Origin of the sequence: Iodidimonas muriae, from assembly GCF_014647255.1 — a bacterium.
In the GTDB taxonomy this organism is placed as follows: Bacteria; Pseudomonadota; Alphaproteobacteria; order Sphingomonadales; family Rhodothalassiaceae; genus Iodidimonas; species Iodidimonas muriae.
In genome coordinates this window covers 114089-228232 of the sequence record NZ_BMOV01000004.1, presented here as the reverse complement: position 1 = coordinate 228232, position 114144 = coordinate 114089, and the positions used below count along the sequence as shown (strand labels likewise).

Sequence of the window (114144 nt, the reverse complement as noted above, 5' to 3'; positions counted from 1 at the left end):
GCTTCGTCATCTTCGACCATCACGAACTTCCCGCCCAAGCTTTCCACCTGTTCCTTGGCGGCAAGGCGCACATCGGTGGCGGAAACAATGCCGCCCAACCGCCGCGCCGTGGCAATGGCTTGCAAACCGGCAACCCCGGCCCCCATCACCAGCACCCGTGCCGGTGCGATGGTGCCTGCGGCGGTCATCATCATGGGAAAGGCCCGCGTAAAGACATGCGCCGCTTCCAATACGGCCTTATAGCCCGCCAGATTGGCCTGCGAGGACAACACATCCATCGCTTGCGCCCGCGTGATGCGTGGCACCATCTCCAAAGAAACGGCCGATAGCCCGGCCTTGGCATAGGCTTCGATCCGCGCTTTATCACCATAAGGATTCAAAAGCCCCAGCATCAAAGCCCCCGCCTTCACACCGGACAGGGAATCCGCTTCCAGTCCGCGCACACTCAAAATCACATCCGCCCCGTCCAGCACTGCGCCGCGTGTTTCAGCGATCTTTGCGCCGGCATCAGTAAAGGCTTCATCCACAAATGAAGCTGCGGCCCCTGCGCCTGTTTCCACATGCACATCAAAGCCCAAAGCGATCAGCTTTTTTACGGTTTCAGGGGTTGCGGCCACACGGCCTTCATCGATGGTGGTTTCCTTAACGACAGCGATCTTCCTTGTCACAGCACGCAAACTCCTTGTTGTGTTAAAGCACGTCACCCACCGCCCGGCCCGGCCATATGGGGCCGGAAGATGATTCAGCCAAGCCCCCCGGTCATGTGGCCCATCAACAGATCACAAAAGAAACAACGCCATCAGCGCGAGAATGCAAAGATGGCCCACAGCAAGCCAAAACAGAAAATTGCCGAACCGGCTAAATTGCACTTCTTTATCATGTTGATAATCCTCGGGAATTACAGCCATCACTCCCTCCATCAGATGATCCTTGGTAAAGACGACAACAAGACCATAGCAAAAGCTATTCACATGCACAAAATGCAATTTTTATTGCGCAGCAAAAGACATAATATTTCTCATAAGGACTATGTCATTAGGGGGCGTGATGCTTAGGCCCGCTCCACCAGCCCTGCATAAGCAAGGGCATCGCTTTGCCTTTTCTCCAAAGCGGACACAGAAAAATCGTCGATAATACCCTGAAACAGACGGTACCAGTTCACTTCCGCCTGCAGATGCAAAAACACACCGCCAAGGCCAATGGCCGCCCGATCCATAAAGACAAATTCCCTCGGCGGCGTGATCGGCCCCAGTTCCTTTAAACGCCGGTGCACCTTTGCCGCCGTTTGCGCCCCATATTGCCCCGGTTCCGTGGCGGAATTGATCAGGCGTGGACGATCTTCCATCAAGGGGGCATAAAGAAAAGAAGCCCAGATATTGAGCACATCGATCAGTTCATTGGACAAATCCTTGAACCCCCATGTCTCATAGGCATGGGCGGCCAGATCGCGATCTCCATCACGCAAGGCCCGATACAAATCGATCACGCCCCCCACAAATGTCGGGGGGAATACCCGTACACAGCCAAAATCCAGCAAATTGATAGAAAGATCAGGCGCGGCGGTATAATTGCCCAGATGCGGGTCCCCGTGGATCACTCCGAAGCGGTGGAACGGCACATACCATGCCCGGAATAAATTGATGGCAAGCCGGTTGCGGGTGTCCTGATCCGCATCTTTGAACTGCAACAAGCCGCGCCCTTCCAGCCAGCCCATGGTCAAAAGCCGTCCGGTGCCAAGGTCGGGATAAGGAGGCGGCACATGCACCGACATTTCACCATGCAGCATATGCTGATAAAGCCGCATATGCTTGGCTTCACGGCGATAATCCAACTCTTCACGCAGGCGTTCGGCCAGTTCCATGCGGATCTGGCGGGTATCGATGGAGCTGTCATAGCGGCGGTATAGCGACAATAACACATCAAGCTGATTCAGATCCGCTTCCACCGTGCTGGACATATCGGGATATTGCAGCTTGATGGCCAGTGCCGTTCCATCATGGGCCCGCGCGCGATGCACCTGCCCCAAAGACGCCGCGGCAGAGGCTTCTAAAGAAAATTCCGCGAAATTCTCCTGCCAATCCGGCCCCAGTTCCGAACGCATGCGGCGTTTCACAAATTGCCGTCCCATGGAAGGGGCCGCCGCTTGTAATTGCGAAAGTTCCGCAGCAAAAGTCGCGGGCAAGGCATCGGGAATGGTGGACAAGATCTGCGCGATCTTCATCACTGGCCCCTTCAAGGTGCCAAGGGCTGTGCGCAAATCTTCGGCCAGAACTTGTTGATCGGTGGAGCGCCCCACCAGCCGATCCCCGGCCAAACGCACCGCCAATCCACCTACAGAGCCACCGACACGGGCATAGCGGCGCAAACGCCCGCCCAGCCTGTTCGATTCGCTGTTGTCAGGCCTATCTTTGGGCATAATCCGCTCATATTCCTCTTGCAAATCGGGAACCGGCATAAGGGGCGCAGGACACCGCCCTTGCAACAGATGTGGGTGCCGAGCGTCCAGCGCAAGGCAGCGGCCTGATCGCACAGAGGAAAACCCGTTCATTTCCCCCTATTTTTCGCGGTTTCTTAACGCTTGTCCCGTAATGATACAAAAAAGAGAACAGTGCCTGTCGGTTCAACCGGCTGGCCAATCAGGTATCAGGCCCACTATGATCCACGCACCGCATCTTATTCTCGTTGTTGATGACGAGCCAACACAACGCCATTTGCTGTCGGGGATGATCACCCGCGCCGGTCATAGGGTGGAAACGGCCCCCGATGGGCAAGACGCCTTGACGCGCTTGCTCGATCAGGATCTCCCGGCGGTGTCGTGTCTTTTGCTTGATTTGCAAATGCCGGGCCTGTCTGGACTTGAATTGCTGGAAAAATTAAAACCGCATAAACCGAACCTGCCGGTGATCGTGCTGACCGCTCATTCCGGTGTAACCCGCATTGTTCAGGCGATGAAAGCCGGTGCCAGCGATTTTCTGGTGAAGCCCGCCAGCGCCGAGCGCATTCGCACGGCCATCGACAGCGCCCTGTCCCATGTGGCCATGACCGGCGAATTGGCCCCCATGCGGGCCACCGAACAGGCCCATCCCGGCTTTGACGACCTGATCGGTGAAAGCGACGCCCTTAAAAGCGTGGTGCGGCTGGCAAAAAAAGCGGCCAAAACCTCTATTCCCGTGCTCATTGAAGGGGCGTCAGGCGTTGGCAAGGAGATGTTCGCCCGGGCCATTCATGAAAGCTCGGACCGGGCGGGCAAGCCCTTTGTGGCGGTGAATTGCGGGGCCATTCCGGAAAATCTGGTGGAAAGCATCCTGTTCGGCCATGAAAAAGGAGCCTTCACCGGAGCCGTAGAACGCCATATCGGCAAATTTCAAGATGCCTCTGGTGGCACCCTGTTTCTGGATGAAGTCGGTGAATTGCCACACGATATTCAGGTAAAGCTGCTACGCGTTTTGCAAGAAAATGAAGTGGACCCCATCGGAGGCGGCCAAACTGTGCCAGTGGATATCCGGCTGATTTCTGCCACCAACCGCAATATGGCCGATCTGGTTTCCAAGGGGATCGTCCGCGAAGATCTGTTTTATCGCCTGAATGTCTTTCCCCTGACCATTCCAAGCCTTAAAGACCGCGCCGACGATATCCCCCAACTGGCGCAGCATTTCGCTCAAATCATTGCCTTAACCGAAGGCATTGAGCCCAAAACCTTGTCGAAAAGCGCCACCATCATGCTGCGCCGCTATCCATGGCCGGGTAATATCCGGCAATTGCAGAATGCCGTGTTCCGCGCGGTGGTGATGAGTGATGGCCCAAAACTGGAAGTGGAAGACTTTCCACAAATCGCACCAAAGCATACGGCCCCGCCTTCCGGTCTTGTGGAAACATCCGGCTCCCATGAGGATCCCACCCCCTGTTTGCCATTGATAACCGAAGATGGCGATTTTCGCACCCTTGCCGATATCGAAGCCGAAGCCATCCAAGCGGCGATCCAGCGCTATGACGGGCGGTTATCCGAAGTGGCCCGGCGTTTGGGCATCGGGCGATCAACCCTATATCGCCGACTGGATGAACTGGGCCTGAGCCCCAAAGCCAAACAAGCCCGCGCCTGAAAAATTTTCATGGCCGTTCTTGCTCGATAAAGCCCACTCTTATTTGCGCCGCTTTTATTCATAAGCTACCACAGATGAAACGCTGATTTTAACGATATCCGGTTATGAAGCATAATGTGGGACCAGCAATGAGTAAGATGGCGTGATCGGTATTTTCGATTCCGGCTCCGGTGGCCTGACGGTTCTCAAAGCCCTGCGCCAAGCCTTTCCCCATAGAGATTTCTTGTATTTTGGCGATCACGCCCGCGCCCCTTATGGCAGCCGCGATGCCAAAGAAGTAGCGGCCTTCACCCAACAGGCGATTGAATTTTTACTGGATCAGGGGTGCCGCCTGATCGTGATTGCCTGCAACACGGCGGCCGCCGTTGCCTTGCGCCCCTTGCAACAGGGCTGGCTTTTACGCCATGCGCCGCAGGCGCGTGTTTTGGGTGTGCATGTTCCCTTGGTGGAAACCATCACCGGACAGGACTGGGCCATAAAAACACCGGCCAGCACCCCGCCCCATCGCAAAGGCCGCAGCATTGCCATTTTCGCCACACCGCGCACTGTGGCCTCCCGGGCCTTTGTTCTGGAAATCTCTCAACGGGCGCCTGAAATCACCGTATTCCAGCAAGCCTGTCCGGGTCTTGCCGATGCCATCGAAGCCCATCTTCCCGATGCAGACATCCAGAATCTGGTGGATGGCTATGTGGCCGAGCTCGTCGCGCAAAAAGGGGCCGCTGCCATCGACAGCGTTGCCCTTGCCTGCACCCATTATCCCTTTGCGATCGACCAGTTCCGCAAGGCCCTGCCCCGAACGGTGGAGATATTCACCCAGCCCCATATGGTGGCCACAGCTTTGGAGGGATATTTGGCCCGCCACCCGGAAATGGATATATCGGGCAGCGGCCATTTACGGCTTTTAACCAGTGGCGATCCGAAAAAGCTCAATGGACTGGCGTCACGCCTGCCGCCGGATTTGCGGCAGTTCATCCATCAAAGCCTTCCCGAAATCAGCGCCTGAAACTATATTGGTGCACGTTTTGGAAACAATTAGTCCTCGGCAGCTTCCGCCGGGCCACCGCTATGTCCTTCAAGGGCATGCATATAAACATCGAGCAAGGCTTCCTGCTCTTCCCGCTCATGGCTTTCCATTTTGCGAATACGGACCACTTGGCGCATGATTTTGGGTTCGAAGCCAGATGATTTGGCTTCTGCATAAACATCCTTGATATCATCCGCGATCCCTTTTTTTTCTTCTTCGAGCCGCTCAATGCGCTCGATGAAAGACCGAAGGATATCGCCGGCAACACCACCTGCGTTGGTCACCATAAGGACCCCCTGTGCTATACTGGTTACAAAATTCCATTAAATGGTCGCGGACTGTAGCCGCGAGACATCTTCGATGCAACGCCGGCTAAGGCCGGACCCGTAAAATGCGGGACCGTCAGGCTGAAAACAAGGTGGGGATTTCGTGATACTCCACCTAAACTGTCTGACGACAATGTGAAAATCATCTGACTTCACCTTTGCCCCCATCCCGCTTACCTTTAAGGGGTGTCGGCGCGGAGAGCTATCAGGCCAACCGTCAAATGCCGGCCTCGGATTATCTAAATGCCAGATAATCTGTGCCCTACTTAACTGGAGAAAATTGCTATGAAAACGCTGACATCCAAAGCCACCACGATCGCCCTTGCCGGCGCCCTTGCCGCGGCTGTTTCTGTTTCTTCCGCTCAAGCTCAGGATTGGGCAAAGAAAGCTGAAAAATGCTACGGTGTTGCCAAAGCTGGCCAAAACGATTGTAAAGCAGGTCCCGGCACCTCTTGCCAGGGCACGTCCAAAGTGGATTTCCAAGGCAATGCCTGGATGTTCGTTCCTAAAGGCGTGTGCGAAAAGCTTGCCGGTGGCAGCCTCGAAGAGAAAAAAGCCTGAGGCATTTGATGCCCGGATTTCAGCCTGACCGCCCGATGCCGGATAAAACCGGCATCGGTTTGAAGGTCGAGCATTATCGGGATGTCCTTGAAGGACGTCCCGACCTCGGATTTTTCGAGGTCCACCCCGAGAATTATATGCTCGGTGGCGGTCCCGGACTGACAACGCTTGAAGCGGTGCGGTCCAATTACCCCTTGTCATTGCACGGCGTTGGCGCATCCCTTGGATCATATGACCCGGTAGATCCGGACCATCTGACCCGTCTGAAAGCGCTGGTCGACCGGTTTGAACCTTTTGTGGTGTCCGAGCATTTGTCATGGAGCCGCTATCAGGATCATTTTCTTGCGGATCTTTTGCCCCTGCCGCTAACCACCGCAGCTCTTGCGGCCATGACAGCCAATGTCAATCATATGCAAGAGGCATTGGGGCGCACCATTTTGGTGGAAAACCCCTCCACCTATCTCGAATTTTCCCATGCCGATATGACAGAGCCCGAGTTCTTGCGTGCCCTTGTCAAAGCCACAGGCTGCGGCCTGCTGCTTGATGTGAACAATATCCATGTCTGCGCCATGAACCACGGATTCGATCCCATCGGCTATCTGGATGCCATCCCCGGCGACGCTGTGGGCGAAATCCATCTGGCCGGCCATAGCATCGACCGATATGGCGAACGGGACATTCGCATCGACACCCATGGCGCACCGATCAATGATGATGTGTGGGCTTTATATGAACAGGCCATCATTCGGATCGGCCCAAAGCCCACCTTGATCGAGCGCGATGACAATCTGCCGCCCTTTGCGGATCTTTTGGCTGAAGCAAAGCAAGCCGAGCATGTGATGGCATCTTTGGCGCAAGGGGCAAACAATGCCAGCGTCGCCGGATAAAATAACACTTGCAGGCATACAATCCGCTTTTGCCGATGCCCTTTCCGGCCGCGGCGATACGGCACTCGCGCCCCATATCAAGCCCATGCCCGGCGTGCCCACGAATGTGCAACTGGATATTTACCGCAATAATGTGCATGCGGCCCTCGCCCGCTCCACCGAAGGGCTTTATCCGGCGGTGGCGAAATTGGTGGGCGAAGAGTTTTTCCACCATATGATGCGCGATTATATCCAGCGCTTTCCGCCTCAACATGGCCGCATGGTAGATTATGGCCATGAACTGCCGGATTTTCTGGAAAGCTATCCACCGGTGGCCAATCTTCGCTATCTGGCGGATGTGGCGCGGCTGGAACTGGCCTCTTATCTGGCCTATCGCGCCCCGGATCACACGCCGTTAAACCCTGCACAATTGGCGGGCCTTAGCCCCCAAGAGGTGGCGGCCTTGCGTTTTGAATTCGTCCCGTCTCTCACTTTGCTGGCCAGCCCTTGGCCGGTCCTTGATATCTATCGGCTGGCAATGGCCCCCGAAGGGGAAGAGCCACCGGCCCCGGAAATGGACAACAATCCCGCGCGGCTTTTGATCCTTCGCAGCCAAGACGAGGTGGACATGATCCCCTTGCCTTATGGCGATTTTTCCTTCCTCATGAGCTTGCAGACGGGGGCAAATCTGGAAGATGCAGCGGCGGGGGCTACGGCATCGCAAAGCGATTTCGATCTGTCATCCACTCTGGCACAGGCATTTTCTGCCGGTGTTTTCTCGACTGCACGTTAACCAAATCACAAAGCAATAAAACCAAGGAGACCCACATGACCGACACTGCCTCAACCGGGGGGACCGGCCTTCTAGATAAAGCCAAAGCCGCTTATTCCCTGTTCGATAAAATTCCCGAAGCGCTGGTTTTATTCATTGCCCGTATCACCATGATCCATATTTTCTGGACATCGGCAGGCAACAAACTGGCCGGGCTGTTCGAACTGAAGCCCTTTCAGGCCATGCTGTTTGAAAGTGAATTCGGTATGCCCTTCCCCGAAGTGACGGCAGTGGTCACCGCGTGGGCGGAATATGCCCTGCCCTTCCTGTTGCTGATTGGCTTTGCCAGCCGTTTGGCCGCTACCGGTATTCTGATCATGACTCTGGTCATCCAGTTCTATGTCTTCGGCGGCGCCGACGATTTCTGGGCCATGATGATGCAAACCCATATTCTGTGGGCCGCTCCCATGCTGGTCATCATGAAATACGGCCCGGGCAGCCTGTCTGTGGACGCCATTTTGAAGAAAACCGTTTTCGCCAAATAATCCGGTTCTTTTCAATCAATCCATTCGGCAAGGCCGGGGCTTAAAACCCCCGGCCTTCATTTTTGCGCAGACTGTCTTTCATCGCCGCCAATTGCGCCTCGCTGGCAGGGCTTTGGAATTGCGCTTTCCACTCACCATAGGGCAGGCCGTAAATGGCTTCACGGGCCGCCTCCTTATCCAGTTCGACGCCCACCTCTTTGGCCGCAGATTGATACCATTCCGCCAGACAATTGCGGCAAAATCCCCCCACAGCCATCAGATCGACATTTTGCACATCGGTGCGGTGCGCCAAATGTTTGAGCAGCGTGCGAAATGCCGCCGCTTCCACTGCCATGCGCTCACCATCGGTCATCGTTGTCATTATAAGTTCCTTTTTATTTCAGAAAGCGGCCCCCAGGCCATATATCGCCGGACCATAAAGCCAGACCAGCCAAAAACCAAAAGCCAGAAACGGCCCGAAGGGAAGCGCATCCTGTGCGCTCAATCCCCGCCCCATACGCTGCAAGATAAACGCATAGAAAAGCCCGCAAAGGCTTGCAATGACCAGCACATAAGGCAGGCTGAACCATCCCAGCCACGCGCCGGCCGCCGCCAAAAGCTTGGCATCCCCAAGCCCCAAACCTTCCCGCCCCCGCATCATGCGATAAAAAAAGGCGATGCTATAAAGCAGGCCATAGCCTATGATCGCCCCGATGGCTGCGGAAAGCAAATCCGTTCCCAAACCCAAGGCGGCCACCGCCAAGCCCGCCAGCACCAACGGTAAAGTCAGCTTATCCGGCAAATAGAAATGTGCGCCATCAATCACCGACAAGGTGAGAAGCACAAGCCCCAGCATCAAGGATAATGGCACCGGCCAGCCGCCACCAAAGGCCAGAAACGCCTGTCCTGCCAAAACAAGCGCCCCAAGCTCGAACAGCAATGTTTGTTTTGGAATAGGTGCACCGCAATGGCGACACCGCCCCCGCAAACACAAAAACGACAGGATCGGCACCAAATCCAGAACGGTCAAAGGCGTGGCGCACGACCGGCACGCAGACCGGGTCAGCCCCACGGGCTCCTCGCGGGGGATGCGATCCGCAAGCAGGGCGAAAAAGCTGCCCAGAAAAGGCGCGAAAATCAGGCTCAACACCCCCAGAAGAAAATCAGTTTGGATCACAGGCCATGTCCCATGGGGCTATCATCATGATGTGCAAAGCTGCTCGACCATCGCCACCAGATCCCGCAAATGAAAGGGCTTGGACAGCACTGCCGAATGGGGCGGAGGATCGCTGTCCTTGCGATTCATGGCAATGGCGGCAAAGCCGGTGATAAAAACCACTTTCATCATCGGGTCAAGGTCTGCCGCGCGTTTGGCCAGCGCCACTCCGTCCAGTTCCGGCATCGCCACATCGCTCAATAACAGATCAAAACCGCCCGGAGTGATATGCGGCAAGGCTTTCAGGCCATTTTCCACGGCCACCACCTCATGCCCGGCGCGGATAAGGGAGCGCGTTAGAAAATTTCGCATGGCCGCATCATCTTCGGCAATCAGCAGTCGCGCCATTCCAGCCTTTCCAAAATCGCGGGGTTCCGGAACTCTTTCTCCAGTGTGCCTGTTGCATCAAGACACCGCAATGGGTGACACTGCATAAAGACTGTCCCTTTACGCATCTTGGAAACCATGACCCAGACCGAGCGTGACATGTCCGCACCGCCCTATGACCTTCTGCCTGCCTCAGGGGGGATGGGGCCGTTCCTTTGTTCTTCTCCCCATAGCGGCCGCTATTACCCCGTGGCTTTCAAGCGGGCTTCGCAACTGGACGGGACCATGCTGCGCCGGTCTGAAGATTGCTATGTGGACGAGCTGTTCGCCCATGCCCCAAGCTATGGCGTCCCCTTGCTAAAGGCGGTTTATCCACGCGCTTATGTGGACCTCAACCGTTTGGAAACCGAGCTGGACCCGTTGCTGATCCGCGATCCTTTGCCCCCTTATGCCACCAGCGAAAGCGAGCGGGTGATGGCAGGCCTTGGCACCATTGCGCGGGTGGTTGCGGTGGGTGTTCCCATCTATTCCTGCCCCCTTTCGCTGGACGAAGTGATGGCTCGCATCGCTCATATTTACCGGCCCTATCATCAAGCCTTGAACCATCTGCTTACAAAAGCACAAGCGCATTTTGGCTGGTGTGCCTTGATTGATTGCCATTCCATGCCCTCGCATATTGTGCGGACCACGGTGGATATGCCCGACAAAAGCTGGGATGCGGATATTGTGTTGGGCGACCGCTTTGGCACAAGCTGCGACCAGCGCCTGACCGATCGGGCCGAAGAGCTTTTGACTAGGCTTGGCTATAAGGTGGTGCGCAACACCCCTTATGCCGGAGGGCATTGCACACGCCATTATGGCGCACCCGAAAACGGCCGGCATGCCCTTCAGGTCGAGATCAACCGGGCCCTTTATATGAATGAACAGAGCTTGGAAAAAACGGCCGGATTTTCCACTTTGCGCAGGGATATGGGCCGTTTGATCAAAGGTCTGTCGCAGCTCGATCTTTCAACGGACCAGCAACTTGCAGCGGAATAAGGAAGGGCGCGGCAGTAACAAAAGATGCTTAATCTTTTCTGAAAAAGACCGTGATCCCTCACTATGAGCGCGTTACAGTCCTTTTAGGCTAGTGACAAAAATCACGATGTTACAGGATGGCTTTGGGTAGGAGAGCAACAATGAACGATCAGCAACAGGCCGCGCCGGAACAGATGGTTTTTCCCGTTCCCGAAGACTTTGCCAAAGCCGCAAAGTGCGACAAAGCGCGTTATGAGGAAATGTATCGGCGCTCCGTATCCGACCCGGACGGATTTTGGGGCGAGCATGGCAAGCGTCTTGATTGGTTCAGCCCTTATAAAACCGTCAAGAACACCAGCTTTGAAAATGATGTCTCCATCAAATGGTTCGAAGATGGCACGCTCAATGCCAGCTATAACTGCATCGATCGGCATCTGCCGGAAAAAGCCAATGATGTTGCGCTGATCTGGGAAGGCGATAATCCCGCCTATCATTATTCCATCACCTATCAGCAGCTTTATATCCATGTGTGCCGCTTCGCCAATGTGCTCAAGAAAATGGGCGTCAAGAAAGGCGATCGGGTTACGCTCTATATGCCGATGATTGTTGAAACGGCTTATGCCATGTTGGCCTGCGCCCGCATCGGGGCGGTTCATTCTATCGTCTTTGGCGGCTTTTCCGCCGAAGCGCTGGCGGGCCGCATCAATGATTGCAAAAGCGAATGGGCCATCACCTGCGATGAAGGTGTGCGGGCCGGTAAATCCGTGCCTTTGAAAGCCAATCTGGATAAAGCCGCCGAACATTGCCCTGGCCTTAAAGGGGTTTTGGTGGTGCGCCATACCGGCGGGGCTGTGGACTGGGTGGAAGGCCGCGACATCTGGTATCACGATGCCGCACTGGATGTGAGCAGCGCCTGCGAACCAGAGGTGATGAACGCGGAAGATCCTTTGTTCATTCTTTATACATCCGGCTCCACCGGCCAACCCAAAGGCGTGTTGCACACCACCGGCGGCTATCTGGTCTGGGCCTCCATGACCCATGAATATGTGTTCGATTACCGCCCCGGCGAGGTTTATTGGTGTGCCGCCGATGTGGGCTGGGTCACCGGCCACAGTTATATCATCTATGGCCCGCTGGCCAATGGGGCCACCAGCCTGATGTTCGAAGGCGTGCCAACCTATCCCGATGTGGACCGTTTCTGGCGGGTCATCGCCAAGCACAAGGTGAATATCTTTTACACTGCGCCCACTGCGCTCCGCGCTTTGATGCGTGAAGGCGACGAGCCGGTGGAGCGCCATGATCTTTCCAGTTTGCGGATTTTGGGATCTGTGGGTGAACCGATCAATCCCGAAGCCTGGCTATGGTACCACCGGGTTGTGGGCAAGGAACGCTGCCCCATTGTGGATACCTGGTGGCAAACCGAAACCGGCGGCATGATGATCACACCGCTGCCCGGAGCCATGGATTTGAAGCCCGGTTCCGCCACAAAGCCTTTTTTCGGCGTGCAAACGGCCCTTGTTTCCAGTGAAGGCGACCTCATCGAAGGCGCGGGCGAAGGCAATCTGGTCATCACCGATAGCTGGCCCGGTCAGGCGCGCACGGTATATGGCGACCATGACCGCTTTATCCAGACCTATTTCAGCACCTATAAAGGCCTTTATTTCACCGGTGATGGCTGCCGGCGGGATGAAGACGGCTATTACTGGATCACTGGCCGGGTGGATGATGTGATCAATGTATCTGGCCATCGCATGGGAACAGCCGAAGTGGAAAGCGCCCTTGTGGCCCATCAGCTTGTGGCGGAAGCGGCCGTTGTGGGCTTCCCTCATGATGTGAAGGGACAAGGCATTTATTGCTATGTGACCTTGAATGCCGGATTGGAGCCAACGGACAATCTGGCCAAAGAACTGCGCCAGTGGGTCCGCACTGAAATCGGCCCCATCGCCACCCCCGACCATATTCATTTCACCCCGGCATTGCCCAAAACCCGGTCGGGCAAGATCATGCGCCGCATCCTGCGCAAAATCGCCGAAAATGAATTTGGCAATCTGGGCGACACGTCCACCCTTGCCGACCCAAGCGTTGTGGACAGCCTGATCGAAGGGCGAAAAGTCCGTTAAATCCGGAAAACAACGGAAGCTGCAGGCAATAACAATAGCTTGCAGCTTCCCCCCCACCAACTGCCAAGGCCTGTTTTTAAAAACAGCCGCCCATGCCGTCTATGCCCAGCATGCCTGCCCAGTCGCAAGCGCGTCGCATTTTCTTCTTGGGCCAAGCCCTTATGATCCGCTATGTGCAAGGCTGGATTAAAAGGGTCATTGCACGCTGTCTGGATAAGGTATCGGAATAAAGTGTCTGGCATGTCTCGTATTTTCAGCCTTGATGGCCTGCTGTTTTTCGGCGTGCTTTTGCTCATCGGGCTGCCGGTGACAACGGTTGTCGCACATCTGTTCATGGCGGGTGGCGATAGCTGGGCCCATTTGATGGCCACCGTTCTGCCGCGCTATATCGCCAATTCCTTATGGTTGGTGATGGGGGTGGGCCTTGGCACCTTTTTGGTTGGCACCGGCGCGGCATGGCTTGTCACCCTTTTTGACTTCCCCGGCAGGCGGCAATTTGAATGGGCGATGATCCTGCCACTTTCCGTGCCGGCCTATGTACTGGCTTATGCCTATACGGATTTTTTACAGGTCGCAGGACCGGTGCAAAGCCTGTTACGCGATCTGACCGGCTGGGGCCCACGGGACTATTGGTTCCCTGAAATCCGCTCCCTTGGCGGGGCGATCTGGTTGTTTGTTCTAGCGCTTTATCCTTATGTCTATCTGGCGGGCCGGTCGGCCTTCTTGCAGCAATCGGAATGTGTGGTCGAGGCCAGCCGCACCCTTGGCTGCACCTCGTGGACGGCATTCATCCGCGTTGCCCTGCCTCTCGCCCGTCCGGCGCTGGCAGCAGGCGTGGCGCTGGCATGCATGGAAACCCTCGCCGATTTCGGGGCGGTATCCTATTTCGGCGTGCAAACCTTCACCACCGGCATTTACCGCACATGGTTTTCCTTTGGTGATCGGGTGGCGGCGGCGCAATTGGCCAGCTTATTGCTGGGCTTTGTGGCATTGCTGCTTTTGGCCGAACGCATCAGCCGCAAAGGCGCACGCTATCACGAAACATCGCGCCGGATACGGCCCTTGGGGATACAGAAGCTTTTTGGCTGGCGCGCCGCATTGGCCGCCTTTGTCTGTTTTTTGCCGCTCTTGTTCGGATTTGTGCTGCCCGGCGCCATTCTTGTAACGCTGGCGCTTGATGTGGGGGATGCCCAGCTTGGCGGGCGCTATCTGGGCCTGATCCGCAACAGCGTCAGTCTGGCAGCCCTTACAGCCGCCTTGGCGGTGGTTTTGGCTCTGGCCATTTCTTATATGATGCGCACAAACCGTTCGGCCGTGGCCCGCTCCACCGCATGGATTGCCGGATTGGGTTATGCCATTCCCGGATCAATCATCGCCGTGGGCGTGTTGATCCCCCTTGCCTGGTTCGACAATCGGCTGGATGCCTTCATGCGCAGCCAATTCGACCTTTCCACCGGCTTGTTGCTCACCGGCTCTATCACAGCATTGGTCTTTGCCTATCTGGTGCGCTTTTTGGCGCTGGCCCAGCAAACCACCCGCGCCGGACTGGAAAAAATCACGCCTTCCATGGATGCCGCTGCGGCCACTTTGGGCGCAGGGCGCTTTCAGGCTTTAAGAAAAGTGCATGCGCCCTTACTGAAGGGGCCATTGCTCACCGCCTTTTTGCTGGTCTTTGTGGAGGTGATGAAAGAATTGCCCGCCACCATGATCATGCGGCCCTTCAATTTCGACACTCTGGCGGTGCAAGCCCATAATCTGGCCGCCGATGAACGCTTGGCGGAAGCCGCTACACCGGCCTTGACCATCGTGATTGTCGGCCTGATCCCCGTGGTGATCCTGACCCGCCTGATTGGCCAGTCCCGACCCGGCCAGCCCACGGGGTCGACCATACGCACTGCTTTTTCCTCATTTTGGCCGCGCGTAAAAGCCGCAGGGTCAGGAAAGTAAGGGGCTTGAATTTCTCTGAAGTCTTGCGATATAAAAGCAATTGATAATCGTTCTCAATTCACACCCTTGCTTTCCCACGCCTTTCCGGAGTTGGTTATGTCGCCTTTCAGTCCCATTAAAATTGGCAGTGCAGCCCTTTTGGCCCTTGGCACGCTTTTGCCCCTGTCTTTTGCGCAATCCGTAGAGGCGCAAGAAGTAAACATCTATTCCTCGCGGCATTATCAAACCGATGAGCGGCTCTATTCCGATTTTGAAAAAGCCACCGGCATCCATGTCAACCGGCTGGAAGGCGGCGGCGATGCCCTGATCGAGCGCATCTCCCAGGAAGGGCGAAACAGCCCTGCGGATATTTTGCTCACCGTGGATGCAGGCATGTTGTGGCGGGCCGAAGATGCGGGCCTGTTCCAATCTACCCGATCCGATGTGCTTGAAGACCGTATCCCTGCACATTTCCGCCACCCCGATGGCGACTGGTTCGGTTTCTCCTCACGGGCGCGGTTGATCTTCGTCAATAAAGATCTGGCCGATCCTGCCAGCATCAGCCGCTATGAAGATCTCGCCGATCCCGAATGGCGGGGACAAATCTGCATCCGCTCTTCCTCCAATGTCTATAATCTGTCGCTGATGGCATCGCTGATTGCCCATCTGGGCGAAGAAAAAGCGCAAGATTGGGCGACCGGCGTGGTGAAAAACTTCGCCCGCAAACCGCAAGGGGGCGATACGGACCAATTGCGCGCTGCAGCCACCGGGGAATGTGCCATTGCCGTTGCCAACAGCTATTATTTTGTCCGCCTGATGCAATCCGACGATCCGGCGGATCAAGAGGTCGTCTCGAAACTTGCGGTGATCTTCCCCAATCAGGACGATCGCGGAACCCATGTGAATATCTCCGGAGCCGGGATCGTCGAAAATGCCCCGAACAAGGCGGAAGCCCGTGCATTTCTGGAATATCTGTCCTCCGATAGCGCCCAGCGTTATTTCGCTGCCGGCAACAACGAATATCCGGCGGTCGATATCGAAATAGACAATGCGTCCCTCCAATCCTTGGGAACGTTCAAGGCCGATGACATCAATGTCTCTGTTTTGGGAAAAAATCAGCCCAAGGCACAGCAGTTGTTCGATCGGGCCGGTTGGCGATAAGCCACTCTAATTTGGCGACAAGCCTAATAAAAAGGGGAGCCAGTGCTCCCCTTTTTTGATCCCTTCAGGCCATGGCCGCATCTTTGCGACTGGACGATAATAACGACCCTGCCGCGATATCAGGATAAAGCGCATCCATCGGTTTGGAGCGCCCATTCTCTCCCATGATCCGCGCATGCATCCGCCGCAGACGCCTCGGCTCTGCCACGCCGCAGCTATGGGCGATGGTTTCCACCTCTTTTTGCATATGATGAATATAATTGGCGACGCGCTGGGCTTTGTCTTCCACATTCAGCCCCCGTTGCAACCGCGGATCATGGGTGGCAATGCCGGTGGGGCATGTGTTTTTATTGCACTGCATGGCCTGAATGCAGCCCAGCGAAAACATGAAGCCCCGTGCGGAATTCACGAAATCTGCGCCCATGCACAAGGCCCAGGCCACATCGGCCGGATTGATCAGCTTGCCTGAGGCAGCCACACGAATGCGCTGTTTCAGGCCATAGCCATTGATCATATCCACCACCATCGGCAGGCTTTCAGCGATGGGAAGCCCCACATTATCCATCAAGCTCATAGGGGCAGCGCCGGTGCCCCCTTCGCTTGAATCGATGGTGATAAAATCCGGAGCGCTTTCAATACCGCGACGGTGGATGGCTTCGAACAGTGTTTCAAACCAGCCATAGGCTCCCACCACGCATTTGAAGCCGACAGGTTTGCCGCTCAGATCCCGCAAGCGGTTGACCATATCCAGCAATTGTTCGGGATTGTCGATCTCCGGATGGCGATTGGGACTGATGGAATCCTGTCCTTTGGCAATACCGCGAATCCGGGCGATTTCCTCTGTCACCTTGGCGCCGGGCAAAATGCCGCCCTTGCCGGGCTTTGCCCCTTGGGACAATTTCAACTCGATCATCTTGACCTGAGAATGTTTTGCAATGCTGCGCAGCTTGTCTTCGCACAGATCGCCCGCTTCATTGCGGACGCCATATTTTGCCGTCCCGATCTGGAAAACGATATCGGCGCCCCCTTCTTCATGATGAGGGGATAACGCGCCTTCGCCTGTATTGATCCACGCCCCTTCCATGGCACAGCCGCGCGACAAGGCCCGTACCGCAGGCTTGGAAATAGCCCCATAGCTCATCGCCGATACATTGAACAGGCTTCGGGTCGTGTAAGGCTGCTCGCACATATCCTTGCCGATGGTCACACTGGACGTTTCCAGCGCATCGCTTTCCAATGTGGGAAAGGCGCAATTGACAAACAGCACCGATCCGGCGGCATGCAGATCGCGGGTTGACCCAAAGGCGCTGGTGGTATCCACATTTTTGGATGCCTGATAAACATAGGTGCGTTGTGCGCGGTTGAAGGGCATTTCCTCGCGATCCATGGCGAAGAAATACTGACGCAAAAATGTCCCCATATGTTCAAGCAGATAGCGCATACGCCCGATGACGGGATAATTGCGCCGGATAGCATGATGGGTTTGGGTGCGGTCAGCAATATATAAAACGATGATCGCCAGAACGCCGACACCGATGGCGAAGATGAACAGGACTGCCAGAAAAAAGAGGACATCGAACACGAAGCCGGATGGCATAAACGTCTCCTCGCATAAAAATAACCAAAATTCTGGCCATAGCTTATGCGAAGTTCAGCGCCACGCCCACGCACAATCGCTCACCAGCCCTGCCCCACAGGTCAAAGGCTGGTGATCGCGCATTATGAGATTGTTTAAAACGCCGCCTCAATGCGGCCAGATATCACGCACCACTTTCAGAAAATAGCGCAGAAAATACCATGCGCCCGCCGCGTTCATGGCAATGGCCCCCACCAAAAGAACACGGATAAGCACCCCGTCATGGGCCAGCCAACCACTGCTGGCCACAAGCAGCATCAAAACGCCGGCACACAGAAACAAAGCCGCACGCATCATCAGCCGCATCACGGCCGGTTCAAGCGCTTTCACCTTAAATCCGCTCGGCGCCGATGCTTGAAACATCGGTCATAGGAGCGGATTTAGGGCTCATTTCCAGCATTTTTTGCAAAGGCCGCAAAGCACGTTTGCGCACATCTTCATCCAGATGAATCTGTGGCTCCAGATCGCGCAGGGCCACATACAGCTTTTCCATGGAGTTCATCCCCATGAACGGACACATATTGCAATTGCAATTGCCATCCGCCCCCGGTGCTCCAATAAACGTCTTGTCCGGCTGGGCTTTCTGCATCTGGTGGATGATATGCGGCTCCGTGGCCACAATGATGGTTTGCGCCGGGCTGTCACTGGCAAATTTCAGGATCGAACTGGTAGACCCCACATGATCGGCCAATTCCAGAATATGCTCCGGGCATTCGGGATGGGCGGCAACCGGAGCATCGGGATGGGCAGCCTGCAGCTTGATCAATTCCCGTTCGCTAAAGCGTTCATGGACAATACAGCTTCCCGGCCAAAGCAGCATATCACGCCCGGATTTGCGGGCCAGATAGGCACCCAAATGCCGATCTGGAGCAAACAGGATTTTCTGATCCAATGGAATTTGGTTGATGATCGCTTCCGCATTGGACGAGGTGACGATGATATCGGTTTCCGCCTTCACCGCTGCCGAGCAATTGATATAGGTAAGCGCCAGATGGTCGGGATGGGCGCGGCGAAAAGCGGCAAATTCCTGTGGCGGACAACTGTCTTCAAGGCTGCATCCCGCACGCATATCGGGCAGAACCACGGTTTTTTCCGGCGACAGGATTTTGGCCACTTCCGCCATGAACCGGACGCCGCAAAACGCGATCACATCGGCATCGGTGGCCGCAGCTTTGCGCGAAAGATCAAGGCTGTCACCGACAAAATCGGCAATATCCTGAATATGTGGATCCTGATAATAATGCGCCAAAATCACCGCATTACGCTCATGGCGCAAGCGATGGATTTCCACCTCGATATCAATCGACGGATCGATCTTGGGAGCCGGGGATGGCTCAAACGGATCGAGGGCAATATCGTCCATAACCAATGCTTCCATTCTGTTCCAAGCAGTCCAGCCACTGCCATGCAAAGGCCCATTCGGCACTCTGGCACAGCCTGTCCTCTATATAACCTGCTCCCTATATAAGAGGTGATCTGGAAAATTGCAGATTTTTCTTAATAGGCCTTCATCAGGCTATGAAGGGCATTATGAATGTGCCGTCGGGGATGTGATGAAAAACCGCCCCTCTGCGTTGAACGGCCCCTCGACCCCGACCATATCCCGATCGGCCAAATCCACCAGATGGGCCAAAACAGACCGGGCCGCAGCCGGTATAAGGCCGGGATGCAGATCCGTATAAAGCCGCGCCACAATATCGGGTACATCACATATCCCCGCTTCAAGGCATGCCAAAATCGCCTGTTCGCGGCCTTTGCGATGGGCGATCAAGGCCGCCACATGCCTGGCAGGTTTAGGGATCGGCGGACCATGGGTGGGCCAAAAGACCGCATCATCACGCGCACCAACCCGCTCAAGAGAGGCCATATACTGCCCCATATCGCCATCAGGGGGCGAAATAACGCTGGTGGACCACCCCATCACATGATCGCCACTAAACAAGGCCCGTTCCGCGGCAAGTGCAAAACACAGATGGTTCGAAGTGTGGCCCGGTGTCCAGATAGCCTCAAGGCTCCAGCCCGGCCCGCGCACATGGTCGCCATCCCGCAAAAGTTCATCGGGGCGAAAGGCCATATCCGCCCCCTCCTCCACCTGTCCCATCGCCAAATCCGAGGGCAAATCGGCCCGCGCACCGGCACCATGCGGCCCATAAGCCAGCACTGGCGCCCCTGTTTCATCCTGAAGGAGAGACGCTCCGGGGCTATGATCGCGGTGCGTGTGGGTTATCACAATATGTGACACCCGCTCCGATCCCAGACCATCCAGGATCTTTTCCACATGGGTGGGATCCGCAGGCCCCGGATCGATCACCGCCACCGTGCCCCGACCAATGACATATGTTCCGGTTCCGGTATAGGTAAACGGCCCGCTATTGGGCGCAACGATCCGCCGGATCAAGGGGCTAACCCTGACCAGCACACCAATACGCAGATCAATCTTTCCAAGCGGTTTCATCTGTGGCGACATAGCCCAGCCTTGCCATGGCACACCCACAGGCGCAAGCCTTCATCTGATTGAAAAAGATCAAGGAGCGCCTTTCTTTTTTACTGTTATTTATGTCTTAATATGTTTGGTTTAATCCCTAGTTTGGCCTTATGAGTGGAGGGCAAAGGAAAACAAAATAAAACAAAGCTTTTCCCTTGAAAGGCGGCTTAAAAAAGCAAAAAAATTCTTTAATCGCCGCCTGTTATCGTATCAAACTGAAATCAGAGAGCCATCCGGGATCTCATTCGCGTGACATCCATATCTACAGATATTCGGGTATGCCTCAGGGGTCCTTATGATGCGTATTTTTAACGCAACTAGAATAGTTGATGATAGCGAGTGATGTAGTGTCCAAATTTGATTATAAAAATGACATAACGACAATGGACACCGCGGCAACGCTCAATGCCGAATCTCTGCCTCCCGGGGTTGTCGCCCAAATCCTTGATATGGCCACCCAAAGTTTTGTGGTGCACCGTGGTGGCCTGCCTTTATTTGTCAATAATGTCACCGCCGATATGCTGGGCGTTCAAGACAAAAGCCAAAGTTTCAAAAAAACGGTTCTGGAGTGGATACACCCGGATGACCGCGCCAATGTTTCAAGAAATATCGCCGCGCGGATGGAAGGGCGGGATGCACCGCAAGACCAGCAGTTTCGCCTTGCCCGGGAAGACGGGGCCGAATATTGGGTGGATTGCCGCGCCACCGTTGTCGATTGGCCCGGCGGCCCTGCGATTCTGGCAACCCTGATCGACATCACCCAACTCAAACAAACCGAACGGGCGCATGTCCGCTCCGACGCTCTGTTCAAGCGCGTTTTTCAAGCCACGCCGGATATGATGTCGCTGTCTTATCTACGTACTGGGGTGTTTTTAGATGTGAATGACAATCTGGCCAATGCCATCGGCATGTCACGGCGCGAGATTTTAGGTCAAAGCATCTTTGATCTGGCCATTTGGGGGGACCCGACGGTGGCCATAAAAATCGGCAATACCATTCGTGCCGATGGCTCCATCCGGCAAATGGAAGCCAGCGTGCGCCGTGTGGATGGCACCATATTTCCGGTCAAATTCTCTGCCGAATTACTGAATGTGGATGGAGAAGAGGTGATTTTAATCATCGGGCGCGACATCACCGATGAAAAAAAGAATGAAGAAGAACTGCGCAACAGCCGCGATATGGCAGAACTGGCCAATCGGACAAAATCCGAGTTTCTGGCCAATATGAGCCATGAATTGCGCACCCCTTTGAATGCCATCCTCGGCTTCTCAGAGATCATAAAAGGAGAGGTTCTGGGGCCTTTAGGAGATGCGCGCTACCGGGATTATGCCAATGATGTTCATCGTTCCGGCACGCATCTTCTGGATATCATCAACGATATTCTCGATCTATCCAAAGTGGAAGCGGGCCGGCTAGAGATTTATCCGTCGGAAGTAGATGTGTCAGAGCTTGTGGCGCAATGTATTCGCCTGATACGGGAACGCGCCCATCAGGCCGGCCTGCGCCTCGTTTCCAAGATTGAGCCAGACGAGTTTTCCCTGTTTGTGGACCGACGGCTGTTCAAGCAAATCCTGCTTAATCTGTTATCCAATGCGGTCAAATTCACGGAACAGGGCGGGCATATCACCGTCAACGCCCTTGCCCAGCCCGATGGCGGCTGCAAACTCATTGTCAAAGATACCGGCGTCGGCATGTCCAAAGAAGAAATCGAACGCGCCATGACCCCCTTTGGGCAAGTGGACGGGGTAATGACCCGCCGTCATCAGGGCACCGGGCTTGGGCTGCCTTTGATTGCCGCCTTCGTTGATGTGCATAAAGGGACGCTGCATATCGACAGTGAAAAAAATGCCGGAACCACCGTCACCATTGTCCTGCCCGATCAGATGGGCAAAGACTGAGGCTTGTTTCTATTCAAAGGTCAGATGAAACAGGATCATATTCACATCCTTATCATTGGCTGAAAGCGGCAAGGCCAGAACATCATATCGACGATATGATCGTTGGGACCATTCAAGCTGAACCTTGCGAATGAAGGTTGGGGCTTTATGCGCAATGACCCATTGGCAACGCCGCCCCACATTCTCGCTTCCCGGAATTTGATCCAGATATTTTCCGGTCAGATCCAATCCCGACATTTGGACAATACGCGTTCCATGAAGCCGGACACGCAAGCGGGATTCTGCGCCGTCCACATCAAACAGAACGATATCTTCAAGCAATGCGCGCATATTGGCGGGATCAAAATCACGCCGCGCAGGCATCAAGCGCTGTCCGCGTTTATCATCCCACAAGATATAAAGGGCACGGGCAGCCTCAAGAGGCACATCATCAGAAGAGAGCACCGGCTGAATATCATGAGTTTTATGGTCGAACCCCATCACAGCGTCCTACATAGAATGTGACCCCTCACCCTGTCATAATCGCGCATAAAGAGTAATTATGCAATTATCCTCATTTTTCTTTATAGAAAAAGAGACCATTGTGACTGAAACCATCAGACCCACCGGGAAACGCGTTTCATCCATGCCATTGCCAATCGACAACCCTGAACACGCCCTTGCCCTGCCCCATCCGCGACTGGATTGGGAAAAGGATGCGCCACGATCGCTTGATCATGGCGACAAATATTATGATCTGCATGACGGGCTATTGGAAAGCATCGAGGTTTTTATAAAACCATGCGAATTCAATACACTATGGCACAGTCGTTCGGTTCTTACCGTGGGAGAAACAGGCTTTGGCACAGGGTTGAATTTTCTTTCACTTTGGCACCATTGGCGTGAACATCGGGCTTCGGCGCGGCTGCACTTCCTGAGCGTGGAAAACCGCCCGCTTCAAAAAGCCGATCTGCTGCGGGCCTTGAAGCCTTTTCAATGTCTTGCCCCCTTGGCCCAAGAGCTTGTGGCGCAATGGCCGCCCGCCTATTCCGGCATCCACCGCCTGATATTTGACAAAGGCCATGTGCATCTGACCCTGTGCTTTGGCGATGCCGCCACCATGTTCGATCAGGTGGAAGGCCAGATGGACGCCTGGTTTCTCGATGGCTTTGCCCCTTCGCGCAATCTGGATATGTGGTCGGCCCCTCTTTACGCCCAAATCGCCCGTCTCAGCGCCCCCGATGCCCGGCTTGCCACCTTTACCGCCGCAGGGCATGTACGACGCGGCTTGATGGATGCGGGCTTCCATATAGAAAAACAGCCCGGCTTTCAGGGAAAGCGTGAACGGCTGGTGGGGCGCTATAAAGGCAGGCCCGCGTCTCCCGACCTTGAGGCGCCATGGTTTGCGCCTCCGGCTCCCTCTCCCGGTCCGGTGGCTGTCATTGGCGACGGCATTGCCGCCCGCATGATGATTGCCGCTTTACGCGATCACGGGTTGGACAATATCCAGATCGCCTCCCCGCATGAGTCCCCCTTGCCCGCCGCTATCTTGGCCCCACGCATCGATCTGGGCCACAATGCCGCGGCCCGTTTTTCCATTCAAAGCCTGCTCAGCGCATGGCGCACTTATGATGCATTGGGTGCGTGGCATGGCCCACGCGGGGTGTTAAGCCTTCTGGAAGGAAAAAGGGCAGAAAGCTGGGGCAAAAAGGCGGTCGAAAGCCTGAACTGGCCAGCGGATCTTTTACGCTTATGCACACATGATGAGGCCAGCAAAATCGCCGGTGTGAGCCTAAAATCACCAGCCATGCACTGGCCCCATGCAGGCTGCATCATCCCGCAAACGCTTTATGACCTTTTGCCACCGCCACAACAGCACATCCCCCATTCCGCTCATAGCATCCAACAGATCGGTCATGATGCGGGATGGCGGATATTGGGGACTGATGGCAAAATTTTATGTGAAACGCCAACGCTGATCCTTGCCGCAGGGACGGGAACGGCGGCACTTTTGGGCGCCAATGCACCGGAAATGGTGCTGCGCCCGGGGCAATTGGGCCTGCACCCGCCAAAGAGCTCTCCCAAAATCGCTCTCAATGCCAAAAGCCATATCACGCCAACCCTTGATCTTCCCACGGGGCCTGCCCGTATTGCAGGGATAGACCTTCCATTTATGGACCTGCCCGCGCCCCGTTCCTTATGGTCCGGCACAAGGGTAACCAGCCCCGATCATGGGCCATTTGCGGGGCCCGTTTTCGACCGTGACTGGTTTGAATCCGCTTATGCGGCGGCCAGATTGGACAAACGCCGCCGCGACTTTCCTGAAATGCGCTATCATGCAGGGCTTTATATTTTTTCCGGTTTGGGCGCACGGGGGTTTCAAACAGCCCCATTGATGGCACAATCCATTGCAGCACAGATTGCAAACACCCTTTCGCCCTTGGAAACGGCGCAAAGGCACGCCTTGCACCCGGCCCGCTTCATGATCCGAAAGATCATCCGCGGTATTCCATAAAGTTTATTTGGCAAACCATTGCCGTAAAATTGCCATCACACGTCGCCTTAATAGAATCAGGCCATTCAAAAACAAAGAAAGTCCGACAGTTTACACTTATGTATTCTCAGCGCCCCATCGTGCCGCTTCTATTTTTGATGGCCTGCCTTATGGTGGCGGGCTTGGTACCATCTGCAAAAATTTCGGCTCAAACCAATGGGCAGGCCGCGCAAAACCCGAACAATATTCCCTATGATCTGAGCCTGACCGGCATTACGGGCAGTTTAAAAACCCGGCTTGAAGAGCTTTCCATCCTGATAAAAGACAAGAAAAGCCCGCCACGTTCATATGGGGCTTTGCGGGCACGGCTGGAACGGGATCTCAAAACCTTTGAAAAGGCCCTGCGATCCGAAGGATATTATAATGCCAGCATCAGCCACCAAATCGACAGCTCCCAAAGCCCGGTGGCCATTACCATGCGCATTTTCACCGGCAAGCAGTATAAAATCGATCTGGTGGATCTCGCCTTTCCCGGCGTGCTCCCTGAAGAAACCGTGGTGGAAGCCTTGAAGGCCGCCATGACTTTGGCCCCCGGCGATCCGGCCCGCGCAGAAGATATTGTTCTGGCAGAAACGGCCATTCTTGCCACCCTGCCGCGGCTTGGCTATCCGCTGGCCCGCACCGCCACCCGTCATGTGGTGATCGACCATGATACGGATAGCGCCCGCATCACCTATCGTTTCGATACCGGTCCGGCCATGCGCTTTGGCGATGTTCGTTTTGATGGCCTTGAAACGATCAAAGAGGGCTATTTACGCCGCCTTGTGCCGTGGGAATCCGGTGCCCCCTATGATCAGGCGCAGGTGGAAACCTTCCGCCGAACGCTGATTTCCAGCCGCTTGTTTGGCAGCGTGCGTATTCAATTTTCCGATCCCCTGGCAGATTTACGCACCCATACAGAACCCATCGCGCCCGAGATGAAAATCACTGTGATCGAAACCGATCAGCGCACCATTTCCCTGGGGGCGGGCTTTTCCACCAGTGAAGGATTCGGCGGGGATGCCACATGGGAGCACCGCAATTTCTTCGGCGCAAGCGAACGGCTGACACTGACGGCCAGGATTGCCGAAATCGAGCAATCTTTAGTGGCCGACATTCGCAAACCCAATTTCTTGCGCCGCGATCAATATCTGACGGGGCGCGTCGGCGCCATTCGGGAAGACACGGATGCCTTTGACAGCTTGGAGCTGAATATCCGTGCCGGATTGGACCGGGCCATAGGCCGCTATTGGCAATTCGGCGTGGCAACGGATCTCAGCTTCACCGATGTGGAAGAAAACGACGAACGCCGCACCTTCTTGCTGGCCGCCCTTCCCCTAAGCGCCACCTTTGACAATCGCGATTCGGTGCTTGATCCCACCTATGGGCTTTATGCCCGCCTGGCCATTGCCCCGCATCTGGCCGAACAAAGCGGCTTTTTCAGCTTTTATAAAACCGCCTTTGATGCCAGCAGCTATCTGCCTTTGGATAAAGACAAGGACATCCTTTTGGCGGCCCGTGTGGCTGTGGGGTCGATCATCGGAGCCGAAAACGAACGCCTTCCTGCCAATCGGCGTTTTTTTTCCGGTGGCGGCGGGTCGGTTCGCGGCTTTGGTTTCCAAGATGTCGGCCCCTTGGCCGAGGACGGCCAACCCTTGGGCGGACGGTCCTTGTTCGAAGCCTCGTTTGAAGCCCGTTTTCGCATAGGTGAAGACTTTGGGGTCGTGCCGTTCATCGATGTGGGGGAAGTCACAGAAAGCACCACACCGCGCTTTGGCGATTTACGCTGGGGCGCCGGTCTGGGCTTTCGATATTATACCTCCTTTGCGCCGATCCGGGTGGACATTGCAACGCCCATCAATCGCCGCCCCGGCGATAACCGTATCCAGTTTTATATCAGCTTGGGACAAAGCTTTTGAACGACGCCGCACCACATTCTGACAGCCCCAAAAAGCCAAGGCAGCGCCGCTGGCGCATCGCCCTTGTCGGCGTTTTGGCGCTGGCGGGCGTTTTGGTCGGGCTGATGGTGGCGGCGGTCCTATGGCTGGATAGCAAGGCCGGAAAATTTTGGTTATGTGCCACCTTGAACGACATATTGGCGGAAAGCGGCGTGGAGATCGGCACCCTTCGCGGGCAGCTTTTTTCCGATTTTCGCATCGATAGCATCACCCTGTCCGATGCGGACGGTGCTTATCTGGTGGCCAATGATGTTCGCCTGGAATGGCGCGCAAAAGCCTTGTGGGACAGGCATGTGGATATTGACACCCTTGCCATCCACGACATCCGGATGACGCGCTTGCCCCAAGCATCCCCCGAAACACAAAAACCCGGCGCACCGGTGCGTCTGCCGCGCTTACCCGACCTGCCGGTCAGCATCTTTGTTGCCCAATTCAGCATCGGCCAGATTTTGCTGGACGCCCCCATATTGGGCCAGGCCGCAGCACTTGAAGCTTCAGGCCAGGATTTGGCATTGAGCGACAAGCGCCTGAACGGCCAGCTTTCCACATTTGGCAGCAAACAGGCAACAGATGCGCCCGACAGCATCACCGCCGATCTCTCTTATGATGAAACGGTGCAGCGCCTTGATTTAAAGCTGGATATGGTGGGGCCACCGGATGGGATCATCGCCCATGCCTTGAACATTGCCCCGCAAGAACCGGCCCGCCTGCATATTGACGGCAGCGGCACCTTCAGCGACTGGGCGGGTAATCTCGACGCCCAATATGGCAAACGCGCCCGTTATGATGCGGGTATTCTCGTTGAAAACGGGCGATTGTCCATCGAAGGCGATGCCGCACAATCGGGGCTGGTGGATGCCCCCTATGCGGATTGGCTCAGCCCCACCATCAGCCTTTCGATTGTGGCCGATCTTAATGACACCGACATCATTCCCGTCACCGTGGCTTTGGGCTTTGCCAAAGGGAAAATTCTGGTGGATGGCAAAATCCACACCGAAAACAGCCAAGCGCTTGACCTTCAGTACCATCTCACGCTCGATCAGAATGCCGGGGCAAAACTGCTGGATCTGCCCATGCGCCATGACGGGGCAATTCTGGATGGCACGCTTTCGGGCACTTTCATAGCTCCCTTATGGACGGCCCGATTGGTGATCGATGCCCCCCAATGGGACAATGCGGCAAAAGCCACACAGGCCCGATTGCAGCTTTCCGGCGGTTTTGAAAAGTCAGCAATCCCGATCGAATCTTCAGGCAAAATTAGCGGTCTTTCCTTTCCGGATCAGCCCGATCTGGCGGCCTTTGACACGGTTTTGGCGGTGGACGGGCACTATGATCTGGAAGCGGCCAGCGCCCATATCGCAAACGCCCGGATAGACGCTCCGGGGCTGAGCATCACCGGCACGGGGGACTATGCTTTCACCGCACAAACATTGGCACTGGATCTTGCGGCCCAAATAACGGCCCTGTCGCGTCTGCCTTTGCCCACCGCCTTGCCGCTTGATGGACAGATCGAGGCACGGGTCGGCCTTGCCCGTGCCAATGGTGCCGATCCCATCGCCATTCAGCTGACCATGAACGGAGAGGCTATAAGCGCGGAGCAAGAAAGCCTTGGACTGTTGCTGGGAGAAACCCCGCATTTTGAATCGCATATCCAGTTCAGCCCCGGCAGCATGGTGCGTATCCTGTCGGCACAGATTTCAGGGGCGGGGCTTGATGTTTTTGCGCAAGGACTGGCGGATATCACGGCACAGGATCTGGATATCACATACCGACTTGGGTTCACCGATCTCTCGCTTCTGGGTCTATCCGGTCCCACCGATATAGATGGTGGACTGGTTCTGGAAGGCGCTCTCTCCGGCTCCTTTGATCAACCCGTGCTGGCTGCAACATCCGATCTGGCGCAGCTTGATGTGCAAGGCTATCCATTGCTCAACCTGCATCTGGATGCCCTGGCAACGGATCTGGCAAGCCAACCGCAAATGGAGATTCGACTGGGCGCCGATAGCGGCCTTGGCCCCTTACGCATCGAGGGACGGGCGGCAATGGCAAAGAATGGCGCCATCGATATGCCATTGGTCTTTCTGGCCCTTGGGGGGGCGGAAATCGAAGGAGCCCTTGCTTATGGGGCCGATGGGCTTGTGCGCGGCACCTTGGCCGGCACCTCCGGCGATCTCTCAAAACTGCCGCAAAGCCAACGCTATGGTCTGCAAGGGGATATGAACTTCACCGCCGCCTTTTCAGAACAGGACGGCAAACAAGCCCTTCGTCTTGAAGGGGATGGCGAAAATCTGACCATCCCCTCTGCCAGCACACAATTGGTGGAAATCGAAGCCATCAATCTTGATGCCACACTGCGCTTGACCGATGCCTTGCCCTATATAGATGCCCAATTTTCGATCACTGATTTTGCTATGGGCTTCACCCGTCTTGCCAGCGCAGGCATTACCGCCCAAGGGGATAGCAAACGCCTGCATATCAGTGGCGAGGCCGATGGGGATTGGCGCGGTCCCTTAAGCCTGAAGGGCGCCGTGGATTGGGGCCAGGATGCGGATACCCAAACCATCAGCCTTGATCTGGATGGCACTTTATTCGGGGAAGATATCAAAACCCCTGCCCCCATCGTGGCGCAACAGACCGGCGATATGTGGCAGATCGCGCCTTTCCAGATGCAGATATCCCAAGGCCAGATTTCCGGCACCGCAAGCTATGGCCCAGAGCGCATCCACGGAAGTCTTGATCTCCTGTCGGTGCCGTTGGAACTAGTGAATGTGGCGGCCCCGCGCCTGCTTCCCACCGGCACAATCAACGCGCGTTTATCTGTTGAGCAAAGCGACGGCCCGGCCACCGCCGAGATGCACCTGGCGCTTTTGGATGTGACCCCGGCCATAACGGGATTTGCCACAACCCCGCCTTTTTCCGCCACCATCGACGGGCAATTGACCAATGGTCTGTTCAGCATCAAAGGCGAGGCCAGCGCCCAAGAAGCCATGCGCGCCGATCTGAGCCTCGACATGCCTTTGGCACTTGATCTAAGGGCGGGCAGCTATGCCCCGAAGGCCGATGCCCCCCTTGAAGGGCAGCTTTCCTGGGAAGGAGCGCTGGCCTCCCTGTTCATGCTGGTCACCTTGCCCGAACATGAAGCCAGTGGCACCTTGCATGCAGATTTGCAAATCGGCGGCCTATTGAATAATCCCGATATCACCGGCGATATCCGCTTGAACAACACCCGTTATGAGCATCTTGATAGCGGTTTTCTGGCCACCGACATCACCCTTGCCGCCGATCTTTCGGACCGCAGGCTCAGCATCACCCGCTTTGACGCCAAAGACGGCAATGGCGGCACCTTGAAAGGCTCTGGCTGGGCAGAAATTGATGAAACCGGAGATTTCCTGACCGATATAAATTTGCTGCTGAATGATGTGACCGTGATCCGGCGCGTTGATGTGAAAGCGGTAACATCAGCAGATCTGCGGTTTCAAAAAACACCCGAAGCAATGACAGCATCAGGGACCATTTCGCCCAGCCGGGCCGATGTGGATATCAGCAAATCGCTGCCCGATGATGTGACCGATATCGAGGTAACGGAAATCCGCACCAGCGAAGGTGGCGGCCCAAACACCCTTGATGGACAAGAAGCGGCTTTTGAACCCGCCATGCCGGTAGCGCTGGATTTCCAGATTGATGCGCCCCGCCGTATTTTCGTGCGTGGGCGCGGGCTGGATTCCGAATGGGAAGTGCATCTGAAAGTTCTTGGCGATGCCGAAACGCCGCTTATTGAAGGCACGGCCTCGCTGCTTAAAGGGGCCTTCGATTTTGCCGGACGACGCTTCACTCTGGATGGCGGGCAGCTTATTTTCACCGGAGCGGCCACAATCGACCCCATTCTGGATATCCGGGCGCGGGAAACCGTCGATGGCCTTGATGTGGTTTTAAGCCTTAGCGGTCCTGTTTCTTCTCCCTCTCTGAGCCTGCAATCCACCCCGTCCTTACCCGAAGATGAAATCCTGTCGCGGCTGTTGTTTGGAGAATCGGTGGCAGATCTGACACCTTTGGAAGCGGTGCAGCTTGCCTCGGCCCTTGCCAGCCTGTCCGGCGGGGGTGGTCTTGATGTGGTGGGGGCGGCACGGGCCGGTTTGGGGCTGGATCGGCTGAATATCGAAATGGGCGATGAAAACTCCAATGGCCCACGCATTACGGGGGGGAAATATCTCACCGACAATGTCTATTTCGAAGTGGCAACAGAAACCGGAACCGGAATCACCACCGGCACATTGGAATGGGCGCTCACCCGCAATCTCAGCCTAAGAAGCCAAATGAGCTCCAGTCAGGACAATGCCGTCTCCATCCGCTGGTCATGGAATTATTGAGCGGGAAAAGCCGTGCAGAATCACCATTGCGCCATGGAGTGAACCGGATCAAAGAGCACGCGCAAAAAATATCGGTATTTACACCGAATATCCGTTAGGCTCACGATAGCCAATTGGGAGATCTACCATGCGTATCGCCCTGCTTGCCCGTAATCCGAATCTGTATTCCCACCAGCGCCTGATGGAAGCCGCCAAAGAGCGCGGCCATGAGATTCAGTGGATCGACACCATGAAGGTGTATCTGAAGATGGGCGAAGTGCGCCCCGAAATGCGCTATAAAGGCGAAGAAATGCCCGAATTCGATGCGGTTATCCCGCGGATCGGTGCATCCATCACCTTTTTCGGCACTGCGGTTTTGCGCCAGTTCGAAGTGATGGGGGTTTATCCCTTGAACGAATCGGTCGCCATTTCCCGATCCAGAGACAAATTGCGTTCGATGCAGCTTCTTTCCCGACGCGGGGTAAAGCTGCCCGTGACCGGCGTTGCCAATGGCACAAGGCAAACCGATGATCTGATCCATATGATGGGAGGACCGCCTCTGGTGATCAAGCTGGTGGAAGGCACCCAGGGTGTGGGGGTGGTTCTGGGCGATACCATGCCAGCGGTGAAAAGCATGATTAATGCCTTTGCAGGCCTTGAAGCCCATATTCTGGTGCAGGAATTCATCAAGGAAGCCGGCAACGAAGACATCCGTTGTCTGGTGGTTGGCGAAAAAGTGGTGGCCTCTATGCGCCGCAAAGGGCCGGAAGGTGATTTCCGTTCCAATCTGCATCGGGGCGGCTCGGCCCATGCGGTAAAAATCACGCCGGCTGAACGCGCCACCGCTGTCAAGGCGGCCAAAGTCATGGGGCTCAATGTGTGCGGTGTGGATATGCTGCGGTCCGATCGCGGTCCGCTGGTGATGGAAGTAAATTCCTCACCGGGGCTGGAAGGGATCGAGAAATCCACGCATCTGGATATCGCAGGAAAAATCATTGAATTCATCGAAAAAGATGCCCGCCCACATCGGACGAAAACCAAGGGGAAAGGCTAAGCGGGGCCGGTTATGACAAAATCGAAAAGCGCCCGCCCGCCTTTTGTTCTTGCCGGCCATGAGGTGGAAGCCGGGGAGCGGACCCATGTGAATGTGCCACTTCCCAGCCAATCCAGCTATATGCCCATTTCCATGCCGGTGCATGTGGTGCATGCCAAGCGCGATGGACCGACATTATTCTTGTCGGCCGCGGTGCATGGGGATGAAATCAACGGCATTGAAATCATCCGGCAGGTGATGGCCCATTCCGCTCTCAACCGTATGCGCGGCACCCTAATCGCCGTCCCCATTGTCAATGTTTACGGCTTCACCACCCACACCCGTTATTTGCCCGACCGGCGCGATCTCAACCGGTCTTTTCCCGGCTCCCAGCACGGATCTTTGGCATCGAGGCTGGCCTATGTGTTCGCCAGCGAAATCATCGACCGCTGCACCCACGGAATCGACCTGCACACCGGGGCCAATCATCGCACCAACCATCCGCATATCCGCGCCAATCTGGATGATCAGGAAACCGAAATCATGGCCCGCGCCTTTGGCACCCCGGTGATCATCAATGCCAATATGCGCGATGGCTCCTTACGCCAATATGCTGCAGAAAAAAATGTCAAAACCCTGCTTTATGAAGCCGGAGAAGCCCTGCGATTCAACAGCCTGGCCATCCGTGCCGGAGTGCGGGGCGTTTTAAATGTGATGCGGGTTCTCGATATGATTGGCGGCAAACCCTCCCTCGATCATTCGGTTATCAAAGCCAGTGAGTCGCAATGGGTTCGCGCGCCGAAAAACGGCTTGTTGCGGATAGAGGTTCATCAAGGCACCCGCATCGAAAAAGGCGATACATTAGGCACCATTTCCGATGCCATCGGCAAACATGATGCCAGCGTGATATCGCCAGTGACCGGAATTGTGATCGGCCGCACCAATCTGCCGGTGGTGAATGAAGGGGATGCGCTTTTCCACATTGCCCGTTTCAATGATTCCGCCAAGGTGGAAAGCGCCATCGAAACCTTCCATTCCACCCATATCGAGGGGCTTGGCCCGGGCGATTATCCCGATCTGGGCGTGGTGTGATGAAACCGCCCGGATATGGTGGGTTTTGAATTCTGGACAGCAAATCATAAATACAGGAATGGTGACGGGCTGGCATAAGTCCATCCGGCACGCTATTCTTGTGCCCGGATAAAGTGGGGACACACCGGATGAGCGACAAGACGCCTATCGTCATGGTCCACGGCATGTGGAGCCGTGGAAATTGTTGGGACCGGTTGCGCGCTTATTTTGAAGAGCGCGGCCATCGCGTGCTCGCCCCCACATTGCCTTGGCACGATATGTCCGCCGCCAGCCCGCCTCCCGCAAAGCTGGGATGCGCCTCTCTCATTGATTATACCGATGCGCTGGAAAAAGAGATCACCGCCTTCGACCGCGATGCCATCCTGATTGGCCATTCCATGGGTGGGCTTTTGGTACAAAAATTGGCCGCACGGGGCTTAGGGTCCAAATTGATCTGCCTGTCGCCCGCCCCGTCATCGGGCATGTTCCCCTTTTATTGGGGGCCGACCCGCAGCTTTCTCAAAACCACCTTGCGCCCCGGCTTTTGGAAAAAACCCCATAAAGCATCGTGGGAGCAAGCCCGGTGGAGCGTCTTCAATGCGGGCGTTCCTTTGGAAGAAGCCCGCGCCGTATATGCAGATTATGTCTGGGAATCGGGGCGTGCACTTTTTGAACTGGCGCTGTGGTATCTGGATGGCGATCAAGCCGCTTGCGTCAACCGTGACCGTATCCGCATCCCTGTTCTGGTGGCTGTGGGCGCACAAGACCGCATCACACCCAAAGAATGGGCAAGATCAGCGGTGCGCCGTTTCGAAGGCCGGGCACGCTATGCGGAATTCCCCGATTACGGCCATTGGCTGATCGGGGACCCCGCTTGGCCCCATGTTGCCAAACGCATCGAGCGCTTTCTGGAAACAGGGCTTTAGGCAGATGCGCTTTGTGCCCGTCTGTGCACTATAAAGCGGGTGACGATCATGCCAAAAACCATGGCCAGGCCGAAATAGACCACCTCCATACCGCCCACCGCCAAGGCGGTGATGGCGGGGCCGGGGCAAAAGCCGACCAACCCCCAACCAATACCGAACAAAGACGCGCCAATCAGCAAGCGCTGATCCACATCGCGGCGCGTGGGCAGGCTGAACCCTGCCCCCCAAAGCGGTGCTGTGCGTTTGAAAACAAGGCGGTAGCCAATAAAGGTCACGGCCAAAGCCGCTCCCATTACAAATAAAAGGCTTGGGTCCCACGCCCCGGCAACATCAAGAAAGGCCAGAACCTTCAATGGGTTCACCATCATCGAAACAACAAGACCCAATCCAAACAGAAGACCGATCACGAAACTTCCCAGAAAATTCTTCATCACCACATCCCCAAAAGATGACGCATCACAAACACCGTGGCGATGCCTGTGGCCATAAAGCTGATGGTGGCAATGACCGAACGGTGCGATAAGCGCGCCACACCGCACACACCATGGCCGCTGGTACAGCCGCCCCCCAATATGGTGCCCACGCCAACCAAAAACCCGCCCAGAACCACAAGCAGCAGGGGAACAGGGATAGTGATTTCGGGCTTTTCACCCATCACCGCCCAATAGATCAACGGCGCAGCAATCAAGCCCAGCAAAAAACCGCCGCGCCATGTCCGCTCGGATGCAGAAAGCGAGAAGAACCCACCCAGAATACCACTGACCCCTGCGATTCTTCCGAAAAACAACATGGCCAATACGGCGGACAAACCGATCATCGCACCACCGGCCAACCCGGCAAAGGGGGTGAATTCCGTCATAGATATCTCCGCGCCAAAGAGGTTCTTGATACTATATTCTAATATACGTATATACAAATATATGAATTTACAGGATATGCAACACTCGGCCCAATCCGCCAGCGAATTTCTGCGCATTCTGGCCCATGATGGGCGGCTGATGATCCTTTGTCGCCTGTGCGAGGGGCCATCATCTGTTGGCGCCTTAAGCGAGGCGCTGGGCCTCCGGCAATCCACCCTATCGCAGCATCTGGCGATTCTTCGGCGCGAAGGGCTGGTGCAAACGAAGCGGGATGGCCAAACCATTTATTACAGCCTTGGCGACACCCGCACGCGCGAGGTGATCGCCCTTCTTTATCGCTTGTTTTACCAAGCCGACAGGAAAGACCAAACGGCAGAAAGTGGGCCCGTGGGCAAGACATAAAGAAAGAGCCGCTGGATCGCCAGCAGCTCTTCTTTAGGGCAGATGCCCTACATTTTACCGATTATTTCTTACCGGCAGGCTTTGCTTGGGCGGGCTTTTGCGCACCAGGTTTCGCTTGCGGCTGGGATTGAGACGGTTTCTGTGTCTTCATCGGCATGGTCTTGGTCCTTTGGACTGTTGCAGTCGGAGATCATCTCCAACGCATTATCATTTGGGCATCTCAAGCCGCCGGAGTAGATGTGATTTTTGCATAACGCTGCCCTTAGTCATGCGTTTTTTACATAACATTTTCGTTCTTTATGGCCGGAATCTGTATTAAAGATTGACCTTTGCAAGAAAGTGTTTATGTGCAGCTTTCACAGGATTGTTTGATTATATTTCAAATATCCACTTTTGAAAGACTGTTATGTCTTCTGCTTTCGCACTGAGCTCGACAAATGGTCGCCCGCCCTTTACGGGCCCTGGGGAGGTTTTTGTCGCGCAGCAAGATGTATTCAGCACTGAAGAGTGCCAGACATTACGCCAGTCGATGGATCTTTCTCCCACAGAATCAGGCAATCTTTCAGGGTTTGGTACGGTTCGGTCCATCCGCGCGTGCGACATTTTATGGCTGGACGATCAACCCGAAACATCCTGGATTTTTGAACGTCTTGCCCGTCTGTTATCATCCATCAATCAACAGTCTTTCGGCTTCCGGCTGGACAGCTTTCAAGAAGGCGCGCAGCTTATCCGATATGATGGCAGCGAATTGGGAACCTATGACTGGCATGCCGACCGCGGGCGGGCGCCTGCCACCCGCACGCGCAAACTCTCGGTTTCCGTGCAGATCACACCGGAAGCCGAATACCAAGGCGGACGATTGGAATTGAACGGCGAAGGCACCATGATCGAAGCCCCTGCCAGCCTTGGCACAGCTATTGTCTTTCCCAGTTTCGTGCTGCATCGTGTTACCCCGGTCACCGCGGGTCGCCGCATTGCCCTGGTGGCATGGCTGCATGGCCCCGCCTTCAGCTAAGGCACTCTATTTTCAACCTTTCCGCTTCTCCGCCCAAGACAAACTCCTACGGATATGGCAGTCACTGGAAAAACGCAGGGACATATATGATGGCCAAGTCACCGCCTTCTTCAGCCACAACCAGTTCAAACCCGCTGCCTGCCGGACATCCACCGGTTAAAATCGGGCGCATTGGCGTGTTGATAGTCAATTTGGGAACCCCCCAAAGCACTGATTATTGGTCGATGCGGCGATATCTGAAGGAATTTCTTTCCGACCAAAGGGTAATCGAACTGAACCCCTTGGTTTGGAAGCTGATTCTCAATCTTTTTATCTTGCCCTTTCGCCCACAAAAATCGGCGCGGGCCTATCGCGCCATCTGGAACCGGGACCGCGATGAAAGCCCGCTTTTAACCCTCAGCCGCGCTCAGGGAGAAGGGTTGGCCAAGGCGTTGGACGATGACCGACTGGTGGTGGCCTGGGCCATGCGCTATGGGCACCCTTCCATCGGTGAAAAGCTGACACAGCTTCAGGAACAGGGCTGTGACCGCATCGTCACATTGGCGCTTTATCCGCAATATTCCGCCACCACCACCGCCAGTGTCCATGACCAGCTTTTCCGCGAATTGATGAAACGGCGCTGGCAACCGGCCATTCGCACAATCCCGCCCTATTATGATCATCCTGCTTATATTGCCGCCCTTGCCGCGTCTGTCCGCCGCCACATCGCAGAACAAGGATGGCAACCGGATATGCTGTTGGCATCTTTTCACGGCATCCCCAAAGCCTATTTCGACAAGGGCGATCCCTATCATTGCCATTGTCAGAAAACCGGACGCTTGCTGCGCGAAGCCCTTGGCTTGGATGAAACAAATTTTCAGGTCACCTTTCAATCGCGCTTCGGACCAAAGGAATGGCTCGAACCCTATACCGATGAAAGCTTGAAAGCCTTGCCCGCCAAAGGCATGAAAAAGGTTTTGGTGGTCGCACCGGGTTTTGCATCCGATTGTGTGGAAACCTTGGAAGAACTTGCCATAGAAGGCCGGGACATCTTCATGGCATTTGGTGGTGAGCATTTTTCTTGCGTCCCCTGCCTCAATGATCATCCCGATCATATCGAGATGCTGGAAACACTGGTTCGCAATGAAATTTCAGGATGGCTGTAAAAAAGGCCACATTCCCTCCTCTTTAGATTTCCTTCAGAGAAGCACCACGCTATATTCCACCTCTAAAAGGTGAATTCGTGAATAGGCGGGACAGCGCCATTTCTTGCGCCATCACATCTATGACCGGGGGGTGAAGAATGTGGAAGTTTGCAAAATGGTGCCTTTGGGCCATAGCCATTTTTGCTGTGCTGTTATGTGTGATCGTGCTCAATTATGGCACACCTGATCTGGATCGCGCGCTTTTGACAGAATATTACGCCAAAGCCCCCTCCCGATTTCTCGATTTACCCGCTGGCGGACGCATCCATTACCGCGATTATGGTCCGGCTGATGCACCGCCCGTTGTTTTGGTGCATGGCTCTGGCTCTTCTTTACATAGTTGGGAAGGATGGGCCGATAGTCTCGTCCCGCAATTCCGGGTCATCACTCTGGATCTGCCCGCCCATGGGCTCACAGGGCGTATCCCCGGCGATGATTATGGCATTTCCGGCATGACCGCGGCCATTGATGCCATTGTTGATGCGACCGGCCTTGAACGCTTTGTTCTTGGCGGCAATTCCATGGGCGGAAAAATGAGCATCGCCTATGCCTTGCAGCACCCGCAAAAAATTGCCGGATTAATCCTGATCGATTCGTCCGGTTATTATCCTGAAACCATGCCCCCGCGCTCCGTCCCCCTTGCATTCACCTTGGCACGCACTCCGGTCTTGCGCCATCTGATGACATGGATAACCCCGCGCGCCATTATCCGGGACGGTTTGAAAAATGTTATGGCCGACAAACAGCGCGTCACCGAAACGCTAGTGGACCGTTATTGGCATTTGTTGCTGATGGAAGGATCGCGTGAGGCGATGATGGAATATTTCGCCACGCCTGATGTCCCCGTAGATCCAAGCCGGATCATCAGCCCTACCCTGATCCTATGGGGCGGGAAAGACACCCTTTTACCACCGGAAGTGGGCGCAGCTTTGGCGGAACAGATCCCGCAAGCGCATCTGCTGGTTTATGAAGATCTGGGCCATATCCCGATGGAAGAAGACCCGCAACGAACGGCCCATGATGCCATGGCCTTCCTTTCCAGCCTGACAGACGACACAGGCTGGAACCAGTCCGCACGCGCCCGTTAAGCTAAAATCCTGTGCCCATGGCAAAAAGAACGGGGCCACCCGGCCCCGTTATGACATGCATATAGATCACTGAAACTGGCCTTTTCTTTTTCGATCGCAGATCCCGTCAGGAAGCAAGGCGTTGGCTCAAGCGGCCAGAAAAACGGCGGCTGCGACGATCACGGCGTTGGCTGTATCCTGTGGAAGGACGGTGCGCTTGGGTGCTGGCAAACATTGTGGTTCTCGCTTTCAATCTTTGATCTGCTCTTATGGCAGGCTGTTGCTGTCGTGACTCAGGCTTCTATGCTTAGGCCAGACGTTGATAACGCTGGCGGCGGCGAAGGCGACGGATGGAACGTTTTGCTGATCCGTTGGTGGCTGTGTTTTCGATCATCATCGCTTTATCCTCAGGTCTGTCGGTTTGTTACTGTGTATTTTTCTTACCGAGTTATCGTCTCGGTGTACTAGGTATGTAATACACCTAATCGGCAATTCAAGCATTTTTTTGATGTGGAATAGGGTTTTTGCATAAAAATAAGACTAAGTAATTGTTATTAAATGAGATTATAAAGTGACAAAAAAGACATATCCATCGAGCAAACCTCTTGTCGTCAAGGCTTATGCTAAAAGAACGGTGCTCTTTTTTGCCGACTCATAAACACTGCCGCATCTATTCGACCTCAAAAAAACCGGGAGATCCCCTATGACCCAGGCCACGTCGTCCTCCCCCGTCCAACCGTGCCTTGCGATCATCCAGCGCGCTCCGGTCTTCCTAAATCTTCCGGCATCGGTGGATCTGGCAATCTCGGAGATCGAAGCCGCCGCGAAAGAAGGAGCAACCATCATCGCTTTCGCTGAATGTTGGCTGCCGGGCTATCCGGTATGGCTGGATGAAGCGCCCAAGGCGGCGCTTTGGAATCAAGAAGGAGCAAAGCAGCTTTATCAGCTTTTGTCCCAAAACGCCGTGGTGCTTGGAGACGCATATCTCTCTCGCCTTGCCGATGCCGCCCGGCGCACCGGCTGTTACATCCTGATCGGCAGCCATGAACGGCGCGGCGGCACGCTTTATAATACCAGTTTCAGCTTTGCACCCGATGGCACCTATATCTATCACCGAAAACTGGTTCCCACTTATACGGAGCGGCTGATTTGGGGACGCGGAGACGGCTCTACCCTTAAAACACAAGAAACCCCGTGGGGCGTGCTTGGTAGCCTGATCTGCTGGGAACATTGGATGCCCTTAGCCCGCGCCGCCATGCATGCGCAAACCGAGGCCATCCACATCGCCCAATGGCCCACGGTGAATGATATGCATCAGGTGGCCAGCCGCGCCTATGCCTTTGAGGGCAGATGCTTTGTGGCGGCAGCGGGCTGCATCCTTTCCAAAGACCATGTTCTGGATGGCTTTGCATCTTTAAAGCCCGATATGCCGCAAGCCTTGGACATTCTGGGTTCTATGCCCCCTGAAGGCAGCGATCTGATCCAACGCGGGGGCAGCGCCCTTATCGCCCCCGATGGCCGCTATAGCGTCTCTCCCGTTTATGATCGGGAAATCCGGCTCATGGCACCGCTTGATCTGGGGCATTTGGCCCGCGAACGCCAAGCTCTGGATAGCGCCGGACATTATTCCCGCCCCGATATTTTTGAATTGTCGGTGAATACAAAGCCACAAATGGGCGTGGTGTTCAAAGACGACGAGACGGATTAAAATCGGCCTTTGAACGGTGTGCCTGTTACCAACGTAATCACGTGGCCCGCCAGCATCAAAAGCACCAAAATCGCCACGAACTGCACAAAGCCATAAGGCACCAAGGGCGGCTTTCCCGGCACATATTCGCGTCGAGACAAAAGCGTGGTCAGCGCAAGAACCAAAAGTGTAACGCCCATCAGGCTCAGGGTTACGAAAAGTGTCATCGCCAATCCGCTCTTTTCACCGTCTTTTCACAGCATTTCTGCTCAGTTATGGCGATCTACCGTGTTTATCTGGCAAGGGCCATAGGAAAATGGTTGCACTCATCCCCGAAGCCGCTATATAAGGCGCCTCCGTGACGAGCGGGCGCGTAGCTCAGGGGTAGAGCACTGTGTTCACACCGCAGGGGTCGCAGGTTCAAATCCTGCCGCGCCCACCATTTAAAGCAAGGGCTTAGCCATTTTGGGCTGAGCCTTTTCTTTTATGCACCAATCGGCCTTTGAGGGAATCGGCTGCAGCCGGACAGATGGATTGCGTTCACTGCGCGGTCAGAACCGGGCCAACCCTTAGCAATCACCGCCTTATATAGCGCCCATAAAGCCGCGATAAGGGGGTGGCCGACAGGCCATGAAGAACGATGGAAAATGCCACGGTCAGCATCACACATGCCTGCAATTCCGCATGGAACGGCACGTCATATGTCTCGAAAATCATCAAGGCAAACAGGATAGACGCAAGGCCACGCGGCCCGAACCACCCCATGAACAACCGGCCGGGATAATCGACCTTGCTTCCCATGAAAGACAGCATGATCGCCACGACCCGCACCACAAACAGGCTGGCCAGCGCATAAAGAACAGTGCCCCATCCCATCACCGCCAGCCCGTCCGGCAACAAGGTTGCGCCAAACAGCAAAAAGGTGAAGGCCGTCAGAATTTGGCCCTCTTCCTCCATGAAATCAATCAGCGCCCCACATCGGTGTTTCACCGTACAGCCCAAGGTAATCCCGGCTGAAAAAGCCGCCAAGAATCCATTACCGCCAATACTTTCGGCCAAGGCATAAGCCAAAAGCGCCAAGGCCAGCATCGCCACCCCTTCCAACTCTTTGGTGACCGTGCCGGACCGCACCGCCCAGTCGATCAAATGCCCCCCAAGATATGCGACGATGATCCCGCTCAGCGGACCCAAAACAATCTGCATGACGGCGAATTGCGCCATCGCCGGTCCGGAGGAGCCGGGGCCATCGGATGCCGAGGCCAAAATCGCAAACATCACCACCGCAGGCAAAGCAAGGCCATCATTGAGGCCACTTTCCGCCGTCATCACTTCGCGGGTTTCTAAAGGCACGTCTTTGTTTGTCAGCACCGCCTGCCCAAGGGCCGCATCGGTGGGGGCGAGCATGGCCGCCAGCAAAAACGCCGCCATGGGCGGGACATCTGGAAACAAAAGCAGCGCCAACACACCACCGACCAGAACGGCCAAAGGCAGCCCCACCAACAGCATACGCAGCGCCAGAATTTTGCCGTTCAACAGTTCTTTCACATCCAAGCGGGCCGCATCGCTGAACAGCACAAGAGCCAAGGTCAGCTCCGCCAATAAATGAATGCTGCCATGCCCCGTATCGAAGGCCACCAAATCAAAGCCGTCGGCCCCCACCAAAAACCCGAACAGGGCAAAGGCCATCGGCAGGGTCACCATCCCATCGTTCAGACGTTTGGAAAAAACCGCATAAAACAGGGTCCCTGCGGCGAGAATTGCCAAGTCCATCGCCGACATAAACCATCTCCGAAAACAGGCTGCCCGAACAGTTAATGCTTCAGATTACATAATCGAAGCTGGCCATAGGCCGGTCCGGACGCCGGGCATTTTGCGGTCGCCGTTTGCGGCTGCGTATCATTTTATCATGCAGCCGCCCCACTATGGCGCTGCCGGTTTTGCTAAAACACCCCGGTAAAAAGGCGTGAACAAAACACACGCCGGCTCCGGTCAGCAATAAAACCGCGAAACTCAAGGCAGAAGCCATATGCGCGAAATAGCCTTCGCCGACGGATTTCGGGTGCTCCAGAAAAAATCGGTAAAACATGATGTGTCATTGCCTCGGCTGATGCATTAGATTTTCTAATGTTTTACTATAGCAAATCTTATCAAAACTGCCATGAATTTCACATCACCCCGTCTTCAAAGCCCGATTGCCGCAATCCTTGCTTGATCGAACCGGCGTGGAGTGGTCAATTGCACGAAACTGCGTTGAGGGAGAAATCAATGACGCGCACAGACCAGGATGGCTTAACCGTAATCGACCACCCACTTATCCGGCATAAGCTGACCATCATGCGCCGCACCGGCACATCATCGGCACAATTCCGCCAATTGCTACGCGAAATCAGCTTGCTTCTGGCCTATGAAGTGACCCGCGATTTGCCTTTGGAAGATGTGGAAATTGAAACGCCACTGGCCATCACCCAGAAAAAACAGCTTTCCGGCAAAAAGCCCTGCTTTGTTTCGATCATGCGGGCGGGCGATGGCTTGCTTCAGGGCTTGTTGGATCTGGTCCCCTCGGCGCGTGTCGGACATGTGGGGCTATACCGCGATCACGACACATTGCAGCCGGTGAAATACTATTTCAAAATGCCCCATGGCCTTGATGAACGCCATGTTCTGGTGGTGGACCCGATGTTGGCCACCGGCAATTCCGCCGCAGCCGCCATTTCGCTGGTCAAGGAAGCCGGAGCCACCAATATCCGCTTTTTGTGCCTTGTGGCCGCGCCGGAAGGGGTGAAAGCCCTGCGGGATGCCCACCCCGATGTTCCCATTTTCACCGCAGCCCTTGATGAAGGGTTGAATGAAAAAGGCTATATCATGCCCGGCTTGGGGGATGTGGGCGACCGACTTTTCGGCACCAAATAACGCATGACGGAAGGGAAGGCATGCAGCAAGGGCGTATTTTTTTTGCGCCGTTGCAGCGGCCTGTCTTCCAATGCATTATGCAGTGATAAGCCCATGAAGGCATCATAGATAGAACAAGATATGGGGAAGGATTCATCCATGGCAGGGCCTGCTCCCGCAGCGCACGAAAACTGGTCGTCGCGTCTCGCCTTTATGTTTGCAGCCATCGGCAGTGCCGTAGGCTTGGGGAATATCTGGAAATTCCCCTATGAAGCAGGGGAAGGCGGCGGCGGCGCCTTTGTCCTGATCTATCTGGCCTTTGTATTCGGCATTGGCGTGCCGGTGATGATCGCAGAACTCTCGCTGGGGCGGCGCGGGAAAATGTCTCCCCCCAATGCGGTGAGAAGTGTTGCCAAACAAGAAGGGCGCTCAAACCTTTGGTCCATCGCCGGCTGGTCCGGTGTTATTGGCGCGTTCCTTGTGCTCAGCTTTTATTCGGTAATCGCGGGGCTGACGCTCTCTTATATGGTGGATAGCTTCTCCGGCTCCATCGATACACTTGATGCCAGTAATTCTGCAGATTATTTCGGCTCCATAACGGGCAATTTCCCGCTCCTTTTATTGTGGCATGCCATTTTCATGGGATTGACCATTGCGGTGGTCGCGCGGGGGATTCACGGTGGTCTGGAAAAAGCAGTCACATGGCTGATGCCTGCCCTGTTCGCTATTCTGATCCTGTTGGTCAGCTATGCCATGGCTGTGGGCGATGCGGCCTCTACCTTCAAGTTTTTATTCCAGCCCGATTTTTCAAAAGTCACACTGGAAACCGTTATTCAAGCGCTTGGGCAGGCCTTCTTCTCGCTCTCTTTGGCGCTAGGTTCCATCATGGCCTATGGCGCCTATGTGCCCAAGGATGTGTCTTTGCCCAAATCCGCCTTCATCATTGCCGGGGCGGATACCGCGGTTGCGATTTTGGCTGGCTTGGCCATTTTCCCCATCGTGTTTCACTATGGGCTGGAACCGGGCGCAGGACCGGGCCTTGTGTTCATCACCCTTCCTGTCGCTTTTGCACAAATGCCCGGCGGCATCCTCGTGGGTGGGGCTTTCTTCTTGTTGCTCGCCATTGCCGCCCTTACCTCGGCAATTTCCTTGCTAGAGCCCATCGTGGCATGGCTGGAAGAACATCGCGGCATCAATCGCGTCAAATCGGCCATCGGTGGCGGCATAGCCATTTTCATTCTGGGGATCGGCTCTGTCCTGTCCTTCAATTACTGGGCGGATGTCACCTTCTTACGCGGCACCGTTCTGGATAATCTGGATTTCCTCACCAACAATATCATCATGCCATTGGGCGGACTGTTGGTGGCTGTTTTTGTGGGCTGGCGCATGAAGCGCATCAGCATCCGCGATGAACTGGCACCGAAAAGCGAATTCGGCTTTGCTCTGTGGCTGTTCATGCTGCGCTATGTGTGCCCCTTGGCGCTGGGGCTGATCTTCATGGGATTTGCGTTCCGGGGCCTGTTATTCGGCGAAGGCTAATCCCACTCATAAAGGCTGATACGCTCCGTTCAAAAAGGGTGTGTCAGCCTTATGAGACAAGGAAATGCATCTGCGCTTCGGCCACAGGCTTTTGACGGTCTTCTTGCCAGGCGCTTGCCCGCACAGAGGCAATCCGCCGCCCCTGCCTCACGATAAGGGCGCTGGCATAAAGATCACAAAGCCCCGCACTGCGCAGGAAATCCACGGTGACCGTCACAGGTTTGGGCAAGCTGTCCCGCGCCACAGGCTCTCCCTTGAGATAAGCCTCCCACATTACCTGCGCCATGGCGGCAAATTCCAAAGTCGCCCCCACAACGCCGCCATGATAGCGCCCCGGCGCACCGATATGCTTGATGTCATATTTCAAATGCACCAGCATATCGTCGCCATTTCTTTGCAAAAACATGCCCATAAACCCGGCATAGGGAATAGCCGCCAAAGACACCTCTTGGGCGCTATTTTCTTTCAAAGCGGCAAAGACCTCCGGAGTCATGCCTGATCCTTTTTCGTGCTATCTTTTTCATCCGCCTGTTGTTCGGAAGATGCCACGTGGCTTGGCGGCCGGTTCAAGATGAAGCTGGCCGTGGCATGGGCGATAGGGCTGTCTTCACTATCATGAAAAGCCACGCCGCGCACAAACGCCACCTGCCGCGTCAGCTTATAACAATGGGCGCTGGCATAAAGATCCCGTCCCGGCGTTGCCGGTTTCAAATAATCGACCCGCAAATCAAGGGTCGCCACCGGCACCAAGGATGGCAAAGCAGAAAAGACAGCCGTCCCCAGAACCGAATCAAGCAGCGTAAACACCGCGCCGCCCGCCATAACCCCGCTATCCGCATAGGCTACAAGACGATCCGCCCAAGGCAGGCGCATTTTCGCATGGGCCTTATCCATCTCGCAAAGCTCGATGCCAAGCGCCGATAATTGCGGCACAAGCCCCATCATTGAAGCGAGAGTGTCCTTATCGGGAAGGGCCATAAACGCTCCTCTTATGATTTATAAGGGGCCATCCCCTCATTGGCCAATTGGTCGGCCGCTTCATTGCCTTCATGTCCGGCGTGGCCCTTGACCCAATGCCAGGACACCTGATGACGCGCCAGCGCCTGATCCAGAGCCTGCCATAAATCCACGTTTTTCACCGGCTTTTTAGAGGCTGTGCGCCAATCACGTGCTTTCCAGTTGTGAATCCACTGGGTAATGCCTGAACGCACATAGGTGCTGTCCGTATAAAGATCCACCTGGGCAGGGCGCTTCAAAGCCTCGAGCGCCTTGATGGCGGCCGTCAGTTCCATACGGTTATTGGTGGTCTCTGCCTCGCCGCCCTTCAGGGTTTTCTCATGGCCGTTCCAACGCAGCAAAACGCCCCAGCCACCGGGGCCGGGATTCCCCGAACACGCCCCGTCGGTATAAATCTCGACGCGATGTTTTCCAGACACACTCATCTTTAAGCGAGTGTTCAGGCGGCGCTATCGCGCAGGGCAGCCGGTATTTTGAAGGTGACCGCTTCCCGTGCGGTTTCCACCTCTTCCAACCGGACGTCATAATGCTCGGACAAGGCGGAAATAACCTCCTGCACCAGCACTTCCGGTGCCGAGGCTCCGGCGGTGATACCGATGGTGGTCACGCCCTTCAACCATTCCCAATCAATCTCTGCGGCTTTTTGCACCAGACGCGACGGCACACCCTGCTTTTCCGAGACTTCCACCAAACGGCGGGAATTCGAGGAATTGGGGGCGCCGATCACCAACAACCGGTCACAGCGCTCGGCAATGGCCTTCACCGATTCCTGACGATTGGTGGTGGCATAGCAAATATCTTCCTTGCGCGGCCCATGAATATGCGGGAAGCGGCGGGTCAATATTTCAACGATGCCTGCGGTATCGTCCACCGACAATGTGGTCTGGGTCACATAGGCAAGATTCGCGGGATCTTTGGGTTGGACCGTTTCGGCATCTTCTTCCGATTCGATCAAGGTGATGGCCCCGTCTGCCACCTGCCCCATGGTGCCGATCACTTCCGGATGGCCCGCATGGCCAATCATCAGAATATGATAGCCCGTGCGGTCGTGATGCTCTACTTCCCGGTGCACTTTCGATACCAGCGGGCATGTGGCATCCACATACATCAGCTTACGGCGATCTGCTTCGGCGGGGATATTTTTGGGAACGCCATGGGCGGAAAATACCACCGGCACATCATCAGGCACTTCATCCAGTTCCTCGACGAAAATAGCGCCTTTGCCTTCCAGCTCTTCCACCACATGGCGGTTATGAACAATCTCGTGGCGCACATAAACCGGAGCACCGAATCGCTCCAGCGCCAGTTCGACAATTTTGATTGCACGATCAACGCCTGCGCAAAAACCACGCGGGGCTGCAAGAAGAATAAGAAGGCTCGGTTTGCTCATGGGGGTCCAGTCCTTTGGTGCCGATAAGGCCGATACGCCCTCATGTGGACGCAACATCAGCATAGCGCAAGCATCTTTGGGAAAAAACCGTTTCAATTTTGAATGAGCGGTGAAAGCTCTGGGGGTAAACAGCACGTCTCCAAATGCCAGCAGTGATTGCCATCACGCGCCCAAGGCCTTAAGGGTATTTTGCACCATGCCGATCTTGCCAACATCAAATTGAAGAGACTCGATGTCCAGAATGCGCCAATTGCTGAAACTCGCTGTTTTGGGCTCGCTTGCAACGCTTGCGGCCTGCGGCTCCAATAAAAATCCTCTGGAAGTGACAGTGCAGCGCTGCCCGGCCCTCGCGGTGGTGGGGGGCACCGGGTCTTATACCCGCTTTATCGGCGAGGAGAGAAATGCGGCCGATGTCGCCTATGAAGCCAGTATCTCCAATCTGGGCCTCGATTGCGACCAAGGCCGCGATGTGGTGAGCGATGTGTCCTTCACCATTGCCGCCATGCGTGGCCCGGCTTTGCCTGCCACGGGGGATGTCTCCCTGCGCTGGTTCGTGGCGGTGGTGCGCGACAATTCGGAAATCGTCGCCAAGGATATTTATGACACCCGCCTTCACTTCGAGGCCGATCAACAACGGGCCATAAGCCGTGAAACCATCCGCCAGATCCTGCCCACCATCGAGCAGGCCCGGCGCTATGATTACGAAATTCTGATCGGCTTCCAGCTGGATGCCCAAGACGTGCGCTATAATCTGCTGCGTTGACAGAGACGCACTTGGACGGATAGAGGAACGACACATATTGTCTAGCGGCGGGTAACCGTCACTGGCCGCCTGCGGGAGAGAGCCTGAACAGGGCCCACATCACCCCGTTCACGACGCCGAAGGAGCAACCGCCCCGGAAACTCTCAGGCAAAAGGACCGTTGGCGGCGGACACTCTGGAAAGCAGCAAGGGTAATCCTTGCTCACCGACGGGGATAAGGCGGCGCTCTTTGGGCGTTGGTGAAATCTCTCAGGTTCCGTGACAGAGGGGGCTTGTTGGTGCCGCATTTCGCGGCCAAAGCCCTTTGCGCCATCACGGCGCCTGAACGGAGCCGCAGAATGACCGATGCCCCTAAGCCTGATACCGCACCCACCACGGCGGCCACCAAAACCACAGCCCTACATAGCCTGCATCTGGAATTGGGCGGCAAGATGGTGCCCTTTGCAGGCTATGACATGCCGGTGCATTATCCCTCCGGCATCATGGCCGAGCATCTTCACACCCGTGAAAAAGCCGGGCTGTTCGATGTTTCCCATATGGGGCAGGCCTATCTGACCTCCCTTCAAGGCTCCACCGATGTAGCCGTGGCCCTTGAAAGTCTGGTGCCCGGAATATTGGCCACATTAAAGCCAGGTGCCATGCGCTATACGCTTTTGCTGAATGACGAAGGCGGTATTCTTGACGATCTGATGGTTACCCGGCGCAAGGATGGCGAAGACGGCTTGTTTCTGGTGGTGAATGCCGGCCCCAAAGACAGTGATTTTGCCCATATCTCCAAAAAGCTTGAAGGCCGCGCCCAGCTACAACGCCTGGATGGCCGCGCCCTGCTTGCCCTTCAAGGGCCAAAAGCGGCAACGGTTCTGGCCGATATTGCACCGGACTGCGCAGCACTTTCCTTCATGGAAGCGCTATGGACCGAAATCGACGGTATCCCGACGATTATCAGCCGTTCCGGCTATACCGGCGAAGACGGTTTTGAAATCTCCATCCCTGCGGAACATGCCGAACGCTTCGCCCGGCGTTTGCTGGCCTATGAAGATGTGGCCCCCATCGGGCTTGGCGCACGCGATTCACTGCGTCTGGAAGCGGGCCTGTGCCTTTATGGCCATGATATCGATACGGCAACCACGCCCGTGGAAGCGGCTCTTAAATGGGCCGTCCCCAAAGCACGCCGCGAACGGGCGGATTTCCCCGGTGCCGCCAAAATCCTGCAACAATTCACCGATGGGACAGACCGCGTGCGCGTTGGCATCCGCCCCAAAGACCGCACCATTGCCCGCGAAGGCACCCCCATCACCACCGCCGATGGCACACGCACCATTGGCGCGCTGACCTCCGGCGGTTTTGGCCCTACATTGGGCGGGCCGGTGGCCATGGGCTATGTAGAAAGCGCCTTTCAGGCCCCCGGCACCGATCTGGGGCTTTTGGTGCGCGGCAAGGTTCGCCCTGCCAGCGTCCAGGCCTTGCCGTTCGTTACACAGAATTATGTGCGAAAAACCGCTAAAACAAAGGGCTGACTGCCTGAAATTCGTTGATAATCATCAAGATAAGGGAGCATTGAAATGACCATGATCCGATATAGCGAAGACCATGAATGGGTCCGCGTGGAAGATGGCAAAGGCACCGTAGGCATCACCGATTATGCCCAAGCCCAATTGGGCGATGTGGTGTTTGTGGAACTGCCGGAAAAAGGCGCAACATTGACCAAAGGCGATGAAGCCGCCGTTGTGGAATCCGTGAAAGCCGCCAGCGAGCTTTATGCCCCGGTTTCCGGCGAGATTATCGGGTTGAACACGGCAGTGGTGGATGAACCGGCCACCGTGAACACAAGCCCTTTGGATGCCGGATGGTTCTTTGAAATCGCCTTGAGCGACCCGTCGGAACTGGATGATCTGATGGATGAAGACGCCTATGAGGCTTTTGTCAAAGATTTGGGATAACCGGCTGTAACGCCCGCAAAAAGGCCTTCGCCCATGCGCTATCTTCCGCATAACGAGACTGACCGCCGAGCCATGCTTTCGGCCATTGGCGCTAAATCCATCGACGATTTGTTCCGCGATGTACCGCCCGCGGCCCGGCTTGATGCCTTGCTGGACCTGCCTTTGCATAAAAGCGAAATGGAGGTGGACCGCCTGTTCCGCGATTATGCCCGGCAAAATGTCCCGGCAGCGGAACATGCCTTTTTCGTGGGCTGTGGAGCTTATCGCCACCATGTCCCGGCAACGGTGGATCATCTCATTCAACGGGGCGAATTCCTGACCGCCTATACGCCTTATCAGCCGGAAATTGCCCAGGGTACGCTGCAATATCTGTTTGAATTTCAAACACAAGTGGCCAATCTTTTGGGCTGCGATGTGGCCAATGCCTCACTCTATGATGGCTCCACCGCTTGCGGCGAAGCGATCTTGATGGCACGGCGTATCACACGGGGCCGCAAACGGGCGATTCTTGCTGGCGGATTGCACAGCCATTATGGCGATGTGGCGCAAACCATGACCCGCTTTGGCGATGAAGATGTGGTGCGCCTCGCCCCCTCCCCCGATGATGCACAAGGCGATATGGACCGTCTGATCGCCGCCATTGACGACAATACCTCCTGCGTGGTGGTACAAACCCCCGACATGTTCGGCCATTTGCATGATCTAGGCCCCATCGCCGAGGCCGCCCATGCAAAAGGCGCGCTTTTGGTAGCGGTGGTGACAGAAGTGGTGTCTTTGGGCGCTGTGCGGTCCCCCGGCGAAATGGGAGCGGATATCGTGGTGGCCGAAGGGCAATCCATCGGCAACAGTCTCAATTTCGGCGGCCCCTATCTGGGTCTGTTTGCAACCCGTGCAAAGTTCGTGCGCCAAATGCCGGGGCGCTTGGTTGGGGAAACAGTGGATGCAGACGGCCAACGTGGTTTCGTGCTGACCCTTTCCACCCGTGAACAGCATATCCGTCGGGAAAAGGCCACCTCCAATATCTGCACCAATTCCGGTTTGTGCTCTTTGGCCTTTACCATCCATATGACCTTGCTTGGCGAAGAGGGCTTGCGCAAATTGGCGTTGCTCAATCACCGGCAGGCCACACGCCTGAAGGCAGCGCTTTCCGGTATCAAGGGCGTAAAGGTGCTCAACAGCCAGTTCTTCAATGAAGTGTCGGTGCGCCTTGACCGTCCTGCGGCCCCGGTGGTCGAAGCCTTGGCCGGGCGCAAAATTCTGGCCGGTGTTCCCGCCTCGCGGCTGTACCCTGATCGGGACGATCTCGCCAATATCTTGATCCTTGCCACCACTGAAACGGTGAGCGACGGGGATATTGCGGCCCTTTCGGATGCCTTGGCCGATATTATGCAAGCGGAGCTTTGATCATGTCCATGAACCGAACCGGACGTCCCACCCAAAGCGGCCCGAATTCTTCAAACAATGCCGTTCCGTTTGAAACCACCAGCGGCCACCGCGGATTGCATCTTGTAGAGCCCCTGATTTTCGAGATTGGCGATGCACGCCATAGCGGGGTGGATCTGGAAGACGTGGGGGATTTCGACCATGCCCTAGGCGGGCTGGAACGCGAAGACCGCATGGGCCTTCCCGGATTATCGGAACCCGAAACGGTGCGCCATTATACCCGGTTGAGCCAAAAGAATTACGGCATCGACAGCGGCTTTTTCCCGCTGGGCTCCTGCACCATGAAGCACAATCCCCGGATCAATGAAAAGGTCGCCCGCCTGCCCGGTCTTGCCGATATTCACCCCCTACAACCGGAAAGCACCGTGCAAGGTGCCTTGGCGGTAATGCGCGATCTGGCCCATTGGCTGACCACATTGACCGGCATGCCCAGTGTGGCGCTAAGCCCCAAGGCCGGAGCGCATGGCGAGCTGTGCGGCATCATGGCCATTCGTTCGGCTTTGGAAGCGCGCGGCGATGCCCGCAAAGTGATTTTGGTGCCGGAAAGCGCCCATGGAACCAACCCCGCCACCGCCGCCTTTTGCGGCTATCAAGTAAAGGCCATTCCGGCAAATGACGATGGCCGGGTGGATCTAGCGGCCTTGAAAGCCGCCCTTGGTCCTGATGTGGCGGGCATCATGCTCACCAACCCCAATACCTGCGGCCTGTTTGAACGCGATATTATCGAGATCGCCGACGCGGTGCATGAAGCGGGCGGGTTCTTTTATTGCGACGGGGCCAATTTCAATGCCATCGTTGGGCGCGTGCGTCCGGGCGATCTGGGCATTGATGCCATGCACATCAATCTGCACAAAACCTTTTCCACCCCCCATGGGGGCGGCGGTCCCGGCTCTGGCCCTGTGGTGTTTTCCAAAGCCCTTGCCCCTTATGCGCCGATCCCCTTTGTGGAAGAGGGCGAGGAAGGGCTCTTCTTGCGCGAACATAAAGCCGCCGAGGGCGATAAAAGCTTTGGGCGTTTGGTGGCCTTCCATGGGCAGATGGGCATGTATGTACGCGCGCTTGCCTATATGATGAGCCATGGAGCCGATGGCTTACGGCAAGTGGCCGAAGATGCGGTGTTGAACGCCAATTATCTGCTGCATGAACTGGCCAGCGACATGACTCCGTCTTTTGAAGGGCCCTGCATGCATGAAGCGCTCTTTGATGACCGCTTCTTGAAAGACACCGGCGTTTCCACGCTGGATTTTGCCAAGGCGATGATCGACGAAGGCTATCATCCCATGACCATGTATTTCCCGTTGGTGGTGCATGGGGCCATGCTGATCGAGCCCACGGAAACCGAATCGAAAGATACGCTGGATCAGTTCATCGCTTCCATGCGCGCCCTTGCCAAAGCAGCACGCGCAGACGAGACAGACCGCTTCACCGGTGCCCCTTATTTCGCGCCATTGAAGCGTCTGGATGAAACCCGCGCCGCCCGCCAACCGATCCTGAAATGGACCGCACCGCAATCACAAGAAGCGGCGGAATAACGAAAGAGCAAAGCCCATGCCGATGATCGCCGCCATCAGCCTATTGGTTCGCGATTATGACGAAGCCATCGCTTTTTATTGCGATATGCTGGGGTTTTCTTTGCTGGAAGATCAGCCATTGGGCGGCGGTAAACGCTGGGTGCGCGTTGCCCCGCCCGACGGGCAAGGCGCGTGTCTTTTATTGGCAAAGGCCGAAGGGGCGGATCAAATCGCCCGCATCGGCGATCAAACCGGCGGGCGCGTGGGCTTTTTCCTGCACACAGACAATTTCACCCGCGATTATGACCGCATGAAAAAAGCCGGGGTGCAATTTTGCGAACAGCCGCGCCATGAAGCCTATGGCAGCGTTGCGGTTTTCAAAGACCTTTATGGCAATGGCTGGGATCTTATCCAGCCCATCGCCACCTAGGCCGAATAGTCAATCCCCTGCGAAAGCACACAGGGTCATGACCTCGACCCCCATATCGCGGATTTTTTGCGCTCCGCCCAGATCGGGAAGATCAATGGCAAAACAGGCCGCAACCACGGTGCCGCCCGCTTGCCGGATCAGCTTGATTGCCGCTTCGGCGGTGCCGCCGGTGGCAATCAGGTCATCGGTAAGCAGCACCAGATCGCCTGACCGCACCGCATCTTCATGCATTTCCAACCGGTCTTCGCCATATTCAAGCTGATAGCTTTCACCGATGGTGCGATAGGGCAATTTGCCCGGCTTGCGGATAGGGATAAAACCACAGGCCAGTTGATGGGCAATGGCCCCGCCCAGAATGAAGCCGCGTGCTTCAATCCCCGCGACCTTGTCAATGGACACGCCCACATAGGGCTGCACCAGTTCATCCACCGCTTTGCGGAAGCCTTTTGCATCGGCCAAAAGCGTGGTGATATCCCGGAACTGGATACCCTTTTTGGGAAAATCGGGGATGGTGCGCACCCTGGATGTGGCCCAGCGGCTTGCCAGGTCGCCCACTTGATTTATCTGCTGTTCTTTTTGCATTTTCCCGGTCATTGCGCCGCCCTCCCCAGAACACGTCCGGCCACAGCATCCAGCCGATCCATCAAAGCCGCATCGCGCTTGTCGGGATGGGTAACAATGGCCATTTCCAAAGCCCGGTCACAGCCTGCTTCACAGGTCTCGGACCGTTCCTCCATAATAAGGGGCGCCGTATCGGCCACCAGCTTTTGGGCGGTCTTGGCATTGTTCACCAGAATTTCCAGCACAGCGCTCACATCCACATGCGCCTCCCCCTCGCGCCAGCAATCATAATCGGTGACCATCCCCACCGTCAGATAACAGATCTCTGCTTCGCGGGCGAGACGGGCCTCCGGCATATTGGTCATGCCGATCAGATCCGCCCCCCACTGACGATAAAGATGCGATTCAGCCCGTGTCGAGAATTGCGGGCCTTCCATCACCAGATAGGTGCCTTTTTCATGCAAGGGGATGCCCAGCGCCTTGGCCGCCACAGCCACCTTCTGCCGCAGCCGCGAACAGGTGGGTTCTGCCATGGACACATGGGCCACAAGGCCATTCTCGAAAAAGGACAAAGGCCGGGCGCGGCTGCGATCAATGAATTGATCCACCAGAACAAAATCGCCCGGCGCCATATCTTCCCGCAGCGATCCACACGCCGATAAGGATAAAATATCGGTCACGCCAAGACGCTTCAGGCAATCGATATTGGCGCGGTAATTGATGCCGGTGGGGCTAAGCCGATGGCCCACCCCGTGGCGAGGCAAAAAGGCCAGTTCCAGATCCCCCAAGCGCCCGCGCACGATCTTGTCGGACGGCGATCCGAAAGGCGACTCCACATGGACGGCGCGCACATCCGAAAGCCCATCCATATCATAAAGCCCGCTGCCGCCGATTATTCCAAGAACGCCCATAGCCAAAATCCCGTGCAAATGAAAAGAAAGTTTCGCGCCGCAAATGGGTGCGCGAGCGGTGCTGTGAAGTCAAGGTCTTGCGGGCATGGGGGGCTTATGGGTAACTCAGCTTTGAACAGACAGAATGGCAAGGCTTTCATGAACACACAAAAAACAAAGCGTATCCACAAGCTGGTCTGCGCGATCCCTTCGGGGCAGGTGGCAAGCTATGGGCAGATTGCACGCTATGTCCCCGGTGTTACGGCACGCATGGTGGGCTATGCCTTGGCTGGCATCGGGGATAAAACGGGCATCCCGTGGCACCGTGTGGTGAATGCGAAAGGAACGGTGAGCCCGCATCAGGGCGCTTTTGAGCAACGCCAAAGATTGGAAGCGGAAGGCATCCAATTCAATGCACGCGACCAACTGGATTGGTCGCAAGCGTTATGGCCCGGCCCGGACCCGCTGTTATTGCTGGGCCTGGGGCTAGACCCCGAAGATGCGTTCCGCACTTAGCTCTTAGGGGGTTTCCATGTCATGAATGATTTGGGCATCGGGATAAAAGGCGTGGAAGGCAAAAGCAAAATCCACGCCATGCACCACATCCACAAGCCCGTCAGCGGTTTTGCGCTGCACGCTGACATTGCCCACATCCCGTGACCGGTCGATCTCATGGGCATCCAAAGCGCTGGCTTGGCCCGGCACCCATTCCAGAACCAACCCGTCCATGGTTTCAATGCGTGTTTCGCGGCGCAAAAGGTCCAGTGTCCAGGCCCGCTCTCCCACGCTCACCACACGGGCCATGGCGGGAATATCCTTGGGCAGGCTGCCATCATATAAGAAGGGGCGGGCAAGGCTGTCATAGCCCTCATAAGGATTGCCCCCATAAAGTCCGGTGCGGCTATAGGGGCGCTTCAACACCTTGCCATGGGGAAAGCGCTCTTTGAATCGGGCAAAACTTTCCAGGCGGGATGGCAAACGCTCCAGCTCGGCTCCGGTCAACCGCCCGACAATGCCGGTGCCGGTGAATTGCTGCCACCAGCTTTCGGTTTGCCGGTCATACATCACCAGATCCGAATTGCGCAGCTTGCCCGTGGTGCCAAATTCCAGCTCACGGCCATTATACTGCCGCTCGAACACGATGGCGGCATTGCACAAGGGGCAGAATGTTACAGCAATGGGTATATCGCCCATACGGTCATTGACGATTTCATGGCGTGTCAGAATGGCCAAGGGATAGGCCCGCGCCTCGCCCGCAACCTCAAGACTGATGACCGGCGAGCGGTCTGTCAGCCAATCGGCCTCTTTGATCGTTTCAAAACCGGGCCGGTCGATGGACGGAATACCGTCTTTGGGCGGGCCGCCGGAGAAAATCTCGGAAAGGTCCACTGACCGCTTGGTGAAATCCGTTTTCTTCCACTCGGTCTTCCAACCGCGCGGGATATCTTGCGCGGCAACCATATGCGGCGCGATGAAAGCCGTCACAGCAAAAAGCCAGAGGGCAGAAGCGATAATCAACCGGATTTTCATGGGCTTATCCTATCAGCTTTTTACTTTTGAACCGATCAATACCCCTTCAAAAGCGCTCAAACTGCCGTGAGACGGGATCAGATGTATGGCCTAAATCAGATTCACAAGGAACAAGATCGCCACCGCCACAGGGGTAATCCAGCGCAGGGAGAAAATCCAAAAACGGAACAGCAATCCGCCTTCTACCCCCAGTTCCGTCATCACCGCTTTCCGCGCCAAAAGCCGCCCTGCGAACCATGAAATAATCAGCGCCCCAATGGGCAGAATCAACTTGTCCAAGCCATTGGTGATCAATCCAAAGAATGTCATGCCCTCAAGACCCGGTAAAAAGCCCAAGGGCGAAAAATCTTTCCACAGATTGAAGCTGAAAATGTTCAACAAGCCCAACAGCCAACTGCCAAAAGCGGCAATCATCGTGCCTTTGATGCGACTAACCCCGCGTTCCGCCAGCCACGCAGCCACGGGTTCATAAAGGGCGATGGCCGATGTCAGAGCTGCGATGAACAAAAAGAAGAAGAACAGCGTCCCCAGAATATCGCCACCGGGCATGGTGGAAAAGGCCAGCGGCAAGGTGACGAACACCAATCCCGGCCCGCCTGAAGGGTCCAGCCCATTGGCAAAAACAATGGGGAATACCGCCAATCCGGCCAGCAAGGCCACCGCCGTATCGGCCGCCACCACCATGCCGGAGGCACGAAAGATGGACGCATCCTTGGGCAGATAGGCGCCATACATCATCACGCCGCCGATCCCCACCGACAGGGTGAAAAAAGCCTGCCCCACGGCGGCCAGCGCCATATCCGGGGTCAGCTTCGAGAAATCGGGACGGAACAGATACTCGATGGCACGGCCTGCATCCCCTGTGGCCAGAGCATAAATCACCAACAAGATCAGCAAAACCCCCAAAGCCGGGGTCATCACCGTAACGGCGCGTTCGATGCCTTTCTTCACGCCCATGGCAACGATGCCCAAGGTGGCCAGAATGAACAGCCCCTGCCAGAATAACAAACGCGGCACAGACGCTTTCAGATCATCGAAATGCTGGCTGGCGGTTTCCGCTGTAAAGCTGGAAAACATCCCCCGCGCGCCAAAGGAAATATAATCCAGCGTCCATCCGGCGATCACCGAATAAAAGCTCATCACGAACAGTCCGGCCAACAGGCCGAACAGCCCCGGAATACGCCAGCCTTTGGACTTGCCATGCTCCACCGCTTGGCGCCGCAGCGCTTCGGGCGGGCTGGCGGCGCCCCGCCTGCCGATGACCACTTCGGCCACAAAGATCGGAGCGGCCACCAGCACCAGCCCGATCAGATACACCGCCACAAAAGCGGCCCCGCCATTTTCGCCGGCGGCATAGGGGAACTTCCACACATTGCCAAGGCCCACAGCGGCCCCTACAGCGGCGAAGATGAAAGCAAAGCGGGATGAAAATTGAGGAGAGTTGGAAGAGGCCGCGTGCGCCACGGTCAGGTCCTTTTATTATTTTACTGACGAGACAGTGCAGATTGAGAGCCAAAACTTCAAGCGTCATATCCTTGCCGTTCAATGAACCTGCCCCTAAGCTGTCTTACATAAGGAATCTTAAGAAAGATAAGAACAAGATGCGTGCATATAATCTGGGGAAAACCGCCATATTGGCTGTATTTGCAGCGCTTTTATTGGTGTCTGGCCCGGCATCGGCGAGTGTTATAGATCAGATGATCGATGGGCTTTCAGGAGCCGTTTTCTATAAAATCAGCCTATTTGGAACGCCTGTTGAACTTATTGTGATCTGGATGGCCGCCCCTATGCTGTTTCTCACAGTGTATTTTGGCTTCATCAATCTGCGCTCTTTCAAATTGGCAGGCCGAATCCTGAAGGGCCAATATCGCGACGATAATGCCCCCGGTGAAGTCACTCAGTTCCAAGCCTTATCCACGGCCCTTTCAGGCACGGTTGGATTGGGCAATATCGCAGGGGTTGCCATTGCCATTGCCATGGGTGGCCCCGGCGCCGCCTTTTGGATGACGGTGATCGGCTTTTTCGCCATGACGCTGAAATTTGCCGAATGTACGCTGGGCGTGAAATACCGCAAACACCATGAAGACGGCACGGTATCTGGCGGGCCCATGTATTATCTGGGCCGGGGTTTGGCGGCGCGCGGCTGGAAAAAAATCGGCTTCGTTCTGGCTTGGAGCTATGCCCTGTTCGCCATTCCTTCCTTGCTGCAAATCGCACAGGTGAACCAGTCCTACAGCCAGTTCTCCGCTGTCACCGGCATTGATGCCCCTTGGCTGTTCGGCATCGTTTTGGCGGGGCTTGTAGCCGTCGTGATCGTTGGCGGCATTAGCAAGATCGCCAGCGTAACGGTAAAGCTGGTGCCCTTGATGGCCGCGCTTTATATCGGGGCGGCGCTGTTTATCATTTTGTCCAATGCCGCCCAGATCCCCGATGCCTTTGCCCTGATTATACGCGAAGCCTGGAAGCCCGAAGCCGGCATAGGCGCCATTATCGGAGCCTTTGTATGGGGCATGCGCCGTGCCGTTTATTCCACGGAAGCGGGCCTTGGGTCTGCCACCATCGCCCACGCGGCCGCCAAAACCCGCGAACCGGTTTCCGAAGGCATGGTAGCGCTTTTAGAGCCGTTCATTGATACGGTGGTGATTTCTTCCATGACCGCCCTTGTGATCGTGGTCACCGGCGCTTGGCAGGTGGAAGGGCTGACCGACATTCAAATGACAAGCTGGGCCTTTAACAGCGTGATCGATGGCTTCGATATCGTTCTGGCGGTGGCCGTTGTGCTCTTTGCCTATTCAACCATCATCAGCTGGGGCTATTATTCCAGCAAGATCTGGGCCTTTGTCTTTGGCAGCTCAACCACGAGCAACACCTTGTTCAAAGTCGTTTATGTGGTGGCCTTGATCCCCGGCGGGGTGTTCACCGTGTCGCAGGTATTTGATATCATGGACAGCTTCTTTTTCCTGATGGCTGTGCCCAATATCATCGGCATTTACCTGATGGCCGGAGAATTGAAACGCGACATCAAAAGCTATCATGCGCGCCTTAAAAGCGGCGAAATCAAACGGGCGGACCAAATGGTGGAAAGCCCGGCGCGATAGCACAAGGCCCCAATTCCGCACCCTCTAACCGGAGATGGCTTATGGCTCGACCTGTCTGTGCGATTATCGGCGTTGGCCCCGGCAATGGTTTGGCTCTGGCCAAACGCTTTTCCCAAGGCGGCTATGATGTGGCATTGCTTTCGCGCAGCCATGAAAAGCTCGATATGTTCGCAAAACAGGTGGATAGGGCCCGCACCTATCCATGTGATGCAGCCGATCCGGAAAGCCTGGCCTCTGCATTTCAGGCTGTTGCCGGTGACATGGGGGCGGTGGATGTCTTGTGCTTTAATGTGGGCGGCGGAAGCTGGAGCACACCGGATGCCACCACAGTTGAAGACATGGACCGCGCCTTTCGTATCAACGCCACGGGCCTTTTGTGCGCGGCGCAGCAGGTTATCCCCGGCATGATCAAAAAAGGCGGCGGGGCCATTATGATAAGCGGGGCCACCGCTTCGGTGCGAGGCGGGCCGAAAACCACCGCCTTTGCTGCGGCCAAGGCCGCCCAACGTTCCGTGGCGCAATCTCTGGCGCGGTTTTTAAGCCCCAAAGGCATCCATGTGGCGCTGTTTATCATTGACGGGGTGATCGATCTGCCCCGCACCCGCAAGGTGTTGCCCGACAGGCCCGATACGTTTTTCCTGAAAGCCGACGATATCGCCGACACCATTTTCCATACGGCCCGCCAGCCCAAATCCGCATGGACATTTGAAATGGATTTACGGCCCTTTGTGGAGCGTTGGTAAACCGGTCACGCGGATGGTGTTATACCGCTCAAGACTTTCTTGACGCGGCAACGCCTTATTGGGCACAAACGTCCCTCCCCTCCTTCCCAATTACAGGACACCGCCATGCCCGATCTGATTTTGCTGCGCCACGGCCAAAGCCAATGGAATTTGGAAAACCGCTTCACAGGCTGGGTCGATGTGGACCTGTCGGACAAGGGCCGAAGCGAAGCCATGGAAGCCGGAAAGCTGATCCGCGACCACGGTCTGGAACCGGATTTGTGCTTCACATCGCTGCTGAAACGCGCCATTCGCACCCTGCATATCGCCCTGGATGAACTGGACCGCCTGTGGCTGCCGGTGGAAAAATCATGGCGTTTGAATGAACGGCATTATGGCGGGCTGCAAGGGCTGAACAAAAAGGAAATGACCGATAAGGTCGGGGCGGAACAGGTACATATCTGGCGCCGCAGCTATGATGTGCCGCCGCCCGCTTTAAAAGACAACGATCCCGGCTTGCCGATCAACGACCGGCGCTATCGCACCATCGATCCGGCCCTTTTACCACATAGCGAAAGTCTCAAGGATACGGTGGAGCGGTTTTTGCCCTATTGGCATGAGCGGCTGGCCCCGGCCTTGAAAGCGGGCAATACCGTTCTGGTGGCAGCGCATGGCAATTCCTTACGCGCGCTGATCAAATATCTGGACAAGATTTCCGATGACGATATCCCAAATCTGGAAATCCCCACTGGCACACCGCTTTTATACCGGCTTGATGATGACCTTGCCCCCATCGAGCATTATTATCTCAGCGACCGGCCTGCGCCTTAAGAAAGTCGTTCCTTAGACAAAACCCGCATCTTCAAACGGATCGTCTTCATAATCCGCATCCCAGCCAAAGGTTTCCCATGTGGCATCCATATGGTTGGGAAGCGGAGCGATCACATCCACCACCCCGCCATCGGGATGGGGCACCCGCAAACGGCGGGCATGCAAATGCAGTTTTCGTGACACAAGGCCGCCCAAGAACGCTTCCGAACCGCCATATTTCCCATCTCCCACAATCACATGCTCCATATGGGCGCAATGCAGGCGCAATTGATGGGTGCGGCCGGTCAAGGGTTTCAGCGCCAGCCAAGCGGCCTTTTGCCCGGCATTTTCAATCACCGCATAAAGCGTGCGGGCGGGCTTGCCACGGTCTGTCACCACCATACGTTCGCCCCCCGGCCCGGGCAGCTTTTCCATCGGTGCCAAAATCTTGCCTTCGCGCGGGCTGGGCGTGCCCTTGACCAATGCCCAATAAACCTTATGGGCATCGCGCCCCTTGAACGCCGCCGCCAATTCCGATGCCGCACGCACCGTACGGGCGATCATCAAAACCCCCGACGTATCCTTGTCCAAACGGTGCACAAGGCGTGGGCGTTCATCGTTTTTGCCAAACCGCAAAGCGTCTAGCAGACCATCCACATGGCGAGTGATCCCCGGCCCTCCTTGGGTCGCCAATCCCGCTGGCTTATTCAGCGCGATCACCTGCTCGTCTTTATACAAAACCCAAGAGCGCACTTCTGCAATGTCTTGATCGCTCAGCCCTTCTTTTGGCGTGCGTCCGGCCCCCCGCGGTGACTGGGTTGCGTCTGCCCCCACAGGAGGAACACGAATGTCCTGACCGGCGGCGATACGATCCCCCGGCTTAGCCCGCTTGCCATCCAGCCGGATTTGCCCGGTGCGCAAAAGCCGGGACAAAACCCCGAAAGACAAGCCCGGATAATGGCGCTTGAACCACCGGTCCAGACGAATCCCGTCTTCATCTTGAGAGACACTGAGATGTTGCACATCGCTCATGCGAAAATCCGTCCTACATAAAGGCCCGCAAACAATCCAATGACCGACAGGCCAACGGAAAGCAGGCTATAAGAAGCCGCCACACCAAGCTGGTGGCGTTCGATCATCAAGGCCACCTCAAGGGAAAAGGCGGAAAAGGTGGTGAAGCCACCCAACAAGCCCACAGCCAAAAACCCGCGCAAAGCGGGCGTTAGCGAAAAGCGTACCGCCAAAGCTTCCACCAAAAGCCCCATCAAGAAAGCCCCTGCGATATTGACCATCAGCGTGCCATAGGGGAAACCGCCCCCGGTCAACCGCATGATCCATCCGGCCAGATAATGGCGCGACAACGCCCCCAATGCGCCCCCTGCCGCAATGGCAAACGGCATGGATATTGAAAAACCGCCCCCCATTTTTCGCCTTCCTGTTTTGAAATGCCCCGCCACGGCCTTGATGGCGTGTTGCGCAGGCTTTTGCTACACTGGCCCGCACCATGATACAAGCGGCTCAATGGCCGGGCATGGCCAGAATACGTCCGGGATTGAGAATATTATTGGGATCGAGCGCCGTTTTTATCCGGCGCATGGCCGCAAGGGCCGCCGGGTCTTTATAACGCTCAAGATCCCCCACCTTCATCCGGCCAATGCCATGTTCCGCAGAAATCGAGCCGCCCATTTCCACCGTAAGGTCATGCACCATGCGGCTGATGTCAGCCCAGCGGTCCAGAAACGCCGCCTTGTCTGCCCCTTCGGGCTGGGTGAAATTGGCATGCAGATTACCGTCGCCCAAATGTCCGAAAATACAAGGGCGAATCCCCGGCACTCGGTGCGCCAACTGCTCTGTCACCTGCTGGATAAATTGGGGAATTCTGGATTGCGGCAAGGAAAGATCATGCTTGATGGACCCACCCGCATATTTTTGCGCCTCGGACAATGAATGGCGCAACCGCCAAAGCCCTTCCGCCTGTTCTTCGCTTGCCGCCACCACCGCATCTTGCACCATGCCCTTTTCATGGGCCGATGCCAGCGCCTGTTCCAAAACCGGATCAAGATCTTCCGCCTGATTGCTGGAGGCCAATTCCATCAACACATACCACGGATAGGCCGTTTCCATAGGGTCCCGGCACCGGGGCATATGGCAACTCACCAGTTCCAGCCCGAACCGCGGGATCAGTTCAAAAGCGATCAACCGGTCCCCACAGGCCTCCTGCATATGGGCCAGCAATGCCAAGGCATCTGCCACATCCTTCAAGCCCGCAAAAGCAACCGCATGGCAGTGCAAGGCCGGATACAGTTTCAACGTCGCCGCTGTGACCACCCCCAATGTGCCTTCGGCCCCGCACAAAAGCGACTTCAGATCATAGCCGGTATTGTCTTTATGAAGGCGCGTAAGCCCGTGATAAATCTCACCGGTGGGGAGCACCGCTTCCAGCCCCAAGATCAGGCTCCGCATGGTGCCATATTTCAGCACATGCACCCCGCCCGCATTGGTAGAGATCGCACCGCCGATGGTTGCCGTACCTTCAGAGGCAAGACTTAAAGGAAACAGGCGATCACGGGCTTTGGCCGTTTCCTGTACGGCTTGCAGGGTTACCCCCGCTTCAACGCCAAGCGAAAATCCATCCCCCGAAACATCATCGCGCACGGCGGTCATGCGCTTTAAAGAAAGCAACACTTCACCGCCGCCCGCATCGGGCACGCCACCCCCCACAAGCCCGGTATTGCCGCCTTGCACCACCAGCGGCACATGACGATCATTGGCCACGCGCACAATGCGGGCCACCGCTTCGGTGTTATCGGGCTTTAACAGGATCGACGACCTGCCTTGATAACGGTCGCGCCATTCCACCAGATGCGGCGCGATTTCATCCGCATTGGTGGACCAGCTTTTGTCATCCAAAACCGCCTTGAAGGCAGCCATATCATCGGGGCGAATGGTCATGGAACAAGAGTGGGTCTTTTTAACCGCTCACTCAAGCCCCATAATAGCTGCGATACCAATCGACAAAGCGCTTCACGCCCTCTTCCACCGGGGTGTCGGGGCGATAGCCGGTGATTGCCACAAGGCTGGAGACATCGGCATAGGTATCGGGCACATCGCCGGGCTGCAAAGGCAGCAGATTTTTCTGCGCCTCCTTGCCCAACGCCTCTTCCAGAAGGCCGATATAGCGCATCAGTTCCACCGGCCGTTCATTGCCGATATTGAACACCCGCCACGGCGCTTTAGAGCGATCGGAGGCGGGATTGTCGCTATCCCAATCCGGATCGGGCCGGGCCACATGATCCAATGAAGCCACCACGCCTTTGACGATATCGTCGATATAGGTGAAATCCCGTTTGTGATGGCCATAATTAAACACATCGATGGGCTGGTCTTCCAAAATCGCTTTGGTGAATTTAAACAGCGCCATATCGGGCCGCCCCCACGGGCCATAGACCGTGAAAAAGCGCAAGCCGGTGGTGGGCAAAGCAAATAAATGCGAATAGCTATGCGCCATCAGCTCATTGGCGCGTTTGGTCGCCCCATAAAAAGCGACAGGGTGGTCTGCCGGTTCCGAAACCGTGAAGGGGATATGGGTATTGGATCCATAAACCGAGCTGGTGGAGGCATAGACCAGATGCTCCACATTATGATGGCGGCACCCTTCCAGCACCGTCAGAAAACCGGTGATATTGCTATCCACATAGGCAAAGGGATCATCGATGGAATAGCGCACACCGGCTTGCGCCGCCAGATGCACCACCCGATCGAACGTTTCCTCCGCAAACAAGGCCGCCATGCCGTCCCGATCTGCCAGATCCAGCTTGTGGAAGGTAAAACGGCCCATCGGCTTTTCTGTGCGTATTTCGGGATAAATATCGTCATTCAACCGGCCATCGCAAAAAGCGGCGATCCTATCCAGCCGCTTTTGCTTCAATGTTGGGTCGTAATAATCATTCAGATTATCCAAGCCCACCACATCATCGCCACGCGCCAAAAGATAAAGCGACACATGACTGCCAATAAAGCCAGCGGCACCGGTTACCAGAATTTTCAAAAGCCTATTCCCTGCTCTTTCGCCAGACCGTTACAATCGGGCGTCCACCTGATCTCTGGGCAATACCGACTTGATATCATAAAGCACAGCACCGGGCCGACCCAAGGCCCGGATGGCATCTGCCCCCATGGTGATGAACTGATGATGGGCCACGGCCAGCACCACAGCATCATAATCATCGCCCAATTCGCTCAAGGGCGTAACGCCACATTCCCGTGTGGCTTCATCCCGATCGACCCAAGGGTCATAGACCGAAACCTGGGCACCATAGCTGGTCAGTTCGGTTACGATGTCCACAACCCGCGTATTGCGTAGATCGGGGCAATTTTCCTTGAAGGTCAGTCCCAGAACCAGCACTTTTGCGCCAGATACCGGCACCTTGCGGTGGATCATCTTCTTGATAATCTCGCCGGCGATATAGCGCCCCATGCCATCATTGATGCGACGGCCGGCCAAAATCACTTCCGGATGGTGGCGCACCTCTTCGGCTTTATAGGTGAGATAATAAGGGTCAACGCCGATGCAATGCCCCCCCACAAGACCGGGACGGAATGGCAAGAAATTCCATTTGGTGCCCGCGGCTTCCAACACTTCCAGCGTATCGATGCCCAGCTTGTTGAAAATCACCGCCAGTTCATTCACCAGTGCGATATTGAGATCCCGCTGGGTGTTCTCGATCACTTTGGCAGCTTCCGCCACGCGGATCGAACTGGCCCGATGGGTTCCCGCCTCGATGATCATTTTATAAAGCGCATCCACAAAGTCCGCCGCTTGCGGTGTGGAGCCCGATGTCACCTTCACGATCGAATGCAAGCGATGGTCCTTATCGCCGGGATTGATGCGCTCGGGGCTATAACCGCAGCAAAAGTCGTCTTTATATTTAAGACCGGACACCTGTTCCAATATCGGCACGCACACTTCTTCGGTGGCGCCGGGATAAACGGTGGATTCGTAAATCACCAAATCGCCCGGTTTCAGGATCTGGCCGATACTTTCGCTGGCCTTGATCAAAGGGGTCAGATCCGGACGAAGATGGGAATCGATCGGCGTGGGAACCGTAACGATAAACACCGTGCAGTCGCGGATATCATCCAGATCACTGGTGAAACGCAAAAGCGCAGCAGACGACAGCTCCTCTGCCGTTGCCTCCAAAGTAGCATCATGCCCGGCTTTCAGCTCCGCAACCCGATGCTTGTTGATATCATAGCCCACCGTTTCGACGCGGCGTCCAAAGGCCACAGCCAATGGCAATCCCACATATCCCAACCCGATGATGGCCAGTTTCACTTGTTCCGGCGACTGCATGCCTGTTCCAAATCCCGTTCCGCAAAGAAAATCCAAGTGCGGCGAACATTAGGTAGCTGAAAGAACGGGATCAAGCGCAATCGCCAAAAATCGCCCGATCTTCACTGCACCTTATCCGCACCAAAGTGCTGTCTTGCCTCTTCGCGTAGTGTACGACGCAACACCTTCCCCACCGGAGATTTGGGAAGCTCCTCAACCAACACATAATGGCGGGGGCGTTTGTAATTGGTCAAATAGTCTTCACAATGGCGGCGGATATCGTCTTCCCCAAATCCCGCCACACGCGGCACAACATAAGCCACCGGCGCTTCCCCCGTGCGGTCGTCCAGTATTCCCACCACGGCGGCTTCCAAAACAGCATCATGGCTTTGGATCACCTCTTCGATATCCGAAGGATAAACATTGAAGCCCGAAACGATCAGCATATCTTTCTTGCGATCAAGAATGGTCAAAAAACCATCCTCATCCAAACGCCCGATATCGCCGGTATAAAGCCAGCCATCGCGGATCGTCTCTTTGGTGGCATCGGGGCGGCCAAGATAGCCGCGCATCACCTGCGGGCCGCGCACCAGGATTTCCCCCGATTCCCCCAGCTCCAGAAGAGTGCCTGCATCATCGACGATACGAATATCCGTCCCCGGAATGGGCACCCCCACAGTGCCGGGCTTGGCGCTGCCATCAAGGGGAGAGGAAGAAACAATGCACGTGCCTTCGGTCAAGCCATAACCTTCATAGATCCGACAACCGGTAAGCTTTTCCCAACGCAGACGTGTGCTCTCGCTCAAAGGAGCCGCGCCGGAAAAACACCAGCGCAAGGACGCCGGCGGGTTTTCGGTAAACCATTCTTGCTTCAGCAATTCATTGAACAGCGTGTTGATCCCCGGCAACATGCTGATCTCGAACTGTTCAAACGCCGACCGTAAATTGCTTAAAGGACGCGGATTGGGGGCCAGCACCATATGGGTACCCGACCGCATGGCGTGCATTGCCCCAATGGCCAAGGCATAAACATGATAAAGCGGCAAGATCAGCAAGCTGGTTTCCTGCCCTTCGCTAAGGGCCCGCAAACGCGCTCCGTTGAATGTATCTTGCTGGGTGATATTGGCCAATAGATTGCGCTCGGTCAGCTCTGCCCCTTTGGACCGACCGGTGGTGCCACCGGTATATTGGAAGATGGCCACATCATCCAGCTTGCGGTCCGCCGTCAGCACCGCAGCATCACGCCCTGCCTGTTTCTTGTGGCCCCGCTTGATCGCCTCTGCCAAAGAAATAGACGGCACGGCCATAGGCGGAATACGTTTTTGCACATGGCGCAGCACCATCTGGATCATCAGGCGTTTGAATGTGGGGAATTGGTCCGCCACCGACAAACGGATCACATGGCGCACATCCGTATCTTTCAGGGATTGGGCCAGTTTATCGCCAAACAGATCAAGAATAAAAAGCGCTTTGGCTCCGGAATCCTTAAGCTGATAATTAGCTTCCGACACGGTATAAAGCGGATTGATACCGGTGAGGATCAATCCGGCGCGCATCACCGCAAAGGCGGCAACAGGATAGCCCAAAACATTGGGGGCCTGAATGGCCACCACATCGCCGGGCTGTAACCCCAGATCATCGCGTAAAAAAAACGCAAGGGCTGCAGACAAGGTTTCGATTTCGGAAAATCGCAGGCTTGCATGGGCGCCATTGGGCAGGCAGCAGCTATAAGCCAATTGGTCGCCATGTTCGGCACAGGCTCGTTCGATGAGCTCTGCCATGCTGCCGGCCAACAGGCGTTCGGGATGAAAAGGACCAGATGACTGATCGTAATAACGATGCCAGGGTTTTGCCGCTTCGGTCATGGTAAAGCACCCGTCCCATTGCTGCGCCATTCCCCGACAGACTAGCGTGTAATCAAAACAGAGGATACCGCCGCAAGCGTGAGTATCCCTCGCCCTTTATCTTATTGCGCCATCTTATTGCGCCAGTTCGAAATTCAGCACCGCTTCCGCTTCGGGGCTGCGCGTAGGACGCCCCATTTTCAAGGCAGGCTGATAGCGCCATTGGGACAAAGCGGCGATGGCGGCAAGCTCGAACACACCCTTGGGTGTCGCCTCGACAATCTGGATATCCACAGGGATACCCTCTTCATTGATGATATATTCCAAAACCACACGCCCTTCGATGCCCTGGTCACGGGCTTCTTGCGGATAATCGGGCTGAACACTGGTCACCAGAATGGCATCGCGGTTTTCAAAATGCGCACAGGCCGCAAGGCTCAAAATCGCGGTAAAAACCAGAAAAAAACGCTGCATCATGTCTCTCATTCCAAACCATCCTCACGCAGTATGTTCTGTATGGGGAACATCCTTAGCATAAGCCCGCGTCACTGTGGCAATACGCACATAATAAGCACGATACCAATGCTCTTGCCCATGCTTCTGTGCCACTTTATGGCGGGCATCGGCTTTCCATGCTTTGGCAGACAATTCATCCCGCCAATAGCTGACAGTGATCCCGAACCCGTCCCTGTCTCGCGCACTTTCCATGCCCAGATAGCCCGGCTGCTCGGCTGCCAAACGGTCCATATCCTCCGCCATCCGCCCATAGCCTTCCGCATCATCCTCCAGATGGCGCAGGCTGGTGAAAATAACCGCCACATAAGGCGGTACGGCTGTTGAAGCGAAATATCTATCAACCGGTTCCATAGCGGAGCCCTTCCGGTGTATTCATCGCCAAGCGATCCATAAAAAACGCCGCCGCACAAAATCGCGCGACAGCGTCTGTCATACAAGACCTTTATCCGCTTTGCGCGGCTGATGATCCGCTCAGGACGGCAAAGCTCCCGCGCGCAATTTGTTATCCAAAGAGATGCTATCGAAATCGCGCAGAGAAAATTGCAGCCACAAAGCCGCCAGCACCGGAATGGCCGCCCAGAACAGCAGATTGCCATCATAAAGAGCGAAATAAACCTTCCATGCGGAAAGCGTGCTGCCCGCATGCATCAAAAACACCAGAAAATAGCTGTAGGTTTTCATGAAGCCGACCAAAAAGGCCGCTAAAACCGCCAATTGCACCAAACCCAACACCCATGTCATTTCCACCGGCAGGCTGATGCCATAAAATTTGGTGAAAACACCCGCCGTGTGATCGGGGTTCACAAATTTATCCAGCGCCCAGATTCCCATAAAAAGTGTCACGGCAATACGCTGAATAAGCAAAGGCACCGCTGCCTTGTTCATAGTTGTGCTGCTCATCATTCATCCCTGTCTAAAATGGGCCAAAAAGGGATTATCGCGCCCGCCTTTACAAAAACAATGGACAAGCTATCACAAGCCCGTGTCCCGAAGCCGTGTTTCCGGTTGGCGCATCATTGCCAGCGCATTATTGGTGGAATTTTCTGGAATCCTAAGCCCTTGGCGAGTAGAGAGAACCTATGTCGATTTGGGAATCTGTCACCTCTGCAGCTTTTGGGTTGCTTCGCCGTATCGCGGGAAGCGAGCCCGACGACATGGCCACACGAAAAATCACCTTCACCATTGGCGTGATTGCCTTGTCTGCAAAAATGGCAAAAGCCGATGGGCAGGTGACCCAGGACGAGGTGGATGCCTTTCAGGCTATTTTCAAAGTTCCGGCCCATGAACTGAAAAATGTGGCGCGGGTTTATGATATGGCCAAGCGCGACACAGCCGGTTTCGAGGTTTATGCCCGGCAGGTCGCCGCCCTGTTCACCGACCGCGCCATTGTTTTGGAAGAACTGATCGACGCCTTGTTCTATATCGCCAAGGCCGATGGCAGCGTTCATCCTTCGGAACTGGATTTCCTTAAAAAGGTGGCCACCATATTTGGCTTTTCCGATGCCAAATTCGATTGTCTGGCGGCACGCCATATCGGCCCGGACCGGTCCAGCCCCTATGTGGTTCTGGGGATTGATCCCTCTATTTCCGACGAGGACCTAAAAGCAACCTATCGCCGCTTGATTAAAGAAAACCATCCCGACCATCTGATGGCTTTGGGCTTGCCCCGTGAATTTATTCAGGTGGCAACAGATCGGCTGGCCGCCATCACCGTGGCCTATGAACGGGTCCGCGCCCAGCGCACTCAATAACCGCCAAGCCTTGGCTGTGCCACGCCCTGCTTTTCCCGGATGTTGATCATCCCCTTGCGGACGCGTAGAAAAGAAACTCCTTAGTATCAAAAGAGGCCCAGGCAGATATGATGGCTTCAGTGCCGGGGATCATCCACCGCCCATCGCCCAATTTTGGTCCCCGTGCCGATAACCGCGCACCGGATATGCTGCTTTTGCACTATACCGGCATGCGCACAGCCCAAGAAGCATTGGCGCGGCTTTGCGATCCCGCAGCACAGGTTTCCGCCCATTATCTGATCGATGAAGACGGCAGCCTTTATAAGCTGGTGGAAGAGGACAAACGCGCGTGGCATGCGGGTGTTGCCCATTGGGAAGGGGACCCGGATATCAACAGCCGCTCCATCGGCATCGAGCTGGTCAATCCCGGCCATGAATTTGGCTATCGTCCCTTCCCAGAACCGCAAATCAAACGCCTGATCGCCTTGGCGCATGATCTTTTGGCACGCCACTCGATCGCCCCTTGGCATATTCTGGGACATTCCGATGTGGCCCCCGCGCGCAAAACCGATCCGGGCGAGCTTTTTCCATGGGCACGATTGGCCGAAGAAGGCATCGGCCTGTTTCCACATGTGGCAGACGAGGCAGCACAGAGCCTTTCCGACCCAATGGGGGCCCCCTGCCACGAAACAGTCACCGAACTGACATATCTTTTATCCAGCTTTGGCTATGGCTTGCCGCATAAAGACCCAAACAGCCCCGTCCTTGAAGATATTATCTGCGCTGCCCAGCGTCATTGGACGCCAAAAACCGTAACAGGGGTGGCAAATGCGCCGCTTCTTGCCATTTTAAGAACCTTATGTGCCATAAAGACCGCCGCACCATCCACATAACCAACACACGATAAACGACAGCCACGCAGGAGTTTCCATGATTTCATTTCGCCCGCTTCGTCCCGCCGCCATGAGCCTTGTGGCCGTCCTGACCATGGCTGCCGCCCCTTCGGGGATAGAGCTTCGGCAGGCTCCTGCGTCTTCCGGCTCCCTTATGGCGCAGGCTGAAATAGAACAGCAAAGCACCAGTGGCGATCTGGTTCGGCAATGCCTTCAAAATCCGAGCCAAAGCTGCGCCTTGGCCGCGGCCCTTACCATCACAGCCGAAGAAGAATTGCCCATCGCACGGGTGGATACGCTGATTGCCATCGCTGAAACCTTTGAACGTCTTGGCGATATGAAAAGGGCCAATGCCACCGTGGATCTGGCCAAACAAGCGGCGGAAGATATCGGTATTTCCATCGGTACCGAGCAAAAAATGGTGCGGATTGTCGGCCCCATGACCGGCGTAGGGCGCACGGAAGAAGCCATTGAGGCCGCCCATGCGCTGAAAGACCGCTTTTTAAAAGCTGATGCCTTGGGCACCATTGCATTAACCCAGGCCCGCATGGGCGATATGGATGCCGCACAAGCCACATTGGATATGATCGTCGAACCATTGCTTGCCCTGCGCTATGCGGTCCGCATGGTGGAAAATCTGGCGGAAAACGGCGTTGATGCCAATGCCATTCCGGTTGGGCCATTAACCGCACGTATTCAAGGCATTGATAATGTCCTTTTAAAAGCCCTTGGCGAAATGCGCCTTGCGGTTATCCAAGCCAAACGCGGCGAAACCGAAGAGGCGATAAAGCTGCGGGACCAAGCGGCTCTTGCACTGGAAACCCTTAGCCTTAACCATGAGCGGGCGCGAATCTATGCCGGATTGGCACTTGCGGCCCATATGCTGGGCGACATGGAAATGTATGAAGATTATGCCAATCGGGCGGCCAATCTGGCCGGCGGCGTGCGTTCGGATTATGATCGCGCCCTTGCCATTGGCGATGCCGTGGCCGCGCTAAGCGTGGGCGGTCATGTGGATCGGGCCATAGACCTTGCCTCCCGCGTGACAGACCTTCGGGCGCAAAGCCGCCTGATCGATCAGCTTTCCCGCCGCTCTTCTGCCCATGCCGCCGTCGCCCCATTGGCCGAACATATTCTGAAAGCCGTGGCCGACCATGATGAACGGTTTGAACGGGACCGGGCGCGGCTGGCGGTGGCACAGGCTTTGGCACGGATTGAATCCATCCAAAGCGCCGCTCAGGTGATTGCCGATATCGAAACAGACGACGATCAGGCGCAAGCCCTGGCTGTTCTGGCGCGCGTTTTGAAATAACAAAGTGAGCTGAAATAGCGATCAATCAATCGTCCAGATCGGCCCGTGCGCGATAATATTGCACAAGGCTGTCGGGGTCTGGACGGGGGCGCTCCGGTGGTTGATCGCCAGCCGACCCGAAAAACAAAAAGCCGGCGATATTATCCGCGTCCCCAAGCCCCAGATGCGCTTTCAAGCGCGGGCTGTAAGCCGGCCAATCGGTAAGCCATTGCCCCACATAGCCCAGCATATGGGCGGCAATCAGCATAGACATGGCGCTGGCCCCCGCAGACAAATGCTGTTCCCAATCGGGGATTGGTTTCTCCCGTGATGGGCAAGACGCCAGAATAACCAGCCTTGGGGCTTGCACCGCAAATCTTTGCATTTTCGCTGATTGCGCGTCCGACAAGGTTTGACTTTCCTTGCAAAACGCATCCGAGATGATGTCGGCCAGCGCCTCGCGCGCGGTGCCGCTATAAACGAAAAACCGCCATGGAGAGAGCTTGCCATGATCGGGCACCCGCATCCCTGCCTTCAAGATCACCGCCATCTCTTCATCCGAAGGCCCCGGCTCTACCATGTCCCGGGTTTTCACCGACCGTCTGCTTAAAAGAACATCAATGGCATCGGGACGGGCAATATTGAGGCGCATAGGTTATCCTTCGATCTCTTTTGCTGTTTTTGAAAACTGGCGCTTGAGGATGAAACTCATTAAATAGCGTCTAATCCGTCTGTTTAAAGGAGAATTCGAGATGACGCGCCATGCCCTCCTCGCCTTTTGTGCCTTAAGCCTTCTTGGCCCTGTCAGTGCTTCGGCGCAATCACGGGATTGGTCCGCCGCCAGCGGAGAACAGGATGCCACCCTTGGCATTCGCGTTCCCAAGGGCTTCAAAGCGACAGTTTTCGCCGATGATATGGGGAGAGTGCGCCATCTTGCTGTGCGCGAAGATGGCACGGTTTACGCGTCTCTTTACAGCAAAAACAAAGATGGCTGGCTGATCGCCTTGACAGACGGCGATGGCGATGGCTCAGCCGATGAAATTAAGGAATTCGGTTCATTCGGCGGTACCGGCCTCGCCCTTTATAAGGACTGGCTGTATTTCAGCTCCGATACGACCATTGGACGCTATAAGCTAGGTGAAGCGGCCGTTCCCACAGGCGACGCAGAAATTGTCGTTTCAGGCTTTCCCAGCCAAAACCAGCATGCCACCAAGCCCATGACCTTCGATGATCAGGGCCATATGTATGTCACGGTGGGGGCACCGTCCAATGCCTGCCAGGAACGCGCCCGCACACCGGGCAGCCCCGGTCTTTCCCCCTGCCCGCAGCTTGAGCTTCAAGCCGGTATCTGGCGCTTTGACGCCAATAAGACAGGCCAAAAACACGGGGAAGATGGAGAGCGCTATGCCACCGGCATCCGCAATGGCCTGGCTATGGATTGGAACCATTCCGCAAATGCGCTTTATTTCATCGGCCATGGCCGCGATCAGTTGCAGCAGCTTTTCCCGCAATATTACACGGCAAAACAAAGTGCCGAATTGCCCGCGGAAGAATTCCACCGCGCCCAGAAAGACGGCAATTATGGCTGGCCCTATAGCTATTGGGATCATCAGCGCGGCGAACGGATGAAAGGGCCGGAATATGGCGGCGATGGAAAGACCCCTGCGGAAAATCCCGACTTCATCGCTCCTTTGACCGCCTTCCCCGGCCATTGGGCCCCCAATGATCTGACCTTCTATACGGGCGACGCTTTCCCCGACTATTTCAGGAAGGGCGCCTTCATCGCCTTTCATGGCAGCTGGAATCGTGCGCCCTTGCCGCAACAGGGCTATAATGTGGCCTTCATTCCCATGAATGACGCAGGCGAGATCACCGGCGACTGGTCCATCTTCGCCGATAAATTCAAAGGGGAAGAGCCATTGGCAAGCCCGCGTGCGGCCACACATCGCCCCACCGGCCTTGCCGTCGGCCCCGATGGCGCACTTTATGTGGCCGATGATGCCGGTGGCCGCATCTGGAAGATCACCTATGACCACCGCTAAAGTTCTGATTACCCTCTTTCTTGCATCTGTGTTGGCGGGCCTTTTGCCCGCCAATGCCGAAACCGTCACCGGCAAGGCCGTTTATGAGCAACATTGTCTCAGTTGCCATCAAGCCGATGGCGGCGGTGTGCCGATGATGCAGCCGGAATTATGGGGCTCCCGCCGGATCAATGGCCCGGATACGGCGCTGATCGACTTTGTTCTGGGCGGCAGCGCCAGCCTGCCCGATGAAGAACGCGCCTATAGCAATGAAATGCCCGGATTCGATCATCTAAGCGATGCAGAACTGGCCGCCGTTTTAAGCTATATACGCAGCCGGTTCGAGAATGACGCCCCGGCCATTGCAGCAAGAGACATCGCCGCGCGAAGATCAGAGATGTGACAATAAGTATAAAAAACAATCAATTTACGACATTTTAGTACTGTTTTTGTGTTGACATCGCAAGATTGTCGCTTATTCTGATTATATTACATTCAAGGATGTAATTGCGGTCCCGATGCGAGCTGGCGCTTCGCGCTCCGGGCTTCCGCCTGGAGAATGATGTGCTAGAGCATTCCCCAAACTTTGCCCACCGTGTTCATCACGGTGGGCTTTTTCGTGGGTGAAACGGCCCGCACCCACACTTTTATAACAATGTGCCGCTCTCTTCACATCCTTATGGCGCTGTTGATTATAATGCCTGATTGATATATATCGATTCTACATAAAACATTTGCGAGGAGATGAGCCATGACCATACACACCAAATCGCTGAGCGCCCTTGGTTGTGCCCTTTTGCTATCCACCACAGCGCTTGCCGCCCCTGTTACCCAGACCCGCGATGTCCCGTCTTTCACCAAAATCGCCATCAATGGCAGCATTGATGCCGACGTCACCGTGGGGCCCAAGCAGTCGGTTGCCATCACTGCCGATGCCGATGATCAGGAGCGCATTAAAACCGATGTCAAAGGCGACACCCTTGTCATCCGCATGAAGGGCCGTTTCCATCATAGCGGCGATATGCAGGCCACCATTCAGGTGCCCAAGCTGGAAGGCATTGACATCAATGGCTCATCGGATGCCATCATCGCCGGAATCGATAGTGAAGAATTTGAAATCAACATCAATGGCTCCGGGGATGTTTCCGCACAGGGGCGCTGCGATGAAGCCGAATATGAAATCAATGGATCGGGCGATATTTCCGCATTCGACTTGGTGTGTGACGACGTTGATGTTGAAATCAGCGGGTCGGGCGATACCGATGTTCATGCTGCAAAAAGCATCCAGATATCCATCAGCGGTTCAGGAGACGTAACCGCCAAAGGCAGCCCGAAAGTAAAACATATGCGCAGTTCAGGGTCAGGCAGTTTCCAGATGAAAGACTAAGCCCCCTCTTGCTGCCTTAAACGAAGGGGCAGCCCAGAACTCCTCTTGCGCGGAGGTGACACTGCGGTCACACTCCGCGCTCGCTATTTTTCGAAAGAGTATGAGGAATCTCTATATGCGTTTGTTTGAATTGACCGGAAGTGATGCCGAGCTCAGCTTTTCTCCCTTTGTTTGGCGCACCCGTATGGCCCTTGCCCATAAAGGCATCACACCTGAGCGGGTTGCGACGCGCTTTCTGGATAAATCGGCTTTCGCACCTTCTGGCTCCAAAACCGTGCCGGTGATTGAAGATAATGGCGAATGGGTATCTCAAGCATGGGATATCGCCTGTTATCTGGAAAAAACCTATCCCGATGCGCCCTCTCTGTTCGGCGGACCCGTTGGCATGGGGCAGGCCTATTTCATAAACAACTGGGCCGATGCGACCATTCTGAGAGGGTTGTTCCCCATGCTGGCCGCCGATATTTGCGCCAGCCTTGATGAGGAAGACCAAGCCTATTTCCGCTCCACCCGCGAGCCACATCTGGGATGCAGCCTGGAAGAGGCAAAGGCCGGACGCGACAAGGCCGTGATTGCGCTCCGCAAAGCGCTGGACCCCATGCGCAGCACATTGCGCCATCAGCCTTTCTTGAGTGGCGAAACCCCAAGCTATGCGGACTATTCTGTCTTTGGCCCCTTTGTCTGGGCGCATTGCTGCACGGATTTTGCCATTTTGGAAGATGACGACATCATCACCCAATGGCGCGCCCGTATGTTCGATCTGTTCGACGGTCTTGCCCGCACGGCCAAAAGAGCCGTTTGACCCCCTTCACCTCAAGAACACAATGGCATAAATAACGGATGCGACCAAAACTGGCGCTGGTGCACAATCGGATCGGCGATTCGGTTGTGCGCAGCTTTTCGATCATAAGCAAGGGGTTGCACGATGCACATGGATTGCATGATCAAGGCCCATGAACTGACCAGACGCTTTGGATCATTCGTGGCGGTAGACGGCATTTCTCTCGCCGTTCAAAAGGGCGAAGTTCTGGGCTTTCTTGGGCCGAACGGGGCCGGAAAAACCACCACCATGAAAATCCTGACGGGATTTCTGCCCGCCACATCGGGGATGGCGGAAATCTGCGGCCTGAATGTCACCGATCATCCGATCGCTGCACGCCAAAAACTGGGCTATCTGCCCGAAGGGGCGCCGCTTTATGATGATATGACCGCGGGCGGCTTTTTACAGTTCATTGCCCAAGTGCGGGGATTGTCGGGGATGGCAGCAAAAGAGGCCATTCAAAAGGCCGCACAATCGGTGCATTTGCTGCCGGTGCTTCATCAACCCATTGAAACCCTGTCCAAGGGCTATCGCCGCCGTGTTGGTTTGGCACAGGCGATCTTGCATGATCCCGATGTCCTGATTCTGGACGAGCCCACTGACGGGCTGGACCCCAACCAAAAACATGAAGTCCGCCGCCTGATCGAGCAAATGGCCCCCAACAAGGCCATCCTGATTTCCACCCATGTGCTGGAAGAAGTGGAAGCCCTGTGCTCCCGCCTTATTATCATTGATCGGGGCCGGATCGTTGCCGATGGCACCCCGGCGGATCTCAAGGCACGGTCGCGCTATCATGGGGCCGTGACTTTGGAAGTGTCCACCGATCAGGCCGAAGCGGCCCGCTCTACCCTTGCGGAGATGGAAGGTTTGGCCAATCTTGAGCAGCATGAAAGTGGCGGGCTGACGCGCTTCACCCTTTTCCCGCAAGCGAAGGCGGATCTTCTTGATCCTGCCCGCATGCTATTGGGCGGGCACGGCATCACCATTCGCCAAATTGCACTGGAAGCGGGACGGATCGACGATGCCTTCCGCGCACTGACCCATTCTGATGCGGCCACCGATGCAGACAGGGCCGAGGAGACAATCGCATGAGCGCCGCCCTGACCAGCGTGTTCAAACGCGAATTCACCAGCTATTTTTCCACACCCGTCGCCATCGTGTTCATCGTTATCTATCTGATGCTATCGGGCGTCTTTACATTTTATGTGGGCGGGTTCTACGAACGCGGGCAAGCGGATCTCAGTGCCTTTTTCACCTATCAACCTTGGCTGTTTTTGTTTCTTATCCCCGCCATTTCCATGCGGCTTTGGGCTGAAGAACGCAAATCCGGCACCATAGAATTGCTGCTCACCCTGCCCGTTGGCACCTGGTCTGCGGTTTTGGGGAAATTTCTGGCGGCCTGGGCCTTGGCTGCTTTGGCACTTATGCTCACCTTTCCCATCTGGATCACCGTCAATTATCTGGGCGACCCCGATAACGGGGTGATTTTGGCAAGCTATCTGGCCGCCCTTTTGATGGCAGGGGGATATCTGGCCATCGGGGCTGCCATGTCCGCCGCCACACGCAATCAGGTGATCGCCTTCGTGCTGGCCATTGCCCTGTGCTTTTTGTTCACCGTAAGCGGCCTGCCCATCGTTTTGGCCTTTTTTGAAGGCTGGGCACCGGATTGGCTGGCCACATTGGTGGCGGATTTTTCCTTCCTCACGCATTTTTCCACCCTTTCCAAAGGCGTTCTGGAAGCGGCAGATATTCTTTATTTCCTGAGCCTGATCGGGCTTTGGCTTTTTTTGGGTTATCTGATTATCGAACTGAAACGGGAGGATAACTGACATGACCTCACGCCGTTTAAGTTATGTCATCGCAGCACTTTTGGCGGTGATCCTTTTCGGGGCCATCACAGTGATTTTGCCCCGCGGCCTTGCGGGGGCGCGTCTCGATCTGACCCAGGACAAGCTCTTTTCCATTTCCTCCAGCACCAAACGGATGCTGGCGGATTTGGACGATCCCATCACCTTGACATATTTCTTTTCCCAATCGGTGGCCCGCGATTATCCGCAGATTTTCACCTATGGCCGCCGCATCCGCGATCTTCTGGCGGAATATGAAGCCCTGTCCGATGGAAAAATCCGCCTGAAGGTGATCGAGCCGGAGCCTTTTTCCGAAAGTGAAGACAGCGCCGTTGCTGCTGGCCTGCAAGGCGTTCCCACCAATAGTGGCGAACAAATCTATATGGGGCTGGTGGCCCGCGATCTCACCGACCGCATGGCCCTTGTGCCGTTTTTCAATCAGGATCGGGCGACATTTTTGGAATATGATCTGACCAAGCTGATCGCCTCGATCGCCCAACCCGACAAGCCCGCTTTGACACTGCTGACCAGCCTGCCCATGATTCCCGGACAATTTGGCGGTTTTGGTGCGCCGGCCCGCCCCGGTTGGGCCATCCATGAACAACTGACCCAACTTTTCGATCTTGGCACGCTGGATGCGGATTTTACGCACATTCCCCAACCCACCGATATTTTGCTGATCGTCCATCCGCCTGAATTAAGCCCCCGCCAGCTCTATGCCATCGATCAATTCGTGCTTGCTGGCGGTCGCGCCGTGATTTTTGTCGACCCCATGTCGGAAGCGGTGGCCAATGCCCGCCTGCCATCCGCCGCACCGGAAAGTTCGTCGCTTGATCCTTTGTTCGGCGCATGGGGCGTGGATTTGATCGACGATCGTGTTGTGGCCGATGTGGATTTGGCCCAACGGGTCAATATGGGCGATGGCGGCCCCCGTGCCATCAAGGATTTTGCCCTCTGGCTGGCGGCCCGTACGGAAAATATGGCGACCGACGATCCGGTAACGGCCAATCTGGAGCAGATCAATCTGGCCAGCTCTGGCGCACTTTTGCCCATCGAAGGCAGCTCCGTCCACTTTGAACCGCTGCTGCAATCCAGCGCAGTTTCGGCCTTGCTGGACAAAGGTGTCGCGCGCGGCATGCCCGATCCCGACCAAATCATGCGCATGATCGAACCGACCGGCGAACGCTATACCCTGATTGCACGCCTGAGCGGTGACAGCATCAGTGCCTTTCCTGATGGCCCGCCGCCACCGGAAGATAATGCCGACGCTGAACCGGATCGCCCGGCGGAAGACGAGCCGCCCCATTTGGACCGGTCCAATGGCCCCATCAATGTGATCGTGGGAGCCGATAGCGATCTGTTCGATGACCGTTTCTGGGTGCAAGTGCAGGATTTCTTCGGCGAACGCATCCATGTGCCGGTGGCGGACAATGCCAATCTTGTCATCAATGCCATTGACCAATTAAGCGGTTCCGATGCCCTGATCGCTTTGCGCGGACGCGGTGTGACCCAGCGTCCCTTTGACCGCGTGGAGGATATCCGGCGTGCCGCTGAAAGCCGCTTCCGGATGGAAGAAGAACGCTTGCAGGCTGAATTGGCACAAACCGAAGCGCGACTGGCAGATCTGCAAACTGCTCCTTTGGAAGGCGAATTGATGTTCTCGCCCGAACAGGATGTGGAAATTCAACGCTTCCGCGACCATATGCTGGAAATCCGCAAAGAATTGCGTACTGTCCAGCGCAATCTGATCGAAGACATCACGGCACTTGGCGCACGCCTTGCCCTTATCAATATCGCCCTCATGCCTGCCTTGTTGATTTTGGCAGCCCTTGGGCTTGCCATATGGCGGCGCAAGCGCAGCGAATGGGCCCGCCAATTGCAAAGGTCTGCACCATGACACAAAAACAAACGTCGATTCTTGGCTTCCTCACCTTATTTGCGGTTTTGGCCGCCCTGTGGCTTTTGTTTGGTGAAAGCCACGATCGCTCTTGGCAACAACAAACGCATTTGCTGCCCAAGCTGTCCACGCAGATAAACGATGTGGCAAAAATCGAAATAGCCGATGCTTTGAACAGCACCCATTTGGTGCAGGAAAATGGCAATTGGTCCATCGTGGAAAAAAGCGGCCACAGGGCCAACAGAACTCAATTATGGGCCATGCTGCGTGGACTGGCGGATGCACAAATCGCCTTGGTGAAAACCGACAATCCCGATCTTTACGAGCGAATCGGCCTTGGTGAAAGCGCCCTTCATCTGGTGTTGAAAGACAAAACGGATACGGTGATCGCCGCCCTTGATATTGGCAGGCGGTCATTTGAAAGCCGCAGCTTCATGACCTTTGTGCGACCCCTGGATGGGGCCCGCAGCTATCTGGTCAGCGATCTTCCTGAAATCCGCGCCGAGGCTTCCAACTGGCTAGACCCCAATCTTTTTTCCATCGAGCGCCGGCGCATTTCCCGCATCGACATCCAGCATAGCAATGGAGAGACGCTTTCCATCCGTCGCAGCGATCCGCGTTCCTTGTTTGCCATTCAGGATCTTGCAGCCGGCACCAAGGAAAAAGACAGCTTGCCCACCGATATGCTGGCCAATGCCTTCACCGAGATTTTGAGCGAAGATGTACGCCCAGCCGATGAACTCGATGAAACGGCATTGCTCTATACGGCACGCCTGCACAGTTTCGATGGCTTTGTGCTAACCCTGTCCCTTTATGACACCGGCGATGAAACCGGCGATGCGTGGGCTGTCGGCGAAGCCACCGCACATATTCCCGATGAAGAAGACCTGCCCGATGCCCGGACCGCATTGGATATGTCTCCCGAAACGGAAGCCGTGCGTTTTAACCAGCAGCATATGGGCTGGGCTTACCGCCTGCCTGCTTCCAAAGCCATTGCCTTGGGAAAAACGCTCGATGATCTGGTAGAGGACGCGCCACAAGATCCCGATGACGGGGCTTGACGGTCAACGATCACACACCACTTTCATGTCATTCAATCAATGGCTCCGGCCCGGCCATGATGGCCCATTGCCGAGGCACAGACGCCTTAAGACAAATCAAGAGGACCACGCATGACGCAAGCAGGAACGGCGACCCAGGAACGTCGCGGCTTTGAGGCGGAAGTTTCCCGCCTGTTGCACCTGATGGTGCACTCCGTTTATTCAGACCGGGAAATCTTTCTGCGCGAATTGGTGTCCAACGCATCGGACGCCTGCGACAAGCTGCGCTATGAAGCCATCACTGCCCCCGATCTTTTGAGCAATGGCACCGAACTCGCCATTGCCATCACAGCCGATCCCAAGGCCGGAACCCTGACCATTGCCGATACCGGCATCGGCATGGACCGCGAAGACCTGATTGCCAATCTGGGAACCATCGCCCGCTCTGGAACGGCAGCCTTTCTTGACCGCCTGTCCGGCGATAAATCCAAAGACCTTTCGCTGATCGGCCAGTTTGGTGTGGGCTTTTATTCCAGCTTCATGGTCGCTGATAAAGTGCGGGTCATCAGCCGCAAGGCAGGCACCGATCAGGCCTATCAATGGGAAAGCGATGGCGAAGGCAGCTACATCATTGACGAAGCCGAAAAGGCAGGCCACGGCACCGAAATTATCTTGCATCTGAAAGATGATGCGAAAGACTTTCTTGAGCGCCCGTGGCTGGAGCGCACCTTACGCAAATATTCCGACCATATTGCGGTGCCCATTTCCCTGAAAGTTTGCGGCACGGAAAAAGAGGGCGAAACGGATAAAGCGGAAACGGTCAATTCCGGATCGGCCCTTTGGACCCGTCCGAAATCCGAACTGAGCGATGATGATTATACGGAATTCTATCGCCATGTGGCCCACAGCCCCGAAGAACCGGCGCTGGTGATCCACACAAAAGCGGAAGGCGTAATTTCCTATAGCGCCCTTTTGTTCGTCCCCGGCCAACGGCCTCTGGACCTCTTTGATCCCTCGCGCAAGCCACGGGTGAAGCTCTATGTGAAGCGGGTATTCATCACCGACGACACGGAAGAGCTGTTGCCCGGTTATCTGCGTTTTCTCAAAGGGGTGGTGGATAGCGAAGATCTGGCCCTCAATATCAGCCGCGAAATGCTGCAAAACAATCCGGTGGTGGCCCGTATTCGCAAGGCCGTGACCAACAAGGTTTTGTCCGAAATAGAAAAGCGGGCCAACAAAGACAAAGACGCTTACGAGAAAATCTGGGAAGCCTTTGGCCCGGTTTTGAAAGAGGGTCTTTATGAAGATGCCGGACGCCGCGACACATTACTGAAGCTCAGCCGCTTCAAATCCACCCATGGCGATGCCTGGGTATCTTTGGCCGATTATATCGGGCGCATGAAAGACAACCAGAAAGCCATTTATTATGTCACGGGTACGGATGCGGAAGCTGTCAAGCGCTCTCCACAACTGGAAGGCTTCCGGGCCCGCGATGTGGAAGTGCTGCTGCTGTCCGATCCGGTGGATGATTTCTGGCTTTCCGCTATTTCCGAATTTGATGGCAAGCCCTTCAAATCGGTCACGCGCGGCGGGTCCGATCTCAAAGACCTGAGCAACGGCGAGAACAACACATCCGACGAGGCCAAGTCCGCCGAAGACGACACAGAGGACATGGTGGCCCTGAGCGCCCTTTTGAAGGGCATTTTGGGGGATCAGGTGGCCGATGTACGGGCTTCCGACAGATTGACAGAAACCGCCGCCTGCCTCGTCGCCGACGACAATGGTCTGGATATGCATCTGGAGCGTATTTTGCGCCAACATAACCAGATGGGCGGGGAAGCGCCGAAAGTGCTGGAAATCAACCCCAAGCATCCCCTGATCAAGGCAATGGACAGCCGGAAAGAAGGGGACAATCCCATGGACAGCCTGCGCGATCCGGCATTCCTTCTTCTGGACCAGGCCCGGATTCTGGAAGGCGAAACGCCCACCGACCCCGCCGCCTTTGCCAAAAGACTGGCGCGGTTGATGGAAAAAGGCCTGCCCGCCGTTTGAGTAGAGCGTGAAGAAACCCATTATGGGGGAGCGGATTGAAAGGCTCCCCCTCAATTTCTTTGACCCGCGAAAACAATCCAAATCGTCGTCAGTACCGCCGACAGATGCCATAAAAAAGCCCGCGATCCTTATGGAACGCGGGCTTTTCGCATATCAGAACCAATCAGAACGATCAGTCTTTATCCACCAAAGGTGAGTGACCATTCTTGACGGGACGCCAGACCCGTTTGTTGGTGAGATAAAGCAGCACCACAAACACCGCCATGAACAACATGAAGGACAATCCCATGGATTTACGATGTTCCATGCTGGGTTCTGCAAGCCATGCCAAAAACACGGTTACATCACGGGCCATCTGGTCAACCGTTGCCGGCGTGCCATCGGCATATTCCACCTGATCATCAAAAATCGGCTGCGGCATAGCGATTTTATGCCCCGCCATATAGGCATTCCAATATTGGCCGGGACGCAATTCCTCACCAGCAGGGGCTTCTTCATAGCCCGTCAGCAAGGAATAGATATAGGCTCCGCCACCTTCCCGCGCCTTAACAATCACCGACAGATCCGGAGGATAGGCACCGCCATTGGATGCACGCGCCGCATTTTCATTAGGAAATGGCGCGGGCACATAGTCGGACAATTTGCCCGGACGCTGGAACATATCGCCAAATTCATCGGGACCATCGGTAATCTGATATTCCGCAGCAATAGCCTTGGCCATTTCCTCGGAATATCCGATGCCTTCCAATGTGCGGAACGCCAAATATTTGGCGCTGTGGCAAGACGAGCAGACTTCGCGGAAAACCTGGAACCCACGTTGGGCAGCGGCCCGATCGAAGGTCCCGAACGGACCTTCATAACTGAAGTCTACAGTTTTCAGTTCGGTGTCCCCTCCTGCGGCCAGGGCAGAGCCTGAAACCATCAGAGCAGAGGCAAGACCGAGGATCAGCGTGTTCATAATGCGCATATTTTCTCTCCCGGTCCCTGTCATTCCGCCGGAGCGGTTGCAGGCCGCGCCGATGCTTTATTGCCAATGACCGCCGATGCAATCGATTCCGGCAAGGGCTTGGTTCTCTCCACTTTACCCAAAATCGGCAAGATCAAGAGGAAGTGCACGAAATAATACACCGTGGCCAAGCGCCCGATCAAAATCCATGATCCTTCCGGCGGATTGGCACCAACCACACCAAGCACGACACCATCCACAACCAACAGCCAGAAAAACAGCTTATAGGCAGGGCGGAAGATCGCAGAGCGGACCTTCGAGGTATCGAGCCAAGGCAGGAAGAACAACAATCCCACGGCGGCAAACATCAACAACACACCACCAAGCTTATCGGGAACGGCGCGCAAGATGGCGTAGAAGGGCAGGAAATACCATTCCGGCACGATATGCGGCGGCGTCACCAGCGGATCGGCAGGGATGTAATTGTCGGGATGTCCAAGGGAATTGGGCATATAGAAAACAAACAGCCCAAAAAAGATCAGGAACACACCCACACCCAGCGCATCCTTGGCGGTGTAGAAGGGATGGAACGGCACTTGGTCCTGCGGGCCTTTGACATCAATCCCCAGCGGATTGTTCGAGCCGGGCAGATGCAGCGCCCAAATATGCAGGATCACCACGCCGGTAATCACGAAGGGCAACAGATAATGCAGGGAGAAGAACCGCTTCAATGTGGGTTCATCCACCGAGAAGCCGCCCCACAACAGGGTCACAATGCTTTCACCGATCCCCGGAATAGCCGAGAACAGATTGGTGATCACCGTGGCACCCCAGAAGCTCATCTGGCCCCAAGGCAGCACATAGCCCATGAAGGCGGTGGCCATCATCAAAAGCAGAATCACAACGCCCAGCATCCACAAAATCTCACGCGGGGCTTTATATGAACCGTAATAAAGACCGCGGAAAATATGGATATACACAACGATGAAGAACATCGATGCGCCATTGGCGTGGATATAGCGGATCAACCAGCCATAATTCACATCACGCATGATGCGTTCGACCGAATCAAAAGCCGCCAATGTGGAAGGGGTATAGTGCATGGCCAGCACAATGCCGGTCACGATCTGAATCACCAGACACAGGCCGGCAAGGCTGCCAAAATTCCAAAAATAATTCAGGTTGCGCGGGGCCGGATATCCGGCGCCCAGCGTTCCGTGAACCAGAGACAAGATCGGCAAGCGCTCATTAAACCAGCGCACTGCCTTGTTCTTGGGCGTGTAACTTCCCGTTGCCATGATGTGCGCTCCTTAGCCGACCAGAATGCGGTCATCGCTGATGAACTGATAATCCGGAACCTCAAGATTGAGGGGAGCCGGGCCCTTGCGAATGCGACCTGCGGTATCATAGTGCGATCCGTGACAAGGGCAGAACCAGCCCCCGAAATCACCGGCTTCACCCAATGGTACACAGCCAAGATGGGTGCACACACCCACCATCACCAGCCATTGTTCATGGCCCGGCTTGGTGCGTTCTTCATCTGTTTGCGGATCGCGCAGATCGGAAAGATCGACGGCTTTCGACTCTTCGATTTCCATATCGGTGCGATTGCGGATAAAAACCGGCTTCCCGCGCCACATCACTTTGATCGACTGGCCCCGCTCCACCGCTGCGATATCCACCTCGATGGAGGCAAGCGCCAATGTATCTTTGGAAGGATTCATCTGATCAATGAACGGCCATGCGGCATAAGCCGCACCCACCGCTCCCATCGCTGTTGTAGCGATATACAGGAAATCCCGGCGCGTGGTGCCGTCTTCGCTAACCTGTTCAACCGTGCTCGGGTTGCTGCTCATCTTCCCGTCCCAGAGCTTGAAGGGCGGATCGCCCATTTCACAAAATAAAACCATGCCTGATCTACAGGCCCGGCAGCCAAACTTCTATGCGACACGCGGTCACGTTCAAGGCAAGAAATGACTGTCGACCCCTCTCAACATGCTGTGGCGTGGTTTAGCTGGGCGCACACGACTTTGCAACGGTTAAACCCGATCAAGGCGCGGACATCCCCGTTTCACTGCCACAATAACCCGCAATCTCGAAAACAAATCTCCCCTTACAAAGGGGTCTTCATTGCCCGGACGCGGATTTTATCGTCTGGCATAGATACGCTCACCCAGCCTGAAACAGCGCCTGAAGCCGGTCATAATCCGGCAAGCGGTCTGATATGCCCACTGTCGCAACACTCAACCCGCCATCGCTCAGCAAGCGTTCACAGACGCGCACAAGCGCCGCACCATCCACGGCATCCACAGCATTCACCATTTCATCGATGCTGATCAAGCGTCCGAAAATCAAAAGCTGCCGGGCCATATGCTCGATACGCGATGACGTGCTTTCCAAAGACATCAAAAGGCCGGCCTTCAACTGTGCACGGGCGCGGGCAATTTCATCGACAGGGGCCTGATTGGTCATGGTCAGCATTTCCCCGGCAATCACCTGCACCAGATCTCCGGCCATATCCGGCGATGTGCCTGCATAAACCCCGAACAGGCCCGTATCCGCATGGGAATTGGTGAAGCTGTAAACGGAATAGGCAAGCCCGCGTTCTTCCCGCACTTCCTGGAACAGGCGCGACGACATCCCTCCCCCCAACATGGTGGAAAATACCTGGGAGGCATAATAATCGGGATCAGAAAACGACACCGAGGGAAAGCCCAAGGTCATATGAAGCTGTTCGGTTTTACGGTTATTGCGTTTCTCGCCACCACCATATCGCGCCGGTTCATAAGCACGCGGCATGCCCGTGGGCAAGGAGGATAACGACTCCGAAACAAGCCTTACAACATCTTCATGTGTGATATTTCCCGCCGCGGCAACAATCGTATTGTCACAGCGATAATGCCCTTTCAAAAAGGCGAAAACATCATCTCTTTTGAAATTCGCAACCCGTTCCGCCGTTCCCAGAATGGACCGCCCCAGCGGCTGATCGGGATAGGCCACCTCTTGCAGATCATCGAACACGATATCGTCGGGCGTATCTTCCGCCTGGCCAATTTCCTGGATGATCACTTCGCGTTCCCGATCCAGCTCTTTCGAATCGAGCACAGAATTCTGGAAGATATCCGCCAGAATATCCATGGCCAGCGGCACATCTTCCTTCAAGACCTTGGCATAGAAGGTCGTATGATCCCGTGAGGTATAAGCGTTTAAATGCCCCCCCACATTTTCAATTTCTTCTGCAATGGCCCGAGGGCTACGGCGCAAAGTCCCTTTAAACAGCATGTGTTCCAAAAGATGGGACATGCCGTTTTCTTCCAATGTTTCATAGCGCGCACCGGCATCCACCCACAGGCCAAGGGACACCGACGCCACATGAGGCATATAGTCCGTTACAATGCGGATACCATTGTCCAATTTGGTCAATTGTGCACCATCCGCCAGCGGAGATTGGGTGTCTATGATGCCGTTATATCGATGCAATTCCTGTATCCTTGAAGGGTTTTGAAAAGTCTAATGGACGAAACGGTCTGCCGTCCAGCGGCTCAGCGTTTTACGCCGGTCTTCGCCCCGGTTTCAGAGGGTGGCCGCCGCCATCCGAAAACCAGATAAATAGCCAATAAAGCAAGCGCCAAGCCATACCATGTGATCACATAACTCAAATGGTTATTGGAGATCGTGTAATTCGTCACGCCGCCGCGCGGCCAGCCACCCTTTGCCGTTTCAACGGACTCGACAAATATGGGGGCCACATGCTGAAGCCCCGCATGGTCTGCCATGGCAGGCAGGTCACGCCAGTACCAAAGATTGGCCTGCGGATCATTTTCCGGAACAAAAAGGCCAGGATACGGCGGCAAACGCACAATGCCCGTAACGCTGACAACCCCGCTTTCCTGCCCATCGGGACGGCTGTCAGGATCGCGACCATCCGGCGGCACCTCGCCGCGCACCACAAGCACCGGTGGGCCGCTATCAAGGCGGATCAATGGTGTGATAATATGATATCCCCGCCCCGCATGGACGGCCATTTCGGCAGCATGGTTGAACCGCCCCGTCACCGTCACCGGGCGGTAGCGCCAGCTTTTCAGATCGTCCAATTCCGCAGGCAGAGGCACAGGGGCCGCAGCCGCCCGTTGAGCGATATCCGCAAGCAGGTCGGTCTTCCATGCCAAGCGCTGTATTTGCCATGTGCCCAAGCCCACCAACAGCACAAGGCCAAAGATGGTGAAAATCGTTGGCCACAGGCCGGGGCGAAATCCGCGATCAGGGTTCACCGTCATCGCCCTGCGCCCCAGATTCAACAGATCCTTCGACGGCGCTATGGCGATATTGGAGGGCAATCAATGTCGCCTTGAAGGGCCGCAGCAAACCGATGGACAGCCCTAGGATACAAGGCCCCCACAACACCACATGCACCCAGTAAGGGGGTTTGAATGTGGTCTCAACAAACAGCGCGGCAAAAGTGACAATGAAACCGACGATCAAAATAATGAACACGGCTGGCCCATCACCGCTGTCCACCTTTTCATAATCAAGGCCGCACTGATTGCACGCCGTATCGACGGTCAGAAACCCTTTGTACAATGCGCCGGTGCCACATCGCGGGCAGCGCGATCGCGCCCCCGCAAGAAAGGGAGAAACCGGCGGAAAGGATCCACCGGCTTCATCAGCGTGTTTTCCGAACCCAGATTCGGATGAAGGCATGTTCTTACTCAATGGGTTATGGACCCCGCGCCCCAAATATAAATGCTGGCGAACAAGAACAACCACACCACATCCACGAAATGCCAATACCAGGCAGCCGCTTCAAAGCCGAAATGATGATCGGCAGTGAAATGCCCGCGATAGGCCCGGATCAAGCAAATGGTCAGGAAGATTGTTCCAACAAGCACATGGAAGCCATGAAAGCCCGTGGCCATGAAGAAGGTCGAGCCATAAATCCCCGACGACATGCCAAAGGCTGCCGACGAATATTCATAGACCTGTAAGCAGGTGAAGAATGCCCCCAGAAGAACCGTGGCCCACAGCCCTTGTTTCAGGCCATCGCGATCATTGTGCAACAAGGCATGATGCGCCCATGTGACTGTGGTGCCCGAAAGCAGCAGAATCAATGTGTTCACATATGGGATATGCCAAGGATCGAAGGTGACAATCCCTTCCGGCGGCCATGTGCTGCCAATAGCTTCCGTGGGGAACAGGGCGGCATTGAAATAGGCCCAGAACCACGCCACAAAAAACATCACTTCCGAGACAATGAACAGGATCATCCCATAGCGCAAACCGATCTGCACCACGGGCGTATGATCGCCGGCAAGAGCCTCACGGATCACATCACCCCACCATTCATACATGGTGTAAAGGACGCCCATAGCGCCCAGCGCAAAGATATAAACGCCATAAGACCAGTCATGGAACAGGCCCACAGCGCCAAGGGCCAGAACAAACACCGACATGGAGCCGATGAGGGGCCAGGGGCTGGGGTCTACCAGATGATAATCGTGCTTAACGTCGCCCGCCATGATTTCACTCTCTCTTCTCTGCCAAGCCGCCTTGTCCCGGCGGCCCTCTTTGTTATTCGCCTGAAATATCACCCAGCCCCATATCGGATGTCTTTAATCCAGCATGGATTTCATTGCCCTTCCCCTCGGCAATGCCTTGGAAAAAGAAGGTATATGACAAGGTGATTTCCGTCACATCATCAAGTTTTTTATCGTCCGCAATATCGGGGTCGATAAAATAGGTCACCGGCATTTGCACCGTTTCCCCGGGTTGAAGCGTTTGTTCGGTAAAGCAAAAGCAAGCGATTTTCGAAAAATACAAGCCCGCTTTATAAGGAGTCACATTAAAAGCCGCGCTGCCCGTGATCGGCTCATCGGACAGATTGGTGGCCTCAAAAAAAGCCAGGGCCGTATCTCCGACCTTCACAGTCTGTGTGTTTTGGACCGGATGGAATTTCCAAGGCAAATCCCCATCCACGCTGCCATCGAACCGCACACTCATGACCCGGTCGAGGATCACATGATCTCCGGCGTCCGCCCGTTGGGTGGTGCCGCCATAACCGGTAACCTGACAAAAAATCTCGTAAAGCGGAACGGCAAACGCGGCCAAAGAGCCAGACGCCGTCAGCGCCAAAAGGGCAATGGATACCGCCTGGAGATTTTTCTTTGCCATGGGGGTCATCAAGACAACCCTTGCAGTTTTACAATGGTGACAGCGAAAAACACGACCACAAAGCCCGCCAAGGCAAGGGCAAGGCCGATATTACGCTGTCGGCGGCGCTTTTCAAAATCCGGATCGGCCATCTCAAACAGCTCCCATCACATGTTCAGCGCCCAAAGTGGCAAAGATCAAAAACAGATAGAGGATCGAAAAGGTGAACAAGCGCCGGTCCGCCCCGCCTATCCCCTGCCAAAGCCGGAAAGCACGATACACAAACACCGCTCCCAGCACCGAAGAAATAACGCCATAAGCCACGCCGCCGAACCCAAGCACCCAGGGCAACAAACCGGAAACCGCCAGCAGCACGCTATAAAGCAAGATCTGGCGACGGGTTTCCGGCTCCCCCGATGTGGTGGGAAGGATAGGCACGCCCGCGCGGGAATAATCCATCTTCACAAACAGCGCCAAAGCCCAGAAATGCGGCGGCGTCCATAAAAAAATAATGGCAAACAGCACCAGCGATTCAATGGTCACGGAACCGGTTACGGCTGCATAGCCGATCATCGGCGGAAAGGCTCCTGCCGCTCCGCCAATCACAATATTCTGAGGCGTCCGCCGCTTCAGCCAAATGGTATAGATCACCGCATAGAATACAATGGTCAGCGCCAGCAACGTGGCCGCAGCCAGATTAAGCGCCAGGGCCATGAAGGTGACAGACCCCACCGACAGCACCAACCCGAACCCCAAGGCATCATTGGCGGTGAGTTTTCCTGACGGCACCGGACGTTTTGCCGTCCGGGCCATCACCGCATCGATGTCTGCATCGAACCACATATTGAGCGCGCCTGCAGCCCCGGCCCCGACAGCGATGCACAGCACCGCTGCGAAGGCCAGAACCGGATGCAGACTGCCCGGTGCCACCAACATGCCGACAAAGCCGGTGAACACCACCAAAGACATCACCCGCGGCTTTAAAAGCAACGCATAGTCCCGCACATCACCCTGCCCATAAGGGAGAGAGACATTGGCACCGGATGCCGATTGCGTGGCAATCTGTGGATCGATGGGTTTGGTCATTTTTAATGTGCAGCCTTATTTGATCTGCGGCAGCTCATTGAACTGATGGAACGGCGGCGGTGACGACAAGGTCCATTCCAGCGTCGTTGCCCCTTCGCCCCACGGATTTTGCACAGCTTTGCGGCCTGCAAGAAGCGTATAGGCCACAACCCCGAAGAACCAGAGCAAACCAAGGCCGGTGATATAGGTGCCGTAGCTGGAAACCTCGTGCCACAGGGAATAGCCATCGGCATAGTCCACATAGCGGCGCGGCATGCCTTGCAGGCCCAAGAAATGCTGCGGGAAGAAGATCAGGTTCACGCCGACAAAGGTGAGCCAGAAATGCACCTTGCCTGCCCATTCGGGATAGTCCCGCCCGCTCATCTTGCCAATCCAATAGTAGAAGGCGGCAAAAATGGCGAACACGGCCCCCAGCGACAGCACATAATGGAAATGGGCCACCACATAATAGGTGTCATGCAAAGCCGTATCAACGCCGGCGTTGGCCAGAACAACACCGGTCACACCGCCAACCGTGAACAAAAAGATGAAGCCAATGGCCCACAACATAGGGGTTCTGAATTCCATAGAACCGCCCCACATGGTGGCGATCCAGCTAAAGATCTTCACGCCCGTCGGCACAGCGATCACCATGGTCGCCGCCACGAAATAGGCTTTGGTATCCACATTCAGGCCCACAGTGAACATGTGATGCGCCCACACAATGAAGCCGATGAAGCCAATGGCCACCATGGCATAGGCCATGCCCAGATAACCGAACACCGGCTTTTGACAGAATGTGGAAACAATGTGGCTGATAATACCGAAGGCCGGCAGGATCAGGATGTACACTTCAGGGTGACCGAAATACCAGAACAGATGCTGGTACAGAATCGGATCCCCACCACCGGACGGCTCGAAAAAGGCGGTGCCGAAATTACGGTCCGTCAGCAGCATGGTCAGGGCCCCGGCCAGAACCGGCAAAGCCAGAAGCAGCAAGAAAGCCGTCACAAGAACCGACCAGGCAAACAGCGGCATTTTATGGATGGTCATGCCCGGTGCGCGCATATTCAAGATCGTGGTGATGAAGTTGATAGCACCCAGAATCGAGGAGATCCCGGCGATATGCAGCGACAGAATAGCCAGATCCACAGCAGGTCCGGGATGGCCGGTGGTGCCGCTCAAAGGTGGGTAGAGAGTCCAGCCACCGCCAACGCCCGCGGCACCCGGAGGGCCTTCCATGAACAAGGACAGGATCAACAGCATCAGCGACGGCGGCAACAGCCAGAAACTGATATTGTTCATGCGCGGAAAGGCCATGTCCGGCGCACCGATCATGATCGGGATGAAAAAGTTCCCGAACCCGCCGATGAGCGCGGGCATCACCATGAAGAAGATCATGATCAGGCCGTGGCCGGTAATCAGCGAATTATAAAGTTGATAGGCGGCATTCAAATCGCCACCGGTAAGAAAGGGCAAAAACTGCACGCCCGGTTCTTGCAATTCAATGCGAATGGCAAGCGACATCAAAAAGCCGACAAGCCCGGCAAATCCGGCGAACCACAGATACAGGATCCCGATATCTTTATGGTTTGTGGATAGCAGATAACGCTTCAGGCCCGTTGGGTGCCCGTGATCGTGCGTATCATGTGTATGAGCGGTGGTGACCATTGTCCCGTCCTCGATCGTATCTAACTCAATGAACCTGACGGCCGGCTGATGCCAGACGCGTGGAGCCGGGCGCTTCGGCATATTCTGCACGCGCCTTTTCAACCCATAGCTTGAAATCTTCTTCGCTCACCACTTCAACCACGATGGGCATATAAGCATGGCGAATACCGCAAATTTCCGAGCATTGCCCGTAATAAGTCCCGATTTCGTCGGCCTGGAACCATGTTTCGTTCAACCGGCCCGGCACGGCATCGATTTTCACCCCGAAGGAGGGAATCGCCCAGCTGTGCAGCACGTCGGATGCGGTCACCAGCATTTTGACCACTTTACCCACCGGCACAACGATCCGGGTATCCGTATCCAGAAGACGGAAAGTTTGCGGCGGCTCGTCGCGCACCAAAAACTCGGCAAGGCGCATCTCGGCATCTTGGCGTTCGCCCTGCGCATCGCTGGACATATCCGTATAATATTTCTCATCCAGCATCAGCGCATCAAAGGCCATATTATCATAATCGGGATATTCGTAGCTCCAATACCACTGATGACCGGTGGCTTTTACAACCAGATCCGCTTCGGGAATTTCATCTTGCAAATAGAGCAATTTGAAGCTGGGGATCGCGATCAGCACCAGAATCAGGATCGGCACCACGGTCCACACCACCTCCACAAGGGTATTGTGCGATGTTTTGGACGGCTTTGGATTGGATTTCCGATTATACCGAATCATCACCCATACCAGCAAAATCGCCACCATCACGGTGATGACCGTGATGATCCACAGCAAAAGATTATGAAAGCTGGTGAGCTGCTCCATGATCGGCGTTGCGGCTGGTTGGAACCCAAAATGGCCATCCTCGCCTTTACGCACGACCTGGGCCACCGCAGACACGGCGCCTGAGGTGCTGGCAAAAAGCGCCGCACCGATTATGCCGAGAAGCTTTTTCATCACGTTTTCCCGCCTCACAGTTTTATGACCAGGCCACCTGAAAGGAACGCCCGGCAATGGCCGATTGTATATCGACCCTTTTCCTATACCCGACATCATGCCCCATAAAGAATGAGACAAATTGCCCAGCCCTTGTTTTTGGTCCTTATTTCTGGCCACAACCGGGACCATATCCCCAAGAACGGAGGACGCACAGGGACCATTTGCGCGGACATATAGCAGGAGATTGCTCCAAGGCAAACATTGTGCAAACCTCGACATCGCATCTCGGTGCTTCAAAGCGCGCCCCAAAGGCACCCGCTTTGAAGAGGCCCCGTCAAAAACAGGATCGTTATGAGCCTTTCCCCAGACTTCTTTTTCCAGCATTCCGGCATGGATGCCGACACTGTAACACGTCTTTTAGACAACAGCCTTCACGGCCTTGATGATGGCGAATTATTTTTGGAATACAGCCAATCCGAAGCCCTGCTTTTGGATGACGGACGGCTGAAATCCGCGTCATTCGATACCAATCAGGGCTTTGGTCTGCGTGGTGTCAGCGGGGAAGCCACCGGCTATGCCCATGCTTCTGAACTGTCCGCAGCCGCCATTGCCCGCGCCGCAGAAACGGTAAAAGCCGTCCGCAGCGGAGCCTCGGGCACATTGTCGCACCCACCCATCGGCACCAATCGTCAACTCTATAGCCCTGCCAATCCGCTCGATACGCAGGATTTCGCCCAAAAGGTGGCGCTGCTGCGCTCCATTGATGCCTATGCCCGACAAAAAGACAATAAAGTGGTGCAAGTCTCTGTCTCTTTGGCGGGAAGCTGGCAGGTGGTAGAGATTATGCGCCCCGGCGGGCAACGGGCCCGCGATATTCGTCCGCTTGTGCGACTCAATGTGTCCTTGGTGCTGGCCAGTGGCGAACGCCGCGAAAGCGCCAGCTATGGCGGCGGCGGGCGGCATGGCTATGATGATTTCTTCAAAGAAGCCACATGGAAGCGCTATGTGGATGAAGCCTATCGTCAAGGGGAAGTGGCACTGGAAAGCGTGAACGCGCCTGCGGGAACCATGCCGGTGGTGCTTGGCCCCGGCTGGCCCGGCATTTTGCTGCATGAAGCCATCGGCCACGGGCTGGAAGGCGATTTCAACCGCAAGAAAACCTCGGCCTTTTCAGGGCTTTTGGGTGAAAGAGTGGGATCGAAAGGCGTAACCATTGTGGATGATGGCACCCTTGATCAACGGCGCGGATCGCTGACCATCGATGATGAAGGCACCCCGACGAGCCGCACCGTTCTGATCGAAGACGGAATCTTGAAAGGCTATATGCAAGACCGCACCAATGCGCGTCTGATGGGCATGGCTGCCACCGGCAATGGACGGCGCGAATCACATGCCCACCAGCCCATGCCACGCATGACCAACACCTATATGCTGTCTGGCGAGCATGATCCGGGCGCTATTCTCGAAAGCGTACAGGACGGGCTTTATGCGGTGAATTTCGGCGGCGGTCAGGTGGATATCACCTCGGGAAAATTCGTGTTCTCCTGCACCGAAGCCTACCGTATCCGCAGTGGTAAAATCGCCGAGCCGGTGAAAGGCGCAACGCTGATCGGCAATGGCCCCGATGTTCTGACGCGGGTGAAAATGATCGGCAATGATCTGGCTTTGGACCCCGGCGTGGGCACATGCGGAAAAGGCGGACAATCGGTGCCTGCCGGTGTCGGACAGCCAACGCTTTTGGTGGATGCCCTGACTGTGGGCGGCACCGCCTGACAGGCAGCACACACGCATAAAGGACCGATATGGCGGATTTTTACGAGGCATTGACCGATAAATTGATCCGCTTTATCGGCGCACAAGCGGTGTTTTTCACCGCTTCTGCCTGTGCGCAGGGACGTATCAATCTCTCACCAAAGGGCATGGACTGTTTCCGGGTTCTCGGCCCCACACGCTGTGCCTATCTGGATCTTACGGGAAGTGGCAATGAAACGGCGGCCCATCTGAAACAAGATGGCCGCCTGACCATCATGTTCACCAGTTTTGCCCGCACTCCCCTTATCCTGCGGCTTTATGGGCAGGGGTCGGTGATCCGCCCCCATCATCCTGAATGGACGGATTTGGCACCGCACTTTCCCGATGAACCGGGCAGCCGCCAGATCATCGTAATCGATATTGACAGCATACAAACCAGTTGCGGCTACGGGGTACCGGAAATGACCTTCCAGCGCGAACGCCCCACCTTGCGCAAATGGGCTGAGAAAAAAGGCCCTGATGGCATCACATCCTATCAGAAGGAAAAGAACCAACGCTCCATCGACGGGTTCGACACGGGGCTTTGACCGTCACACCTCCCCTTATATCAATGCGCATTGACTGAAAGCGGCAATGAGCGCCTCAAACGTGGGCGCTCGCCTGACTTTCCTCGCATAAGCTCGTGCGCGCGGCCGTGCGTTCCGAAACCCGATGTAACACGCTCATCGGACTTCGGTATTACACAGCCATTCAACAATATGGTTGACAATCAGTGCGGCTGCGACAATACTTAACTACATGGTTGATAATTCTGTTGATCTGGATGCCGTCTTCAAGGCGCTGGGCGACCCGACCCGGCGGGCGATGCTGGCGTCACTGAAAGCCGGTCCGGCGACCGTTGGCAATCTGGCGGCTCCGCACGCCATGACACTTGCGGGCGCGTCGAAACATATTCAGGTGCTGGAGCAGGCGGGCCTGATCCGCTGCGCACGCAAAGGCAGAGAGCGGCTATGCGCGCTCGAACCGGACCCGCTGCGTGCTGCCGAACGCTGGCTCAATCATTATGCCGCTTTCTGGTCGGATCGGCTCGACGCGCTTGAAATGGCCCTCGGCAAGACTGAAAAGGATTAGACAATGAACGACAGCGCGACGTTCCTTAACCCGACGGTCCTCGAGATCGTCCGCACGCTGCCCGGGCCGATTCAGCGGGTCTGGGATCATCTGGTGATTGGCGAATTGCGGCAGAAATGGTTTGCCGGCGGCACAATGGATCCGCACCCCGGCGGACGCCTCGTCTTTGAATTCGATCATCGCCGTATCTCGCAATCGCCGCCGCCCGAAAAATACAAGGACCATTGCGGCGCGATGACATCACAGGCCGAGATCGTGGACTATGATCCACCTCATCGCCTGATCTTCACCTGGCCCGAGCCCGACAGCGCTCCCCATTCCCGCGTCACCATCACATTGAGCGAAAAAGGCTCAAAAGTGCTGCTCCATCTGCGCCATGAGCGGCTGGAAATTCCGCAAGCCCGCCCCGGCATCGCCGCTGGCTGGCACGCCCATCTCGACCTGCTTTCGGACCTGCTCGAAGGTCGGCAGCCCCGCGATTTCTGGCCACATCACACAGCGCAGGAAGACGCTTACAGGGAGCAGATCGAACAGGGACGGTGAGTGCTGGATCGCACAGGGAGCTTTTCACTGGGGGCTTTTTTGAGAAGGGCGTTTCTGGCGATGCATAAAATTTGAGACGAATTACAAAAAGACTTAAGAAAAGATTTACCGACGCATGTTAGTGTTTTCTGTCAGATTCGGGACAGCCGAGTCGTTTTAGGGTTTTGGAGAGCAATATGGCCATCATCGGTGATAGCGGCCTGTCGGGTTTAATTCCCGGCAATTCTCAGGCAAACCAGCCCAATGCCCCGCAAGCACGGGAAACCTCCGGCAGTGGCGGCACCACAGCTCGGGGCGGGTCCAGTGATCGGGACGAAGGCGTAATCGTCGATTTGTCGGCCACAGCCCGTGCCGTGGCTGAAGCCCCCGCTGATGCGGTTAGCAGTGCGGCCAATGATTCCGGTGTCGGTGATCGGGACATTCAGCAAGAGCTTCAGGCAGACCGCGCCGAACGCCGCAGTGAAAATGACGATATCCGGCAAGAAGCCGCAGTTGAACGCCGTGATGCCGCGTCAGAACGCCGTGAGCGCGTGGACTTCCAAGTTTAAAGCCGCAGAATCCGCTAACCTATAAGCTGAAAAAGCGTTCTTGAAATCCGGCTCCTGATCTATTCAAGGGGCCGTATTTTTTGGCGGATTGGTGAGAGCATGGCGCACGGCCTTTAGCAGTTGTTCCAGCGTAAATGGCTTGGACAACACATCGGTGATTAAAAAATCCAGATTGTGGGCGCGCTGTTTTTCCATGGCATAGCCGGTCATCAGCAAAACGGGCATATGGGGGCGGTCAGCGGATAATTTCAATGCCAGCGCAATGCCATCCATCACCGGCATCACGATATCTGCAAGCAAAAGATCAAATGCCCCCGCCTGCAGCTTTTCCAAGGCCGCCCCGCCATCGGCGACATCGACCACATCATAGCCGTGACTTTCCAGACCACGGCGCACGAATTCCCTTACCGATGCTTCGTCTTCAGCCAGAAGAATTTTCGCCATCGCCGCCGGTCTCCTGCTCTACATATCCAATATAGGGCAATTCACGGAAACGATAAGCATAATCCATACCATAGCCAATCACGAACAGATCGGGGCATTCAAACCCGGCGAAATCCGGCGCGATCACCGGCTCTCGCGCAGCGGATTTATCCAGCAAAACCCCTGTCATCACACGGGCAGCGCCTTTTTCGGCAAAATATCCTTTGGCGAAAGACAAGGTGCGGCCGGTTTCCAAAATATCGTCGATCAGCAGCACATCGCGCCCGGCAATGGCACCCCGTGCATCGGCTTCCAGCACCACATTGCCGGAACTTTTCGTGCCTTCGCCATAGCTGGACAAGGCAATGAAGTCGATTTCCACGGCCACACCGCGCCGCGACAGGGCCCGCACCAGATCAGCGGCAAACAGCACCGCCCCGTTCATAATCACTTCCACCAACAAGGGGCCGTCGGCAGCTTCAGCTATGGCATCTGCCATAACCTCGATTCGTGCGCCGATCTCCTCAGCGGAGTAGAGCGTCTTAATGGCATTTGGGCCAATTTCATCAGGATGTTGCATCAGCTCTCGCTCCGATTTTTCCATTCATGCACGATACCGGTGGTCTGGGCCGGCGCGTTTTCGATACGCACGGAAAACCGAACCGTTTCCCGCGCAGTCAATACAGGCATATCCAAGGCAACGCCAGCCCGTTTCAAACTGTTTCCCGCAGCATCTACAAGGACCAGTTCCAAGGGCGACAAGGGATAATCTTCCCCGGTGCTATTGGCAATGGCACCACCCACCACCAAAGTCCATCCATCGCCCTGGGCTTCCCATATGGGATCTGTGTCGATGCGGACGGACAGGGCTTCATCCACGGGCAGCAACATGGCCGGGTTCATGGTTTCCAAGGCTTCGGCGCTGCCATCGGCCACGGAGATGGATGGGGAACCCCCCATGCCCACCATGTCATAAAATTTGGTAATCGGGGGCCACGCGCGGGACAGTGGCTTTTGCAAGGTGATAAAACCGGCCATCAGGGCAAGGATGAACAGGGCCCAAGCAGCATAGCCCCAAGCCACCCAGGAACTGCGGGTTTCCCGCACCACCGGCACTCCGGCACTGCCATAAACATGGGTGCCTTCCCGCAGTCGGCGCATGGTTTGCGCCACATCCTCTTCAAGGCTGAGCTCGTCGGATGATGGATGCAGATCCTCCCCTGCCGTCGGCTCCATGGTGCGCCATGAGGCTTCCGGTTCTGCCTCGTCTTCATGGTCTGCGCCCCAATCTTCGTCGTCCACTTCTTCTTGGGCGCGTTTCACCCCTTGGGCGATCTGGGACAAAATATCTGCAGAAGTTTCTTCGGATGGTGCCTCATCTAAGGCATCTGTCTTTGGTGATTCTTCCCCCTCAGAAGAAGGGCGCTCAACCGGCTCCGGCCGCGTGGACGCTGAGGGAGCATCAAGAGAAAACGCTTGCTTGCCCCCAGCCACATCGTCCGATTCCGTTTCAGGCATGGCATGCCATTCATGGCCGCATGATCCGCAGCGCACCCGCCTTCCCCGCGGCCCCACGGCCTGAGCGGGAATTCGAAACCGTATCGCGCAATGTGGACAGGTAAGAATCATAATCAGCGTATCGAGCCACTTCCACTTCAGGCGACCATCCAAGGCCCCCTTGCGTGCTTTATACCGATCTTGAGCTATATGGGTATCCGTCCGTCTGCGCAAGTTGCCAGCGAAAATCCGCATCATATCTCTATATGATTGCACCTCCCATGTTTGCGGATGCTGGACGGACAGGGAGAGGCTATGCCATGTTGTCAGAATGTACAAACCAACCGGTTTGAATGGGTTTTGAGTTTTCTGGGTCGGCAAAATCTTGAACAGTCGCAGCGTAAAATTCGAAAATGTCGGCATGCGTTACGGCATGGGTGCAGAGGTTTTGCAAGACATATCCTTTACGCTGGACCCCGGCTCCTTCCATTTCCTCACAGGCCCGTCGGGCGCGGGGAAAACCTCGCTTTTAAAGCTGCTTTATCTGGCCCATCGGCCATCCCGCGGTCTGGTGACCATGTTCGGGGATGATGTCACCTCGGCCCCCCGATCCGCCCTGCCGCGCCTGCGCCGCCGCATCGGTGTGGTGTTTCAGGAATATCGCCTGCTCGATCATATGAGCGCCATTGATAATGTGGCCATGCCCTTGCGCATCGCCGGTGGGGCCGATGAAGCAAAAATCCGCGAACATGTGGAAGAATTGCTGATCTGGGTGGGATTGAAAGACCGGATGCACGCCCGCCCCCCCACATTATCGGGCGGGGAAAAACAACGGGTGGCCATTGCCCGCGCTGTGATCGCCAAGCCTGATCTTTTGCTGGCCGATGAACCCACTGGCAATGTGGACCCCGATATGGCCCGCCGCCTGATGCATTTGTTTGTGGAACTGAACAAATTGGGCACCACCACCGTTGTCGCCACCCATGATCTGGAATTGGTGGAAGAAATGGGCGGTGCGGTGATGCAGTTATCGGCAGGGGGGCTGACCCATTCCCCCGCAGGCGAGGGACAGATTCGCAATCCCCACCGCCCCCATAAAGGCCTCACCCCATGAGATTGCGCCGTATCCGCTTTTTACCGGCACGAGCGATTGCAGGCGGTGCGCTGCCTTGGGTCATCGGCACCATGGTCTTTTTATGCGCATTGGCCACCGGCTTTGCTTTCGCCATGAACAATGCGGTGGGCCAATGGGCCGATCAATTATCACAGCAAGTCTCGGTGCAGATTGTCACTGTGGATGAACAAGCGCGCGAGGAACAGGCCAGCGCCGCGATCCAGCTTTTGAACGATCTTCCCGGCATTTCTTTGGCCAGCCGTGTCAGCACCGAAGACAGCGTCAAACTACTTGAACCCTGGCTGGGGGCGGGAAATGTGACCGCAGATCTGCCGATCCCCATCCTGATCGATGTGGCCATAGCCCCCGACCATCATATCGATCTGGATGCCCTGACGGCTCAGGTCCGCACTGTCGCCCCCAATGCCACATTGGACGACCATGAGCGTTGGCTGGACCGCCTGAACATGCTGACCAAAACATTGCAATCCGTCGCCCTTTTGGTGGTGGTGCTGATCTTGGGGGCCACGGCTGCCATTGCCGCATTCGGCACCCGCGCCGGGCTTGCCAGCCACCGCGCCAGCATCGAGATCATGCATCTGATGGGGGCGACCGATGATCTGATCGCCGGAGAGTTTCGCTATCGCTTCATGCTCCAAGGGCTGAAAGGGGGCAGCTTTGGATTGCTGGCCGGATTGTTCATCCTGATTTTACTGAGGCATTTTGCCTCCCGATTGGGAAGCGGTCTGGTCCCGACGCTGGATATTTCGCTGGCGGGCTGGCTGTCTTTGATCGCCCTCCCCGGCTTTGCGGCTTTTTTGACCTTATTGGCTGCCCATCTTACCGTGCGCCGCGAACTGGCAAGGATGCCTTGATGCGCGTTCGCTCCTTGCATGTTCGGGCAAAAGCGCATCCCGTAAAGCGGCTTCTCGCTCTTTTCGTCCTCGCCTTGGGCCTGTGGTTTCTTGGATTCATATGGTTCTTCCTGACCATGCCGCAAGAACGGCCTTTTCCAACAGACCGCTCTTTTGGTGGTATCGTGGTGTTCACCGGCAGCGCCGGACGTATTCAGGCCGGTGTGTCTGCTCTGGAAGCCGGATTGGGGGATCGGCTGCTGGTATCGGGCGTCAATGCAACCCTTGCTCCTTCCGTGATCCGGTCTGCCATTGAAGGCGATCAGGGGCTTGTAACCTGCTGCATCGATCTGGGAAAAGCCGCCCAAAATACCGAAGGCAATGCCAAGGAAGCCATCCAATGGGCGCAGCAACATGGCTATGACGAGATCATGATTGTCACCGCCGATTGGCATATGCGCCGCAGCCTTGTGGAATTGGGCCGCCACACCCATTCTCTGACCATCCATGCGGCACCGGTAAAAGGCCATGTGTCAGTGTCACGGTTGGCCCTTGAATATAGCAAATATCTGGCGGCCTGTTTGCGTGCCGGACTGGAATGATCCGATGGAGAAATTTTTGTGAAATATCGCCTGCTGATCGGTTCCGTGATCCTTTTGGCCCTGGGCTATGGCGCTTTTTGGCATAGTGCCGCCAATCGGGCAGAAACACTGGTCAAAGATGGGCTGGACGCGCTGAACGCCGGCCCGACCAAAGCCCGTGCCCAACGGATCGACAGCCAAGGCTTTCCTTACCGCTTACAGATTCGCATTGATCAACCGTTTCTGAGCAATCAAACAACCGAACCGCAATGGTCCGCTGGCGCCCAACGGCTGATGCTGTTCACCCATCCCTGGACCCCCGATCATATGGTGGCCGAAGGCACAGCGGTGGCCCTTGGCCTTGGGGCACTTACCCTGTCTGCCCCTGCCCCGAAAGCCAGCGTGGTCCGTGGGGGCGGGTTTGCCCGCATCGATGTGGATTTCGGCCCCGTGCACTTGAATGTCCCCAACAGCAAAAACCAGCCGATGACCGCGGACCGAATGCAGCTCCATCTGCGCTTGGCCGATCATAAGGCCGATAGCGAAGCATCAAACGCCGCAACCCAGCCCCCTTCATCCGACGCATTGTTACAAGAAGAACGTGCCGATATTGCCATATCCCTGACCAATCTGGCGCTTGGCCCCTTTGCCGACCAAGCGCCGGACCCGGTGATTTCGCGCCTTGAACTGCATGGGGAATTGCACGGACGCTTGCCAACACCGGTAACCGCCCGAAGCCTTGCGCAATGGCGCGATCAAGGCGGCACCATCGAAATATCGGATCTGGCCCTGATTTGGGGCACGGTGCGCATCACCGGCGAGGGCAGCCTGACATTGGATGAACAGCTGCGCCCCTTGGGGGCTTTAAGCCTTACCATTGAAAAACCGGGCCTGTTGATCGCCTATCTTGCGGCCCATGGCTGGATCGACCGTGAAAGCGCCCCTTATCTGCGTGAAGGGATGGAGCAGATTGCCACCATGGGGGATGGACGCGCTATGCGCCTGCCCATCACCATGCAGGATGGCCGTATCTTTGCAGGGCCTTTTCCGGTGGCGGATATAGGGCCAATCGCCGGGGGCCGTTAAGCCCCCGCGATCCTGTTCAGGCCTGGTCTTCAACCGGATAGGATTGGCGATCCATAAAGGCGCGCAGCAATTCGATCACCGCGTGATTTTCCTGTTCAGTGCCGATGGTCAGGCGCAGGCAATCGGCCAAGCCCTGCCCCGGCAACCAGCGCAAGAGATAGCCGCGCTCCGTAAGATATTGATTGGCCTCTTCCGCTGTGAATCCCTGTTCCTGGGGAAAGCGGATCAACACGAAATTGGTTTGGCTAGGCACCACATCCAGCCCCAAAGCGGCGAGTTGCGCCGTCAGCCATTTGCGCCATTCAATGGTAAAGACGCGGGCTTTTTCCGCATGATCCGGATCACGGACAGCGGCAATAGCGGCTTGTTGGGCGGGCAGATTGGCGTTGAACGGCATACGAATACGGTTCATGGGGTCCAGCAATGCCGGTTGGCCATAGCCCCAGCCGATACGCAATGCAGCCAAACCATAGAGCTTGGAAAAAGTCCGCGTCATCAGCACATTGCCATGAGCTGCCACAAGATCGGCACCATCGGTGTAATCTTGCGCGTCCACACATTCCGCATAGGCCGCATCATAAACCAGAACGCATGTCTGGGGCAGGCCCGCAATCAAGCGCTCCACTTCGCTTTTCGGAATATAGGCCCCGGTGGGATTGTTGGGATTGTCCAGATAAACCAGGCGGGTCTTATCGGTCACTGCGGCCAAAATCCCGTCCACATCCGCCGCCCAGTCTTTATTGGCAACAGCAACCGGCGTTGCGCCAAGCGATTGGGCCACAATGGGATACATCATGAACCCGTAGCGGGAATGGATGATTTCATCGCCGGGCTTCACATAAGCCTGCGCTACCAGATGCAGGATTTCATCGGAACCGGCCCCGCAGATGATCTGTTTGGGATCAAGCCCATGTGCGTCCCCGATGGCGGTTCGCAGATCATAGGAATCGGGATCGGGATATAAATGCAACGACAAAGCCGAAGCCACCATGGCTTCCGCAGCTTTTGGGCTGGCCCCCACAGCGGATTCATTGGAGGATAATTTCACCACCTTGCTGACGCCCGCAGCCTTGGCACGACCCGCCACATAAGGGGCAAGCGATTCGATCCACGGATTTGGTTTTGGCGTCCCCATGATGGTTCCCCTATATTTTGATTCTGACCCTTGCTTTTTAGTCGGCCCTTTGATGAAAAGCAAAAGAATGCCGCATGATCCCTGATCCCATGACATTCTTTCCATTCATTGCAGCCAAATGATTTCCATTGATCGAAAAATGCTCTAGCAAGAACCTGTATGACCGAATTTTATCCACCATCTCCGCCACCGGGCCATGTGGTCCTGCTGGGCCAAGTGTCTCCCTTACCGCTGGACTGCGGTTCGTCTTTGGGGCCGTATCCCCTTGCCTATTCCAGCTATGGCACCCTGAATGCGGACCGGTCCAATGTGGTTTTGATCACCCATGCCCTGACCGGCGATCAGGTTGTCGCCGGATCGCATCCTGTCACCAAGCGGCCGGGCTGGTGGGAACGCATGGTGGGACCGGGCCGTATCATTGATACAGATGCCTATTTCGTGCTCTGTGTGAATGTGCTGGGCGGCTGCATGGGAAGTGCAGGGCCAAGCGCCATAAACCCTGCCACAAACACCGTCTGGGGGGCGGATTTCCCGTTTCTCACCATCGCCGATATGGTCCGTGCGCAAGCCGAATTGCTGGATCATCTGGGCATCGACACTTTGTTCATGGCGGTGGGCGGCTCTATGGGCGGGATGCAGGTATTGCAATGGGTCCGCGATTATCCCCAACGGGTTTTTGCAGGCGCAGCCCTTGCCACAGCGGCGCGACACAGCCCACAACAAATCGGCCTTCACAGCATTGGCCGCCGCGCCATTCTATCGGACCCCGACTGGCAAGAGGGACGCTATCACGGCACAGGAAGATCCCCCACAAAAGGGCTGGAGGTCGCGCGGATGTTGGCCCATCTAAGCTACCGCGCACCGGGCGAACTGGACAGGCGCTTTGGGCGGGGACTGCAAGACCGCACGCAACCCGCTTACGGGCTTGAACCGGACTATCAGGTGGAAAGCTATCTGGCCTATCATGGCCGGCGTTTTGTGGAGCGTTTCGATCCCGCCAGCTATGTGGTGATTACCAAAGCGATGGATTATTTCGATCTGGCGCCCGATGGCGATCTGGCATCCCGGTTCAAAGGAACACGCACCCGCATGTTTCTTGGCTCTTATGAAACCGATTGGCTTTACCCCCCGGAGCAAACAAACGAACTGGCGGATGCCTTTCGCACAGCCGGCCTGCCGGTGTTTGACCGCTGTTATGAAGCCACCTTCGGCCATGACAGCTTTTTACTGGATATCCCCGCTTTCGATGCGGATTTTGCGCAGTTCATCAAGGCTTGCGCACAAGAGCGCGGTCTGCCGGTTTAAGAGTTGATTGTCCATCGGTGCGCGAGGCCATCGGGGGCACCAGATGCGGCCGTGACGCACGGCTTTTGAAAGGTTCCCGTGTTGCAGTGGATGAGGGAACAGCACGGTAAATCTGTTTTTCCGCCTCTACCATCAGCACCCCCGCCAGACCTTGCATCAGCACCCCGCCGGGGCGTTCCATAAGGGCCAGTCCGCGGCCACGGGAAAAGGGGAGGATGGGCGGCAAAAACAACGCCCGCTGAAGGGCGCAGACCGGCAGCAAATGATTGGCCAAAGTCGCTTCCAGCTGTTGGCTGCTATAGGGTTGTCCGGACCCATAAGGGGTTTGTTCGAAGCCCGACCATAAACCCCTCCGGCGCGGCACAATGGCGATCATCCGCCCACCGGGGGATAAAATCCGCCACACCTCGCGCAGCAGATCGCGCAACGGATCGGCAACTTCCAGAGCATGCACCAAAATCACCCGGTCAAAGGCCCCATCGGGCAAAGGCAGGTCTTGTTCATCCACCAAGGCGGTGGCATTGCGCCGTGGGCCGGGCCAATGCACCACGCCCTGAGCCGCCGGCATCAAGGCCACAAGACTGGCCGGACCGCTTTGGCCTTGCGCCACGGACTGTTGCAACAGGCGGTCCAGAAAGGGCGGTGTATAACCAATGCCTGCCACATGCTGCCCGCTCAAATCCGGCCATAATCCTATAATTTTTTGCGAGAGAATGTCCGCCGTCGCGCGCCCCAGCGGCCGGTCATAGAAGTTTCGCAATGCGATAACATCAGGTCGCATATGGCACGCCTCTCCCAACAGCCCCGCATCCGCCCAGTATAGCCCAGACTACCCATAATAGATGCGTCCATCATAGGCCCGGTCAAGGCACCGCTTCCAACGTCGCTCAGACGGTTTTCACATTGCTCAGGAACTGGCGGATTTCCTCGTCAAGACTATGGCTCAAACGCGTCACTTGCTCTACCGATGCGCCGATACAGCCCACCGATTCGCGCATGGTTTTGGCTTCCAGACCGATATGGGTCAATCGCGTGCTGACTTTGGTGGCATCATCCGCAGCGGAACGGACATTGCCGAAAATCCCCTCCATCAAATTGGATTGGCGATCAATTTCCGCCACCGTTTCCTTGGACAGATTATCGACACGGGCAATGATTTCACCAATCTGGCGCACCGCATCCGAGGCTTTTTGGCTGGATTCTTGAAGGCTTTGAATCCGTGCACCAATATCGCCCGTGGCCTTTGCCGTTTGTTGCGCCAGCCCCTTCACTTCATGGGCCACAACGGCAAATCCCCGGCCCGCGTCCCCCGCACGCGCGGCTTCAATGGTGGCGTTCAACGCCAAAAGATTCGTCTTTTCAGCGATTTCATTGATCAATCCGGTGATGGTATTGATCTCGCCCGCCACCGCCACAAAGGCATTCACCGATTGCACCGCAAGCTGCACCCGCTCTGATGCACCGTTCACTTCTTCATCGGCGCGGGATTGGCGTTGCGCAATGGTTTCAATGGCACGGGACAGATCCGACGCCGCATCGGAGGCCGCCCCCACAGCATTGGCGGCCCGTTCCGACAAAGCACCGGTATCCACCATACCGTCTCCCACTTTGCCCGTGGCCTCATCAATCTCTGCTGCGGTTTCGCGTAGTGTGTTCATGGCATCTGCCACCAAGCCAAGAGCCTTGGCAACATGGGAATCAAACTCCCCGATCAACGCCTGCAAATCCTGCTCACGCTTTAATTGCGCTTGCGCCCTGTCCTGATCTTCCTGACGTTTTTGCTCTGCCGCTTTTTCCCTCTGGGCCAGTGCTTCCTGTTCCAACCGGATACGGTCTTCGGCCCGCTGTCGGTTTTCTTCTTCCAATCTGGCGCGCTCTGCTGTCGATTCTTTGAAATGGTCAAGGCTGCGAGCGAAATTTCCAAGTTCATCGGGGCGGTTCATATCCGGCACATCCACGGAAAAATCGCCTTTGCCCAAATGCTCCACCGCCTCTTCCAGCCGGGTAATCGGCCCGGCAATGGCAAAGGCCGTCCAGATCCCGTAAGCAGCCCCAATGGCTCCGGAAATCCATGTCAGGGCCACCAGAGCAATAACGATACGGCTATTGAGATCATCCACCGGCTTATCAAGCTGATGGGAATAATCGAAAAACGCATTGGCATAAGGGGCCAGGCGATCTTGCAAACGGGCGGACCATCCCGCGCCAGCTTCATGCCCCGACAAGATCGCCATCATGCGGTCGGCAGAAGCCACCGTTGCATCACAGGCTTTTACAATCTCTGGCGATCCAGCAAGATTCAAAAACAGGCTGCTGATGCCGCCTTGCATGCGGTCAAGACACGCGGCACCGCTTTCCTTTACCTGCACAACCGCCGTGCGCACATCTTCTATAGATGTTTTGGCGTCACCCGCCTCCAAGCGTTCCATCGCTTGTGTCACGCTATGGGCGCTTTCCAAATGCTCGAATGTCAGACGGTGCAAAATACCGCCATCCTTGAGAATCTGGACCGCCATAAACACGAGAAAAGAATAAAAAAGAATGGCAGCGGCAATGACGAACAATCGGCCACGTACTGTAAAGACAAACTTCATTTCAATCCCCATCCTTGGGGCGGGAACTGCGTGAACGACATCACCCCAAGGAGAACAGCCTTGCTGCATAGACTGTTAAGAGAGTGTAAATTTGAAGCACTCGGTAATATCAAGAAATTGTGCGCATCAGTACATATGCTGGCCACCATTTATCGAAAGGGTTGAGCCGGTGACAAATCCTGCATCCTTGGAGACAAGAAACAGAACGCCCCGCGCAATTTCCGACGCTTTTCCAAGCCGGCCCACCGGAATTTTGGCGATGATCTTTTCCAACACCGCTTCGGGAACCGCAGACACCATATCCGTATCGATATAGCCCGGTGCAATGGCATTCACGGTGATATTCGCCCGCGCCCCTTCTTGTGCCAAGGCCTTGGTAAAGCCGTGGATTCCCGATTTCGCGGCGGCATAATTCACCTGCCCATATTGCCCCGCCTGCCCGTTGATCGAGCCGATATTGACAATCCGGCCATATTTGCGTTCGCGCATACCACCAAAAACGGCATGGGACATGTTGAAGCACCCGCCCAGATTGACATCGATCACTTCCTGCCACATCTCGTGCGTCATTTTATGCATGGTGGTATCGCGGGTGATCCCCGCATTATTGACCAGAACATCAACAGGCCCCAGATCGGCGGCTACCTGTGCACACCCGGCTTGGCAGGCCTCATAATCGGCCACATCCCATTTATAAACGGAAATGCCTGTTTCTTCATTGAAGCGACGCGCCCGATCATCATTTCCGGCATAAATTGCGGCAACCGTGAAGCCATTATCCTTCAACATCGTAGAAATCGCTGCACCAATTCCGCGTGTTCCGCCCGTAACAATTGCAACTTGTGACATCGTTCTCTCCCCCTTTGATCAATTCATAAAAGATCCGGTTGTCCTGTCATCTCCACTCACACCCGTTCCACACACATGGCAATGCCCATGCCACCACCAATGCACAAAGTGGCAAGGCCACGCTTGGCATCACGGCGGCCCATTTCATGTAGAAGCGTCACAAGAATACGGCATCCGCTGGCTCCGATGGGATGTCCGATCGCAATGGCGCCGCCATTCACATTCACTTTATCCGTATCCCAGCCCATATCCTGATTGACCGCACAAGCCTGCGCCGCGAACGCTTCATTGGCTTCGATCAAATCCAAATCCGAAACTTTCCACCCTGCTTTTTCAAGGGCGGCACGGCTGGCCGGAATCGGGCCGGTTCCCATCAAGGCAGGATCGACACCCGCCACCGCATAGCTGGCGATCCGGGCCAAAGGCGCAAGGCCGCGTGCTTTGGCTTCCTCCGCCGACATCACCACAACAGCCGCCGCCCCGTCATTGATCCCACTGGCATTGCCTGCTGTTACGGTTCCATCTTTCTGAAAGGCCGGACGCAATTTCGATACCGCTTCAAGGGTGGTTCCTGCCCGTGGATATTCATCCGTATCCACCACGATATCGCCTTTGCGGGTTTTGATGGTGATGGGGGTGATTTCATCCTTGAACTTGCCCGCCTTCATGGCGGCTTCCGCCTTTTGCTGGCTGTCCACCGCAAGGGCATCCTGCTGATCGCGGGATACCTGCCAGCGCTGGGCCACATTTTCCGCCGTGGTGCCCATATGATAGCCGTTAAAGGCATCCCATAGGCCATCCCGAATCATCGTATCCACAAACGACAGATCCCCCATTTTCTGGCCCGAGCGCAAATGCGCCGCATGGGGGGCAAGGCTCATATTTTCCTGACCGCCGGCAATCACCACCTTGCTATCGCCATTGCTTACCGCTTGCGCCGCCAGCGCCACGGCCCGCAAGCCAGATCCGCAAACCTGATTGATGCCCCAAGCCGGCGTTTCTTTGGGCAAGCCGGCATTCATCGATGCCTGACGCGCCGGATTCATCCCCTGTGCCGCGGATAGCACCTGCCCCAGAATAACTTCGGACACATCTTCAGGCTTCAGCTTGCTACGCTCGAGAAGAGCGCGGATCACATGCTCCCCCAAATAATGAGCAGGAACAGTACTCAGCCCGCCATTAAACGCCCCAACGGCTGTGCGGGTGGCGGCGGTAATTACAATGTCGGTCATTTTATCGGCTCCTCGTGTGATCCTTGATGTGCTCCTTTGATATAAGGGAACCCATCTTGCCATGATGTCCCACCTTGGCACGACTGGACACCGGATCAAAGACCTTGAATCGGCTGATCTGGAATCATTGTGCCAACAACCAGTGCGCTAGCGGATCCCACAAATCCACGCGGGCGCGGCGGCCCACCACCATGCCCACATGCCCACTGCCGGGCCGGATCAAGGCATCGCACGCCAAGCCCCCGGCCAGACCAAGCGCACTTGGAGGCGGCACGATCACATCGCGCTTGGGGACAGCGGCAAAAACAGGCAGACGGCACGCCTTTGGTTGCACAAGACGATCCTTCAAAAGCCACCCGCCCTGGCCGGGCATATTCAAGGCGTACCAATCGCGTAGCACTTCGATGGCCACGGGGCCTGCCAGCGGCGGACCGTTATTGGCCCAATCTTCCAAAGCCACGAACAACTCTGCTTCCGTGCTTTGCGGATCAAGACGTGAAAAGCGCGCGAACTTCAACAGGCTGGCCGATGGATTAAGGCCTGTGAAAAAGCTCTGGATCAGATCCACCGGCGCGTGCCCAAGGCGTTCGATCACCGGCACCAAAGACAAGGCCATGGCCGCCAAAGACCGGTGCCGCGCTGCATGGGCATGGAAATCCCATGGTGCTGCCAGCAAGGCCAATCTGGAAATATGGCGGCTATCCATCAGGCTGGCCGCAAGCGATAATGTGCCGCCCATGCAATAGCCCACCACCGAAATCGGCCGGCCAAATGCTTCGGCCAAAGCCGCGATGCTTTGGCTGATCCGGTCCACATAATGCGCCAGCCCAAATCCCTGCTCTTCTTCGCCCGGCTGCCCCCAATCCAACAAAAGTGGCGCCAGCCCTTGCGCACGCAAGGCGCCGATCAGGCTGTTTTGCGGCAATAGATCAAGAATATAAGCGGGGTTCACCAAGGACGGCACCAGCAAAACCGGCGGCCCGCCACCGCCATAATCCCGAATGTTCATGGTGCCCATGGTCAGGCGGATTGGCATTTGATGTTCCGGCCGGCAAAAAGCATGGCCCCGCCACGCTTCAACCCCGGCAAGGGCCGCCGCCAGTTGTGCGGGATTGCCTGCCGATGCGCAGATCATATTGCCTAGATGCAACCCGAAAGGATGAGGCCCACGGCGCACGCCTTTGGACAAAGCCGCCGCGCCCCGCCCCGAAGGCGGTTGATCTGTCGCAGAAAATATAGTGCGGTCTGTTTTGGCCATCCGTTTATGCTGCACTTTTGCCCCAAAATGCTGCACGACACCCGCCTTTACGTTGCGCAGCAAAATCTTGTTCGCACCTGCATCAAAATAAGCCTTGCCATTGCGCCCCACAAAAGGCCAGACTTAATCTGGCAAAAACAGGATCATCAGGAAACATGGCTCAAAAGAAACAGGACGCCGATTGCGTCATCATCAAAAAATACGCCAACCGGCGTCTTTATAACACAGAGACATCAAGCTATGTAACGCTGGATCATCTGGCGCAATTGGTGCGCGATGGCCGCGATTTTGTTGTGCGCGATGCAAAGTCGGGCGACGACATCACCCGCGCTGTTCTGGCCCAGATCATTTTCGAGCAGGAAAGCCGTGGGCAGGAAATGTTGCCCATTCCCTTTTTGCGCCAACTCATCGGATTTTATGGCGATCGCCTGCAAGGCATGGTGCCCGGCTATCTCCAAACATCCATGGATGCCTTTTCCCAAAATCAAGAGCATATGCGTGCCGCCTTTGAAAACAGCCTGAACCCGGCACAAGCCATGTCCATGCTGGATGAAGCCGCACGAAAAAACATGCAGGTTTTTGAACAGACCTTTAAAATGTTCAATCCTTTCGCGGATAAAACGCCTGCGGCCACATCGCCCGGCACCAAGGCGGACTCTCGCCCCTCACAGGCTCCAACCGCATCCGAAGGCAAAATCGATGCTCTGGAAAAACAGCTTGCAGCCATGCAATCGCAACTGGACGAAATGCGGAAGAAATAACGCACAAAACACAGCCAAACCCGTCATAGGGGGCACAGCCCTCCTATGAGCCCGGCTTTTGTTCTCTTATTGTGTCTGTTCATCGACCTTGTCGGCTTTGGCATCATTCTGCCGATCCTGCCCTTCATCGTACAATCCTTTGGCGGGGGAGAGATGACCGGCGGGTTGCTTTTCGGTATCTATGCCGCCATGGCCGCGCTTTTCGGCCCCTTATGGGGACGGTTGTCCGACCGTATTGGCCGCAAACGCGCCTTGATGCTCACGCTTTTCGGGGCCGGGGTTTCCTATGTGCTTTTGGGGCTGGCCCATTCCATGCTCATGGTGTTTGTGGCGCGGGGCATATCGGGCGCCATGGCTGGCAATGTGGGCGTTGCCATGGCGGCCATGGCCGATCTCAGCTCCAACGAAGGCCGCACCCGCGCCATGGGCCTGATCGGCGTCAGCTTCGGGCTGGGCTTTGCCGCAGGGCCGGGCTTGGCCGCGGCACTGGCCTCCCTTTCCCAAACCAATGCCTTGGCCTTATCGGCCTTTGCCGCCGCCATATTGTCCTTTACCGCGTGCCTTTTGGCATTTTTGCGCCTTCCCAAACATCTCCGCCGCCCCGACACCGATACAGATACAGATACAAATACAAAAACGAGCATAGAAACGGGAACAGGGGCCGTCCCCGAAGCACAGCAAAGCGCCGCACCACGTTCAGATGAGCAAATCATCCGCTCCAAACGCTTTTTGGCTTTCCTTGATAGTCCGAGAAAGACCCTGCTGCTGATGCAGTTTGTTGTGTCTTCTTCTGCACAGAGCATGGTTTTTTCCATGACCGGCTTTTGGGCAAATGATGTGTGGAACTGGAACGAACGGCAGGTGGGCTTCCTGATTATGGCAGTGGGTCTGGTGATTGCCGCGATTCAGGCGTTTATCGTCTCACCGCTTGCGGACCGTCTGGGCGAAGTGCGGACCTATCTGGTGGCCTTGTGTTGCTCTATCGCCGGATCTTTGATGGTGCTCTTGATGCCCACCATTCTGCCGGTCGTTTTGCTGGCCTTTCCCCTGATGATGGGGGGCATGACATTGTCTTTTCCCGTTTTGAACAGTCTGGTTTCACAACGCAATGAAGCCCATGTGCAGGGGGCCGCTTTGGGCCTGGCCAACGGGTTTTCAGCCATTGGCCGGGTGATCGGCCCCACATTGGGCGGGGGATTGATGGCCGCCTTCGGGCCACGGGCACCTTTTATCGCCGCCATGACCTTTGCCTTCATGGGCGTCGTCTGGGCGCTTTTTGAAATCAGGAACGGTCCGAAGCCACGTTCGGGCCGTCGTGTGACTGTTCCAGTACGTCGCCAAGCCAAATGGCGAGGTCTTTGACCGCCGCATCGGTTGCCGCATTATAGGCAACGATCACATCGGACGGGCTATTGGATGCAGCCTGACGATCCGCGACCAAATTCCGATGGCCAATGATTTTCGATGATGTCGCCTCTATGATCATGGCTACCCAATTGACT

At 55.9% G+C, this 114144-nt stretch carries 114 protein-coding genes, 1 tRNA gene, 2 pseudogenes and 2 riboswitches (2 of these 119 only partly in view); of the genes and pseudogenes, 60 read left to right on the top strand and 57 right to left on the bottom strand.

The window, feature by feature from the left end; genetic code table 11:
* Window positions 1-668: the 5' portion of a Re/Si-specific NAD(P)(+) transhydrogenase subunit alpha gene (locus IEX96_RS07825; RefSeq protein WP_150005220.1), read on the bottom strand. Its footprint begins 475 nt before the window's first position; 668 of the gene's 1143 nt are visible here — the first part of the coding sequence; the start codon lies at window positions 666-668; its stop codon lies off the left edge, out of view.
* A gap of 69 nt (window positions 669-737) precedes the next feature.
* Here IEX96_RS07825 and IEX96_RS07820 point away from each other — a divergent pair, with 69 nt between their 5' ends.
* A complete protein-coding gene (locus IEX96_RS07820; protein ID WP_150005221.1) occupies window positions 738-1055 on the top strand; it encodes a hypothetical protein in 318 nt (105 codons plus the stop codon).
* On the opposite strand, the gene IEX96_RS07815 is transcribed toward IEX96_RS07820, so the two are convergent.
* Window positions 1052-2416: an ABC1 kinase family protein gene (locus IEX96_RS07815; RefSeq protein WP_150005222.1), complete on the bottom strand. Its 1365-nt coding sequence runs from the start codon at window positions 2414-2416 to the stop codon at window positions 1052-1054. The two genes, IEX96_RS07820 and IEX96_RS07815, sit on opposite strands and share 4 nt — an antisense overlap.
* Window positions 2417-2654: 238 nt before the next feature.
* Between IEX96_RS07815 and IEX96_RS07810 the strand changes: the two genes are divergently transcribed.
* On the top strand, window positions 2655-4100 hold the full coding sequence (locus IEX96_RS07810) for a sigma-54-dependent transcriptional regulator (RefSeq protein WP_150005223.1): 1446 nt from the start codon (window positions 2655-2657) through the stop codon (window positions 4098-4100).
* Between the two features lie 142 nt (window positions 4101-4242).
* Window positions 4243-5103: a glutamate racemase gene (locus IEX96_RS07805; RefSeq protein WP_150005224.1), complete on the top strand. Its 861-nt coding sequence runs from the start codon at window positions 4243-4245 to the stop codon at window positions 5101-5103.
* Between the two features lie 29 nt (window positions 5104-5132).
* On the opposite strand, the gene IEX96_RS07800 is transcribed toward IEX96_RS07805, so the two are convergent.
* Entirely contained in the window at window positions 5133-5411 is a 279-nt protein-coding gene (locus IEX96_RS07800) for a DUF2312 domain-containing protein (RefSeq protein WP_188873742.1), read from the bottom strand.
* A 324-nt stretch (window positions 5412-5735) separates the two neighbouring features.
* Between IEX96_RS07800 and IEX96_RS07795 the strand changes: the two genes are divergently transcribed.
* The 4 genes from IEX96_RS07795 to IEX96_RS07780 are packed head-to-tail and all read left to right on the top strand — an operon-like array spanning window position 5736 to window position 8194.
* Window positions 5736-6011: a BufA1 family periplasmic bufferin-type metallophore gene (locus IEX96_RS07795; protein WP_149999863.1), complete on the top strand. Its 276-nt coding sequence runs from the start codon at window positions 5736-5738 to the stop codon at window positions 6009-6011.
* Between the two features lie 8 nt (window positions 6012-6019).
* Window positions 6020-6898: an MNIO family bufferin maturase gene (gene bufB, locus IEX96_RS07790; RefSeq protein ID WP_229773610.1), complete on the top strand. Its 879-nt coding sequence runs from the start codon at window positions 6020-6022 to the stop codon at window positions 6896-6898.
* A complete protein-coding gene (locus tag IEX96_RS07785) occupies window positions 6879-7670 on the top strand; it encodes an HvfC/BufC N-terminal domain-containing protein (protein ID WP_150005225.1) in 792 nt (263 codons plus the stop codon). The genes bufB and IEX96_RS07785 overlap by 20 nt, the downstream gene beginning before the upstream one ends.
* A 35-nt stretch (window positions 7671-7705) precedes the next feature.
* Window positions 7706-8194 (top strand): DoxX family protein, encoded by a 489-nt coding sequence (locus tag IEX96_RS07780; protein WP_149999861.1) that lies wholly within the window; start codon window positions 7706-7708, stop codon window positions 8192-8194.
* A 40-nt stretch (window positions 8195-8234) separates the two neighbouring features.
* Here IEX96_RS07780 and IEX96_RS07775 read toward each other — a convergent pair whose 3' ends face one another.
* From IEX96_RS07775 to IEX96_RS07765, 3 genes are read right to left on the bottom strand one after another with little or no spacing between them, the layout of a single operon-like run.
* Window positions 8235-8546, bottom strand: a complete 312-nt coding sequence (locus IEX96_RS07775; RefSeq protein ID WP_150005394.1) for a DUF1244 domain-containing protein — start codon at window positions 8544-8546, stop codon at window positions 8235-8237.
* A gap of 27 nt (window positions 8547-8573) precedes the next feature.
* Window positions 8574-9350 carry a prepilin peptidase gene (locus IEX96_RS07770; RefSeq protein ID WP_150005226.1) on the bottom strand — a complete coding sequence of 259 codons (777 nt, stop codon included), beginning with the start codon at window positions 9348-9350 and terminating at the stop codon, window positions 8574-8576.
* Between the two features lie 24 nt (window positions 9351-9374).
* Window positions 9375-9737, bottom strand: a complete 363-nt coding sequence (locus IEX96_RS07765; protein WP_150005227.1) for a response regulator — start codon at window positions 9735-9737, stop codon at window positions 9375-9377.
* Between the two features lie 117 nt (window positions 9738-9854).
* Here IEX96_RS07765 and IEX96_RS07760 point away from each other — a divergent pair, with 117 nt between their 5' ends.
* From IEX96_RS07760 to IEX96_RS07745, 4 genes are all read left to right on the top strand, one after another.
* Window positions 9855-10754 (top strand): N-formylglutamate amidohydrolase, encoded by a 900-nt coding sequence (locus IEX96_RS07760; protein WP_188873741.1) that lies wholly within the window; start codon window positions 9855-9857, stop codon window positions 10752-10754.
* A gap of 140 nt (window positions 10755-10894) precedes the next feature.
* The gene (acs, locus tag IEX96_RS07755) at window positions 10895-12853 is read left to right on the top strand and encodes an acetate--CoA ligase (RefSeq protein ID WP_188873740.1); all 1959 of its coding nucleotides are present in this window, start codon (window positions 10895-10897) and stop codon (window positions 12851-12853) included.
* Window positions 12854-13093: 240 nt separating this feature from the next.
* A complete protein-coding gene (locus IEX96_RS07750; RefSeq protein ID WP_188873739.1) occupies window positions 13094-14800 on the top strand; it encodes an ABC transporter permease in 1707 nt (568 codons plus the stop codon).
* A 96-nt stretch (window positions 14801-14896) separates the two neighbouring features.
* A complete protein-coding gene (locus IEX96_RS07745) occupies window positions 14897-15940 on the top strand; it encodes a Fe(3+) ABC transporter substrate-binding protein (RefSeq protein ID WP_188873738.1) in 1044 nt (347 codons plus the stop codon).
* Window positions 15941-16004: 64 nt separating this feature from the next.
* Here IEX96_RS07745 and IEX96_RS07740 read toward each other — a convergent pair whose 3' ends face one another.
* The 4 genes from IEX96_RS07740 to IEX96_RS07725 form a co-directional block, all read right to left on the bottom strand.
* Window positions 16005-17537 carry an FMN-binding glutamate synthase family protein gene (locus tag IEX96_RS07740; RefSeq protein ID WP_150005228.1) on the bottom strand — a complete coding sequence of 511 codons (1533 nt, stop codon included), beginning with the start codon at window positions 17535-17537 and terminating at the stop codon, window positions 16005-16007.
* A 147-nt stretch (window positions 17538-17684) separates the two neighbouring features.
* Complete coding sequence (locus tag IEX96_RS07735; protein ID WP_150005229.1) at window positions 17685-17906, bottom strand: hypothetical protein; 222 nt, start codon at window positions 17904-17906, stop codon at window positions 17685-17687.
* 1 nt (window position 17907) lies between these two features.
* Complete coding sequence (nadA, locus tag IEX96_RS07730) at window positions 17908-18939, bottom strand: quinolinate synthase NadA (protein WP_150005230.1); 1032 nt, start codon at window positions 18937-18939, stop codon at window positions 17908-17910.
* A 165-nt stretch (window positions 18940-19104) separates the two neighbouring features.
* The gene (locus IEX96_RS07725) at window positions 19105-20043 is read right to left on the bottom strand and encodes an MBL fold metallo-hydrolase (RefSeq protein WP_150005231.1); all 939 of its coding nucleotides are present in this window, start codon (window positions 20041-20043) and stop codon (window positions 19105-19107) included.
* A gap of 401 nt (window positions 20044-20444) precedes the next feature.
* Here IEX96_RS07725 and IEX96_RS07720 point away from each other — a divergent pair, with 401 nt between their 5' ends.
* Complete coding sequence (locus IEX96_RS07720) at window positions 20445-21959, top strand: PAS domain-containing sensor histidine kinase (protein ID WP_188873737.1); 1515 nt, start codon at window positions 20445-20447, stop codon at window positions 21957-21959.
* Between the two features lie 9 nt (window positions 21960-21968).
* Here the strand turns inward: IEX96_RS07720 and IEX96_RS07715 are convergent, their stop codons facing one another.
* Window positions 21969-22439 carry a PAS domain-containing protein gene (locus IEX96_RS07715; protein ID WP_150005233.1) on the bottom strand — a complete coding sequence of 157 codons (471 nt, stop codon included), beginning with the start codon at window positions 22437-22439 and terminating at the stop codon, window positions 21969-21971.
* 103 nt (window positions 22440-22542) lie between these two features.
* Between IEX96_RS07715 and mnmC2 the strand changes: the two genes are divergently transcribed.
* The 6 genes from mnmC2 to IEX96_RS07685 all read left to right on the top strand — a co-directional run bounded on the left by mnmC2 (window position 22543) and on the right by IEX96_RS07685 (window position 33805).
* On the top strand, window positions 22543-24453 hold the full coding sequence (mnmC2, locus tag IEX96_RS07710; protein WP_188873736.1) for a tRNA (5-methylaminomethyl-2-thiouridine)(34)-methyltransferase MnmC2: 1911 nt from the start codon (window positions 22543-22545) through the stop codon (window positions 24451-24453).
* A gap of 119 nt (window positions 24454-24572) precedes the next feature.
* Window positions 24573-26390 (top strand): autotransporter assembly complex protein TamA, encoded by a 1818-nt coding sequence (locus tag IEX96_RS07705; protein WP_188873735.1) that lies wholly within the window; start codon window positions 24573-24575, stop codon window positions 26388-26390.
* Window positions 26387-30796, top strand: a complete 4410-nt coding sequence (locus IEX96_RS07700) for a translocation/assembly module TamB domain-containing protein (protein WP_150005239.1) — start codon at window positions 26387-26389, stop codon at window positions 30794-30796. Before IEX96_RS07705 ends, IEX96_RS07700 begins: the two co-directional genes overlap by 4 nt.
* A 127-nt stretch (window positions 30797-30923) precedes the next feature.
* A complete protein-coding gene (gene rimK / locus IEX96_RS07695) occupies window positions 30924-31829 on the top strand; it encodes a 30S ribosomal protein S6--L-glutamate ligase (protein ID WP_150005240.1) in 906 nt (301 codons plus the stop codon).
* Between the two features lie 12 nt (window positions 31830-31841).
* Complete coding sequence (locus IEX96_RS07690) at window positions 31842-32900, top strand: succinylglutamate desuccinylase/aspartoacylase family protein (RefSeq protein ID WP_150005241.1); 1059 nt, start codon at window positions 31842-31844, stop codon at window positions 32898-32900.
* A 128-nt stretch (window positions 32901-33028) separates the two neighbouring features.
* On the top strand, window positions 33029-33805 hold the full coding sequence (locus IEX96_RS07685) for an alpha/beta hydrolase (protein WP_150005242.1): 777 nt from the start codon (window positions 33029-33031) through the stop codon (window positions 33803-33805).
* Here IEX96_RS07685 and IEX96_RS07680 read toward each other — a convergent pair.
* Window positions 33802-34236 carry a DUF6691 family protein gene (locus tag IEX96_RS07680; RefSeq protein WP_188873734.1) on the bottom strand — a complete coding sequence of 145 codons (435 nt, stop codon included), beginning with the start codon at window positions 34234-34236 and terminating at the stop codon, window positions 33802-33804. The genes IEX96_RS07685 and IEX96_RS07680 overlap by 4 nt on opposite strands.
* Complete coding sequence (locus tag IEX96_RS07675) at window positions 34236-34664, bottom strand: YeeE/YedE family protein (RefSeq protein WP_150005243.1); 429 nt, start codon at window positions 34662-34664, stop codon at window positions 34236-34238. Before IEX96_RS07675 ends, IEX96_RS07680 begins: the two co-directional genes overlap by 1 nt.
* A 76-nt stretch (window positions 34665-34740) precedes the next feature.
* Here IEX96_RS07675 and IEX96_RS07670 point away from each other — a divergent pair, with 76 nt between their 5' ends.
* The 5 genes from IEX96_RS07670 (at window position 34741) to IEX96_RS07650 (ending at window position 40041) form a co-directional block, all read left to right on the top strand.
* On the top strand, window positions 34741-35067 hold the full coding sequence (locus IEX96_RS07670) for an ArsR/SmtB family transcription factor (protein WP_229773608.1): 327 nt from the start codon (window positions 34741-34743) through the stop codon (window positions 35065-35067).
* Window positions 35068-35596: 529 nt separating this feature from the next.
* On the top strand, window positions 35597-36082 hold the full coding sequence (locus IEX96_RS07665; RefSeq protein WP_188873733.1) for a 2OG-Fe(II) oxygenase: 486 nt from the start codon (window positions 35597-35599) through the stop codon (window positions 36080-36082).
* Between the two features lie 89 nt (window positions 36083-36171).
* Window positions 36172-37227, top strand: coding sequence for a ferrochelatase (hemH, locus tag IEX96_RS07660; RefSeq protein ID WP_150005395.1), 1056 nt, complete (start codon window positions 36172-36174; stop codon window positions 37225-37227).
* A 137-nt stretch (window positions 37228-37364) separates the two neighbouring features.
* Window positions 37365-38354 (top strand): alpha/beta fold hydrolase, encoded by a 990-nt coding sequence (locus IEX96_RS07655; protein ID WP_150005246.1) that lies wholly within the window; start codon window positions 37365-37367, stop codon window positions 38352-38354.
* Between the two features lie 682 nt (window positions 38355-39036).
* On the top strand, window positions 39037-40041 hold the full coding sequence (locus IEX96_RS07650) for a carbon-nitrogen hydrolase family protein (RefSeq protein WP_150005247.1): 1005 nt from the start codon (window positions 39037-39039) through the stop codon (window positions 40039-40041).
* Here IEX96_RS07650 and IEX96_RS07645 read toward each other — a convergent pair.
* Window positions 40038-40247 carry a hypothetical protein gene (locus IEX96_RS07645; RefSeq protein WP_149999840.1) on the bottom strand — a complete coding sequence of 70 codons (210 nt, stop codon included), beginning with the start codon at window positions 40245-40247 and terminating at the stop codon, window positions 40038-40040. The two genes, IEX96_RS07650 and IEX96_RS07645, sit on opposite strands and share 4 nt — an antisense overlap.
* A gap of 140 nt (window positions 40248-40387) precedes the next feature.
* Here IEX96_RS07645 and IEX96_RS07640 point away from each other — a divergent pair.
* Window positions 40388-40462: transfer RNA gene (locus IEX96_RS07640), tRNA-Val, on the top strand.
* A gap of 134 nt (window positions 40463-40596) precedes the next feature.
* On the opposite strand, the gene IEX96_RS07635 is transcribed toward IEX96_RS07640, so the two are convergent.
* Together IEX96_RS07635 and IEX96_RS07630 are read right to left on the bottom strand one after the other, a co-directional pair.
* Window positions 40597-41799: a cation:proton antiporter gene (locus tag IEX96_RS07635; RefSeq protein ID WP_188873732.1), complete on the bottom strand. Its 1203-nt coding sequence runs from the start codon at window positions 41797-41799 to the stop codon at window positions 40597-40599.
* A 40-nt stretch (window positions 41800-41839) separates the two neighbouring features.
* A complete protein-coding gene (locus IEX96_RS07630; protein WP_188873731.1) occupies window positions 41840-42106 on the bottom strand; it encodes a DUF6356 family protein in 267 nt (88 codons plus the stop codon).
* A 179-nt stretch (window positions 42107-42285) separates the two neighbouring features.
* Between IEX96_RS07630 and upp the strand changes: the two genes are divergently transcribed.
* The gene (upp, locus tag IEX96_RS07625; RefSeq protein WP_150005250.1) at window positions 42286-42930 is read left to right on the top strand and encodes a uracil phosphoribosyltransferase; all 645 of its coding nucleotides are present in this window, start codon (window positions 42286-42288) and stop codon (window positions 42928-42930) included.
* Window positions 42931-43068: 138 nt separating this feature from the next.
* A complete protein-coding gene (locus IEX96_RS07620; protein WP_229773606.1) occupies window positions 43069-44448 on the top strand; it encodes a sodium-dependent transporter in 1380 nt (459 codons plus the stop codon).
* A 49-nt stretch (window positions 44449-44497) separates the two neighbouring features.
* Here the strand turns inward: IEX96_RS07620 and IEX96_RS07615 are convergent, their stop codons facing one another.
* From IEX96_RS07615 to ispH, 4 genes are read right to left on the bottom strand one after another with little or no spacing between them, the layout of a single operon-like run.
* A complete protein-coding gene (locus IEX96_RS07615) occupies window positions 44498-44941 on the bottom strand; it encodes a PaaI family thioesterase (RefSeq protein ID WP_150005252.1) in 444 nt (147 codons plus the stop codon).
* Window positions 44938-45426, bottom strand: a complete 489-nt coding sequence (locus tag IEX96_RS07610; protein ID WP_150005253.1) for a PaaI family thioesterase — start codon at window positions 45424-45426, stop codon at window positions 44938-44940. Before IEX96_RS07610 ends, IEX96_RS07615 begins: the two co-directional genes overlap by 4 nt.
* An 11-nt stretch (window positions 45427-45437) precedes the next feature.
* Window positions 45438-45884 carry a ribonuclease HI gene (rnhA, locus tag IEX96_RS07605; RefSeq protein WP_229773605.1) on the bottom strand — a complete coding sequence of 149 codons (447 nt, stop codon included), beginning with the start codon at window positions 45882-45884 and terminating at the stop codon, window positions 45438-45440.
* 20 nt (window positions 45885-45904) lie between these two features.
* Entirely contained in the window at window positions 45905-46855 is a 951-nt protein-coding gene (gene ispH, locus IEX96_RS07600) for a 4-hydroxy-3-methylbut-2-enyl diphosphate reductase (RefSeq protein WP_150005254.1), read from the bottom strand.
* A 232-nt stretch (window positions 46856-47087) separates the two neighbouring features.
* On the opposite strand from ispH, the gene IEX96_RS07595 reads away from it, so the two are divergent.
* The 6 genes from IEX96_RS07595 (at window position 47088) to IEX96_RS07570 (ending at window position 52941) form a co-directional block, all read left to right on the top strand.
* Window positions 47088-47618, top strand: coding sequence for a hypothetical protein (locus IEX96_RS07595; RefSeq protein WP_150005255.1), 531 nt, complete (start codon window positions 47088-47090; stop codon window positions 47616-47618).
* Between the two features lie 62 nt (window positions 47619-47680).
* A riboswitch (glycine riboswitch) is annotated at window positions 47681-47787 on the top strand.
* Between the two features lies 1 nt (window position 47788).
* A riboswitch (glycine riboswitch) is annotated at window positions 47789-47886 on the top strand.
* A gap of 69 nt (window positions 47887-47955) precedes the next feature.
* On the top strand, window positions 47956-49134 hold the full coding sequence (gene gcvT, locus IEX96_RS07590) for a glycine cleavage system aminomethyltransferase GcvT (protein ID WP_150005256.1): 1179 nt from the start codon (window positions 47956-47958) through the stop codon (window positions 49132-49134).
* Between the two features lie 45 nt (window positions 49135-49179).
* Window positions 49180-49557 carry a glycine cleavage system protein GcvH gene (gene gcvH / locus IEX96_RS07585; protein WP_150005257.1) on the top strand — a complete coding sequence of 126 codons (378 nt, stop codon included), beginning with the start codon at window positions 49180-49182 and terminating at the stop codon, window positions 49555-49557.
* 33 nt (window positions 49558-49590) lie between these two features.
* Window positions 49591-50961: an aminomethyl-transferring glycine dehydrogenase subunit GcvPA gene (gene gcvPA / locus IEX96_RS07580; RefSeq protein WP_150005258.1), complete on the top strand. Its 1371-nt coding sequence runs from the start codon at window positions 49591-49593 to the stop codon at window positions 50959-50961.
* 2 nt (window positions 50962-50963) lie between these two features.
* Window positions 50964-52532, top strand: coding sequence for an aminomethyl-transferring glycine dehydrogenase subunit GcvPB (gene gcvPB / locus IEX96_RS07575; RefSeq protein WP_188873729.1), 1569 nt, complete (start codon window positions 50964-50966; stop codon window positions 52530-52532).
* Window positions 52533-52548: 16 nt separating this feature from the next.
* Window positions 52549-52941, top strand: coding sequence for a VOC family protein (locus IEX96_RS07570; RefSeq protein ID WP_150005259.1), 393 nt, complete (start codon window positions 52549-52551; stop codon window positions 52939-52941).
* Between the two features lie 9 nt (window positions 52942-52950).
* Here the strand turns inward: IEX96_RS07570 and IEX96_RS07565 are convergent, their stop codons facing one another.
* Window positions 52951-53523, bottom strand: a complete 573-nt coding sequence (locus IEX96_RS07565) for an adenine phosphoribosyltransferase (protein ID WP_150005396.1) — start codon at window positions 53521-53523, stop codon at window positions 52951-52953.
* 8 nt (window positions 53524-53531) lie between these two features.
* Entirely contained in the window at window positions 53532-54413 is an 882-nt protein-coding gene (locus IEX96_RS07560) for an S-methyl-5'-thioadenosine phosphorylase (RefSeq protein WP_188873728.1), read from the bottom strand.
* Between the two features lie 138 nt (window positions 54414-54551).
* Here IEX96_RS07560 and IEX96_RS07555 point away from each other — a divergent pair, with 138 nt between their 5' ends.
* Window positions 54552-54908 carry an MGMT family protein gene (locus IEX96_RS07555; protein WP_188873727.1) on the top strand — a complete coding sequence of 119 codons (357 nt, stop codon included), beginning with the start codon at window positions 54552-54554 and terminating at the stop codon, window positions 54906-54908.
* Between the two features lie 3 nt (window positions 54909-54911).
* Here the strand turns inward: IEX96_RS07555 and IEX96_RS07550 are convergent, their stop codons facing one another.
* Together IEX96_RS07550 and IEX96_RS07545 are read right to left on the bottom strand one after the other, a co-directional pair.
* Entirely contained in the window at window positions 54912-55922 is a 1011-nt protein-coding gene (locus IEX96_RS07550) for a DUF3179 domain-containing protein (protein ID WP_150005261.1), read from the bottom strand.
* A gap of 90 nt (window positions 55923-56012) precedes the next feature.
* A complete protein-coding gene (locus IEX96_RS07545; protein WP_229773604.1) occupies window positions 56013-57386 on the bottom strand; it encodes a sodium-dependent transporter in 1374 nt (457 codons plus the stop codon).
* A 137-nt stretch (window positions 57387-57523) separates the two neighbouring features.
* Here IEX96_RS07545 and IEX96_RS07540 point away from each other — a divergent pair, with 137 nt between their 5' ends.
* The 3 genes from IEX96_RS07540 to gpmA all read left to right on the top strand — a co-directional run bounded on the left by IEX96_RS07540 (window position 57524) and on the right by gpmA (window position 60573).
* Entirely contained in the window at window positions 57524-59020 is a 1497-nt protein-coding gene (locus tag IEX96_RS07540) for an alanine/glycine:cation symporter family protein (RefSeq protein WP_150005263.1), read from the top strand.
* A 41-nt stretch (window positions 59021-59061) separates the two neighbouring features.
* The gene (locus IEX96_RS07535; protein ID WP_150005264.1) at window positions 59062-59763 is read left to right on the top strand and encodes an SDR family NAD(P)-dependent oxidoreductase; all 702 of its coding nucleotides are present in this window, start codon (window positions 59062-59064) and stop codon (window positions 59761-59763) included.
* A gap of 105 nt (window positions 59764-59868) precedes the next feature.
* Window positions 59869-60573 carry a 2,3-diphosphoglycerate-dependent phosphoglycerate mutase gene (gene gpmA / locus IEX96_RS07530; RefSeq protein WP_150005265.1) on the top strand — a complete coding sequence of 235 codons (705 nt, stop codon included), beginning with the start codon at window positions 59869-59871 and terminating at the stop codon, window positions 60571-60573.
* 12 nt (window positions 60574-60585) lie between these two features.
* Here the strand turns inward: gpmA and IEX96_RS07525 are convergent, their stop codons facing one another.
* The 9 genes from IEX96_RS07525 to IEX96_RS07485 form a co-directional block, all read right to left on the bottom strand.
* A complete protein-coding gene (locus IEX96_RS07525) occupies window positions 60586-61584 on the bottom strand; it encodes an RluA family pseudouridine synthase (protein ID WP_188873726.1) in 999 nt (332 codons plus the stop codon).
* A complete protein-coding gene (crcB, locus tag IEX96_RS07520) occupies window positions 61581-61976 on the bottom strand; it encodes a fluoride efflux transporter CrcB (RefSeq protein ID WP_150005266.1) in 396 nt (131 codons plus the stop codon). Before crcB ends, IEX96_RS07525 begins: the two co-directional genes overlap by 4 nt.
* A gap of 94 nt (window positions 61977-62070) precedes the next feature.
* Entirely contained in the window at window positions 62071-63504 is a 1434-nt protein-coding gene (locus tag IEX96_RS07515; protein WP_150005267.1) for an FAD-binding oxidoreductase, read from the bottom strand.
* Window positions 63505-63535: 31 nt separating this feature from the next.
* Entirely contained in the window at window positions 63536-64600 is a 1065-nt protein-coding gene (locus IEX96_RS07510; RefSeq protein ID WP_150005268.1) for an NAD-dependent epimerase, read from the bottom strand.
* A 30-nt stretch (window positions 64601-64630) separates the two neighbouring features.
* Window positions 64631-65905, bottom strand: a complete 1275-nt coding sequence (gene tviB, locus IEX96_RS07505; protein ID WP_150005269.1) for a Vi polysaccharide biosynthesis UDP-N-acetylglucosamine C-6 dehydrogenase TviB — start codon at window positions 65903-65905, stop codon at window positions 64631-64633.
* 101 nt (window positions 65906-66006) lie between these two features.
* On the bottom strand, window positions 66007-67749 hold the full coding sequence (locus IEX96_RS07500; protein ID WP_188873725.1) for a long-chain-fatty-acid--CoA ligase: 1743 nt from the start codon (window positions 67747-67749) through the stop codon (window positions 66007-66009).
* A 114-nt stretch (window positions 67750-67863) separates the two neighbouring features.
* Window positions 67864-68205 (bottom strand): energy transducer TonB, encoded by a 342-nt coding sequence (locus tag IEX96_RS07495; protein WP_188873724.1) that lies wholly within the window; start codon window positions 68203-68205, stop codon window positions 67864-67866.
* A gap of 21 nt (window positions 68206-68226) precedes the next feature.
* Entirely contained in the window at window positions 68227-68595 is a 369-nt protein-coding gene (locus tag IEX96_RS07490; RefSeq protein WP_150005272.1) for an antibiotic biosynthesis monooxygenase family protein, read from the bottom strand.
* Window positions 68596-68715: 120 nt separating this feature from the next.
* Entirely contained in the window at window positions 68716-69144 is a 429-nt protein-coding gene (locus IEX96_RS07485) for a hypothetical protein (protein ID WP_150005273.1), read from the bottom strand.
* A gap of 179 nt (window positions 69145-69323) precedes the next feature.
* Here IEX96_RS07485 and IEX96_RS07480 point away from each other — a divergent pair, with 179 nt between their 5' ends.
* The 3 genes from IEX96_RS07480 (at window position 69324) to IEX96_RS07470 (ending at window position 72179) form a co-directional block, all read left to right on the top strand.
* Window positions 69324-69995, top strand: a complete 672-nt coding sequence (locus tag IEX96_RS07480; protein WP_150005274.1) for a TerB family tellurite resistance protein — start codon at window positions 69324-69326, stop codon at window positions 69993-69995.
* 107 nt (window positions 69996-70102) lie between these two features.
* On the top strand, window positions 70103-70867 hold the full coding sequence (locus IEX96_RS07475; protein WP_150005275.1) for an N-acetylmuramoyl-L-alanine amidase: 765 nt from the start codon (window positions 70103-70105) through the stop codon (window positions 70865-70867).
* A gap of 37 nt (window positions 70868-70904) precedes the next feature.
* Window positions 70905-72179 carry a hypothetical protein gene (locus IEX96_RS07470; RefSeq protein WP_188873723.1) on the top strand — a complete coding sequence of 425 codons (1275 nt, stop codon included), beginning with the start codon at window positions 70905-70907 and terminating at the stop codon, window positions 72177-72179.
* A 25-nt stretch (window positions 72180-72204) separates the two neighbouring features.
* Here the strand turns inward: IEX96_RS07470 and IEX96_RS07465 are convergent, their stop codons facing one another.
* On the bottom strand, window positions 72205-72810 hold the full coding sequence (locus tag IEX96_RS07465; protein WP_150005277.1) for a nitroreductase family protein: 606 nt from the start codon (window positions 72808-72810) through the stop codon (window positions 72205-72207).
* Between the two features lie 100 nt (window positions 72811-72910).
* Between IEX96_RS07465 and IEX96_RS07460 the strand changes: the two genes are divergently transcribed.
* The 9 genes from IEX96_RS07460 to htpG all read left to right on the top strand — a co-directional run bounded on the left by IEX96_RS07460 (window position 72911) and on the right by htpG (window position 83222).
* On the top strand, window positions 72911-74200 hold the full coding sequence (locus IEX96_RS07460; protein WP_188873722.1) for a PQQ-dependent sugar dehydrogenase: 1290 nt from the start codon (window positions 72911-72913) through the stop codon (window positions 74198-74200).
* A complete protein-coding gene (locus tag IEX96_RS07455; protein WP_188873721.1) occupies window positions 74187-74582 on the top strand; it encodes a c-type cytochrome in 396 nt (131 codons plus the stop codon). Before IEX96_RS07460 ends, IEX96_RS07455 begins: the two co-directional genes overlap by 14 nt.
* 348 nt (window positions 74583-74930) lie before the next feature.
* Complete coding sequence (locus IEX96_RS07450; RefSeq protein WP_150005280.1) at window positions 74931-75566, top strand: head GIN domain-containing protein; 636 nt, start codon at window positions 74931-74933, stop codon at window positions 75564-75566.
* A gap of 115 nt (window positions 75567-75681) precedes the next feature.
* The gene (locus tag IEX96_RS07445; RefSeq protein WP_150005281.1) at window positions 75682-76368 is read left to right on the top strand and encodes a glutathione S-transferase family protein; all 687 of its coding nucleotides are present in this window, start codon (window positions 75682-75684) and stop codon (window positions 76366-76368) included.
* A 123-nt stretch (window positions 76369-76491) separates the two neighbouring features.
* The gene (locus IEX96_RS07440; protein ID WP_229773603.1) at window positions 76492-77478 is read left to right on the top strand and encodes an ABC transporter ATP-binding protein; all 987 of its coding nucleotides are present in this window, start codon (window positions 76492-76494) and stop codon (window positions 77476-77478) included.
* Complete coding sequence (locus IEX96_RS07435; RefSeq protein WP_150001599.1) at window positions 77475-78215, top strand: ABC transporter permease subunit; 741 nt, start codon at window positions 77475-77477, stop codon at window positions 78213-78215. The genes IEX96_RS07440 and IEX96_RS07435 overlap by 4 nt, the downstream gene beginning before the upstream one ends.
* 1 nt (window position 78216) lies before the next feature.
* On the top strand, window positions 78217-80130 hold the full coding sequence (locus IEX96_RS07430; RefSeq protein WP_188873720.1) for a GldG family protein: 1914 nt from the start codon (window positions 78217-78219) through the stop codon (window positions 80128-80130).
* A complete protein-coding gene (locus IEX96_RS07425) occupies window positions 80127-81191 on the top strand; it encodes a DUF4340 domain-containing protein (protein WP_188873719.1) in 1065 nt (354 codons plus the stop codon). Before IEX96_RS07430 ends, IEX96_RS07425 begins: the two co-directional genes overlap by 4 nt.
* A gap of 111 nt (window positions 81192-81302) precedes the next feature.
* Entirely contained in the window at window positions 81303-83222 is a 1920-nt protein-coding gene (gene htpG, locus IEX96_RS07420) for a molecular chaperone HtpG (RefSeq protein WP_188873718.1), read from the top strand.
* Window positions 83223-83394: 172 nt separating this feature from the next.
* Here the strand turns inward: htpG and IEX96_RS07415 are convergent, their stop codons facing one another.
* The 12 genes from IEX96_RS07415 to coxB all read right to left on the bottom strand — a co-directional run bounded on the left by IEX96_RS07415 (window position 83395) and on the right by coxB (window position 93997).
* Window positions 83395-84189: a cytochrome c1 gene (locus IEX96_RS07415; protein WP_150005284.1), complete on the bottom strand. Its 795-nt coding sequence runs from the start codon at window positions 84187-84189 to the stop codon at window positions 83395-83397.
* 20 nt (window positions 84190-84209) lie between these two features.
* The gene (locus tag IEX96_RS07410; protein WP_150005285.1) at window positions 84210-85466 is read right to left on the bottom strand and encodes a cytochrome b; all 1257 of its coding nucleotides are present in this window, start codon (window positions 85464-85466) and stop codon (window positions 84210-84212) included.
* 12 nt (window positions 85467-85478) lie between these two features.
* Complete coding sequence (gene petA, locus IEX96_RS07405) at window positions 85479-86024, bottom strand: ubiquinol-cytochrome c reductase iron-sulfur subunit (RefSeq protein ID WP_188873717.1); 546 nt, start codon at window positions 86022-86024, stop codon at window positions 85479-85481.
* A 313-nt stretch (window positions 86025-86337) separates the two neighbouring features.
* A complete protein-coding gene (locus IEX96_RS07400; protein WP_229773602.1) occupies window positions 86338-87648 on the bottom strand; it encodes a M16 family metallopeptidase in 1311 nt (436 codons plus the stop codon).
* A gap of 62 nt (window positions 87649-87710) precedes the next feature.
* Window positions 87711-88445: an SURF1 family protein gene (locus IEX96_RS07395; RefSeq protein ID WP_150005286.1), complete on the bottom strand. Its 735-nt coding sequence runs from the start codon at window positions 88443-88445 to the stop codon at window positions 87711-87713.
* Window positions 88429-88749, bottom strand: coding sequence for a DUF983 domain-containing protein (locus tag IEX96_RS07390; RefSeq protein WP_229773601.1), 321 nt, complete (start codon window positions 88747-88749; stop codon window positions 88429-88431). The genes IEX96_RS07395 and IEX96_RS07390 overlap by 17 nt, the downstream gene beginning before the upstream one ends.
* 128 nt (window positions 88750-88877) lie before the next feature.
* Entirely contained in the window at window positions 88878-89684 is an 807-nt protein-coding gene (locus IEX96_RS07385) for a cytochrome c oxidase subunit 3 (protein ID WP_150005287.1), read from the bottom strand.
* Window positions 89685-89736: 52 nt separating this feature from the next.
* Complete coding sequence (locus IEX96_RS07380) at window positions 89737-90345, bottom strand: cytochrome c oxidase assembly protein (RefSeq protein WP_150005288.1); 609 nt, start codon at window positions 90343-90345, stop codon at window positions 89737-89739.
* The gene (locus IEX96_RS14200; protein ID WP_268238497.1) at window positions 90345-90467 is read right to left on the bottom strand and encodes a cytochrome c oxidase system small membrane protein; all 123 of its coding nucleotides are present in this window, start codon (window positions 90465-90467) and stop codon (window positions 90345-90347) included. Before IEX96_RS14200 ends, IEX96_RS07380 begins: the two co-directional genes overlap by 1 nt.
* A gap of 1 nt (window position 90468) precedes the next feature.
* The gene (locus IEX96_RS07375; RefSeq protein WP_150005289.1) at window positions 90469-91401 is read right to left on the bottom strand and encodes a heme o synthase; all 933 of its coding nucleotides are present in this window, start codon (window positions 91399-91401) and stop codon (window positions 90469-90471) included.
* Window positions 91402-91416: 15 nt separating this feature from the next.
* Complete coding sequence (gene ctaD, locus IEX96_RS07370) at window positions 91417-93051, bottom strand: cytochrome c oxidase subunit I (protein ID WP_150005290.1); 1635 nt, start codon at window positions 93049-93051, stop codon at window positions 91417-91419.
* Between the two features lie 25 nt (window positions 93052-93076).
* Entirely contained in the window at window positions 93077-93997 is a 921-nt protein-coding gene (coxB, locus tag IEX96_RS07365) for a cytochrome c oxidase subunit II (protein WP_188873715.1), read from the bottom strand.
* A 333-nt stretch (window positions 93998-94330) separates the two neighbouring features.
* Between coxB and tldD the strand changes: the two genes are divergently transcribed.
* The 5 genes from tldD to IEX96_RS07340 all read left to right on the top strand — a co-directional run bounded on the left by tldD (window position 94331) and on the right by IEX96_RS07340 (window position 97953).
* Window positions 94331-95752: a metalloprotease TldD gene (gene tldD, locus IEX96_RS07360; RefSeq protein ID WP_150005291.1), complete on the top strand. Its 1422-nt coding sequence runs from the start codon at window positions 94331-94333 to the stop codon at window positions 95750-95752.
* 29 nt (window positions 95753-95781) lie between these two features.
* Window positions 95782-96318 (top strand): pyridoxamine 5'-phosphate oxidase family protein, encoded by a 537-nt coding sequence (locus IEX96_RS07355; RefSeq protein WP_150005292.1) that lies wholly within the window; start codon window positions 95782-95784, stop codon window positions 96316-96318.
* Between the two features lie 211 nt (window positions 96319-96529).
* The gene (locus IEX96_RS07350; RefSeq protein WP_150005293.1) at window positions 96530-96862 is read left to right on the top strand and encodes an ArsR/SmtB family transcription factor; all 333 of its coding nucleotides are present in this window, start codon (window positions 96530-96532) and stop codon (window positions 96860-96862) included.
* A gap of 3 nt (window positions 96863-96865) precedes the next feature.
* Window positions 96866-97405, top strand: coding sequence for an SRPBCC family protein (locus IEX96_RS07345; protein WP_150005294.1), 540 nt, complete (start codon window positions 96866-96868; stop codon window positions 97403-97405).
* 176 nt (window positions 97406-97581) lie between these two features.
* The gene (locus tag IEX96_RS07340; RefSeq protein ID WP_150005295.1) at window positions 97582-97953 is read left to right on the top strand and encodes a hypothetical protein; all 372 of its coding nucleotides are present in this window, start codon (window positions 97582-97584) and stop codon (window positions 97951-97953) included.
* Window positions 97954-98016: 63 nt separating this feature from the next.
* Here IEX96_RS07340 and IEX96_RS07335 read toward each other — a convergent pair whose 3' ends face one another.
* The 4 genes and pseudogenes from IEX96_RS07335 to IEX96_RS14280 form a co-directional block, all read right to left on the bottom strand.
* The gene (locus tag IEX96_RS07335) at window positions 98017-98397 is read right to left on the bottom strand and encodes a response regulator (protein ID WP_150005296.1); all 381 of its coding nucleotides are present in this window, start codon (window positions 98395-98397) and stop codon (window positions 98017-98019) included.
* Window positions 98375-98956 (bottom strand): phosphoribosyltransferase, encoded by a 582-nt coding sequence (locus IEX96_RS07330; RefSeq protein ID WP_150001589.1) that lies wholly within the window; start codon window positions 98954-98956, stop codon window positions 98375-98377. Before IEX96_RS07330 ends, IEX96_RS07335 begins: the two co-directional genes overlap by 23 nt.
* A complete protein-coding gene (locus IEX96_RS07325) occupies window positions 98956-99894 on the bottom strand; it encodes a hypothetical protein (RefSeq protein ID WP_229773600.1) in 939 nt (312 codons plus the stop codon). Before IEX96_RS07325 ends, IEX96_RS07330 begins: the two co-directional genes overlap by 1 nt.
* A 12-nt stretch (window positions 99895-99906) precedes the next feature.
* Window positions 99907-100005, bottom strand: a pseudogene (locus tag IEX96_RS14280) (MJ0042-type zinc finger domain-containing protein); the annotation flags it as partial.
* A 289-nt stretch (window positions 100006-100294) separates the two neighbouring features.
* Here IEX96_RS14280 and ftsE point away from each other — a divergent pair.
* From ftsE to IEX96_RS07305, 4 genes are read left to right on the top strand one after another with little or no spacing between them, the layout of a single operon-like run.
* Window positions 100295-100987, top strand: coding sequence for a cell division ATP-binding protein FtsE (gene ftsE, locus IEX96_RS07320; RefSeq protein WP_150005401.1), 693 nt, complete (start codon window positions 100295-100297; stop codon window positions 100985-100987).
* Window positions 100984-101862, top strand: a complete 879-nt coding sequence (locus IEX96_RS07315) for a cell division protein FtsX (RefSeq protein ID WP_188873714.1) — start codon at window positions 100984-100986, stop codon at window positions 101860-101862. The genes ftsE and IEX96_RS07315 overlap by 4 nt, the downstream gene beginning before the upstream one ends.
* Window positions 101862-102443 (top strand): YdcF family protein, encoded by a 582-nt coding sequence (locus IEX96_RS07310; RefSeq protein ID WP_150005299.1) that lies wholly within the window; start codon window positions 101862-101864, stop codon window positions 102441-102443. The genes IEX96_RS07315 and IEX96_RS07310 overlap by 1 nt, the downstream gene beginning before the upstream one ends.
* A gap of 18 nt (window positions 102444-102461) precedes the next feature.
* On the top strand, window positions 102462-103508 hold the full coding sequence (locus IEX96_RS07305) for a DUF2125 domain-containing protein (protein ID WP_188873713.1): 1047 nt from the start codon (window positions 102462-102464) through the stop codon (window positions 103506-103508).
* Window positions 103509-103524: 16 nt separating this feature from the next.
* On the opposite strand, the gene hisC is transcribed toward IEX96_RS07305, so the two are convergent.
* Window positions 103525-104643 (bottom strand): histidinol-phosphate transaminase, encoded by a 1119-nt coding sequence (gene hisC / locus IEX96_RS07300; protein WP_188873712.1) that lies wholly within the window; start codon window positions 104641-104643, stop codon window positions 103525-103527.
* Window positions 104644-104802: 159 nt separating this feature from the next.
* Between hisC and metX the strand changes: the two genes are divergently transcribed.
* Complete coding sequence (gene metX, locus IEX96_RS07295) at window positions 104803-105948, top strand: homoserine O-acetyltransferase MetX (RefSeq protein WP_150005301.1); 1146 nt, start codon at window positions 104803-104805, stop codon at window positions 105946-105948.
* On the opposite strand, the gene IEX96_RS07290 is transcribed toward metX, so the two are convergent.
* The 5 genes from IEX96_RS07290 to IEX96_RS07270 all read right to left on the bottom strand — a co-directional run bounded on the left by IEX96_RS07290 (window position 105911) and on the right by IEX96_RS07270 (window position 111917).
* Window positions 105911-106729 (bottom strand): class I SAM-dependent methyltransferase, encoded by an 819-nt coding sequence (locus IEX96_RS07290; protein WP_150005302.1) that lies wholly within the window; start codon window positions 106727-106729, stop codon window positions 105911-105913. The genes metX and IEX96_RS07290 overlap by 38 nt on opposite strands.
* A 106-nt stretch (window positions 106730-106835) precedes the next feature.
* On the bottom strand, window positions 106836-108542 hold the full coding sequence (locus IEX96_RS07285; RefSeq protein ID WP_188873711.1) for a methyl-accepting chemotaxis protein: 1707 nt from the start codon (window positions 108540-108542) through the stop codon (window positions 106836-106838).
* A 126-nt stretch (window positions 108543-108668) separates the two neighbouring features.
* Window positions 108669-109391: an acetoacetyl-CoA reductase gene (gene phbB, locus IEX96_RS07280; RefSeq protein ID WP_188873710.1), complete on the bottom strand. Its 723-nt coding sequence runs from the start codon at window positions 109389-109391 to the stop codon at window positions 108669-108671.
* 56 nt (window positions 109392-109447) lie between these two features.
* The gene (locus tag IEX96_RS07275; protein WP_150005304.1) at window positions 109448-110623 is read right to left on the bottom strand and encodes an acetyl-CoA C-acetyltransferase; all 1176 of its coding nucleotides are present in this window, start codon (window positions 110621-110623) and stop codon (window positions 109448-109450) included.
* Between the two features lie 124 nt (window positions 110624-110747).
* A complete protein-coding gene (locus IEX96_RS07270) occupies window positions 110748-111917 on the bottom strand; it encodes a polyhydroxyalkanoate synthase family protein (protein ID WP_188873709.1) in 1170 nt (389 codons plus the stop codon).
* Between the two features lie 119 nt (window positions 111918-112036).
* Here IEX96_RS07270 and phaR point away from each other — a divergent pair, with 119 nt between their 5' ends.
* Both phaR and IEX96_RS07260 read left to right on the top strand, forming a co-directional pair.
* The gene (gene phaR, locus IEX96_RS07265) at window positions 112037-112642 is read left to right on the top strand and encodes a polyhydroxyalkanoate synthesis repressor PhaR (protein WP_150005307.1); all 606 of its coding nucleotides are present in this window, start codon (window positions 112037-112039) and stop codon (window positions 112640-112642) included.
* Between the two features lie 18 nt (window positions 112643-112660).
* A pseudogene (locus tag IEX96_RS07260) lies at window positions 112661-114004 on the top strand (MFS transporter); the annotation flags it as partial.
* On the opposite strand, the gene IEX96_RS07255 reads toward IEX96_RS07260, so the two are convergent.
* A protein-coding gene (locus IEX96_RS07255; protein ID WP_188873708.1) for an ABC-type transport auxiliary lipoprotein family protein crosses the window boundary here: on the bottom strand, window positions 113925-114144 show its 3' end. 467 nt of this gene lie beyond the right edge of the window; only the last 220 of its 687 coding nucleotides appear in the window; its start codon lies off the right edge, out of view — the gene reads right to left on this strand; the stop codon is at window positions 113925-113927. The pseudogene IEX96_RS07260 and the gene IEX96_RS07255 overlap by 80 nt on opposite strands.

Coding starts and splice junctions, on each gene's coding strand:
- IEX96_RS07560 (WP_188873728.1), bottom strand. CDS start 54,413: ATGGGCGTTCTTGGAATAATCGGCGGCAGCGGGCTTTATGATATGGAT.
- IEX96_RS07795 (WP_149999863.1), top strand. CDS start 5,736: ATGAAAACGCTGACATCCAAAGCCACCACGATCGCCCTTGCCGGCGCC.
- IEX96_RS07570 (WP_150005259.1), top strand. CDS start 52,549: ATGCCGATGATCGCCGCCATCAGCCTATTGGTTCGCGATTATGACGAA.
- IEX96_RS07315 (WP_188873714.1), top strand. CDS start 100,984: ATGAGATTGCGCCGTATCCGCTTTTTACCGGCACGAGCGATTGCAGGC.
- IEX96_RS07555 (WP_188873727.1), top strand. CDS start 54,552: ATGAACACACAAAAAACAAAGCGTATCCACAAGCTGGTCTGCGCGATC.
- IEX96_RS07275 (WP_150005304.1), bottom strand. CDS start 110,623: ATGACCGACATTGTAATTACCGCCGCCACCCGCACAGCCGTTGGGGCG.
- nadA (WP_150005230.1), bottom strand. CDS start 18,939: ATGGACGATATTGCCCTCGATCCGTTTGAGCCATCCCCGGCTCCCAAG.
- IEX96_RS07720 (WP_188873737.1), top strand. CDS start 20,445: ATGGACACCGCGGCAACGCTCAATGCCGAATCTCTGCCTCCCGGGGTT.
- crcB (WP_150005266.1), bottom strand. CDS start 61,976: ATGGGGGGCGGTTTTTCAATATCCATGCCGTTTGCCATTGCGGCAGGG.
- IEX96_RS07615 (WP_150005252.1), bottom strand. CDS start 44,941: ATGACTCCGGAGGTCTTTGCCGCTTTGAAAGAAAATAGCGCCCAAGAG.
- gpmA (WP_150005265.1), top strand. CDS start 59,869: ATGCCCGATCTGATTTTGCTGCGCCACGGCCAAAGCCAATGGAATTTG.
- IEX96_RS07715 (WP_150005233.1), bottom strand. CDS start 22,439: ATGGGGTTCGACCATAAAACTCATGATATTCAGCCGGTGCTCTCTTCT.
- IEX96_RS07810 (WP_150005223.1), top strand. CDS start 2,655: ATGATCCACGCACCGCATCTTATTCTCGTTGTTGATGACGAGCCAACA.
- coxB (WP_188873715.1), bottom strand. CDS start 93,997: ATGAAAAAGCTTCTCGGCATAATCGGTGCGGCGCTTTTTGCCAGCACC.
- IEX96_RS07375 (WP_150005289.1), bottom strand. CDS start 91,401: ATGACCAAACCCATCGATCCACAGATTGCCACGCAATCGGCATCCGGT.
- IEX96_RS07540 (WP_150005263.1), top strand. CDS start 57,524: ATGCGTGCATATAATCTGGGGAAAACCGCCATATTGGCTGTATTTGCA.
- IEX96_RS07450 (WP_150005280.1), top strand. CDS start 74,931: ATGACCATACACACCAAATCGCTGAGCGCCCTTGGTTGTGCCCTTTTG.
- IEX96_RS07290 (WP_150005302.1), bottom strand. CDS start 106,729: ATGCGACCTGATGTTATCGCATTGCGAAACTTCTATGACCGGCCGCTG.
- IEX96_RS07340 (WP_150005295.1), top strand. CDS start 97,582: ATGGCCATCATCGGTGATAGCGGCCTGTCGGGTTTAATTCCCGGCAAT.
- IEX96_RS07485 (WP_150005273.1), bottom strand. CDS start 69,144: ATGAGCAGCACAACTATGAACAAGGCAGCGGTGCCTTTGCTTATTCAG.
- htpG (WP_188873718.1), top strand. CDS start 81,303: ATGACGCAAGCAGGAACGGCGACCCAGGAACGTCGCGGCTTTGAGGCG.
- phbB (WP_188873710.1), bottom strand. CDS start 109,391: ATGTCACAAGTTGCAATTGTTACGGGCGGAACACGCGGAATTGGTGCA.
- IEX96_RS07470 (WP_188873723.1), top strand. CDS start 70,905: ATGATTTCATTTCGCCCGCTTCGTCCCGCCGCCATGAGCCTTGTGGCC.
- IEX96_RS07620 (WP_229773606.1), top strand. CDS start 43,069: ATGGCAGGGCCTGCTCCCGCAGCGCACGAAAACTGGTCGTCGCGTCTC.
- IEX96_RS07535 (WP_150005264.1), top strand. CDS start 59,062: ATGGCTCGACCTGTCTGTGCGATTATCGGCGTTGGCCCCGGCAATGGT.
- petA (WP_188873717.1), bottom strand. CDS start 86,024: ATGAGCAGCAACCCGAGCACGGTTGAACAGGTTAGCGAAGACGGCACC.
- IEX96_RS07335 (WP_150005296.1), bottom strand. CDS start 98,397: ATGGCGAAAATTCTTCTGGCTGAAGACGAAGCATCGGTAAGGGAATTC.
- IEX96_RS07285 (WP_188873711.1), bottom strand. CDS start 108,542: ATGAAGTTTGTCTTTACAGTACGTGGCCGATTGTTCGTCATTGCCGCT.
- tviB (WP_150005269.1), bottom strand. CDS start 65,905: ATGCAGTCGCCGGAACAAGTGAAACTGGCCATCATCGGGTTGGGATAT.
- acs (WP_188873740.1), top strand. CDS start 10,895: ATGAACGATCAGCAACAGGCCGCGCCGGAACAGATGGTTTTTCCCGTT.
- IEX96_RS07655 (WP_150005246.1), top strand. CDS start 37,365: ATGTGGAAGTTTGCAAAATGGTGCCTTTGGGCCATAGCCATTTTTGCT.
- ftsE (WP_150005401.1), top strand. CDS start 100,295: ATGCGTTACGGCATGGGTGCAGAGGTTTTGCAAGACATATCCTTTACG.
- IEX96_RS07525 (WP_188873726.1), bottom strand. CDS start 61,584: ATGAGCGATGTGCAACATCTCAGTGTCTCTCAAGATGAAGACGGGATT.
- IEX96_RS07480 (WP_150005274.1), top strand. CDS start 69,324: ATGTCGATTTGGGAATCTGTCACCTCTGCAGCTTTTGGGTTGCTTCGC.
- gcvPA (WP_150005258.1), top strand. CDS start 49,591: ATGCGCTATCTTCCGCATAACGAGACTGACCGCCGAGCCATGCTTTCG.
- IEX96_RS07435 (WP_150001599.1), top strand. CDS start 77,475: ATGAGCGCCGCCCTGACCAGCGTGTTCAAACGCGAATTCACCAGCTAT.
- IEX96_RS07500 (WP_188873725.1), bottom strand. CDS start 67,749: ATGACCGAAGCGGCAAAACCCTGGCATCGTTATTACGATCAGTCATCT.
- metX (WP_150005301.1), top strand. CDS start 104,803: ATGACCGAATTTTATCCACCATCTCCGCCACCGGGCCATGTGGTCCTG.
- gcvH (WP_150005257.1), top strand. CDS start 49,180: ATGACCATGATCCGATATAGCGAAGACCATGAATGGGTCCGCGTGGAA.
- IEX96_RS07780 (WP_149999861.1), top strand. CDS start 7,706: ATGACCGACACTGCCTCAACCGGGGGGACCGGCCTTCTAGATAAAGCC.
- IEX96_RS07750 (WP_188873739.1), top strand. CDS start 13,094: ATGTCTCGTATTTTCAGCCTTGATGGCCTGCTGTTTTTCGGCGTGCTT.
- IEX96_RS07460 (WP_188873722.1), top strand. CDS start 72,911: ATGACGCGCCATGCCCTCCTCGCCTTTTGTGCCTTAAGCCTTCTTGGC.
- hisC (WP_188873712.1), bottom strand. CDS start 104,643: ATGGGGACGCCAAAACCAAATCCGTGGATCGAATCGCTTGCCCCTTAT.
- IEX96_RS07355 (WP_150005292.1), top strand. CDS start 95,782: ATGGCGGATTTTTACGAGGCATTGACCGATAAATTGATCCGCTTTATC.
- IEX96_RS07610 (WP_150005253.1), bottom strand. CDS start 45,426: ATGGCCCTTCCCGATAAGGACACTCTCGCTTCAATGATGGGGCTTGTG.
- IEX96_RS07815 (WP_150005222.1), bottom strand. CDS start 2,416: ATGCCCAAAGATAGGCCTGACAACAGCGAATCGAACAGGCTGGGCGGG.
- IEX96_RS07495 (WP_188873724.1), bottom strand. CDS start 68,205: ATGATGCAGCGTTTTTTTCTGGTTTTTACCGCGATTTTGAGCCTTGCG.
- IEX96_RS07490 (WP_150005272.1), bottom strand. CDS start 68,595: ATGGAACCGGTTGATAGATATTTCGCTTCAACAGCCGTACCGCCTTAT.
- IEX96_RS07800 (WP_188873742.1), bottom strand. CDS start 5,411: ATGGTGACCAACGCAGGTGGTGTTGCCGGCGATATCCTTCGGTCTTTC.
- IEX96_RS07475 (WP_150005275.1), top strand. CDS start 70,103: ATGATGGCTTCAGTGCCGGGGATCATCCACCGCCCATCGCCCAATTTT.
- IEX96_RS07455 (WP_188873721.1), top strand. CDS start 74,187: ATGACCACCGCTAAAGTTCTGATTACCCTCTTTCTTGCATCTGTGTTG.
- IEX96_RS07380 (WP_150005288.1), bottom strand. CDS start 90,345: ATGACCCCCATGGCAAAGAAAAATCTCCAGGCGGTATCCATTGCCCTT.
- IEX96_RS07445 (WP_150005281.1), top strand. CDS start 75,682: ATGCGTTTGTTTGAATTGACCGGAAGTGATGCCGAGCTCAGCTTTTCT.
- IEX96_RS07630 (WP_188873731.1), bottom strand. CDS start 42,106: ATGTTTTACCGATTTTTTCTGGAGCACCCGAAATCCGTCGGCGAAGGC.
- IEX96_RS07745 (WP_188873738.1), top strand. CDS start 14,897: ATGTCGCCTTTCAGTCCCATTAAAATTGGCAGTGCAGCCCTTTTGGCC.
- IEX96_RS07740 (WP_150005228.1), bottom strand. CDS start 17,537: ATGCCATCCGGCTTCGTGTTCGATGTCCTCTTTTTTCTGGCAGTCCTG.
- IEX96_RS07675 (WP_150005243.1), bottom strand. CDS start 34,664: ATGACGGAATTCACCCCCTTTGCCGGGTTGGCCGGTGGTGCGATGATC.
- IEX96_RS07635 (WP_188873732.1), bottom strand. CDS start 41,799: ATGTCGGCGATGGACTTGGCAATTCTCGCCGCAGGGACCCTGTTTTAT.
- IEX96_RS07595 (WP_150005255.1), top strand. CDS start 47,088: ATGTCCAGAATGCGCCAATTGCTGAAACTCGCTGTTTTGGGCTCGCTT.
- IEX96_RS07350 (WP_150005293.1), top strand. CDS start 96,530: ATGGTTGATAATTCTGTTGATCTGGATGCCGTCTTCAAGGCGCTGGGC.
- IEX96_RS07385 (WP_150005287.1), bottom strand. CDS start 89,684: ATGGCGGGCGACGTTAAGCACGATTATCATCTGGTAGACCCCAGCCCC.
- hemH (WP_150005395.1), top strand. CDS start 36,172: ATGGCCAAGTCACCGCCTTCTTCAGCCACAACCAGTTCAAACCCGCTG.
- ctaD (WP_150005290.1), bottom strand. CDS start 93,051: ATGGTCACCACCGCTCATACACATGATACGCACGATCACGGGCACCCA.
- IEX96_RS07440 (WP_229773603.1), top strand. CDS start 76,492: ATGCACATGGATTGCATGATCAAGGCCCATGAACTGACCAGACGCTTT.
- bufB (WP_229773610.1), top strand. CDS start 6,020: ATGCCCGGATTTCAGCCTGACCGCCCGATGCCGGATAAAACCGGCATC.
- IEX96_RS07515 (WP_150005267.1), bottom strand. CDS start 63,504: ATGACCATTCGCCCCGATGATATGGCTGCCTTCAAGGCGGTTTTGGAT.
- IEX96_RS07785 (WP_150005225.1), top strand. CDS start 6,879: ATGCCAGCGTCGCCGGATAAAATAACACTTGCAGGCATACAATCCGCT.
- IEX96_RS07760 (WP_188873741.1), top strand. CDS start 9,855: ATGACCCAGACCGAGCGTGACATGTCCGCACCGCCCTATGACCTTCTG.
- IEX96_RS07565 (WP_150005396.1), bottom strand. CDS start 53,523: ATGCAAAAAGAACAGCAGATAAATCAAGTGGGCGACCTGGCAAGCCGC.
- IEX96_RS07310 (WP_150005299.1), top strand. CDS start 101,862: ATGCGCGTTCGCTCCTTGCATGTTCGGGCAAAAGCGCATCCCGTAAAG.
- upp (WP_150005250.1), top strand. CDS start 42,286: ATGACGCGCACAGACCAGGATGGCTTAACCGTAATCGACCACCCACTT.
- gcvT (WP_150005256.1), top strand. CDS start 47,956: ATGACCGATGCCCCTAAGCCTGATACCGCACCCACCACGGCGGCCACC.
- ispH (WP_150005254.1), bottom strand. CDS start 46,855: ATGAGCAAACCGAGCCTTCTTATTCTTCTTGCAGCCCCGCGTGGTTTT.
- phaR (WP_150005307.1), top strand. CDS start 112,037: ATGGCTCAAAAGAAACAGGACGCCGATTGCGTCATCATCAAAAAATAC.
- IEX96_RS07410 (WP_150005285.1), bottom strand. CDS start 85,466: ATGGCAACGGGAAGTTACACGCCCAAGAACAAGGCAGTGCGCTGGTTT.
- IEX96_RS07725 (WP_150005231.1), bottom strand. CDS start 20,043: ATGTCGCCACAGATGAAACCGCTTGGAAAGATTGATCTGCGTATTGGT.
- IEX96_RS07820 (WP_150005221.1), top strand. CDS start 738: ATGATTCAGCCAAGCCCCCCGGTCATGTGGCCCATCAACAGATCACAA.
- IEX96_RS07345 (WP_150005294.1), top strand. CDS start 96,866: ATGAACGACAGCGCGACGTTCCTTAACCCGACGGTCCTCGAGATCGTC.
- IEX96_RS07395 (WP_150005286.1), bottom strand. CDS start 88,445: ATGACGGTGAACCCTGATCGCGGATTTCGCCCCGGCCTGTGGCCAACG.
- IEX96_RS07650 (WP_150005247.1), top strand. CDS start 39,037: ATGACCCAGGCCACGTCGTCCTCCCCCGTCCAACCGTGCCTTGCGATC.
- IEX96_RS14200 (WP_268238497.1), bottom strand. CDS start 90,467: ATGGCCGATCCGGATTTTGAAAAGCGCCGCCGACAGCGTAATATCGGC.
- IEX96_RS07690 (WP_150005241.1), top strand. CDS start 31,842: ATGACAAAATCGAAAAGCGCCCGCCCGCCTTTTGTTCTTGCCGGCCAT.
- gcvPB (WP_188873729.1), top strand. CDS start 50,964: ATGTCCATGAACCGAACCGGACGTCCCACCCAAAGCGGCCCGAATTCT.
- IEX96_RS07685 (WP_150005242.1), top strand. CDS start 33,029: ATGAGCGACAAGACGCCTATCGTCATGGTCCACGGCATGTGGAGCCGT.
- IEX96_RS07330 (WP_150001589.1), bottom strand. CDS start 98,956: ATGCAACATCCTGATGAAATTGGCCCAAATGCCATTAAGACGCTCTAC.
- IEX96_RS07665 (WP_188873733.1), top strand. CDS start 35,597: ATGGATCTTTCTCCCACAGAATCAGGCAATCTTTCAGGGTTTGGTACG.
- IEX96_RS07325 (WP_229773600.1), bottom strand. CDS start 99,894: ATGCCTGAAACGGAATCGGACGATGTGGCTGGGGGCAAGCAAGCGTTT.
- IEX96_RS07680 (WP_188873734.1), bottom strand. CDS start 34,236: ATGAAGAATTTTCTGGGAAGTTTCGTGATCGGTCTTCTGTTTGGATTG.
- IEX96_RS07550 (WP_150005261.1), bottom strand. CDS start 55,922: ATGAAAATCCGGTTGATTATCGCTTCTGCCCTCTGGCTTTTTGCTGTG.
- rimK (WP_150005240.1), top strand. CDS start 30,924: ATGCGTATCGCCCTGCTTGCCCGTAATCCGAATCTGTATTCCCACCAG.
- IEX96_RS07645 (WP_149999840.1), bottom strand. CDS start 40,247: ATGACACTTTTCGTAACCCTGAGCCTGATGGGCGTTACACTTTTGGTT.
- IEX96_RS07765 (WP_150005227.1), bottom strand. CDS start 9,737: ATGGCGCGACTGCTGATTGCCGAAGATGATGCGGCCATGCGAAATTTT.
- IEX96_RS07465 (WP_150005277.1), bottom strand. CDS start 72,810: ATGCGCCTCAATATTGCCCGTCCCGATGCCATTGATGTTCTTTTAAGC.
- IEX96_RS07415 (WP_150005284.1), bottom strand. CDS start 84,189: ATGCGCATTATGAACACGCTGATCCTCGGTCTTGCCTCTGCTCTGATG.
- IEX96_RS07430 (WP_188873720.1), top strand. CDS start 78,217: ATGACCTCACGCCGTTTAAGTTATGTCATCGCAGCACTTTTGGCGGTG.
- tldD (WP_150005291.1), top strand. CDS start 94,331: ATGAGCCTTTCCCCAGACTTCTTTTTCCAGCATTCCGGCATGGATGCC.
- IEX96_RS07670 (WP_229773608.1), top strand. CDS start 34,741: ATGCAACACTCGGCCCAATCCGCCAGCGAATTTCTGCGCATTCTGGCC.
- IEX96_RS07775 (WP_150005394.1), bottom strand. CDS start 8,546: ATGACCGATGGTGAGCGCATGGCAGTGGAAGCGGCGGCATTTCGCACG.
- IEX96_RS07425 (WP_188873719.1), top strand. CDS start 80,127: ATGACACAAAAACAAACGTCGATTCTTGGCTTCCTCACCTTATTTGCG.